The sequence below is a fragment of the Sporomusa sp. KB1 genome (assembly GCF_007830295.1).
Taxonomy (GTDB): domain Bacteria; phylum Bacillota; class Negativicutes; order Sporomusales; family Sporomusaceae; genus Sporomusa.
Genome location: NZ_VLKC01000002.1, coordinates 2676577 through 2791919 on the forward strand (window position 1 = coordinate 2676577; position 115343 = coordinate 2791919).

Annotated in this window: 102 protein-coding genes, 1 tRNA gene and 1 pseudogene (2 of these 104 only partly in view); 72 read left to right on the forward strand and 32 right to left on the reverse strand. The window is 43.8% G+C overall.

Annotation, left to right across the window (positions count from 1 at the left end):
• A protein-coding gene (gene gltS, locus SALPA_RS16090) for a sodium/glutamate symporter (protein WP_145096133.1) crosses the window boundary here: on the reverse strand, window positions 1–176 show its beginning. 1048 nt of this gene lie to the left of the window's left edge; the window shows 176 of its 1224 coding nt (coding positions 1–176); its start codon is at window positions 174–176; its stop codon lies beyond the left edge, outside the window.
• 401 nt (window positions 177–577) lie between these two features.
• Here gltS and SALPA_RS16095 point away from each other — a divergent pair, with 401 nt between their 5' ends.
• The 6 genes from SALPA_RS16095 (at window position 578) to SALPA_RS16115 (ending at window position 6990) form a co-directional block, all read left to right on the forward strand.
• Window positions 578–883: a zinc-ribbon domain containing protein gene (locus tag SALPA_RS16095; protein WP_145096136.1), complete on the forward strand. Its 306-nt coding sequence runs from the start codon at window positions 578–580 to the stop codon at window positions 881–883.
• Window positions 884–931: 48 nt separating this feature from the next.
• Entirely contained in the window at window positions 932–1078 is a 147-nt protein-coding gene (locus SALPA_RS29090) for a hypothetical protein (RefSeq protein ID WP_186451091.1), read from the forward strand.
• A gap of 177 nt (window positions 1079–1255) precedes the next feature.
• Window positions 1256–3175 (forward strand): LTA synthase family protein, encoded by a 1920-nt coding sequence (locus SALPA_RS16100; protein ID WP_145096139.1) that lies wholly within the window; start codon window positions 1256–1258, stop codon window positions 3173–3175.
• A gap of 98 nt (window positions 3176–3273) precedes the next feature.
• Window positions 3274–3948, forward strand: coding sequence for a phosphatase PAP2 family protein (locus SALPA_RS16105; protein ID WP_222428021.1), 675 nt, complete (start codon window positions 3274–3276; stop codon window positions 3946–3948).
• 175 nt (window positions 3949–4123) lie between these two features.
• Window positions 4124–5251, forward strand: coding sequence for a phosphatase PAP2 family protein (locus SALPA_RS31550; protein ID WP_255451232.1), 1128 nt, complete (start codon window positions 4124–4126; stop codon window positions 5249–5251).
• A 128-nt stretch (window positions 5252–5379) separates the two neighbouring features.
• Window positions 5380–6990, forward strand: coding sequence for an IS1182 family transposase (locus tag SALPA_RS16115; RefSeq protein ID WP_145096145.1), 1611 nt, complete (start codon window positions 5380–5382; stop codon window positions 6988–6990).
• 187 nt (window positions 6991–7177) lie between these two features.
• Here the strand turns inward: SALPA_RS16115 and SALPA_RS16120 are convergent, their stop codons facing one another.
• Window positions 7178–7558, reverse strand: a complete 381-nt coding sequence (locus SALPA_RS16120) for a GIY-YIG nuclease family protein (RefSeq protein ID WP_145096148.1) — start codon at window positions 7556–7558, stop codon at window positions 7178–7180.
• Between the two features lie 32 nt (window positions 7559–7590).
• Entirely contained in the window at window positions 7591–8355 is a 765-nt protein-coding gene (locus SALPA_RS16125; RefSeq protein WP_145096151.1) for a DUF2087 domain-containing protein, read from the reverse strand.
• A gap of 345 nt (window positions 8356–8700) precedes the next feature.
• Here SALPA_RS16125 and ilvD (SALPA_RS16130) point away from each other — a divergent pair, with 345 nt between their 5' ends.
• The 24 genes from ilvD (SALPA_RS16130) to SALPA_RS16245 all read left to right on the forward strand — a co-directional run bounded on the left by ilvD (SALPA_RS16130) (window position 8701) and on the right by SALPA_RS16245 (window position 40814).
• Window positions 8701–10365 carry a dihydroxy-acid dehydratase gene (gene ilvD / locus SALPA_RS16130; protein ID WP_145096154.1) on the forward strand — a complete coding sequence of 555 codons (1665 nt, stop codon included), beginning with the start codon at window positions 8701–8703 and terminating at the stop codon, window positions 10363–10365.
• A gap of 36 nt (window positions 10366–10401) precedes the next feature.
• Window positions 10402–11235, forward strand: a complete 834-nt coding sequence (panB, locus tag SALPA_RS16135; protein WP_145096157.1) for a 3-methyl-2-oxobutanoate hydroxymethyltransferase — start codon at window positions 10402–10404, stop codon at window positions 11233–11235.
• A gap of 26 nt (window positions 11236–11261) precedes the next feature.
• On the forward strand, window positions 11262–12113 hold the full coding sequence (gene panB, locus SALPA_RS16140) for a 3-methyl-2-oxobutanoate hydroxymethyltransferase (protein ID WP_094606041.1): 852 nt from the start codon (window positions 11262–11264) through the stop codon (window positions 12111–12113).
• 133 nt (window positions 12114–12246) lie between these two features.
• On the forward strand, window positions 12247–13335 hold the full coding sequence (locus SALPA_RS16145) for an iron-containing alcohol dehydrogenase family protein (RefSeq protein ID WP_145096160.1): 1089 nt from the start codon (window positions 12247–12249) through the stop codon (window positions 13333–13335).
• 120 nt (window positions 13336–13455) lie between these two features.
• Window positions 13456–14745: a nickel-dependent lactate racemase gene (gene larA, locus SALPA_RS16150; protein WP_145096163.1), complete on the forward strand. Its 1290-nt coding sequence runs from the start codon at window positions 13456–13458 to the stop codon at window positions 14743–14745.
• 363 nt (window positions 14746–15108) lie between these two features.
• Window positions 15109–16407, forward strand: coding sequence for an MFS transporter (locus SALPA_RS16155; protein WP_145096166.1), 1299 nt, complete (start codon window positions 15109–15111; stop codon window positions 16405–16407).
• Window positions 16408–16553: 146 nt separating this feature from the next.
• Window positions 16554–18128 carry a histidine kinase gene (locus SALPA_RS16160; RefSeq protein ID WP_145096169.1) on the forward strand — a complete coding sequence of 525 codons (1575 nt, stop codon included), beginning with the start codon at window positions 16554–16556 and terminating at the stop codon, window positions 18126–18128.
• A gap of 35 nt (window positions 18129–18163) precedes the next feature.
• Complete coding sequence (locus SALPA_RS16165; protein WP_145096172.1) at window positions 18164–19729, forward strand: response regulator; 1566 nt, start codon at window positions 18164–18166, stop codon at window positions 19727–19729.
• Between the two features lie 47 nt (window positions 19730–19776).
• Complete coding sequence (dapA, locus tag SALPA_RS16170; RefSeq protein WP_145096175.1) at window positions 19777–20676, forward strand: 4-hydroxy-tetrahydrodipicolinate synthase; 900 nt, start codon at window positions 19777–19779, stop codon at window positions 20674–20676.
• Between the two features lie 106 nt (window positions 20677–20782).
• Complete coding sequence (locus SALPA_RS16175) at window positions 20783–21571, forward strand: IclR family transcriptional regulator (RefSeq protein WP_145096178.1); 789 nt, start codon at window positions 20783–20785, stop codon at window positions 21569–21571.
• Window positions 21572–21673: 102 nt separating this feature from the next.
• Window positions 21674–22564, forward strand: coding sequence for an acetaldehyde dehydrogenase (acetylating) (locus tag SALPA_RS16180; protein WP_255451233.1), 891 nt, complete (start codon window positions 21674–21676; stop codon window positions 22562–22564).
• Window positions 22561–23571, forward strand: a complete 1011-nt coding sequence (dmpG, locus tag SALPA_RS16185) for a 4-hydroxy-2-oxovalerate aldolase (RefSeq protein WP_145096184.1) — start codon at window positions 22561–22563, stop codon at window positions 23569–23571. Before SALPA_RS16180 ends, dmpG begins: the two co-directional genes overlap by 4 nt.
• Window positions 23572–23706: 135 nt before the next feature.
• Window positions 23707–25386 carry a dihydroxy-acid dehydratase gene (gene ilvD, locus SALPA_RS16190; protein WP_145096187.1) on the forward strand — a complete coding sequence of 560 codons (1680 nt, stop codon included), beginning with the start codon at window positions 23707–23709 and terminating at the stop codon, window positions 25384–25386.
• 64 nt (window positions 25387–25450) lie between these two features.
• Complete coding sequence (locus SALPA_RS16195; RefSeq protein ID WP_145096190.1) at window positions 25451–27376, forward strand: sigma 54-interacting transcriptional regulator; 1926 nt, start codon at window positions 25451–25453, stop codon at window positions 27374–27376.
• A 219-nt stretch (window positions 27377–27595) separates the two neighbouring features.
• Complete coding sequence (locus tag SALPA_RS16200; RefSeq protein WP_145096193.1) at window positions 27596–28843, forward strand: four-carbon acid sugar kinase family protein; 1248 nt, start codon at window positions 27596–27598, stop codon at window positions 28841–28843.
• Between the two features lie 139 nt (window positions 28844–28982).
• Complete coding sequence (ilvD, locus tag SALPA_RS16205) at window positions 28983–30728, forward strand: dihydroxy-acid dehydratase (protein ID WP_222428022.1); 1746 nt, start codon at window positions 28983–28985, stop codon at window positions 30726–30728.
• 109 nt (window positions 30729–30837) lie between these two features.
• The gene (panB, locus tag SALPA_RS16210) at window positions 30838–31689 is read left to right on the forward strand and encodes a 3-methyl-2-oxobutanoate hydroxymethyltransferase (protein WP_145096199.1); all 852 of its coding nucleotides are present in this window, start codon (window positions 30838–30840) and stop codon (window positions 31687–31689) included.
• 36 nt (window positions 31690–31725) lie between these two features.
• Complete coding sequence (locus SALPA_RS16215) at window positions 31726–33024, forward strand: MFS transporter (protein ID WP_145096202.1); 1299 nt, start codon at window positions 31726–31728, stop codon at window positions 33022–33024.
• 85 nt (window positions 33025–33109) lie between these two features.
• Entirely contained in the window at window positions 33110–33886 is a 777-nt protein-coding gene (locus SALPA_RS16220) for an SDR family NAD(P)-dependent oxidoreductase (RefSeq protein WP_186451093.1), read from the forward strand.
• A gap of 154 nt (window positions 33887–34040) precedes the next feature.
• The gene (locus SALPA_RS16225; protein WP_145096208.1) at window positions 34041–34829 is read left to right on the forward strand and encodes an electron transfer flavoprotein subunit beta/FixA family protein; all 789 of its coding nucleotides are present in this window, start codon (window positions 34041–34043) and stop codon (window positions 34827–34829) included.
• 14 nt (window positions 34830–34843) lie between these two features.
• Entirely contained in the window at window positions 34844–36019 is a 1176-nt protein-coding gene (locus tag SALPA_RS16230) for an electron transfer flavoprotein subunit alpha/FixB family protein (protein WP_145096211.1), read from the forward strand.
• Between the two features lie 62 nt (window positions 36020–36081).
• Complete coding sequence (locus SALPA_RS16235) at window positions 36082–37476, forward strand: FAD-binding oxidoreductase (protein WP_145096214.1); 1395 nt, start codon at window positions 36082–36084, stop codon at window positions 37474–37476.
• A gap of 278 nt (window positions 37477–37754) precedes the next feature.
• Complete coding sequence (locus tag SALPA_RS16240) at window positions 37755–39422, forward strand: ATP-binding protein (RefSeq protein ID WP_145096217.1); 1668 nt, start codon at window positions 37755–37757, stop codon at window positions 39420–39422.
• Window positions 39423–39647: 225 nt separating this feature from the next.
• Entirely contained in the window at window positions 39648–40814 is a 1167-nt protein-coding gene (locus tag SALPA_RS16245; protein ID WP_145096220.1) for a GNAT family N-acyltransferase, read from the forward strand.
• Between the two features lie 122 nt (window positions 40815–40936).
• Here SALPA_RS16245 and SALPA_RS16250 read toward each other — a convergent pair whose 3' ends face one another.
• Genes SALPA_RS16250 through SALPA_RS16275 form a run of 6 tightly spaced genes read right to left on the reverse strand, consistent with a single transcriptional unit; the run spans window position 40937 to window position 46834 of the window.
• Window positions 40937–41635 (reverse strand): energy transducer TonB, encoded by a 699-nt coding sequence (locus SALPA_RS16250; protein ID WP_145096223.1) that lies wholly within the window; start codon window positions 41633–41635, stop codon window positions 40937–40939.
• 3 nt (window positions 41636–41638) lie between these two features.
• Window positions 41639–42046: a biopolymer transporter ExbD gene (locus tag SALPA_RS16255; protein ID WP_145096226.1), complete on the reverse strand. Its 408-nt coding sequence runs from the start codon at window positions 42044–42046 to the stop codon at window positions 41639–41641.
• The gene (locus SALPA_RS16260; protein ID WP_145096228.1) at window positions 42033–42680 is read right to left on the reverse strand and encodes a MotA/TolQ/ExbB proton channel family protein; all 648 of its coding nucleotides are present in this window, start codon (window positions 42678–42680) and stop codon (window positions 42033–42035) included. The genes SALPA_RS16255 and SALPA_RS16260 overlap by 14 nt, the downstream gene beginning before the upstream one ends.
• The gene (locus tag SALPA_RS16265) at window positions 42655–44226 is read right to left on the reverse strand and encodes a PepSY domain-containing protein (protein ID WP_145096231.1); all 1572 of its coding nucleotides are present in this window, start codon (window positions 44224–44226) and stop codon (window positions 42655–42657) included. Before SALPA_RS16265 ends, SALPA_RS16260 begins: the two co-directional genes overlap by 26 nt.
• Window positions 44227–44240: 14 nt before the next feature.
• Window positions 44241–44570 carry a hypothetical protein gene (locus tag SALPA_RS16270; protein ID WP_145096234.1) on the reverse strand — a complete coding sequence of 110 codons (330 nt, stop codon included), beginning with the start codon at window positions 44568–44570 and terminating at the stop codon, window positions 44241–44243.
• Window positions 44571–44584: 14 nt separating this feature from the next.
• Window positions 44585–46834 (reverse strand): TonB-dependent siderophore receptor, encoded by a 2250-nt coding sequence (locus SALPA_RS16275; RefSeq protein WP_145096237.1) that lies wholly within the window; start codon window positions 46832–46834, stop codon window positions 44585–44587.
• 371 nt (window positions 46835–47205) lie between these two features.
• Between SALPA_RS16275 and SALPA_RS16280 the strand changes: the two genes are divergently transcribed.
• The 8 genes from SALPA_RS16280 to SALPA_RS16315 all read left to right on the forward strand — a co-directional run bounded on the left by SALPA_RS16280 (window position 47206) and on the right by SALPA_RS16315 (window position 55237).
• Window positions 47206–48036 carry an AraC family transcriptional regulator gene (locus tag SALPA_RS16280; RefSeq protein ID WP_145096240.1) on the forward strand — a complete coding sequence of 277 codons (831 nt, stop codon included), beginning with the start codon at window positions 47206–47208 and terminating at the stop codon, window positions 48034–48036.
• A gap of 263 nt (window positions 48037–48299) precedes the next feature.
• Window positions 48300–48560: a hypothetical protein gene (locus SALPA_RS16285; protein ID WP_145096243.1), complete on the forward strand. Its 261-nt coding sequence runs from the start codon at window positions 48300–48302 to the stop codon at window positions 48558–48560.
• A 55-nt stretch (window positions 48561–48615) separates the two neighbouring features.
• On the forward strand, window positions 48616–49290 hold the full coding sequence (locus SALPA_RS16290) for a response regulator transcription factor (protein WP_145096246.1): 675 nt from the start codon (window positions 48616–48618) through the stop codon (window positions 49288–49290).
• A gap of 2 nt (window positions 49291–49292) precedes the next feature.
• Complete coding sequence (locus SALPA_RS16295) at window positions 49293–50564, forward strand: cell wall metabolism sensor histidine kinase WalK (protein ID WP_145096249.1); 1272 nt, start codon at window positions 49293–49295, stop codon at window positions 50562–50564.
• A 356-nt stretch (window positions 50565–50920) separates the two neighbouring features.
• Complete coding sequence (locus SALPA_RS16300; protein ID WP_145096252.1) at window positions 50921–52186, forward strand: TolC family protein; 1266 nt, start codon at window positions 50921–50923, stop codon at window positions 52184–52186.
• Between the two features lie 16 nt (window positions 52187–52202).
• Entirely contained in the window at window positions 52203–53309 is a 1107-nt protein-coding gene (locus tag SALPA_RS16305; RefSeq protein ID WP_145096254.1) for an efflux RND transporter periplasmic adaptor subunit, read from the forward strand.
• 28 nt (window positions 53310–53337) lie between these two features.
• Window positions 53338–54042 (forward strand): ABC transporter ATP-binding protein, encoded by a 705-nt coding sequence (locus tag SALPA_RS16310; RefSeq protein ID WP_145096257.1) that lies wholly within the window; start codon window positions 53338–53340, stop codon window positions 54040–54042.
• Window positions 54023–55237 carry an ABC transporter permease gene (locus tag SALPA_RS16315; RefSeq protein WP_145096260.1) on the forward strand — a complete coding sequence of 405 codons (1215 nt, stop codon included), beginning with the start codon at window positions 54023–54025 and terminating at the stop codon, window positions 55235–55237. The genes SALPA_RS16310 and SALPA_RS16315 overlap by 20 nt, the downstream gene beginning before the upstream one ends.
• A gap of 61 nt (window positions 55238–55298) precedes the next feature.
• Here SALPA_RS16315 and SALPA_RS16320 read toward each other — a convergent pair whose 3' ends face one another.
• From SALPA_RS16320 to SALPA_RS16345, 6 genes are all read right to left on the reverse strand, one after another.
• Window positions 55299–55730 carry a hypothetical protein gene (locus tag SALPA_RS16320; RefSeq protein ID WP_145096263.1) on the reverse strand — a complete coding sequence of 144 codons (432 nt, stop codon included), beginning with the start codon at window positions 55728–55730 and terminating at the stop codon, window positions 55299–55301.
• Window positions 55731–55815: 85 nt separating this feature from the next.
• Window positions 55816–56649: an MTAP family purine nucleoside phosphorylase gene (locus SALPA_RS16325; protein ID WP_145096266.1), complete on the reverse strand. Its 834-nt coding sequence runs from the start codon at window positions 56647–56649 to the stop codon at window positions 55816–55818.
• Window positions 56650–56668: 19 nt separating this feature from the next.
• Window positions 56669–57748, reverse strand: coding sequence for a cyclic dehypoxanthinyl futalosine synthase (mqnC, locus tag SALPA_RS16330; RefSeq protein ID WP_145096269.1), 1080 nt, complete (start codon window positions 57746–57748; stop codon window positions 56669–56671).
• Window positions 57745–58572, reverse strand: a complete 828-nt coding sequence (locus SALPA_RS16335) for a menaquinone biosynthetic enzyme MqnA/MqnD family protein (RefSeq protein WP_145096272.1) — start codon at window positions 58570–58572, stop codon at window positions 57745–57747. The genes mqnC and SALPA_RS16335 overlap by 4 nt, the downstream gene beginning before the upstream one ends.
• On the reverse strand, window positions 58572–59672 hold the full coding sequence (gene mqnE / locus SALPA_RS16340) for an aminofutalosine synthase MqnE (protein WP_145096275.1): 1101 nt from the start codon (window positions 59670–59672) through the stop codon (window positions 58572–58574). Before mqnE ends, SALPA_RS16335 begins: the two co-directional genes overlap by 1 nt.
• Window positions 59673–59786: 114 nt before the next feature.
• Entirely contained in the window at window positions 59787–60479 is a 693-nt protein-coding gene (locus SALPA_RS16345) for a DNA alkylation repair protein (RefSeq protein ID WP_145096278.1), read from the reverse strand.
• 198 nt (window positions 60480–60677) lie between these two features.
• Between SALPA_RS16345 and SALPA_RS16350 the strand changes: the two genes are divergently transcribed.
• A tRNA-Val gene (locus SALPA_RS16350) sits at window positions 60678–60752 on the forward strand.
• A gap of 88 nt (window positions 60753–60840) precedes the next feature.
• On the opposite strand, the gene SALPA_RS29095 is transcribed toward SALPA_RS16350, so the two are convergent.
• The 3 genes from SALPA_RS29095 to pta form a co-directional block, all read right to left on the reverse strand.
• On the reverse strand, window positions 60841–61011 hold the full coding sequence (locus SALPA_RS29095) for a helix-turn-helix domain-containing protein (protein ID WP_186451094.1): 171 nt from the start codon (window positions 61009–61011) through the stop codon (window positions 60841–60843).
• A 372-nt stretch (window positions 61012–61383) separates the two neighbouring features.
• On the reverse strand, window positions 61384–62331 hold the full coding sequence (locus SALPA_RS16360; RefSeq protein ID WP_145096284.1) for a D-isomer specific 2-hydroxyacid dehydrogenase family protein: 948 nt from the start codon (window positions 62329–62331) through the stop codon (window positions 61384–61386).
• A gap of 63 nt (window positions 62332–62394) precedes the next feature.
• Window positions 62395–63369 (reverse strand): phosphate acetyltransferase, encoded by a 975-nt coding sequence (gene pta, locus SALPA_RS16365; protein ID WP_145096287.1) that lies wholly within the window; start codon window positions 63367–63369, stop codon window positions 62395–62397.
• A gap of 161 nt (window positions 63370–63530) precedes the next feature.
• On the opposite strand from pta, the pseudogene SALPA_RS16370 reads away from it, so the two are divergent.
• The 3 genes and pseudogenes from SALPA_RS16370 to SALPA_RS16375 form a co-directional block, all read left to right on the forward strand.
• Window positions 63531–63641: pseudogene (locus SALPA_RS16370) on the forward strand (LysR family transcriptional regulator); the annotation flags it as partial.
• Window positions 63642–63841: 200 nt separating this feature from the next.
• Window positions 63842–63889 (forward strand): hypothetical protein, encoded by a 48-nt coding sequence (locus SALPA_RS31555; RefSeq protein WP_246589005.1) that lies wholly within the window; start codon window positions 63842–63844, stop codon window positions 63887–63889.
• Window positions 63890–64575: 686 nt separating this feature from the next.
• Window positions 64576–64779, forward strand: coding sequence for a hypothetical protein (locus SALPA_RS16375; protein WP_145096290.1), 204 nt, complete (start codon window positions 64576–64578; stop codon window positions 64777–64779).
• 85 nt (window positions 64780–64864) lie between these two features.
• Here the strand turns inward: SALPA_RS16375 and SALPA_RS16380 are convergent, their stop codons facing one another.
• Window positions 64865–66064 (reverse strand): MFS transporter, encoded by a 1200-nt coding sequence (locus SALPA_RS16380; RefSeq protein ID WP_145096293.1) that lies wholly within the window; start codon window positions 66062–66064, stop codon window positions 64865–64867.
• Window positions 66065–66090: 26 nt separating this feature from the next.
• Window positions 66091–66543 (reverse strand): MarR family transcriptional regulator, encoded by a 453-nt coding sequence (locus SALPA_RS16385; protein ID WP_145096296.1) that lies wholly within the window; start codon window positions 66541–66543, stop codon window positions 66091–66093.
• A gap of 218 nt (window positions 66544–66761) precedes the next feature.
• Here SALPA_RS16385 and SALPA_RS16390 point away from each other — a divergent pair, with 218 nt between their 5' ends.
• Window positions 66762–68279, forward strand: a complete 1518-nt coding sequence (locus SALPA_RS16390) for a methylenetetrahydrofolate reductase C-terminal domain-containing protein (protein ID WP_255451235.1) — start codon at window positions 66762–66764, stop codon at window positions 68277–68279.
• A 69-nt stretch (window positions 68280–68348) separates the two neighbouring features.
• On the opposite strand, the gene SALPA_RS16395 is transcribed toward SALPA_RS16390, so the two are convergent.
• From SALPA_RS16395 to SALPA_RS16405, 3 genes are all read right to left on the reverse strand, one after another.
• Entirely contained in the window at window positions 68349–68513 is a 165-nt protein-coding gene (locus SALPA_RS16395; RefSeq protein WP_145096299.1) for a DUF1540 domain-containing protein, read from the reverse strand.
• Window positions 68514–68607: 94 nt separating this feature from the next.
• Window positions 68608–70104 (reverse strand): cell wall metabolism sensor histidine kinase WalK, encoded by a 1497-nt coding sequence (locus tag SALPA_RS16400; protein ID WP_145096302.1) that lies wholly within the window; start codon window positions 70102–70104, stop codon window positions 68608–68610.
• The gene (locus tag SALPA_RS16405; RefSeq protein ID WP_094606086.1) at window positions 70101–70772 is read right to left on the reverse strand and encodes a response regulator transcription factor; all 672 of its coding nucleotides are present in this window, start codon (window positions 70770–70772) and stop codon (window positions 70101–70103) included. Before SALPA_RS16405 ends, SALPA_RS16400 begins: the two co-directional genes overlap by 4 nt.
• Before the next feature lie 180 nt (window positions 70773–70952).
• On the opposite strand from SALPA_RS16405, the gene SALPA_RS16410 reads away from it, so the two are divergent.
• The 13 genes from SALPA_RS16410 (at window position 70953) to SALPA_RS16470 (ending at window position 86268) form a co-directional block, all read left to right on the forward strand.
• Window positions 70953–72212 carry a TolC family protein gene (locus SALPA_RS16410; protein ID WP_145096305.1) on the forward strand — a complete coding sequence of 420 codons (1260 nt, stop codon included), beginning with the start codon at window positions 70953–70955 and terminating at the stop codon, window positions 72210–72212.
• An 11-nt stretch (window positions 72213–72223) separates the two neighbouring features.
• On the forward strand, window positions 72224–73363 hold the full coding sequence (locus SALPA_RS16415) for an efflux RND transporter periplasmic adaptor subunit (protein ID WP_145096308.1): 1140 nt from the start codon (window positions 72224–72226) through the stop codon (window positions 73361–73363).
• A gap of 22 nt (window positions 73364–73385) precedes the next feature.
• Window positions 73386–74078, forward strand: coding sequence for an ABC transporter ATP-binding protein (locus SALPA_RS16420; RefSeq protein ID WP_145102034.1), 693 nt, complete (start codon window positions 73386–73388; stop codon window positions 74076–74078).
• Complete coding sequence (locus SALPA_RS16425) at window positions 74072–75286, forward strand: ABC transporter permease (RefSeq protein ID WP_145096311.1); 1215 nt, start codon at window positions 74072–74074, stop codon at window positions 75284–75286. Before SALPA_RS16420 ends, SALPA_RS16425 begins: the two co-directional genes overlap by 7 nt.
• Before the next feature lie 230 nt (window positions 75287–75516).
• A complete protein-coding gene (locus tag SALPA_RS16430) occupies window positions 75517–75939 on the forward strand; it encodes a flagellar hook capping FlgD N-terminal domain-containing protein (RefSeq protein ID WP_145096314.1) in 423 nt (140 codons plus the stop codon).
• 109 nt (window positions 75940–76048) lie between these two features.
• The gene (locus SALPA_RS16435; protein WP_145096317.1) at window positions 76049–78232 is read left to right on the forward strand and encodes a flagellar hook-basal body complex protein; all 2184 of its coding nucleotides are present in this window, start codon (window positions 76049–76051) and stop codon (window positions 78230–78232) included.
• A gap of 91 nt (window positions 78233–78323) precedes the next feature.
• Window positions 78324–79823, forward strand: a complete 1500-nt coding sequence (flgK, locus tag SALPA_RS16440; RefSeq protein ID WP_145096320.1) for a flagellar hook-associated protein FlgK — start codon at window positions 78324–78326, stop codon at window positions 79821–79823.
• 20 nt (window positions 79824–79843) lie between these two features.
• On the forward strand, window positions 79844–81352 hold the full coding sequence (gene flgK / locus SALPA_RS16445; protein ID WP_145096323.1) for a flagellar hook-associated protein FlgK: 1509 nt from the start codon (window positions 79844–79846) through the stop codon (window positions 81350–81352).
• Window positions 81353–81371: 19 nt separating this feature from the next.
• Window positions 81372–83030 carry a hypothetical protein gene (locus SALPA_RS16450; protein WP_145096326.1) on the forward strand — a complete coding sequence of 553 codons (1659 nt, stop codon included), beginning with the start codon at window positions 81372–81374 and terminating at the stop codon, window positions 83028–83030.
• A gap of 23 nt (window positions 83031–83053) precedes the next feature.
• Window positions 83054–85069, forward strand: a complete 2016-nt coding sequence (fliD, locus tag SALPA_RS16455; protein ID WP_145096329.1) for a flagellar filament capping protein FliD — start codon at window positions 83054–83056, stop codon at window positions 85067–85069.
• 23 nt (window positions 85070–85092) lie between these two features.
• Complete coding sequence (locus SALPA_RS16460; protein WP_145096332.1) at window positions 85093–85512, forward strand: hypothetical protein; 420 nt, start codon at window positions 85093–85095, stop codon at window positions 85510–85512.
• 70 nt (window positions 85513–85582) lie between these two features.
• A complete protein-coding gene (gene fliS, locus SALPA_RS16465; protein WP_145096334.1) occupies window positions 85583–86011 on the forward strand; it encodes a flagellar export chaperone FliS in 429 nt (142 codons plus the stop codon).
• 50 nt (window positions 86012–86061) lie between these two features.
• Window positions 86062–86268, forward strand: a complete 207-nt coding sequence (locus tag SALPA_RS16470) for a carbon storage regulator (protein ID WP_145096336.1) — start codon at window positions 86062–86064, stop codon at window positions 86266–86268.
• Window positions 86269–86430: 162 nt separating this feature from the next.
• Here SALPA_RS16470 and SALPA_RS16475 read toward each other — a convergent pair whose 3' ends face one another.
• On the reverse strand, window positions 86431–87060 hold the full coding sequence (locus SALPA_RS16475) for a hypothetical protein (protein ID WP_145096340.1): 630 nt from the start codon (window positions 87058–87060) through the stop codon (window positions 86431–86433).
• Between the two features lie 59 nt (window positions 87061–87119).
• On the reverse strand, window positions 87120–87551 hold the full coding sequence (locus SALPA_RS16480; RefSeq protein ID WP_255451236.1) for a MarR family winged helix-turn-helix transcriptional regulator: 432 nt from the start codon (window positions 87549–87551) through the stop codon (window positions 87120–87122).
• A gap of 414 nt (window positions 87552–87965) precedes the next feature.
• On the opposite strand from SALPA_RS16480, the gene SALPA_RS16485 reads away from it, so the two are divergent.
• The 16 genes from SALPA_RS16485 to SALPA_RS16560 all read left to right on the forward strand — a co-directional run bounded on the left by SALPA_RS16485 (window position 87966) and on the right by SALPA_RS16560 (window position 109069).
• Window positions 87966–89672: a flagellin gene (locus tag SALPA_RS16485; protein ID WP_145096343.1), complete on the forward strand. Its 1707-nt coding sequence runs from the start codon at window positions 87966–87968 to the stop codon at window positions 89670–89672.
• Between the two features lie 162 nt (window positions 89673–89834).
• On the forward strand, window positions 89835–91763 hold the full coding sequence (locus SALPA_RS16490) for a glycosyltransferase (protein WP_145096346.1): 1929 nt from the start codon (window positions 89835–89837) through the stop codon (window positions 91761–91763).
• Between the two features lie 153 nt (window positions 91764–91916).
• Entirely contained in the window at window positions 91917–93845 is a 1929-nt protein-coding gene (locus tag SALPA_RS16495) for a glycosyltransferase (protein ID WP_145096349.1), read from the forward strand.
• 12 nt (window positions 93846–93857) lie between these two features.
• Window positions 93858–94865 carry a radical SAM/SPASM domain-containing protein gene (locus SALPA_RS16500; RefSeq protein ID WP_145096352.1) on the forward strand — a complete coding sequence of 336 codons (1008 nt, stop codon included), beginning with the start codon at window positions 93858–93860 and terminating at the stop codon, window positions 94863–94865.
• Window positions 94866–94895: 30 nt separating this feature from the next.
• Window positions 94896–95915, forward strand: coding sequence for a radical SAM/SPASM domain-containing protein (locus tag SALPA_RS16505; protein ID WP_255451237.1), 1020 nt, complete (start codon window positions 94896–94898; stop codon window positions 95913–95915).
• Window positions 95916–95995: 80 nt separating this feature from the next.
• Window positions 95996–96772 carry a glucose-1-phosphate cytidylyltransferase gene (rfbF, locus tag SALPA_RS16510; protein WP_145096355.1) on the forward strand — a complete coding sequence of 259 codons (777 nt, stop codon included), beginning with the start codon at window positions 95996–95998 and terminating at the stop codon, window positions 96770–96772.
• Window positions 96773–97855 (forward strand): CDP-glucose 4,6-dehydratase, encoded by a 1083-nt coding sequence (rfbG, locus tag SALPA_RS16515; protein WP_186451096.1) that lies wholly within the window; start codon window positions 96773–96775, stop codon window positions 97853–97855.
• Between the two features lie 6 nt (window positions 97856–97861).
• Entirely contained in the window at window positions 97862–98749 is an 888-nt protein-coding gene (locus SALPA_RS16520) for an NAD(P)-dependent oxidoreductase (protein WP_145096358.1), read from the forward strand.
• A 137-nt stretch (window positions 98750–98886) separates the two neighbouring features.
• A complete protein-coding gene (locus tag SALPA_RS16525; RefSeq protein ID WP_255451424.1) occupies window positions 98887–100404 on the forward strand; it encodes a glycosyltransferase in 1518 nt (505 codons plus the stop codon).
• A 3-nt stretch (window positions 100405–100407) separates the two neighbouring features.
• Window positions 100408–100983 carry a dTDP-4-dehydrorhamnose 3,5-epimerase gene (gene rfbC, locus SALPA_RS16530; RefSeq protein ID WP_145096364.1) on the forward strand — a complete coding sequence of 192 codons (576 nt, stop codon included), beginning with the start codon at window positions 100408–100410 and terminating at the stop codon, window positions 100981–100983.
• A gap of 188 nt (window positions 100984–101171) precedes the next feature.
• The gene (locus tag SALPA_RS16535) at window positions 101172–102935 is read left to right on the forward strand and encodes a B12-binding domain-containing radical SAM protein (protein WP_145096367.1); all 1764 of its coding nucleotides are present in this window, start codon (window positions 101172–101174) and stop codon (window positions 102933–102935) included.
• Window positions 102936–103022: 87 nt separating this feature from the next.
• Window positions 103023–104768, forward strand: coding sequence for a B12-binding domain-containing radical SAM protein (locus SALPA_RS16540; protein WP_145096370.1), 1746 nt, complete (start codon window positions 103023–103025; stop codon window positions 104766–104768).
• A 23-nt stretch (window positions 104769–104791) separates the two neighbouring features.
• Window positions 104792–105817: a glycosyltransferase family 4 protein gene (locus SALPA_RS16545; protein WP_222428023.1), complete on the forward strand. Its 1026-nt coding sequence runs from the start codon at window positions 104792–104794 to the stop codon at window positions 105815–105817.
• Between the two features lies 1 nt (window position 105818).
• Window positions 105819–106853, forward strand: coding sequence for a radical SAM protein (locus SALPA_RS16550; protein ID WP_186451098.1), 1035 nt, complete (start codon window positions 105819–105821; stop codon window positions 106851–106853).
• Window positions 106854–106878: 25 nt separating this feature from the next.
• Entirely contained in the window at window positions 106879–107904 is a 1026-nt protein-coding gene (locus tag SALPA_RS16555) for a radical SAM protein (RefSeq protein WP_145096379.1), read from the forward strand.
• Between the two features lie 88 nt (window positions 107905–107992).
• Window positions 107993–109069 (forward strand): S1C family serine protease, encoded by a 1077-nt coding sequence (locus SALPA_RS16560; protein WP_145096382.1) that lies wholly within the window; start codon window positions 107993–107995, stop codon window positions 109067–109069.
• 155 nt (window positions 109070–109224) lie between these two features.
• Here SALPA_RS16560 and SALPA_RS16565 read toward each other — a convergent pair whose 3' ends face one another.
• From SALPA_RS16565 to SALPA_RS31560, 7 genes are all read right to left on the reverse strand, one after another.
• Window positions 109225–110532 (reverse strand): ATP-binding protein, encoded by a 1308-nt coding sequence (locus SALPA_RS16565; RefSeq protein WP_370516738.1) that lies wholly within the window; start codon window positions 110530–110532, stop codon window positions 109225–109227.
• A gap of 326 nt (window positions 110533–110858) precedes the next feature.
• Window positions 110859–111623 (reverse strand): hypothetical protein, encoded by a 765-nt coding sequence (locus SALPA_RS16570; protein WP_145096388.1) that lies wholly within the window; start codon window positions 111621–111623, stop codon window positions 110859–110861.
• A complete protein-coding gene (locus tag SALPA_RS16575) occupies window positions 111608–112180 on the reverse strand; it encodes a hypothetical protein (RefSeq protein ID WP_145096391.1) in 573 nt (190 codons plus the stop codon). Before SALPA_RS16575 ends, SALPA_RS16570 begins: the two co-directional genes overlap by 16 nt.
• A gap of 53 nt (window positions 112181–112233) precedes the next feature.
• Window positions 112234–113094, reverse strand: a complete 861-nt coding sequence (locus tag SALPA_RS16580) for a sulfotransferase domain-containing protein (protein ID WP_145096394.1) — start codon at window positions 113092–113094, stop codon at window positions 112234–112236.
• The gene (locus SALPA_RS16585; RefSeq protein ID WP_145096397.1) at window positions 113091–113996 is read right to left on the reverse strand and encodes a hypothetical protein; all 906 of its coding nucleotides are present in this window, start codon (window positions 113994–113996) and stop codon (window positions 113091–113093) included. The genes SALPA_RS16580 and SALPA_RS16585 overlap by 4 nt, the downstream gene beginning before the upstream one ends.
• A gap of 68 nt (window positions 113997–114064) precedes the next feature.
• Window positions 114065–114751 (reverse strand): response regulator transcription factor, encoded by a 687-nt coding sequence (locus tag SALPA_RS16590; protein WP_145096400.1) that lies wholly within the window; start codon window positions 114749–114751, stop codon window positions 114065–114067.
• A 120-nt stretch (window positions 114752–114871) separates the two neighbouring features.
• Window positions 114872–115343 carry the end of a cell wall metabolism sensor histidine kinase WalK gene (locus SALPA_RS31560; RefSeq protein ID WP_255451238.1) on the reverse strand. It continues 821 nt past the right edge of the window, so the window shows 472 of its 1293 coding nt (coding positions 822–1293); the start codon falls outside the window, past its right edge; its stop codon occupies window positions 114872–114874.

Genomic DNA, 115343 nt, shown 5'->3' on the forward strand with positions numbered 1-115343 from the left:
GATAAACCAGCAAAAATCAAACCGCCAATAACAGGTGCCGGAATGCTGAGACGCATAAATATAGGTATCCGGTGCCTGATAAAAGAACCTAAAAAGTATACTGCCAGAGCCAGAGCAACTGTTTGAATCATGTTAAGTTTGAGGATTAAAAGACCGTTTACAATTGTTGATTCCATTAATTTCCCTCCACTCTTATTTGCTGAATAATGCAAATAGTGATAATAGTGTTTAGTGTTGCATTATTTTTTTTTAATTATAAGCAAGCACTTTATGAAAACTACAGAAAACAACTGAATGTTATATTAGAAAATACTGATTTATCAGTAATGTTTTCAGAGGATTCATTTGTATGCATACAAGTGAATCGTTTTGAGATATTGTTGCTTTTTGATGTAAATCGTGCGAAATATGTAAATGGAAAAAACAAGTAGATTTATATTAATTCCTTTAAAAATAGATGTAGTACCGCCAAATCCATTGTTTACTAATCATCAAAAATATAGTATTCGGTCATATTAATAATAAGTGGTTCGCAATAACTATCAATGATTATTAAGGTGCTTAGGAGGGTAATATTGTGGCTGAAGACAAAACGTTAACTTGCAGGGATTGCAAGGCTCCATTCGTTTTTACTGCTTCTGAACAGAATTTTTATGCTGAAAAGGGTTTCACTAATGAACCAGGGCGTTGTCCTGAGTGCCGGGCAGCGCGTAAGCAAAGTAGTGGAGGTTCTAATCGGCGGGATAACAACCGTCCTCAACGTGAAATGCATGCCGTTACTTGTTCTGAATGTGGGAAGCAGACTGAAGTTCCGTTTCGTCCAAGTGGTGACCGTCCGGTTTATTGCCGGGAATGCTTTAATCAAAATAATTCGCGCTATTAATGTAAGAAACTGACTGCAGTATTATAAAAAATCAGGTGGTGAGGCGTAATGGGCGGAAAAACCTTCGACCAGTTTACTAGCCGTCAACAGGCTAGAAACAAAAAAATGATGCACACAAAAGATCCTGAGTCCAAGAATCAAGCTGATGAGCAGGACAAAACGAAGGCAAGAGAAATACAGTCGCTGCCAAGCTAAATAGCTGATATAAAATGTAAAATAAAGCCAGTGGTCTATATCTCAGCTTGATATAGACTGCTGGCTTTACTTTTTGGTGAAATAGCAAGTCCTTTTTCATTTTGTTTTCAGAATCAGTTGTTATAATTACTAAGGCATAATGCGATAGTTGTGATCATTTACACGAGGAGGATTCTGATGAAGTTGGATAAAAATTTTTGGGGCCGATTTTCTGCAGCTATTTCGCTGGGTTTCCTATGGTTCATTTTAGGGGCAATACTGCGTGTAAAGTTGGCACTATTTTCCTATAATCAGATTTTGGCAACGCCTTGGGAGATTTTTAAGGTGCTTGCGGTTGGCGGCATTTTTGATCTCATTGTTATCGGCCAGGGTTTGTTGCCGTTGCTCTTTTATTTGGCGCTTGTACCGCGCCGCTTTTTTGCTGCTAAGGTCAACAAGCTTGTAATTATGGGTCTACTATGGGTTTCAACAGCACTTCTGCTGTTGTTGTCAGTTACTGAGTTTTATTTTTGGGATGAATTCCAGGCGCGGTTTAATTTTATTGCTGTTGATTATCTTATTTATACCCAGGAAGTAGTGGGGATGATTCGTGAGGGTTACCCGCTCAAGGCGTTATTTAGTGGCATTGGGTTGACTGCTAGTGTTTTAACAGTTGTTATTTGGAAGAAATATTTGTGCTGGGATACCACGCTTTCGTTTAAGCGGCGGTTAGGCGTGTTAGGTCTTGCTCTGGTATTTCCGGTTGTTGTATTTTTCTCGGTTACCGGCAACATGAAGAATGTCAGTGGGAATATCCTTAATAATGAACTGGCAGGTAATGGAGTCTATGAATTTTTGTCAGCCTTTCGCAATAATGAACTTGATTATGTCCGCTATTATAAGACCATTCCTAATGAAGAGCTTGAGCCTAGACTTAGACAACTGTTGCAGGAACCCAACAGCCAATATGTTAGCACAAATCCGGGAGAGTTGACTAAGTTTGTTACCGCGTCAGGCCTGGAAAGACATCCGAATATTGTAGTTATTACAGTGGAAAGTCTGAGCGCTGATTATATGGGAGCCTTTGGCAATCAAAAAGGCTTGACCCCCAATTTAGATAAACTGGCGCAAGAGTCGCTTTTTTTCACTAAGGTATATGCAACAGGGACCCGGACTGTCCGGGGCTTAGAGGCGCTCACTTTATCCATTCCACCGACTCCCGGACAATCCATTGTACGTCGTCCGGATAATGATGATCTGTTTACGTTAGGCTCAGTACTAAACAGTCGTAATTATAAAAGCTGGTTCGTCTACGGCGGCTACGGTTATTTCGATAATATGAATGATTTTTATGCCAAAAATAACTATCAGATTCTTGACCGTACCAGTATCCCGAAAGAGAAAATTATGACTGAAACCGTATGGGGTGTGGCCGATGAGGTCATCTTTGGCGAGGCTGTCGAAAATCTTGATAAAGCTTATGCCAGTGGTGAGAAAGTATTTCAGATGATTATGACTACCTCGAACCACCGCCCCTATATTTACCCAGATGGCAGAATTGATATTCCTTCACCTGGCGGCGCAAGCGGCGCTGTTAAATACACCGATTGGGCCATTGGCAATTTTTTGGCTGAGGCCAAAAAGCACCCCTGGTTTCAAGATACGGTGTTTGTTATTGTTGCTGATCATCAGGCGGCAAGTGCCGGAAAAACGGAAGTGCCGATCAAGAAATATCATATTCCGCTTATCGTCTATGCTCCCGGTCTTATTGCGCCAGGGCGTGTTGATCGCTTAATGAGTCAAATTGATGTTGCACCAACACTGTTAGGCTTGCTCAATTTTTCTTATACCTCGCGGTTTATGGGCTATGATATAATGAAGCTGCCGGTAGGCCAGGAGCGTATTTTTATTAGTACCTATCAGAATATCGCTTATGCCAAAGGCGATAACCTGGTTGTTTTAAAACCTAAAAAACAGGTTTCTTTTTACCAGATTAACTATCAGACCGGGGAATATACGAAACAGGCACCTGATGCTGATTTAGTGAACGAGGCCATAAGCTGGTATCAGGGTGCCAGTTCGCTGTATAAAGAGGGTAAATACGGCGCGGTTCATTGAAATAGCCTATGCGGCAATTGGGAAATATGATAAATTTGTCCTCAGGAAGTGACGTTGGTTTGCAGTTTTTTCAACAATACCGTACTATTTTAGTGATAATGGTGCTATTTATTTTGAATCTGCTGGTTATGCAGTATACGGATTTTGATTTGTTTGTACAGGACTATGTCTATAACTTTCAATCAGGCAAATGGCCCTTGGAAGATGTACATAGCCACTATGGCTGGCTGTTGTATACAGGAATTAAAGTGGGGCTGGCAGGGTTTGCCGTACTGCTTATGGCTCTATTTGCTTTATCCTATAAATCATCATTTGCTTTTTTAAGACAATACCGCCGTTCGTTTGCCTGTGTGATTATTAGTATGATGCTTTGCCCGTTGCTTGCTAGTATGGGTAAACAGGTAACGAATGTCTATTGTCCGTACCAAATTGAACGCTATGGCGGAACGATGCCCTATGTTAAACCTTTGTCTCCTTACCCTGCCAGCTTTAAGCAGGAAAAAAGAGGGATGGGTTTTCCTGCCGGTCATGCGGCAGGTGGGTTTGCCTTGCTGTCTTTGTTTTTTGTTTCAAAACATAGAAAAATACAGCTCTTACTGGGTGGGGCAGGGCTCGCCGTCGGTATTTTTATGGGTGTGTATCAAATTTTACGGGGCCAGCATTATATTGGCGATACGTTGGTAACAGTGCTAGGGTGTCTACTGTTTAATGTACTGCTTTTCCGCCTATTTCCAGGACAGCAGCGTGGACACATGTATTATAAGACATCATAAACGGTTACGTAGACCGCCTGCTAAATCATATTGCGATTTGACAGGTGGTTTTTATTACAAAATAGTAGCAATAAGATAAAGTAATGTATAGGTACATATACTATCTTCGTGGCAGTTTATCTCAAGTTTGCAATACGGACAGTATGCTTATATGAATTTACTAGGGAGGATGACTATGCGTAATCAGGCGCGAGTGGCTAGCCTAGTTCTGTGTTTCCTTGTTTTTTCCTTTGTGGTTGTGAGTGCTGATAGGATTAATTCTGAGGAATTTCCTGATATTTTTGCGCATGAGGATACTGTTATTGCAACCGGTCAGACAGTTGGTAAGTTGATGGTAGCTGGCGGCAATGTTGTGGTAGGCGGCCAAGTGAGCGATGGTATCATAATTGTTGACGGTAATCTGACAGTAGCACCAGGCGCTGCTGTACATGGTAAAATAGTTGTGCTTGGCGGCAGTGCAACAATTGAAGCGGGGGCAACAAGCGAGCACAAGGTATGGGTACTTGCGCCACACGGTCATCCTTTGGTACCGATAGTGGTTACTGCTCTTTTCCTAATGGGTGCTGTTAGTCTAATTGTGTTACCGGCACTGTTTTGGGTTATGGGTCATTTGTTCAAAAAGAGTCCCTGGTACTTGCCTGCCAGAGAAAAGTTTCTTGAGCTTGAGCGGCGGTGGCCGGTGCTATATATTGCGGCAAGTTTGGGATTTAGCGCGTTGATGTTGGTAAGTTTTGGCGAATTAGCTTGGGAAACGTTATTTCGTCATACTATGGGACTGTTTGATGATAGCTTTGTTTGGCTTATTCGGAATTTTGCTAATCCAGCATTAGATAGGATTATGATAATAATTACAGATATAGGTTTCGGTACTAGCTATATCATCATCGTTGCTGCTGTGTTTTTGGTGCTTATCTATATCAAACGCTGGCGGGAGATGGCCGCACTGGCGATTTGCTTAGCAGGCGGGGCGGTGCTTAGTTTGTTATTAAAAAATTTGTTTCACCGTGCCCGGCCAGACTTGCTGCGGGTTGTGCAGGAGACTAGCTACAGTTTTCCCAGTGGTCATGCTTTGGCAAGTATGTGTTTCTATGGTATGGTAGCATTTTTGCTAATGCGTACTATTGCCAACTGGCGTGGGCGACTAGTCGTCATGACGCTGGCAGTTATCACAATTATTGCTATTGGTATTAGTCGGATCTATTTGGGGGTTCATTACCCGACCGATGTGGTAGCAGGCTATGCTGCCGGTTCTATGTGGCTGGCCTTTTGTATATCGCTCTTGATGTTGTGGGAACAGGCGTGACAGCCAAGGAGCGTGGAAGTTACCTTACAGGACAGAAGAAGGGGCTGTTGCACTAAAGCAGGCCTAAAAAAACAAAAGACGGCCCCGGTATGTAGCCGGGAGCCGTCTTTTGTTGTAAAATCAAGTTTGTGAAAACAAAGAAATTACAACCAGATTATACAACAAACGGGAATGTATATCAACTGGTTATCCCCATGGACATCGGCGAAATGATCCCGGCAGATGATTCGGTGCGATTACTCAACGCGGTCATGGAAAGGATGGATTACAGAAGATTGTATGCCGCGTACTCCCGCCTGGGGAGAATCGAGAAGTCACCGAAACGTCTGTTTAAAATTCTCGTATATGGATACATGAATGGCATTTATTCCAGCCGCAAACTGGAACAATCCTGCCGGCGAGACGTCAATTTCATGTACCTGCTGGGCCGGGAAAAAGCACCGGACCACGCCACGATTGCCCGGTTTCGCAGCGAGCGGTTGGCAGAGGTTGTAGACGACCTGTTTACCCAACTTGTGCTACTGCTGGCCGATGCGGGCGAACTGTCACTGTCAAGCGCCTTCATCGACGGAACCAAGCTGGAGGCCAATGCCAACCGCTACCGCTTTGTCTGGAAGAAATCGACGCAAAAGAACGAGGAGAAGCTGCAGGAAAAAATGAAAGCTCAGCTCCCGGTGCTGGCGGCAGAGTTCGGTCTGCGCTTTCCTGTCGGTCAGACGATCAAGGCCAAAGACCTGAAAAAGCTGCGCAAACGGCTCAAAGCGCTGCAAGCCGAACGCGGCATCGTCTTTGTCCACGGCAAGGGACAGCGTAAGGCGCCACTGCAGCGGGCGATAGAAACGGTAGACGAATATCTTGCCCGGCAGAAGAAGTACAACGACTACAACCACAGCTTCGGGGAACGCAACAGCTTTTCCAAGACGGACAGAGACGCCACCTTCCTGCGGATGAAGGAAGACCATATGAAAAACGGGCAGCTTAAACCGGGATACAACGCGACACTGGCGGTAGATGCAGAATATATCGTATCTGCCATGATCAGTCAGGAACGAAGCGACAGCCAAACATTCATCCCGATGCTGAAGACGCTCAAAGGACTGGGATATACCAAGCCTGTAGCGGACGCGGGGTTCGAGAGTGAAGAAAACTACACCTGGTGCGAAGAAAACGGACAAATAGCATTTATTAAGCCGTCGAATCACGATAAAGCCAAAACCCGCAAATACCAAAGTGACATCGGCAAGCGTGAGAATATGCCCTATGATGCGAAAAGCGATAGTTACCGCTGCCACAGGGGCCACCCCATCAAGGCGGCGTATGAAAAAAAAACCAAGTCAAAGGCGGGTTATCCCATTGTGACAACGGTCTACGCCTGCACCGAGTGTGCCGGCTGTCCGTATAAGGCCCAATGCATTAAAGGCAAGAGCAAGACGCCGCTCGAAGAACGGAGCAAGAACCTGTACGTATCCAAAACCTTTCTCAGGCAGAGGCAGGAAATGCAGGCGCGCATTCAAAGTGAGGAAGGTGTCCTCTTGCGCATAAACCGCTCCATCCAGGTAGAGGGAGCGTTCGGTGTACTTAAACAGGACATGGCCTTCCGACGGTTTCTGCTGAGGGGCAAAGGCAAGGTCCAGACCGAGTTGTTGCTGCTATGTATGGGGTATAACCTAAACAAACTCCATAACAAAATCCAAAGCGGCCGCTGTGGAACCTATTTACATATTCCCAAAGCGGCCTGACAACTATATACAGATTTTTTTAGAGGAAGAGGCTTCCTCTGTTTTGTTGTGCACATAAACCGACTGCGGCTTCTTTTTTTCATTCTCCCTACTAGGAGTTTCCTTCCTAAATTACCCAAAAAGGCGTGTCGCTCTGCGTTTTTCAAAAAACGTTTTGCGACACGCCCTTTTTGTCCAGATGGAAAGGTTAGCTTACCCTGGAATCTTCTTTAGCTTTTGGAGGAGGGTTATAGCCGTGCTCATTGTAAGGCTTCAACGAATTTAACCATTTTTCTTCCAGGCTTGCTAAGACGTCAGGTAAATTTTCTGTTGCTATGTCATCTGTCTTTAGCGTTTCAAGAATATCGAACGAATAGGCTTCTGGGCCATATTGATTCCATTCTTCCTGAAGGTTTTTATTTTTATGACTGTTCATTTTAAGTTGAAAGCGGTGGCGGTTAAAGACAGAGTTTAGATTTTTACTGCTGCCAATAAAGGTTTTACCGTTAACTTGATTTTTAATCTGAAATATACCGATGGGAAAAGACATCTGTTTATATAGGGTTTTTAATTCTTTATGTCTATCCAATGAACTCATCTCCATTCTGCTTTTTTTTAGAACTAATTTCGAACCCAGTAGGAACTGCCATCTTGCGTACGGTCCATAAAACCATAGTCAATCAAATACCGGCGTAGTAGTACGTAATCAGGGTAAAATTGCTGTAAAATCGAATTTACTTCTTTTTCAGTATAGCTTTTACCCATCTCGAAGTTCGTCAGGAGATGCCGTAATATCGCCACCCGCTTTTTTTCTTTCGGGGGAAACAAAGTAAGTGGTCCGGATAGTCCCTGCTTAAAGCAGGTTGATAATATTTTTTTGTTTTCCTCTTCGGTGATGACAAAGCGATCATCAACCATTTTTGAACTGCGCGGGATGTCAATAAAGGTTTGTTTCTTGGGGGTCTGTTCCCCTAGTAGTTCCATGATGGCGAGAAAGACCTTGGCTTGTTTTTGCTTCTCGCGGAGAGTAAAGCGATGGTTGCGGATGGTCGAAGTACTGCCTGTATTGAGAGTTTTGGCAATCTCATTATCCGCATGACCTTGGTAAAAAAGTTCTAGGATTATTTTTTGGTGATCGGTTAGGCCTGTTAACTTTTTATCTAGGTTAATCAGCACCTCAAAGGTGGAGTGGTGTTGCTCGGCGATGTGAATGGCAATATACTTGCGGGCTTCGTATAATTGCTCCTGATGGGGGTAGATAACACCATTGGCAAAGCTTTTTCCGCAAATCAGGCATACAAACTCGTCGGCTTGTTTATGATAAAGATAACCTTGCTTTATTTCATCAAGAGATGCCTGCCAAAATAGTTCCGTTAAGTCATTCATCTAAACACCTCATTATATTATCTATCAATGGTACAGATGTTATTATAAATTGTTTTGTACTTAAAGTCAAGACATAAACCAAGGTTGTTTAACTATATACTAGATAATATAATTTTTATCTACTCAGTAAACCAATTTTCCATAGTGAAGAATTGGTTTATTAGGCGATTATTTCAATACGACAAGATTCTTCATGATGATGTCAAAAAATTCAGAAGGTAGAAGCAGCGTATTTAAGGAATACTATCAATCATAAAACCTGAATAGCTCATTTATTTGCTGGAGTCGTTTGTAACTTCACTGTAAATGTAAAAATGTAAATTATGAAGAGGAGGCAAAAAAATCATGAGGAGCCATATTACCACCAAGGGATTAGAACGGGCAACTCATCGCGCGTTGTATTATTCGATGGGTTTTTTACCAGAAGACTTGGAAAAACCATTAATTGCTGTTGTAAATACTCAAAATGAAACTATGCCTGGACACAGGCATTTGGACACTATAGCCAGGGCAGTCAAAGAAGGAATTATTGCTGCCGGCGGCACACCGATAGAGTTTCCAACAATCGGTCTTTGTGACGGGATTGCGCAAGGAAACTATGGCATGCACTATCCTTTGGCAAGCCGGGAATTGATTTGCGATTCGGTAGAATGTATGATGAACGGTCATCAATATGATGCTATGGTGCTTATTACCAATTGTGACAAAATTACGCCAGGACTACTGATGGCGGCTGTTCGCCTCAATCTTCCGGCTATTATGATTAGCGGTGGACCAATGGCCACCGGTTGTGTTGATGATCAGGAAATCGGCTACACCGATTTAATGGCTGCGCAAGGCGATGTTGCCAGAGGTATTATTACTCGCGAAGAATTATCAAGAAGAGAACGGGATGCACTACCTGGTTGCGGCGCCTGTAATTTGCTGGGAACAGCCAATACCATGAACTACCTCACTGAGGCTCTTGGCATGTGTTTGCCTGGTGCAACCAGCCTGGCAGGGACTGGCAGACGGTTGGCTCTGGCCAAACAAACTGGCATGAAGATTATGGAGCTGTATAATAAGTCAATCTTACCACGACAGATTGTGACTAAAGAATCTATTGAAAATACAATTACCGTAGACTTGGCCATCGGGGGCTCAACCAACACCCTGTTACATTTAACCGCTTTGGCTAAAACGGCAGATATTGAGTTTGATATTAATAGTTTTGCTGAACTAGCCCAAAAAGTCCCTCACCTTGTGAAAATTAGACCTGCCCAAAATGGCCATTATCCTGCTGACGTTCATAATGCTGGCGGTATAACGGGGTTAATGGGTCAGTTATGTAAAAATGGTTTGCTGCACAAAGATTGTTTAACCGTAACTGGCCAAACAGTTGCCGAGAATGTCAGCGATGCTAAGATAATCAACAGCAATGTCATTAGGCCGATGGATAACCCCTATTCAGCCAAAGGCGGCTTGCAGTTGCTGTATGGCAATCTGGCACCTGAAGGGGCGGTATGTAAGAGTGCAGCGGTTGTACCGGAAATGTACCATCATAAAGGTCCGGCTAGAATTTTTAACCAGGAAGAGCCGGCTGTGGCTGCTATTTACGGCGGACAAATTAAACCAGGTGATGTGGTCGTAGTAAGGTATGAAGGTCCAAAAGGCGGCCCCGGCATGCGGGAAATGCTTACAGCTACTGCTGCTATTGTTGGCATGGGCTTATCCAAAGAAGTAGCATTGGTGACTGATGGTCGTTTCTCTGGTGCTACGGCAGGCGCTGCTATTGGACATGTTTCCCCGGAAGCGGCCGAAGGTGGACCGATTGCCTTAATTGAAGAAGGCGATCTGATTGAAATTGATATCACTAACGGCACCGTTCATCTCCATGTTAGCGATGAAGAACTGGCTCGCCGTAAAGCGGCCTGGCAGGCTCCCAAGCAAGATCATGTAATTAAAGGCAGTTATCTTGATCGCTATTCTAAGATGGTATCGTCAGCGATGGCTGGTGCGGTATTTAAATAATAATAAAATAATACAGAAAAATAGGAGGCAGTAAAAATGGCTAAAACTAAAATTACAATTCCTCAGATTCTTGAGACTAAGCAAAACGGTAAAAAGTTCAAAATGATCACAGTATATGATTATCCGATGGCTGGTATTGTTGACCGCTCGGCTGCTGAACTTATCTTAGTCGGTGATTCACTGGGCATGGTTATCCAGGGTAAGGACAGCACTGTGCCGGTAGAATTTGAAGAAGAACTGTATCACTTAAAGCTTGTCCGCCGGGGAGCACCTAATACCTTTGTTGTTGGTGATATGCCCTTTTTATCCTACCAGGTAAATCGCGATGAAGCCATTCGCAATGCAGGCACGCTGCTAAAAGCCGGTGCTGATTGTGTTAAAATGGAAGGCAACATTAAAATTGCCGACACGGTAAAAGCGGTAGTGGATGCTGGCATCCCAGTTATGGGCCACATTGGCTTAACGCCGCAAACAGCCGCGATGATGGGTGGCTTTAAAGTTCAAGGCAAAAGCTCGGAAGCTGCGGAAAAACTGATGCAAGATGCTATTGCTATTGACAATGCCGGCGTTTTTGCCATGGTGTTAGAATGTATGCCTGCTGCCCTGTGCAAGCTAATCACTGAGCGGGTGAAGTGCGCGACAATCAGTGTTGGCGGCGGCGGAGATTGTAATGGACATAACCTTAACGCCTACGATTTACTCGGCATTTTTGATAAATTTGTGCCTAAATTTGTGAAGCAGTATGCGCAAATGGGACAACAAATGGTGGATGTTTTTGACACCTGGTGCCAGGAGATTGATAATGGCACTTTTCCGGAAGAAAAGCATTGCTTTACGATGAACGACGAAGATTTGAAACGTTTATACTAATATTTTATTAGGAGTTGTGATGGATAATGGCTAAAAAAACAATTAATGATTTTAATCAAATGGTAGATAAAGGTGAAAAAATAGTTTATCTTACAGCTTATGATTATCTAACAGCCAAAATGGAAGAAAAAGCTGGCGTGGATATGATCCTGGTTGGCGATTCTCTCGGGATGGTAAGCTTAGGCTATGATACAACTTTTCCGGTAACTATGGATGATATGATTCGCCATTGCTCGGCTGTTCGTCGTGGCGCACCTAATACCTTTATTGTTGGCGATATGCCATATATGTCTTACCAGACCTCCAATGAGCAAGCAATTGCTAATGCCGGCCGGTTCATAAAAGAAGCCGGTGCCGACTGCATCAAACTTGAAGGCGGCGGCCCGATGATTGCTGAGCGGATTAAAGCCATCCAGCAGGCTGGTATCCTGGTTATGGGTCACATTGGCTTAACGCCGCAGCTTATGGGTCAAATCGGTGGTTACAAAGCCCAGGGCCGCAGCTCGGCGGCTGCCATGAAGATTGTCAATGAGGCCAAAGCGGTTGAAGCAGCAGGTGCCTTCAGCATTTTGGTAGAGGGTATTCCTACTGCTGTAGGCAAAGCCATCACCGAAAGAGCCGGGATTCCCATTTTGGGTATTGGCGCCGGTTCATATACTCATGGCCAACTGCTCATTTATGCTGATATGGTTGGTATGTATGATAACTTTACGCCGAAATTTGTCAAGAAGTATGCTAATGTAGGTGAAGTTTTAACAAATGCCTTCAAAGAATATACTGAGGAAGTCCGCAAGGGGCAATTCCCGGTTGACAGTGAACATACCTATGGTATGAAAGAAGAAGAAGTACAAGAGTTTCTTGCTTTGTTGGATAAATAATCAGCAGATGCTAGAAGGCTGCGAGGAAATATCCTCCAGCCTTTTTTAGCACCATTAATAAGAATGTGTTAAAAAGCTATGGTAAATATCACGAAATTTATAAATAATGCAATAAATTAAGGGGGAGTCAATAATGAGTTTTTATTCACAAATGCTGCCAAGTTATACAGTAGGTGATGATGCCTATAAGAATGTTCCTGCAATTTGCGAGCCTTATGGAACAAAGGCAGTTGTTATCGGTGGGAAAAGAGCTATTGAGGCAGCTAAGGATTATTTGCTTGCTGCACTTACGGATTCAAAAATTGAAATAATCGATTTTATTTGGTATGGCGGTGAGGCATCATTTGAAAATGGCGATGTTCTTATTGCAAATCCTAAAGTTCAGGAGGCCGACATGGTTTTTGCTGTCGGCGGCGGCAAGGCCATTGACTGCTGTAAATATGTAACTTATGTAGCTAAAAAGCCATTATTTTCTTTTCCTACAATAGCAGGAACATGTGCACCCGTTTCTTCTGTTGCTGTTATTTACTATCCCACCGGAGTTATTCGTGACACCTGGCAGCGTGCTGACGGAATGCCTCCTATCCATGTTTTCATTAATACAACAGTTATCGCCGAGGCACCTGAGATTTACTTATGGACAGGTATGGCTGACACAATGGCTAAGCACTTTGAAACTACACTTGCAAGCCGTGGCAAGGCATTAACGCATGGAGATGCTTTTGGCGTAGCTATGGGTGTTCAGTGCTATAAACCCCTTGTTCAGTACGGAGCAAAAGCGCTTGCGGATTGCAGAAATAATACACCTTCCTTCGAGGTTGAGCAGATTTGTCTTTGTATCCTTGTTACAACAGGTATGGTTTCCAATTTCATTGACTTTTCCATTAACAGCAGCATTGCCCATTCTCTATTCTATGGTATGACCGTTCTGCCGCAGATCGAAGAAAAACACCTTCATGGAGAAGTTGTTTCCTATGGTGTTCTAGTACTTCTTATGTATGATGGTCAGATGGATAAGCTTGAAGAACTTTACGATTTCTATAAAACAGTTAAGCTGCCAACAAAGCTTGCTGATATAGAGGTTACCTACGACGAGCTTGGTCCTGCCATCGAAACAACTCTTACTGTAAGAGATATTAAGAATGCACCTTATGAAGTAACCGCAGAAAAACTTTATCAGGCAATCACCGACCTTGAAGAGTATAACAAAAAAAGAGGATAATCTTTTAGAGGCTGTGTGAAAACTAGTGCCGAAAAAACCCGCTAAAAACGAAATGTTTTAGGCGGGTTTTCAATTTGTTGATTTTGGTTTATCATAGGAATTAGAAAGAGGTGTCGAACGATGAAAAAATTTACATTAAAGTACGGCAAAGAAGAAATCAGTTTCTCTGTTCCTGCAAAGCAATTGCTGCACGAAATTATTGGTAAAGAATATCCGCCTATCAACGATATTCCTCAAGCTGTGCGCGAGGCACTGGCTAAACCAATTGATGCGCCACCGCTTGGCGAATTGGTACGGCCTGGTGAAAAAGTTGCTATTGCTGTTAGTGATATTACCCGTGCCTGGCAGCAGATGCCGCTGGTGTTGCCTGAGATTATTGCCACTCTTAACAAAGCTGGTGTGCCAGACAGCAATATTACTATTATTATCGCGGTAGGCGGTCATCGCCAAAACACGGAGCAGGAGTTTGTTCAGTTATGCGGCAAAGAAATTTATGAGCGAATTAAAATAGTAAACCATGATGCTTTTGATGCTGATAATATGGTGTATTTTGGCAAGACCAGCCTGGGGACTGAAGTTTCTATTAATAAAATAGCAGCCGAAGCTGATAGGCTAATCCTGACAGGTGGTATTGTGTATCATTATATGGCAGGCTTCGGCGGTGGTCGCAAAAGTATTGTTCCGGGTATTAGTTCTATTAAAACCATTCGCCAGAATCACTTGTGGGGACTGGGACGAGAGGTCGGTGCCGGCTCTAATCCGCATGCTGCCTCCAGAAAGACGCAAGGCAATGAGTTGCATGAAGATATGATGGAGGTTGGCGGCTTCATTAATCCTGACTTTATCGTTAATATGGTACCTACTCCTGACGGTCAATTTGGCGGTGTTTTTGCCGGTAATTGGGTTTCTGCCTGGAAGGAAGGCTGTAAACTGGTAGATCAACTTTATGGTGTTCAAATTGATAATTTAGCAGATATTGTGGTTACCACAGCTGGCGGGTTTCCTAAAGATATTAATCTTTACCAAACAGGTAAGACCATGGATAACGCCTATTATGCTGTGAAAAAAGGCGGTGCGGTAGTACTCTTAAGTGAATGTGCAGACATCTACGAACCAGAGGAATTTTCCCGCTGGTTTCAATATAATGACAAGTTGTCCATGGAAAAAGCGTTGCGCGCAGACTTTGGGATACCGGGCTGGGTGGCGCTAAAAGAAGTGGAATGCAGCAGCCATGCCACTTATGTCATGGTTACGCGTCCGGAAAATGCCGAGTTTGTTAGCAAAACCGGTATGATTGCTGCAACCACTATCGAGGACGCGCTTCGAATTGCCAGGGAAAAATGTGGCACAGATAACCCCACCTATACTGTTATGCCGCAAGGTGCAAACACGTTGCCAATTTTGCGGTAATCAGCTCTAAAACGCAAGAGAGTCAGTAAGAGTGATCAAGTCCCTGGTAGATTAAACTTTATAAGCTGTATTGAGTTCCACTAACGATGTACAAGCATGTTGTTGATATAAAATTATTAACAACATGCTTGTACATTTTTAGTGGTTTTATCTTTTCTGCGGTACGATGTGTGCAATATATTCATGATGCTCATCAATAAAGTCCGGAGGTAATTGAGTGATAATTGGCAAATATATAAACATAGAAAATTTTTAAAAGGAAAGCTTGTTAGGTTATAGAGTAAATGCAGGCTTTCCTTCCCTGGCCAGGGGCATACCGAAAAGAGTCTTAATAATCTAATTAATGCGGAAAAGGGGGATATTATGGTAAGTGAAGTTGAAGAAAGAGCAATAAGCAAGTTACGTTGGAAGTTACTTCCCTATCTGATGTTACTGTACATCATGGCAATGATTGATAGGGTAAACGTTGGTTTTGCCGCCTTGCAAATGAATGCGGACTTGGGTATAAGCCCAAGTATGTTCGGATTTATCGCTGGTATCTTTTTTATTGCCTATTTCTTTTTTGAAGTACCTAGTAATGTTATTATGCATCGAGTGGGGGCCCGTATCTGGATTACCCGGATTCTTATTAGCTGGGGTTTGGTAACCGTATTTACAGGCTTTGTTCAAAATTCTACTCAATTTGGTATTTTACGTGTTTTACTTGGTGTTGCTGAAGCTGGTTTCTATCCCTGTATTATCTTGTATTTGACCTTCTGGTTTCCAGGCAAGTACTTTGCTAGTGCTGTTTCCATCTTTATGTGCGGCATGGCGTTGGCAAACATTATAACAGGGCCGATTTCCACCTGGATTATGGAAAATGTTGCGTGGATGGGCTTGGCAGGCTGGCGCTGGTTGTTCGTGATAGAAGGACTACCTGCGGTACTGCTTGGTTTTGTAACCTATTTCACGATGATTGACCGTCCTGAACAAGCGAAATTCCTGGAAAAAGATGAGAAAGAATGGCTTCTTGCCGAACTGAAAAAGGAACATGAAGCAAAAGCTGCTTTTGTACCTGCTAACAAATGGGATGTATTCAAAATGGGGAAAGTTTGGCATCTGTCTTTCTGCTATCTGTGCTATGTTATTGCCTTATACGGTTTGGGATTATGGATGCCCCAGATTATTAAGGGCTTGTCAAAAGCCTTGAGTCTTACCAACATAGGTTTAATATCGACCATTCCTTACTTCTTCGCCGTAGTCGCGATGGTTCTTGTAGCCCGTCACTCGGACAAGACTGGGGAACGTAAATTTCATGGGTCGTTGCCGATCAGTATAGCTTTCTTCGGCCTGATTGGTTTAACAATGACAAATGATTTATGGGTTTCTATGGCGCTTATTTGTATAAGCCAGATGGGCATTTACTGCTTTGTCGGTACATTCTGGTGTTTCCCTAATATGTACCTGACAGAGGCGACGGCGGCAGTTGGTATTGCTATCATTAATTCGACAGCTAACCTTGGCGGGTTCATTGGACCCTATGTCGTAGGTTTCCTTAAGGAACTGAGCGGCGGATCTACCACCCTGAGCATGTATTTCCTGGCATCCTTCGCCGTCATGGGGACAATATCGGTATTGGCTCTTGGTAAACCACCAGCAGAGGGAAAATTAACAGGAAAATAGTCTTAAAATAGAAGTAAACAAAAAAGGGTTGCGGGGAGAGATCCTCACTACCCTTTTTTGCCATCAAAAAATGCAGGATTTTTACTAGTGAATGGGTAAATATTTAAGGGTAACAAACTTGTTGGGAAAGTGCGAGGTAATTATAAATGACCATTGATATTGCTAACAAAATAAAAGAAACTTTTCAGGTAAATATTGTTAGTGATCAGCAGTTTGGCTGGGGAGAACAACATTGGTTGCAATTAGAACCGGATAAATCGAAAACCCAGCCGACAGTATCTGTATCAACGGTATATCCTGGCGGTTCACAGTCACCGCATGTGCATTCCGGTTATATCGAGATTATCATTGGCCTTGATGGTATGACTACTCATTGGTGCGACGGCCGGGAAATCAAACTGGAAAAAGGTAGAATCAGCTATATCAGTGAAGGAAGTAAGCATCGTATAGTGAATGATTCATTAAAGCCGATTTCTTTTCTTAGTATTGTCTACTCCACGTTTCCTAAGCCATTAGAAGAGGGGATTATTGGCAAGGACATTGAGCTTAGTGAAGTGGCCAAGCTGATTAACCTGGATTCTATTGTTGAGAAGTTTGCGCAATCAGTCCAAATGACAGTGACACTGATTGATGTAGCTGGCAATTTTCTGACAGATAAGAACAATTTGCCTGAGATTTGTCAATGCTGTGTCAATGAACAATGCGGAAACTGTATTTTGAATACGACAACTGTAACGCCGCCTTATTTAGAACAGAGGATTTTTCATTGCAAATTTGGCGTTTCGGCAATCCAAAGCCCCTTTATAATTAATAACAGGGTATTAGGCTATCTAGGTTGCGGTTACGGAAGGATGTCAACAAATATAACCCAGGCAGAGGCAACTCCAGGCAATTTTGCAGCCGACAGTGCCCAGGAAGTCTATTTCAAGTTGAACTTTATTCACCGCAATCACCTTAATTCGGTTGCTGAAACTTTGTCATTAGTGAGTGCTTCGCTTGTACAACTAATGGTTAACTCCATGAAGGAAAAGGAACTGAGCGACTACCGGATCAATTTATCCCAAGAACGAGAAAAGCAAGCGTTGCTGCATCATTCCCTGAGCCAGGCGCGGCTCAAATTTTTAGAATCACAAGTCAATCCGCACTTTCTTTTTAATACACTAAATACTATTGCTCAACAGGCTGAAATGGATGGCGCCAGCACTTTGGCGTCGTTAACGTACTCACTCTCAAATCTGCTCAGATTAAGTTTGGGTAAAGCTGATTCACTAGTTACAATCGAAGAAGAATTAAGCTATATCAAGGATTACTTGTTTATTCAACAGACTAGGTTTCCCAATAAATTTACGGTTGCTATTGATATAGATTCCACTATTTTAGGAATAAAAATCCCCTTCATGGCGATCATGGTGCTAATAGAAAATTCTATATTGCACGGATTTAAAAATGTTCGCCAAGAAGGACAACTTTTGGTGCATGGGTATAAGCAAGGAAACTATGGCGTTATTGAAGTTCAGGACAATGGCTGCGGAATACCTGATGCCATTGTTGCAGCAGTTCGGGAACTGCCTAATGCTGATTATGATCCGCCAAGTCTGAAAGGTATCGGGCTCAAAAATATTTTCTTGCGGTTAAAGCATTATTATGAAGAAAAATTTGAATTTACGATCAACAAATCATCAGCAGGCGGAACTTTGGCCCGGATTATTTTGCCGTTATAGGTTGTCTTCAACGCGAAGCGAGTGGGGGAAAGCAAATGTACAAAATGATTATTGCCGATGACGAGCCTGCGGTGCGCCAATACCTGCGGTATATTGTTAAACAGTACAATTTGCCTTTTGAAATCTGCGGTGAGGCAGAGGATGGAGAACAGGCTGTGCGGTTGGCAGAATTGCATCAGCCGGAGTTTATCATACTCGATATTAATATGCCGTTGATGAATGGTCTTGAGGCAGCCAGGATTATCAGGGAAAGGCACAAAGAGACAATTATTTATATACTAACTGCCTATAGTCAATTTGAATATGCGCATCAGGCTGTGCAAACTCATGTTGCCGACTATCTGCTAAAGCCTATTAAACCAGCTCAATTGGCTGACACACTCCGCAAGGGTATCGCCAGTGCGCTAAGTCAACGAATATCGAAACAACGGCTTCAACGGTTGGAGCAACAAATTGCCAAAGATAAACCTGTAGTGACACAACAGCGGCTGTTTGAATTATTGAAATCGGACAGTGATAATTCCGGTACTTTGAAATTACTGCAGTCCATCGCTAAAAAAGAAGATTTCAGTCCGGCTGCCGTCCTTTCTGTTTCGTATTGGCATAATTCGGATAGGTCCCAGAGTATTGGGATGGAAGAACGGCTGCTGCAGGAAAGTATGGCTCTTTTGGGGGAACAGGCCATAGTAACCTCGTTTGGTGATGAATTAGTGATGATTTTTGATCGTTGGGATTATGATGTACGCTGTGTATTGCAGACTCAATTGGAAGAATGGGAACGCAAATATGCGATTACGATTTGTGCCGGCCTCAGTTTGGTGGCTAGACCGTCACAAATTGGCAGAGACTATAAAAATGCCAAGAAGAAACGGGAAGCCGGTTTATTTTGGCATCAGCAGGGTTTGCTGGTTATAGACGGTGCCGTAGATGGGCCGCAGGAAATAGAGTGTGAAGATGTTCAAAAACAACTACGGGAGTGTTTACTGGAACGTAAACCAGATAAAGCCAAAACAATTTTCCATCAGTTTTTGAGTGAAGTAAAACAACGCGTTTGTCAGCCTGAATATGTGCATGCCGCAATTATAAAAATTGCCAATAATCTTATTGAAAAGTATGCCGAGTACATTATTTCGGACAATGATGCTAGTTTGATTCGAAAAAATTTCATCAGTCAAGTGAATCAGACAGTTTCCGTATGCGATTTGGAACAATGTTTGTGCAAATTGATTGACACATTGGAGAGTAATGTTGGTTCTTTAGAACAAAACCAGGCTGAGCAGGCGGTAAAATGGGCGATTGAATATATAAATAGTAATTATCATAAAGAGCTTACGCTGGAACAATTGGCTGAAAAATTATTTATTAGTACAGGCTATTTCTGCCGTATTTTCAAGAAACATGCCGGCGAAGGCTATGCGACCTATTTGACCAATATTCGTTTGAAAAAGGCGAAAGAAATATTGCTGACAGGTAACTACACCGTTAATGAGGTTGCTCGCATGGTAGGATTTCGTGATGCCAGCTATTTTAGCAGTGTTTTTAAAAAACACTATCACCAATCGCCCAGTAATCTTGCTGCATCTATACGAGTAGGCTCTTGATTGCAGGTAGCTATATTGGAATTTTAACTAAAACGGAGGGAATAGACATGTTTAGAGGAATATTATCACCAATTATTACTGTTCTTGATGAACAAGGCAGACTTGACTTTAAGGGAAACGAGTTCCACATTAACAGGCTAATTGACAATGGGATTAACGGAATTCTTTTTCTGGGGAGTATTGGCGAGTTTTTTGCTCTTTCGATGGAAGAAAAAAAGGCATTTATCACCTTCGCCATAAAAACAGTAAATAAGCGGGTACCTGTGCTTATTGGGACAGGCGGTACTGTGCAAGAAGAAGTTATTGAACTTACCCGGTTTGCGGAGCAGGCAGGCGCCGACGCGGCGGTAGTTATTTCGCCTTATTATTTCAAACTGGGGCCCGAAACCATCTACCGTTATTATGCCAATCTTGCCCGGAGCACTTCGCTGCCGATTATGCTATATAATTTCCCTGACAGGACGGCTTCAGACCTTACGCCGGAACTTGTTCTTCGACTGGTCAAAGAGTTTGATAATATTGTGGGAATCAAAGATACCGTAGATAACATCAGCCATACGAGAAAGGTGATTCAGCTTGTTAAGGCTCAGCGTCCGGATTTCAGTGTTCTATCAGGCTTTGATGAATATCTGATACCTAACCTAATGGCAGGCGGCGATGGTGTTTTGTGTGGGTTAACCAATATTGTTCCCCAATTGTTTGCCGGTCTTATGAACGCCTATGCTGCCAAGGATTTGGACAAGGTTGCGGCAGCGCAAGCTAAGATTTCCCTGTTGATGAACCTATATGATGTGTCTCAACCGTTTATTGCTGGCATTAAAGGCGCTGTGGCCGCGATGGGAGTTCCGATAGTTCCTGCGGTAAAAGAACCGGCAACTGAATTGACAACTACGCAATTGCAGACAATTCAGGACTTGCTGAAAAAAGCAGCAGTTATCCGGAGTTAGTCTGAAAATATTTTTTGCGGCAATAACCTGGAGAGCAGGAGTAATACTGCTCAATAGCGAAGTATGCAAAATAATCACGAACAGTGGTTGATAATGTCAAACGGAGGTGAGTCTGCTGGCTCGCAAAGAGGAAGGCGATAGAATCATTCAATCGCTATTTCGCGCACTTAAGATAGTGGAGTATGTAGCAGAGCATGGGAATCTTGCTGGTCTAATGGAAATAAGCAAAGGGCTTGACATAAACAAAAGTACGGCCCATGGTCTTATTGCTACTTTGGAGAAATGCGGTTATATGCGTCAGGACCCCAAGAGCGGAAAATATTCTCTCGGGATAAAGGTTTTCGAGTTGGGACAGGCTTATATCACTAATCTTGATTTGCGTCAAATTGCGTTGCCATATCTAAAGGAACTATCACTTGCTTATCAGGAAACAACGCACCTGGCGATACTTTCCGGTGAAGATGTTGTTTATATAGAAAAAGTGGATGGTTTGCGCTCTGTTGGCATACGCTCGCAAGTCGGAGGGCGCAACCCGGCCTACTGTACAGGCGTCGGGAAGGTGCTATTGTCCGGGCTGGATAAACAACAAATCGAAAATTTGTATTATGGCACTGTATTGCAAGAGTACACGAGTAATACAGTGAAAGACTTGCCGGAACTGATTTGTCAGATCCAGCAGGTACGGAAGCAGGGATATGCTTTTGATAGTCAGGAGTTTGAACAAGACCTGCAATGTGTTGCTGCGCCGATAAAGGATAGTTCTGGCACAATTATCGCCGCGATTAGTCTTTCGGGACCGGCTAGCAGGCTGCTGGCTTCGCAAATGGATGGGATTGCCATTGAAGTCGTAAGAACTGCCAAAAAGATTTCTCTTCAATTGGGATTTAGAGACTAACCTGAGGGGGCTTGGAGGCAGGTTTTTTTAAGCGAAAATGAGAACAGTGTTTGACGATATCAAACTAATCTAGTAAGTGTTACAAGAGAGAGGATGATTGATTTGGAGCAAAAGAAATTGCGGGCAGCCATTATTGGCCCCGGTAATATTGGGATTGACCTAATGATGAAGATTCGACGCAGCGAAAATTTGGAACTGGTAATGATGGCAGGTGTTGTTGCCGCATCGGAAGGGCTGAAAATGGCAAAGGAATTTGGTATCGCCACAAGTGCCGAAAGCATTGACGGTGTGTTGGCATATCATGCTAACAACAAGATCGATTTTGTTTTTGATGCTACCGGTGCCAGACCGCATACAATGCATGCGCCGTTGTTAAAAAAAGCAGGGATTTTCGCAATTGATCTAACTCCGGCTGCAGTCGGTCCCTATATGGTGCCGGCAGTGAATATGGAGCAGCATATCAATGAATGCAACGTCAATATGGTCACCTGCGGTGGACAGGCAACTGTGCCGATTGTCTATGCGATTAACCGGGTAGCAGCGGTCGAATATGCGGAAATTGTCGCTACACTTAGCAGCCTGAGCGCCGGTCCGGGGACCAGGCAGAATATTGACGAATTTACCCAGACTACCCGCGACGCATTGGTAAAGGTCGGCGGGGCAAAAAAAGCCAAAGCAATTATTATTCTCAATCCGGCCGAGCCGCCGATCATGATGCGCAATACGATCTACACCAAGTGTGATACCAGTAAAATCGAGAGCATCATTGATTCTGTGCAGGCAATGGTAGCAGATTTGAGACAGTATGTACCAGGCTATCATTTGAAAGTGCAGCCGTATGCAGACGGCGACCGGGTGGTTACCATGGTGGAAGTTGAAGGTAGGGGAGATTACCTGCCCAAGTACTCCGGCAATCTTGATATTATTACGTCCGCCGCCGTGGCTGTCGCGGAACATTACGCAAAACTGAAGTCCGGGGAGGTAACAAAATGAAATCAATTCGAATTTTCGATACAACACTGCGCGACGGAATGCACGCCGTCAGTCACCAAATGACGCCGGAACAAATGGCGACCATCGCTGCCCGGCTGGATGCGGCCGGTGTAGATACTATTGAGGTGGGTCACGGCGACGGTATCGGTGGGTCTTCCATGCAGTACGGTTTTGCCAGAGCTACAGACGAAGAGTATTTTAAAGCGGTTGCCAAAGTTTTAAAGAAAACAAAATTTGCCGTTTTGCTAATTCCGGGGATTGGCACTGTAGAAGACCTGGAGGTTGCTATGGAATACGGTTTGCACACCGTACGGGTAGCTACCCATGTTACTGAAGCCGATACAGGTGAACAGCACATTAAATTTGCCAAACAAAATGGACTGGAAACCATCGGATTTCTGATGATGTCACATATGGCGACACCGGACAAAGTAGTGGAGCAAGCCAAAAAATTTGAAAGCTACGGCGTAGACCGGATCAATATAACCGATTCGGCTGGAGCAATGCTGCCAGCCGAAATCAAAATCAGGATTGAAAGTGTACTGGACGCAGTAGCGGTTCCGGTGGGTTTTCATGCCCATAACAATTTGGGTCTGGCAATCGGCAATACGCTGGCGGCGATTGAAGCCGGTGCAACATCGGTGGACGGAACCGTGCGCGGACTGGGTGCCGGGGCCGGCAATGCCCAATTGGAAGTGCTAACTGCCGCGATGAGCAAGGCTGGTTATGAGACCGGGGTTGATTTTTATAAACTTATGGATCTGGGAAATGATATTATTGATAGTATAATGGACCGTCCCCAGATTATCAGCAATGATGCTCTGGCAATTGGTTATGCGGGCGCTTACGGCAGCTTTATGCTCCATAGCCGGCGGGCAGCTGAGAAGTTTGGGGTAGATGCACGTGATATCTTGCTGGAACTTGGACGCCGGAAAACGGTAGGCGGACAAGAGGATCTGATTATTGACGTAGCCATCGAATTGGCTAAGAAAAAAGCCGCTTTATAATTTTAAGTGAACTTGTTTCAGCATAGCTGGAACATCGGCGGGTTCAGGTGGGGAGNCTACTCCACCTGAACAAACGCCGCCTGCAGAGGCGGGAGTCTTAACTCGCCGCAAAAGATAAAGGGAGGAATTGCTGGTATGGGAAATAGAAGTAATGATATTTTAAACAAACCTGATTGGTGTTTCAACCGGAGCGTATTTAAGTCAGTAGGGTTTTCTGATGATGATTTAAATCGGCCTGTTATTGGTATTGCCAACTCCTGGAATGAACTGGTTCCCGGTCATGCCAATCTGCGTCAGGTTGCCGAACATGTGCGCAAAGGTATCTACCGGGCTGGCGGAACAGTTGCTGAATTCGGCGTTATTGGTGCTTGTGACGGTACGGCCCAGGGGCATGCGGGCATGCACTATATTTTGCCGTCACGGGACTTAATTGCCAATGATATTGAGATAATGGTGGAGGCTCACCGTTTAGATGGTATCGTTCTACTGGGCTCCTGTGATAAGATTGTCCCCGGAATGTTAATGGCGGCTGCCAGGCTTAAAATTCCGGCGATTTTCCTGGCTGGCGGGCCGATGCTTGGCGGCGTAAAATTTGATAACCGGAAATCTGATTTAACAACAATGTCAGAGGCCCTGGGCATGTTAAAAAGTGAAAAAATCAGTGGCGAGAGCTATGAGCAGTTAGAGGAATTATGTGGTCCGACCTGCGGTTCTTGCGCTTTTTATGGCACAGCCAATACGATGTGCTGTATGGCAGAAGCACTGGGAATGTCTCTGCCGGGAGCGGCGCTTGTGCCTGCTGTTTATGCCGATAGGCTGAGACTGGCGGAAAATACGGGTAAGGCGATAGTATCGTTAGTAACTAGCCAAGTCACGGCTGACAAAGTCATTACTTATCAGTCACTGGAGAACGCGATCCGGGTATTGATGGCTACCGGCGGCTCGACAAATGCCGTTTTACACCTGTCGGCTATTGCGGCAGAACTGGGGATTGAGGCTGAGACTATGATGGCTGCCTATGACCGGCTCAGCCAGTCGACGCCGCAGATTGCCAAGGTAAATCCGGCCTCGCAGTACGATATGGAAGACTTTCATCAGGCGGGCGGAATCCCGAAGGTGATGCAAGAGATTCAGCAATTGCTTAATAAGGACAGCATTACCGTAACAGGTAAAACGGTAGAACAAAACCTGGCAGACTACAAATTTAAATATCCCTTTAATCGTAACGTTATCAGTACGCTGGATACACCTTTCGGTACGCAAAAGGGGCTGGCGATCTTACGGGGTAATCTTGCGCCTGATACAGCGGTGACCAAGCCGGCGGCAATCGACCCGGCTATGCATGTGTTCACAGGCAGTGCTAAGGTGTTTGACTGTGAGGAAACCGCTGAAGAGGCAATATTAAATGGCAGTATTACAGCCGGTGATGTTGTTGTAATTCGCTATGAGGGGCCGAAAGGCGGACCTGGTATGCGGGAAATGTATAAAGCAATGAAGTATCTTTATGGTATGGGATTAGCCAAGAAGACGGCATTGATTACCGATGGACGTTTTTCAGGCACAAATAATGGTTGTTTTGTTGGACATATCTCGCCGGAAGCAGCTGAGGGCGGTCCGTTAGCGGCTGTAGAAAATGGTGATAAGATTACCATTGACATTACTAAGGGACTGCTGCAGTTGCATCTTTCGGATGAAGAAATTAGCGCAAGACTGGAAAAATGGCAACGGCCTGAACCTAAATTTACCCGCGGCTATTTAGGAATTTATTCCAAGCTGGCAAGCTCGGCGGCAAAGGGTGCCGTAATTAAGCTTTAAGCAAGAAACGACTGCTGGCGGCAGAGATTATTCCGAGTACCGCGCACGATGGGGAGGATTAACCTTGCAGACAAATAAAATTGCACTTATTGCTCCTAATAAGGATTTCACCTTGCGGGCTCTGGATTTATTTAGTGAATGGGGAGAAAAGATCCATGTGGCAGTGGCCTCACGGGAAGATAGTATTGCTATTGCGCAGCAGCTCAGCGAACGAGGAGCAGATGCACTTATTTGTTATGCGTCCTTTAATGAGACAATAAAAACAACAGTTAACATCCCCACCGTTTCCCTTCGGCCAAGTATGCTGGACATTTTGCGGAGTTTGCAAGGGGTCAAGGAATGGTTAGCGAAAAATGGGAAATGGCCCGGGACGGTAGGGCTAATCGGCGATGCCATTATTGCTGAGGCTGCAGCTGTGGCTGACATCCTGGGAATTAGGACTACGGTTTTGTCTGATATTCAGGACGGAGAACTACCGGAGCTTGCGGCTGTTGTCAGGGAAATTGCGGATATAGCAGACAGTCAGGGCAGTGAACCAACATCTACTATGAATGACATTCCTTGTTTTCCAATAACCGTAGGGCATGAAACCGTGTTTAGGTCGGTACGTCAGGCGCGCGAGTTGGTCTTGGCTGGGCGTGTGGACAGGGTAAAGCTAGAACAGTTTAAAGCCGTCATGGAGTTTACCGGGGAAGGAATTGTTGCCGTTGACAGCCAGCGACAGATCGCCTACATCAATCATACGGCAGAAAAATTATTGAATAAGAGTAAGGCGCAGGTTATTGGCTGCCTTGCCGCCACTATTTTTCCCGATGTAAATCTTGATGATACATTGCGGTATGGACAAACGAGGGTTACAGAAGTGAATGATGGCGACCAGGGATTTACCTGCCGGATTGTACCTATGCTTATCAGTGGACAAACAGTAGGTGCGGTTTTAACAATTGCCGAAGCGCCGTTTTCTGCTAAGGACAAAGATAAGGCGAGTAAGGCTCTTGCTGAAAGTGGTTATAAGGCTACCTATAATTTTGAGGATTTTATCACAGCAAACACCTTCATGAAGGAGACCCTGGAGGCGGCTAAAAGCTATGCTTGTGTTGACTCGACAATTCTAATTAACGGCGATACTGGTACTGGCAAGGAAATTATTGCGCAAAGTATTCATAACTATAGCCAGCGTTGCCGGGGTCCCTTTGTTGCTGTTAACTGTGCCGCTTTGCCGGAAAGCCTGCTGGAAAGTGAGCTTTTTGGTTATGAGTGCGGAGCTTTCACTGGTGCTCGTAAAAACGGCAAGAAAGGCCTTTTTGAACAAGCTGATAAGGGGACGATTTTTCTTGATGAAATAGGTGAAGTCTCTTTGGGTATGCAGGCCAGATTGCTGCGAGTGCTGCAGCAGCGTGAGATCATGCGGGTGGGCGGGGATAAAGTAATCCCTGTGGATGTGGGTATTATAGCGGCAACGCATAGAAATTTGCCTGACCTAATAGAAAAAGGAGTATTCCGAAGAGATCTTTATTATCGCATAAGTATTTTACAGCTAAGGCTTTTGCCGCTTTCGGACAGACCGGAGGATATACCTCTATTAGTCGAAAATATTGCTAAAAAACTTTCAGCCAAGCTATTTAAACAATCATTGCAGTTTAGTGCCGGGGCTATAGAAGTTCTGAGGCGTTATCAATGGCCGGGAAATGTAAGAGAATTAGCGGGTGTTATTGAGCGGCTAATAATTCTAAAAAAAGATACCAATGTGACTAGTGATGATGTAAAAAAAGTTTTAGATGTCAAGGGCTGCCAGGCTGATGGTGTTAGAATGGTACCTAAAGGAACAATGGAAGAAATAGAATATGCCATAATAACGCAGGTTCTGAAGGAAACAGGCAGTCATGAGAAAGCAGCAAAAATTTTGGGGATTAGTACGACAACTATTTGGCGAAAAATAAGACTATTTCAAAATGAAAGAAATGATTTCAATTTGAAACAAATCCAATAAAGCTAATGAAAGCTTAACTAGAAAGCCAGGAATATAGTATTAACTATATTCCTGGCTTTCATTTTGTAATGGTTATACTAGTGGTGTAAATTCAAATTAGTAGTGCTATTTCGACAATAGTCTTGAGATTGCTATGTTTTTGCGAAAATAAAATCGTAATGAAAACTTGGCATGAAAAATGCGTATACTAATATACAGAAATGAGGATGGGGATATATAATGGAGCAGCTAGCGATTATTGCAGATAACCTAACTGGTGCAAATGATGCGGGAGTACAATTTCGAAAATTTGGTTTTAGTACTCAAGTTGTACTCAACCACACAGAACTAACAAACCACTGTACGGGGATCGATGTGATTTCGATTAACACTAACTCACGTAAGCTCTCGGCAGAGGTTGCCTATGACCATGTCTATCAGGTCGGGTCTGCGCTTATTAAACTTGGTTTTCGGCGCTTTTATAAAAAAATTGACTCTACCCTGCGGGGAAATATTGCTGAAGAAATAAACGCAACGATGAAATCGCTGGCTCTTACTCTCGCGATTATTGTTCCGTCCTATCCTGCTCATGGCCGAATTGTCGAAAATGGCTATTTGCAGATTGTACAGGCTTGGGGTGATAACAGCAGTTCGCTTCCTATCTGTTATGTTCCCTCAATAATAAAGCCTGCAGCTGAGATTCCTGTAGCGGTCTTACCATTGCCCGATGTACGGCAGGGTGAGAAAAAACTTATACAAAAATTTACCGAGCTTTACACCGCAGGCATCAGCTTAATTGCGGTTGACGCAGTAACAGATGAAGATTTGCATACTATTGCTATTGCTATCAGTAAACTTGCTATTCCTTGCCTCTCCGTCGGTTCTGCCGGTTTAGCAAGTAAATTACCTATTGCCTGGAAGGTGGTTCAGCAAGAGCATTTGGGGCTGCGGCAAGGAACTATGGTTGTCGCAGGAACCTTGAATCATGTTACTGCTGAGCAAATAATCAGCGTCTTAGATTATCCCAACACCGAGTTAATTGAGATTCAATCAAATGCAATTTATGACGGCAGCGTAGCGGAAGAATTGCAACAGGTGATAGCCAGGGTGGAGACAGTGCTGGATGACGGCAGGATTCCAGTAGTTGTAACTGATACGTTGCTTAAGAATCGTAATGCTGCCGGGGCGCTAAGTTTGTCGATACAAGTGCAAAAGTATGGTCAGATAGTAACCAATTTTCTGGCGGAGATCACCCAAAAAATTGTCAGGAAGCATGGGTTGCGCAATCTTGTTATCTCCGGAGATGGTACGACCACAAGTATTTGTCATACCTTAGGGATTGGATTAATTGATCTCGAACGGGAAATACTGCCTGGTATACCGGTTGGCAAAATAGTTGGCAGTAATTATGATGGCGTGCACTTGGTTACAAAGGCTGGCGGTTTCGGCAAACGAAATTCACTCCGCAAAGTATTGGAATTGTTATAGTATATAGTTCGCAGTAAAGAAGTTTGCAGGTGCAGGTAGGCGGTGTATTGACAACGCTCCACCACTAGCGTTTGACTTTTGCTTTTGCCAACACACCACCCACCTGCAGAAATATTTAACGCATTGTAACAAAAATTTTATGGAGGTTGATTATATGAGTTGTGGTTGCAGTCGGAGTCAAAATTTACGAAAAGTCAATTATCAGGGAGATGGCCTGCGGGCAGGGATGCAGTGGGAGGACGCAGATCTGGGAAAACTTCAGATTTTGATTGATACCGTGCATGGTGACAGCCATCCTGGCAGCAGTCACTTAGGTGGACTTGCTGACGAGGCTAAAATTGGTGTTTATGAATCACAAGGAAAACCGGCCGTGTATGCAGTTACCGATATCTGTGATGGTATTGCTATGGCTCACGATGGAATGAACTATTCCCTGGCTAGCCGGGAAATTATGTCATTCATGTTTGAAATCCACGCCTTAGCGTCACCTTTTGATGGCAGTATTTTCATGGCATCTTGTGATAAATCAGTGCCGGCGCAATTAATGACTATGATGCGGCTGGATATGGCTACTATCCATGTTACCGGAGGCTCCATGCTCAGCGGCCCTAATTACATGTCTTCCGAAATTCTCTATGGCGCAGGCGATAAGTATGCTAAGGGCGAGATGACAGAGCAGGAATTAATGTATTATTCCCGTAACTGCTGTCCCAGCGCCGGTGCTTGCCAGTTTATTGGTACAGCAAGTACGATGCAATGTATGTCAGAGGCACTTGGCTTAGCCTTACCAGGCAATGCGCTGGCTGCTGCGTACACTACCCATCTGACCCGCTTTGCCCGTAGAGCCGGACGGCAAATTATTCAAAATGTAAAAGATTCATTGATTCCCCGTAAATTTATCAGCAAAAAGAACTTCATGAATGCATTGATGGTTCATGCGGCACTGGGCGGTTCAACCAACGCAATGCTGCATTTGCCGGCAATTGCCCGCGAAGTGGGAATTGCTATTGAGCAGCAGGAGTTTGATGCTATTAACCGTGAGGTTCCGGTGCTTGTCAGCCTCAAAACAGGTGGGCAATGGCCGACAGACTTGTTCTGGTATGCAGGCGGCGTACCGGCACTGATGCGCGAACTGAAAGATATGCTGTATCTTGATGCCATGACGGTTACCGGCAAAACTGTTGGTCAAAATTTGGACGACCTGGAAGCTGTTGGTTGGTTTAATGAAGTAAACAGCTATTTAGCCAACTATAAAGTTCAGGCTGGCGATATTGTAAAAACCCGCAAAAACCCTGTCAAGCCGCAAGGGAATATCAAAGTTCTCAAAGGCAATCTTGCACCAGAGGGAGCAGTCATTAAGTTATCTGGTGTTGATGAGGCTATCCACAACTTTATTGGTACCGCAAGGGTGTTTGACTCTGAAGAAGAGGCTGTCGCGGAGCTGCTGGATGGAAAAATTGGTCCGAAAACAGCGATATTCATTCGATTTGAAGGCCCTAAAGGTTCTGGTATGCCTGAAATGCTGCGGACAACGGAAGCATTGTGGAATATGCCGGAACTGTCAAATAGTGTAGCCTTGTTCACTGATGGACGTTTTTCCGGCGCCACCAGAGGTCCGGCTGTAGGTCACATTGCTCCTGAAGCAGTGGAAGGCGGTCCCATTGCTTATCTGGAAGATGGCGATATGATTAAGATGGATGTTGCCGCCCGCAAACTTGATATTGTCGGTATTAAAGGCGAATCTGCTACTCCCGATGAGGTAGCGGCGGTGCTGGCAGAACGCAAAAAGACGAAGGTATTCCCGGTGAAAGAAACAACACCATTACTAAGAATGTACAAGAAACTAGCTCGCACCTGTACGGAAGGTGCAGGATTGGATATTTAAGGCATTATTTGCTTTTTCTGGTGACTAAGTCCGACTAACTTCAGCTGGGGTACAAACCTCATCTGAAGTTAAGTCTAGCTTTATAGAAAAAATGAAAAGAGGCGGTATTATGGCAAAGAAAACAATTAATGATTTTGCTCAAATGGTGGAGAATGGTGAGAAGATCGTATATCTTACGGCTTATGACTATCTCACTGCCAAAATGGAAGAAAAAGCTGGCGTTGATATGATCCTGGTTGGCGATTCCCTCGGTATGGTAAGCTTAGGCTATGATACCACTTTTCCGGTAACTATGGATGACATGATTCGCCATTGCTCAGCTGTTCGCCGTGGCGCACCGAATACCTTTATTGTTGGCGATATGCCATATATGTCTTACCAGACTTCCAATGAGCAAGCTATCGCTAATGCCGGCCGGTTCATAAAAGAGGCCGGTGCCGACTGCATCAAACTCGAAGGCGGCGGTCCGATGATTGCTGAGCGGATTAAAGCCATCCAGCAGGCTGGTATCCTGGTTATGGGCCACATCGGCCTGACACCCCAGCTTATGGGGCAAATCGGCGGTTACAGAGCCCAGGGTCGCAGCTCGGCTGCTGCCATGAAGATTGTCAATGAGGCCAAAGCGGTTGAAGCAGCAGGTGCCTTCAGCATTCTGGTAGAGGGTATTCCTACTGCTGTAGGCAAAGCCATCACCGAAAGAGCCGGGATTCCCATCCTGGGTATTGGCGCCGGTTCGTATACTCACGGTCAATTGCTGATTTATGCGGACATGGTGGGCATGTATGATAATTTTACACCAAAATTTGTTAAAAAATATGCCAATGTTGGTGAAGTCCTGGTAAATGCATTTAAAGAATATACGGCAGAAGTCAGACAGGGTCAATTCCCGATTGATGATGAACATACCTATAAGATGAGTGATGCCGAAGTCAAAGAATTTTTAGCGGCGTTGGACAAATAATATATAATAAGAGATAATAGAAAAGAGGGGGATATTATGGTAAGTGCAGTTGAAGAAAGAACAATAAGCAAGATACGCTGGAAATTGCTTCCCTATTTGATGTTGCTGTATATCATGGCGATGATTGATCGGGTAAACGTTGGGTTTGCCGCATTGCAAATGAATCCGGATTTGGGTATAACCCCCAGTATGTTTGGCTTTATTGCTGGTATCTTTTTTATCGCCTACTTCTTTTTTGAAGTACCTAGTAATGTTATTATGCACAAAATTGGAGCACGTGTCTGGATTACCCGGATTCTTATTAGCTGGGGCTTGGTAACTGTATTTACAGGCTTTGTTCAAAATTCAACCCAGTTTGGTATTCTGCGTGTTTTGCTTGGCGCTGCTGAAGCTGGTTTCTATCCCTGTATTATCTTGTATATGACCTTCTGGTTTCCTGGCAAGCACTTTGCTGGTGCTGTTTCCATCTTTATGTGCGGCATGGCATTGGCAAACATTATAACCGGGCCGATTTCCAGCTGGATTATGGAGAATGTTCAATGGATGGGTTTGGCTGGTTGGCGCTGGTTGTTCGTGTTAGAAGGATTCCCTGCTGTACTGCTCGGAGTTTATAACCTCTTTGCAATGGTTGACCGTCCTGAACAAGCAAAATTCCTGGACAAAGAGGAGAAAGAATGGCTTCTTGGCAGACTGAAAGAAGAGCATGAAGCAAAAGCTGCGTTTGTACCTGAGAACAAATGGCATGTATTCAAAATGGGCAAAGTTTGGCATCTGTCCTTCTGTTATCTGTGCTATGTTATTGCCTTATATGGTTTGGGATTGTGGATGCCCCAGATTATTAAGGGCTTGTCGAAAGAACTTAGTCTTACCAACATCGGGTTAATATCCAGCATTCCTTACTTTTTCGCCGTAGTCGCGATGGTGCTTGTAGCCCGTCATTCGGACAAGACCGGGGAACGCAAGTTTCATGGGTCGCTGCCGATCAGTATAGCTTTCTTTGGCCTGATTGGTTTAACAATGACAAATGATTTATGGGTTTCTATGGCGCTTATTTGCGTAAGCCAGATAGGCATTTACTCTTTTGTCGGTACTTTCTGGGTTTTTCCTAATATGTACCTGACAGAGGCCACGGCGGCAGTCGGCATAGCCATCATTAATTCGACAGCTAACCTTGGCGGTTTCATTGGACCTTATGTCGTAGGCTTCCTTAAGGAAATCAGCGGCGGATCTACCACCTTGAGCATGTACTTCCTGGCATCTTTCGCCATTATGGGTACAATATCGGTATTAGCTCTTGGCAAGTCGCCCGCAGCGGACAAGATAGGAACAAAATAGTCATCCTAAAATAGAAGGAAACAGAACAAAGGGTTGTGAGGAAATTTTCTCACATCCCTTTTGCCTAATTATGGGAGGGATAAGAATGGATTTACAACTGACAGGAAAAGTAGTAGTTATTACCGGTGGTACAGCCGGTATTGGCGCGGCTTGTGCCACAGCCTTTCTCGCTGAGGGTTGTCGGGTGGCAGTATGTGGCCGCAGTCAGGATAAACTGGATGCATGTAAGGCCGATATGGCGGCACGGGGATATGAACTTTTTGTTTATGTGGCTGATGTCGCAAAACCGCAGGAACTTGAGGGATTTGCCCAACACGTGTATGATAAGTATGGAAGAATTGATGTTTGGGTGAATAATGCCGGTGTTTCTCATAAAGCGAAACTCCTTGAAATGTCCGCAACTGACTGGGACAATGTCCTGGATATCAATTTGAAGTCGGTATTTTTGGGCGCACAAATAGCGGCGCGGTATATGCAGAGAGGCGAGGGGGGTGTTATTTTAAACGCATCTTCCTATGCCGCAGTTATTCCGTCAGCAGGTGGTGGGGCTTACGCTGCGTCGAAGGCAGCAGTTTCCAGTTTGACGCGGACGTTGGCTGCCGAGCTGGCACCTTATAACATTCGCGTGAATGGATATATCCCCGGTGTTATTGCTACCCAGATGAATGCCAGGCGTCTTGCCGAACAACCGGAGGCAACATTGGGGCAGATTGCGCTCAACCGGGCTGGTGATGCCAGGGAAGTGGCGGCAGGAATCGTCTTTCTCGCATCCGGGGCTGCCGGTTATATTACGGGAATTGATTTGGAAATAAGCGGCGGAAAATTTGCTGTTCAGATTCCGGGTGAACCCTGGAATTGGTAAAACAGATCAAAAAAATCGCCATAAAAATCAAAAAATTCTGAAGGGCTATTATCATCTTATGTATAATCTATAAGTATAAGCAAACAAATAGTAGTTATGTATGCTGCATAATGTCATTTTAGAAAAGGTATAGATTTAGTGAGGTGACTATATTATGAATATCATTGTTTGTATTAAGCAGGTTCCGGGAACATCTGAAGTGGAAGTAGATCAAGAGACAGGGGTGTTAAAAAGAGAAGGCATTGATTCGAAGATGAACCCCTATGATCTGTATGCTATTGAGACCGCGATTAAGATGAAAGAAGAAAAGGGTGCCAAAATTAGTGTTGTAAGCATGGGCCCGCCTCAGGCTGCCGAGATTATTCGGGAAGCCTACATGATGGGTGCAGACGAAGGCGCACTGATTTCGGACAGGGTGTTTGGCGGAGCTGATGTATTGGCTACTTCCTACACTATTTCCCAGGGAGTACAAAAATTTGGTCAGTATGACCTTATTATTTGCGGCAAACAAACAACCGATGGTGATACGGCCCAGGTAGGTCCGGAACTGGCAGAGTTTCTTGGAATACCCCATATTACCAATGTAAAGAAGATTGTAGAAGTAAAAGAACACTCCATTATCGTGGACATGGACATGCCCCATGCCGTACAAACAGTAGAAGTTAACTATCCCTGTCTTATTACTGTGGAAAAAGATATAAACCAGCCTCGCCTGCCTTCATTTAAACGGAAACTGGCGACAAAGAACCAAACAATACCGATGTATAGTTTTAAGGACTTTACCGATCAGAATGAAAATAATTATGGCATCAACGGTTCACCGACCCGGGTTATAAGGATATTTGCCCCTGAAGCCAACAATGACCGTGAAATGTGGAAAGATGCTCCCGACGTATTAGTCGACCGTTTGACCAATAAGTTAAAAGAGTTAAAGTACGTGTAAAGGAGGAAGCAACATTGGCAAAAATAGTTATAGATCAAGATAAAATTACTAATCCGGAAGCAATACTTGAGCTCTGTCCCTTTGGCGCGCTGGAGTGGGATAACCAGTATTTAAGTATCAATGCTGCTTGCAAAATGTGCAAGCTGTGTGTAAAAAAAGGACCCGCAGGAGTATTTAGTTTTATTGAGGATGAAGTTGTTACTGTTGACAAAAGTCAGTGGCAAGGTATTGTGGTATATGTTGATCATATGGAAGGCAATATTCATCCGGTAACACTGGAACTTATCGGCAAAGCTAAAGAGCTTGCCGCGAAAGTCAGCTATCCGGTGTATTGTCTGTTTATGGGGCATAACATAACAGGAAAAGCCCAGGAACTGCTGCAATATGGTATCGATGAAGTATTTGTATATGATGATGAAGCGCTAAACGATTTTCGCATTGAACCCTATGCTGCCGTTTTTGAAGAATTTATCAATAAGGTAAAACCATCAATTGTGTTGGTCGGTGGAACTACAGTAGGCAGATCCCTGGCGCCCAGAATGGCGGCAAGGTTTCGTACCGGTTTGACGGCAGACTGCACAGTGCTGGATGTAGATGAAAATACCGATTTAGCCCAAATCAGACCGGCCTTTGGCGGCAACATTATGGCTCACATCGTTACACCCAATACCCGTCCCCAGTTCGCTACTGTCCGGTACAAGGTGTTCTCGCTGGCCGAAAAAACAAACAGTCCTACAGGAAAAGTCACTATCTGCACTATTCCGCAAGAAAACTTGATGTCGCAAATCCGGGTTTTACAGGTTAAGCCCAAGGAAAAAGTGAAAAGTATTGAAGATGCTGAGGTGATTGTAGTCGCCGGCGGTGGCATCAAAAGCCAAAAAGATATGGAAATGCTGCAGGTATTGGCAGATAAGCTCGGCGGTATGGTCGCCACTACCAGACCTTTGATTGAAGCAGGCTTTGCCGATGCCAGACTGCAAATCGGCTTAAGTGGCAGAACTGTAAAACCTAAACTGATTATTACCTGTGGTGTTTCTGGCGCAGTGCAGTTTGTTGCCGGCATGGATAGTGCGGAAAATATTATTGCTATCAATACTGATGAGAATGCACCGATCTTTAATGTGGCTCATTATGGGATAATTGGCGATCTCTACAAGATTGTGCCAGACTTGATTGAGCGTTTAGCCTAAGGCAATGAGTAATCTCGCAGGGAGCTTCCTTATATAAATTAGTTGCGTTAGAGGTGATAACTATGAATTATAAAAAAATTGACAGTCAGGATATAACGTTTCTCATATCTGTTTGCGGTAAGGAGCGGGTCTTTACCGGAGAAGAAATTCATGAAAGTTACAGCCGGGATGAGTTGGTAAATGAACATTTGTACCCGGAAGTAGTTGCTGAGGTTTTAAGTACTGAAGAAATTTCAAAAATCATGAAATATGCCTATGAAAACAATATTCCAGTCACTCCCCGTGGCCAGGGAACTGGTCTTGCAGGTGGCGCAGTAGCGATTCATGGTGGAATCATGGTAAGCACGGTTCGCATGAATAAGATATTGGAGCTTGATGAGGAAAATCTGACTTTGACCGTGGAACCTGGCGTGCTGCTTTTAGATATTGTGAAGTTTGTCCAAAAAAATGACCTGTTCTATCCGCCTGATCCTGGTGAAAAAAGTGCGACAATTGGCGGCAATATCAGCACCAATGCCGGGGGGATGCGAGCTGTTAAATATGGTGTGACCCGGGATTATATCCGTGGTATTGAAGTAGTACTGCCTGATGGTCAGATTATGACACTGGGCGGAAAAACTGTCAAAAACAGTTCTGGCTACGGTTTGAAGGATATTATCATTGGTTCAGAGGGTACACTGGCGATTGTGACCAAGGCCATACTGAAATTATTGCCGTTGCCCAAAAAATCGTTAAGCTTGTTGGTGCCTTTCCCGGATTTGGCACAAGCCATTGAAACAGTGCCCAAAATCATCAAGTCCAAATCCATCCCCACAGCTATTGAGTTTATGGAGCGGGAGATCATCCTGGCTTCAGAAGAGTTTTTAGGCAAACAGTTTCCCGACAAGTCGGCTAACGCTTATTTGTTGCTTACTTTTGATGGCAACAGCAAAGAAGAATTGGAAGAAGCCTATGAAAAAGTCGCCCATATTTGTCTGGAGGCTGGCGCAATTGATGCGCTGATTTCGAATACGCAGGAGCGCCAGGACGCAATATGGTCAGCGCGGGGAGCCTTTTTAGAGGCAATTAAAGCATCTACCACAGAACTTGATGAATGTGATGTTGTTGTTCCAAGAGACAGGGTCGCCGATTTTGTTAAGTTTAATGATGAGCTCCAACAAAAGATCGGGATTAAAATAAAAGGCTTCGGCCATGCAGGTGACGGCAATTTACATGTTTATGTGCTAAGAGATCAGCTTGAGGAAAAGGAATGGCAGGAGAAATTAGCGCAGGCCATGGACGCTATGTATGCCAAAGCAAAAGAATTTGGCGGCGATGTTTCTGGCGAACATGGTATCGGCAGTGCCAAAAAACCTTATCTGGAAGCCACCAAGGGGTGCGAATACATGGAACTGCTCAAACGGATTAAATTGGCTTTTGACCCGAAGAATTTATTGAATCCAGGCAAGGTTTGTTGATTTCGCTGGTTCCAAATGGACTGTAACCTATAAATTAAATAGTAGCAAAATGAAGTAATGTAAGCAGCCTTAGTTTGAAGTTTTATCAGACTAAGGCTGCTTATTTCTTTGTCAGGCTAATAGACGACAACACTAATAGCTGACGTTGGACTATCAAGTCGAATCATGTGGGAAAAACAATCTAAAAGCGTAATTTACCCCAAAAGAAGGATATTCGCGTTTTGTAGAGAATAACCAACTTGATAAAATTGTAAATATTTTGTTTTTATAGGAGTAATATGGATTATATATATTTATCTGTAATGGGTTCATTGATTGGGACACTGGCGATAGTTCTAGTTTCCATATATCTGTATGTATTATACCACGCACGTTATATGGTGATTTGGGCCATAAGCTGGCTTGTCTTGCTCTTAAGGAATGCTATTTTTGATTTAGGTGTTCTCCCCTGGAAAGAGTCAATCCTGGGCTTGACTGTTTATTTAATACTGACATTTGTCTTTGTCTTTATGATTGTATGGAGTACTTACAGCTTTGTAAACAAGCCGCTTAATAAATGGTGGCTTTATGGTGCTGTCAGCATTTTCATTATAAGTACTGTATTAAATTTTCTACCTGTATCCTTGCTTTATAAATTACTACTCTCTGTCTATATTTGCTGCTTGGCAGGCATATGGGTTGGGTTAACTTTTATACGTAGTCCTAAAATACCGAAGTTTGGCGGCTTAGTTATCGGCTATGCCTATATCTTATGGAGTTTTCTTAATCTCTCGTTTCCTTTTATTGGAAGTGGTTCATTGTTCTTTCCCTGGGGTTATGTTCTTGGTGGTACATTGCGAATAATCATTGCTGCTGGCACTTTGATGTTATTCTTGGAAAAAGCTAGAAAAGATTTAATAAAAAAGGAAATTCAATATCGACGATTAGCGGAAAATGCTATTGACGTTATTTATTATTGTCAGTTACTGCCAAAAATAAAAATCGAGTATATAAATCCTTCTGTATTGGCAGTTACAGGCTATTCTCCTGAGGACTATTACGCTGACAATAAGTTAATTTTCAAGCTAATCCATCCTGATGATCATTTGCTGCTTGACGATTTTATTAATAATCTGCCGCACTCCATTGAAGTACCGTTGACAATACGATTGGTAAACAAAGATAAAACCACCCTCTGGCTTGAACAAAAATGTGTTCCTATTTACGATGAAAAAAACCGCCTTGTAGCTTTGGAAGGCAGTATCCGCGATATCACTCACAGAAAAAAGCTAGAACAAATGACCGCCTTATTTGACCGGATGAGTATGGTAGGCAGTATGGCGGCAACTGTCGCCCATGAAATTAGAAATCCGATGACCACTGTGCGCGGGTACTTACAGTTTCTTGGGAAAAAGGAAAAATATCAAACCGATAAAGAAAAATTTGGATTAATGATTGCTGAGTTAGACAGAGCTAATAGCATCATCCGTGAATATCTCGCTTTATCTCATGATAAAATGGTTAATTTGCAGAAATGCTCGTTAAACAATATTATTGAAGCGTTATTTCCTTTGATTCAGGCAGATGCTAACTCTGCCCAGGTTTATGCAAGCTTTGACCTTAGCGTCATTCCCGAATTGCTGCTGGATGAAAATGAAATTCGCCAATTGCTGCTGAATTTAGTGCGAAACGGCCTTGAAGCTATGCCGGCAGGGGGAAAGCTAATTATCCGCACAGCATTGTTAGAAAGCAAAGTTGTTTTATCCATTAGTGACCAGGGTTCAGGAATACCCCCGCAGGTACTAGAACACTTGGGTACACCTTTCTTTACAACGAAAGATACAGGCACAGGGCTGGGGCTTCCAATCTGTTACCAAATAGCCCACCGGCACAATGCCAATATAAAAATTGATACCAGTGAACAAGGAACGACATTTCTTGTTTATTTCAGTCAACCAACACCGTAAGAGCTCCAAATTAGCTGGGCCCTTTTTCAGTGAGTAAAGTCTCCTGAAAAAGGGCTTTTTCTATGCCGTTATATTATATTTCTACCATATGTATCATTTTTTTACATTTTTAGAGGAATTATGCTTTTTCTTCCGTAGCCCTAATTGAGGGGGTGATAGTTATGAAGACGTAACTTGGGACAAAGTTTTTGTTTTTAAATAACTGTTATGAAGGAGAGGAAAAGTATGCTAAACAATTATCAACAAGCAATGTCCTGCTCAACAGAAAGTCCCGAAGGTGCAATTAAAATATGCATAGCTACAACCCCGGAGGAAAAAGGAGAAATATACCGCTTTCGTTATCAAACCTATATAGAAGAAATGTCCAAGCATCCTGAGGAAGTAGATTATGATAATATGCTACTATATGATGAAATGGATGAATGGGCAGTGCTGTTATATGCCAAAGTAAATTCAGAGATAATTGCCACCAAACGAATTAATATTGGCACCATTGCAGACTTTCCAAAAAAAGTATTAGGTTTTCTATCTTTGGAAACATTTCAAAATTATAATATCGAACACGGAGAGCGCAAATTTGCCTATATTACAAAAGTAATGATCGCTCCCGCTCATCGAAGCTCACCGGTACTATATCTGCTTATTGCAAAATGTTATGAGATTTGTTGCCATAAACATGTACAATTTATCTTTGGTGCCTGCAACTTTCATTTGCTACATCTCTATGAACACCTAGGCTGTCGCAGATATTGTAAAAATTTTCATCATTCTGGCTATGGTCTATTAGCCCCTATTGTCTTACTTATCGAGGATATTCAATATCTTCGTAAGGTACGTTCTCCATTGTATCGCATAGCACGGAAACGAGCAATATTAAACACAAAAGCAGTCGAATGGTTTGATACAATGTTTACCAATAATTCACCCATTATTAATAGTCAGATAATTAAGGAAGAAGAGTTATGGTCTATCCTTTGCAGCCGTTTGAATTGTCTGCCTACTGAGGCTATAACGTTACTGCAGGGATTGTCTGAGGCAGCAGCTAAGAAATTTCTGCACAGCTGCGGTATCGTTGTTCAGTGTTATCCGGAAGATCTAATTACCGTCCAGGGTGATGTTAGTTATTCCTATAATATATTACTTTCCGGCAGACTAAAATCATTGACTTTCCAGCGTCCAATTAAAGAATACATCACACCTGGACAACACTTTGGGGCAAACGGATTAACTGAACACAATAAACACACAGAAGATATTGCTGCTATTAGTTCGGCAGAAATATTGGTGTTATCTGGTATTTGTTTTCAAAAGTTTCACCACTCGCACCCGGATGTCGCCCACAAAATCGTCCAAAACAGCATCAGTTTAACAAGAAAGGGCTACTTAGAATAAATTAAAACATTTTTCTTGTTAGCATAGTTACATGCAACCGCCGTTACGCTTTAGCAAGTGTAACGGCGGTTGTGTTTTAAGGGACTTTTTCAGTGCTATCCGCTAATCCCGGGGGAATATTTTTAGTGATTGGCATTATTCAGGCGAAATAAAACAGGCAGACTGGTGATGCAGGCTACGGTCCGGCCGTTGGAACGGTCTTTGGCAGGAACAAACCGCCATTTGGCCACAGCCGCTATAGCGGCTTCATCCAGCATATTATATCCGGAAGAACGGGCGATTGTAATGTCACCCGGCTGGCCAGTAGCCAGGATTTGAATTCTCAGCAGCACGGTGCCTTCCAGGCCGGCTTTTCGGGCTGCTGACGGATAGGCAGGGTCTACTTTGGACAAAATGCCCGGCGAGGCAATACCTGTGTGGGAACTGCCGGTGGCTGGTGCGTCAACGGCTGAGGCGGTACTATCAGTGCCGGCCGGCCTCTCGCCTGTTTTGTCTACAGGCAGGCTGGCCGTAGACTCAGCCTCGGTCATTGATAAATCACTGGCTGCTACTACTGCTTCCGGTTCATTGGCCGGAAGGACCGTCCGGCTGGGCACGACTGCTTCAGCCGGTTGAACCGGCTGAGTGTTTGCTTGTGGCAATAATGTACTGGTTTCAGACCGGTCAGACGGAAAACTCACCAGTTCCATCTCCACTAGCGTTTCATTGAGCGGCGGCAGGGAAGTCAGCCCGATTAGCAGGTATCCGGCGGCTGCCAGCAGGAAAACATGCAGGCACACCGATACCGTGACAGCTTTGTGCCAGCGAAAGGCATAAGTCATGAACTACCGCTCCTTTTCTACCGCCACAGACACCTTGTGTGCGCCGGCTTGCTTCAGTTCGTCCAGAACGGTAATTACCTGCCCATAAGGAACTTGTTGGTCGCCACGGAGTACAAAAATGTTGTCAGGCTGTTTGTCAATTTCAAGCCGGACCCTTTTGGCCAGCAGCGGCAATGGGATTTCTTCCTGGTTGAACATGATATTGCCGTCTGCCAGCACAGTGATATTAATACTGCTTGGTTTATCCTGACGGACCGCGCTGGCCTGGGGTAAGTTGACAGGAATGGTATGCTGCTCAACCATGTACAAAGTACTCATCATGAAGAAAACCAACAGAAAAAAGATAATGTCAATCATGGGAATAATCATTAATTGCGGCTGGTTTTCCACATAGAGGCTACGCAATTTCATGAGAATCTCTCCGTCCGGTCTTTTTTATCAGCACATAACTTACTACAAGAGCTGCAGTTTGCTCAATATCTGTAACGACCCGGTTAACATGGCGGGAGCAAGCGGCATGAATGACCAGTGCCAGCGTTGCAACGCTAAGACCGGTAGCAGTGGCAACAAGGGCTTCTCCGACACCGCCGGTGATGGCCATAGGCTGGCCGGACTGGACATTGAACACGCTAAAAGAATTAATCATGCCAATGACAGTACCGAGTAACCCCAGCAGTGGAGAAAGAGTGACAACCATGCTAAGATCGTCGAGATGTTCGCGTAACCGGGCAGAGGTCAGGGTGGCTGCGCTTTCAAGAGCGTTTTCCACCTGACTGCCCCGCTGAAGGGCGACAAGGCCGGCATGGGCCACTATGGCCAGAGCATGTTGGGTTTGTTCACAGAGTTGGGCAGCTTCGCTGAAGCGCTGTTTTTCCAGCAGGGGCTGCAGCTTCTGCCGGAAAGATTCGGCACTGGCTGTTATTGTCCGGTAATAGAGAAAACGTTCGACTGCAATGGCGACTACAAACAGTGAGCAGGCCACCAGCAGGTACATGACCGGGCCGCCTTTATGAAATAAATTAATAGTTTGACTTATGAACTCCATCGATTTGCTCCTTTATTTTTAATTTTTTCGGTGTCAGATAACTGTTATTTTTTTGCCGCAGGGACACATATCTGGCAGTAAAAGCCATTACTATTCCCAGCAGGGCAGCTGTCAGGTCAACGCCGGCCGTCATCCAGTCACCGCCGCCAACTGTGTTTAGCAGGCCAGTATTGGTGGTCAATGCGTTAACAAACGGCAATCCTATACAAAGCACTGCGGCAAAGCGCAGTTGTTCCGTCCAGGCCTGATGAGGCGGGCGCAGCAACGCATGTAAAAGCATGAACAGCCAGATACTGAAAAATAGTATTATTTCGGCCTCGGCCCGGTCCTTAAGAGAAACCGGCAAAAGCCGGTTGGCCCATAAATAAGCGGTGCAGGCGGTTATTAAGCCGCTTATAACTGTGATATTCAAGGCCTCAATGGCCCGGTAACCGCATTGCGTTGCCAGGCTTGCGTCGACATAACGGCTGCGGCGTTTGACTGTAAAGAATATCAGCCCGGCAGCGATCATGGCACAACTAGCTAAGCCGGCTATAAAGTAAAGCCAGGAAATGGTATAACCGCCAAATTTGGCTGCATGCAAACCAGCCAAAAAACGGAAGGCATATACATAGGGGTTCCAGTTGGTATGAGTGCTGAGCAGCTGACCGGTGGCGCCGTCAAAAGTCGCCCGGTCGCCTACGACCGCTATCCGGTCATCGATACGCCGGATAAAAGTTACCGTAGCTTGCCGGTCACCCGGATTTTTTACCTGAACAAGCATCACTGCATTCTTGCCTAACTGTTCTTCAGCTAAAGGCAGCAACTGCTCTAAGGGCACCAGCGCGGCAGGCGTATTGGCGCGGGCACGGTCCTGAAACTGAAAAGCGTCCGCCCACAATCCCGCCTGATTCTTATAAAGCAGCTGAGAGGCAAGCGGCATTAAAAAGAAGAAGGTAAGAATCATACCGGTATAAGTTATCATCAGCACAAAAGGCAGGGTAAGCACACCGCTTAGGGTATGGGCGCCAAACCAGGTTCGCCGCCAACGCAAGCGGAAGAAATCGGCAAAAACCCGTTTGTGAATGATTATCCCGGATAGTATCGCCGCCAGCATCACCACCGACGACAACCCAACCAGCCACAGACCTGCTTTACCGCTGCTCAGGTCTGTATGAAACCGGGCAAAAAAGTGGCCGCCTTCTGACTGGCGTTCTTTGAGCACCTTACCTGTCAGTGGGTCCAGGTAACGTTCCAGCGATATTGCGCCTTTTTTCCAGACGATCTCCAGTACCGGTGAACGCTCCTGCGGCAGATGGATTAACCAGCTATCGGCCTGGGGTGCAAACAGACGGAGCTTCTTATCAGCTGCCGCAAGCGACTGGATAGGCGCTGTTTCGTTTACCCTTAGTTCCGGTTTCATCCAGTGGGTCAATTCGGGTTCGAACACTGCCAGTGTTCCGGTAAGGAAAATAGCGAACAGCAGCCAGCCAAAAACCAATCCTCCCCAGGTATGAAGTTTCCTCATGGACTGGGTAAAAAGTTTGTTTGTATTTAATTTATTCATTGTGGTATTCTCCTTTATTTCAACCAGGCAGCCAGAGCGCAAAAGCAGCACACTGCCGTTAATGCGAATATATCTTGCCAGGCGCGCCGGACAGTCGGAGCGGCGAAGGACCACAAGAGAGCTCCAAGATAGATCAAACCGGGAAATAGCGGACTGACGAATACAACTTCAACCGGTGGCAAAGGCAGCAATAATACCAGGGCTGCAAGAGCGCTGTAGGTCAGGGCATAGCCGCCGAGTACGGCGGCTAGAGCGCGCAGAATAAATTCTGCCGGCTGCGTCTGGCTGATGACGGATAGCGCTTCTCTACAGTAACGAACTGTTTTCAATACAAAGTGTTGCATAGCTGGCCCCCAACTTACAACTGCATAGTTGCCGACAGCTTAAAGGTGCGTGGGCCGCCCAGCGTGACATAATTCTCGCTGCTGAAACATCCTGCCCAGTAATGCTTGTCAAACACGTTTTCCACACTAAGCCGGTAGATGACCGGAGTCTTATTAATGACGGTTTTGTACCGTGCACCAATATCATAGCGTACCCAGCTTGGAATTTTTATGGTGTTCGCATTATCGATATATTGGGAACCGGTATATACCGCCAGGAGAGAAAGCGTTAAATCCTTATTCCACGGCGTGTCCCACTCGACGCCGGCATTCATTGTCCATTTGGGTACGCCAAACGGGGTATTGCCGTTATTGGCGCTTACATTGGAACGGACCAGTTCGCCACGGGTATAGGCAATTCCGCCTAACAGACGGAGATTTTTCGTTATGCTGCCGAAGGTATTCCATTCAATGCCGCGGTTTTTCTGTTCACCGTCATAGGAATAGATATCGTCAGTAGTCATATAGCTTGGCATATTGATTTGAAAAAAGGCCAGTGTATTGGCGAATCTTCCCTTGTCCCATTTGATGCCGATTTCCTGTTGTTTGGTTTTATACGGCGCCAGTACTTCGTTGGCATTGTCATACGCTACCCCAACCATGGCTCCGGGTGAAAGCGCCTTAATATAATTGGCGTAGAGTGACACCGAATCTCCCCATGGTTTGACTATAAGGCCAACCATCGGCAGAGTGGCGTTGGCGTCCTTAGTGGCAGTCAACGTGGGTGCGCCGGTGGCAAAGGTACTGGAATATTTATAGCTGGTCTGGTTCACATTTTGCCGCCGAGCCCCTAAGGTTAACTGCACTTTGTCTTCATCAAAGGAAAGCGTGTCGGCCAGAAGATAACTGGAAAGTTCAGTAACGAGCGTCTTATTACCCTTGGCCGGCGATATCAGGCTGTTGTAGTAGCCGGCAAGCGAGACCGGGTTATAAATGTTCGTTACATAATTACCGGTGCCAGAAGTATATGCATTGGAATAATCGGTATCCTGGAAGCTTGCCCCTAAAACGAGCTGATGTTTTACCGCACCAGTTCGGTACGTGCCGCGCAGTCCAAAATCAGCGGAAGTGGTGTCGGTCCAGAAGTATTGATTAAAGACATTCCGGGCTTTGGCTGTTCCGTCCGACTGGAGATTCAGCACATGATTACCGTTGATGAAGCCGGTGGCTCTGGACGATAGTTTGCCGATGCCGGCATACGCGGTCAAATTGTCCTGAATGTCATACTCGCCTTTGAACAGAACCCCATTATTCCGTATTGTGCCTGATGTGCCCTTGTACGCATTGGTTGATCCGTCCGGAGCGTCCACGTAACCTTTGCCTAGGTAATACATGGAAGTGGCTCCATTGTCATAACTTTCCTGCGAGCCGAAGGCATCCAGGGAGAGACGCCATTTGTCTTTTTGATAATCCACACCCAGAGCGCCCAGCAACCGTTCTTTGGACTGCCCGTCGACTGCGGTGTCACCGTCTGCATAGACGCCGTTGAAACGAATACCCCATTCTTTGTTTTCACCATAACGGCGACCAATATCAATATGGCCGCCCAAGTGGGACGAGGAGGTATAGCTGGTGGTAAAGTTAGTGATGTCCTCTTCGCCGGCGCGTTTAGGCATCAGGTTGATGGCACCGCCCACTGAAGTATTTACACCGCCGTAAAGAAAGGAACTGGGACCCTTAAGTACTTCCACCCGTTCCAGAAATTCAACCGGAACATGGTATTGCGGCGCTAAACCCTGCATACCGTTAAAATAGAGATGTTGATAATTTACTTCTAACCCGCGGATCATATAGTTTTCATTGATATGGCCGGTAGAGGTGGTAAACCGGACGGACGGATCGTTGATGAGTACATCGTACAGCGTATCGGCTTGCTTATCTTCCATGGTCTGAACGGTATAACTGGTGATGTTAAACGGCGTGTCCATAAAATCTTTATTGCCCAGAATGCCAAGATTGGCAACGCGCGCCACCTGGCCACCGGCGTAAACCGGGGGAAGTATGTTATAACGATTGGCCGTCACTTTAACTTCGTCGAAGGTAAATTCTCGCTGCTCTGAAGCCTGTTCTGCCGCTGCCGCCTGTTCGGCTTTGGTTTCACCGGACATTGTGGCTGTGTTGGTTGTATCTTCCGCATAGCTAAACACCGGCGTATTCCAGAACAGGCTGCTGCCAAGCAAGGTGCAGAGCAAACGTTTTTTGACTGGGGATAACTTTTTTGGCATGTGTGTGTCTCCTTACTTAATAAAATTACCTGACATATCCTCTAGCTTTGAGTGTCAGATTTATAGTGGGCAACATTTGCCCATAAAAGCAAATGATTATTATTCTCAATCATTTCTGTATAGATAGAATAGCAAGCATAAAACTCTCAGTAAATGGTGATTTTTCTAAAGTGGCCTGGATTTTTTCCCAAAGCTTTTGGTAGCACATGTAACCATTGTTACAAAATCAAGCAAAAGGAATTATTGACAGGAGGTATAACAGTTACTATAATAATGATAATAATTATCATTATTAAAAAGAAATCGTCTACGTAAACCTGATTCGAAACAATGCTCTTTCAGAATGCTGCCAGAAGAGAGGCCTAATGTGTATGCAAGTAAATATTAATGACTTAGCTAATTATTTTTCCAAAGTTAATTTTACCGTGATTGATGTAATCAAATGGATGGTGCCACCTGGGAAAAAGCATTTTGGTGCTTTCACACCTCCATGTTCCGGATTAATTTTTCCCCTGCGGGGGCGGGCAAGAATGTTTTTTGACGATATTCCCTATGAGATGGAACCAGGGAAAATTTTTTATGCCGGTCCAAACTTGCCTTTGGATAAAGAGGTTCTGGGAGAAACCGAATGGGAGCTTATGATTATCCACTATGAAGTTTATAATAATGACAAGGGATTTCCCGGCGGCCTACCTCATTATCAGCTTGATGCGGTCTGCAGTCCCCGTCTTACCGATCTGCTATACCGGCTGTTTTGTGTCAGTGCCAAACGGGACAGTCTGTCAGTACGGCAAGCGAAATCACTGTTTCTTGCTATTTGGGACGAAATTGTAACCTGCGCAGTCAACCGGCGTAACGAAAAGGGACAGGATCTGATGGGGCAAGCTGTGAAGTATATCAACTGTCACTATATGGAGCCGCTCAGTGTACCGAAAATGGCTAACCAATATGGCTTAAACAGCAAGCAGTTTGCTTATCTGTTTAAGAAGTTTATTGGCAAAGGGCCAAATGAATATGTAATTGAATGCCGGGTGCGCCGCGCCAGGGAGCTTTTATGTACTACGGACTGTTCAGTGGCCGATATTTCCCTTTGTGTAGGCTATTCTGACCCTTACTATTTTAGTAAGTTATTCAAAAAGCACACCGGTGTTTGTCCGATACAGTGCAGAGCTTTTCGGGAACGGGAAGATAGAATTATATAGATTACTTTCTGTTCATTTATAGCAAGATGCTTATATATATAAGAAACTTTGTGAGTCTTTTTCACAAAGTTTCTTTTTAGCTGACTTTCTTAATCCAGAGGGAAAGGTTAGCTTTCCCTGGATTGAACGACTAAGGCTTCTACCGGCGTCCGAAAAGACTTGGCCCAAGCCAAGTCTTTTCTTATCTAAGGGAATCCTAAAAAACGTAAGCTATAATACAACTATTCACTGTGCAGATAATTAGTAAATTGGGGGTGAGAAGGGTGAAGAAGCTAGTACGACGTTTACTAAGTGGTGTATTAAGTCTTGTTACCACTTGTTTAATTATGGCCGCGCCGGTAGCGGCTATGGTGTATGCAGCAGAGCCTATAGAAGCTGTGGAAAGTTTCGGGATAAGGGATGCTATTCAGGGAAAATACATTGATAGGGAAAAAGATCAACTTGAACTTAAGGTTGAGCGACAATTAGGAAAGTGGGAGAATAAAAAAATCAATGGTGACAATGCCTTGACAAGGAAAGAATAATACCATACTCTTTGGATAGGTAATATTATGCGAGGAACAGGGTAGGAGTGATTTTATGAAAATTTTAGTTGTCGAGGATGATGATCCCTTACGGGAGGCCATAATTTCTCTCTTGACTGAGGAAAATTATATTACCAATGAAGCTGCCACCGGCGATGAAGGCTTGTATTTGGCCCAGCAAGGGATCTATGATTTGCTGATACTGGATATTATGTTGCCTGAAGTTAGTGGTTTGGAGATTGTCAAGAAGGTCAGGGCTGTTGATAAAGAGGTGCCTATCTTATTATTAACAGCCCGTGACAGTGTAGAGGATAAGGTGAATGGCCTGGAGATCGGGGCTGATGATTATCTGGTTAAACCGTTTGCGATTCAGGAACTGTTAGCGCGTATAAAAGCCTTGATTCGCCGCTACGGGTCACTGGCAAATGACGGAAAAATCAGTTATGGTGGTGTTACGGTAGACAGCAGGCTGCATGACGGCTTTGTTGAGAATCAGGCGCTAGGTCTAACTACTAAAGAATATGAGGTATTAGAATTCCTGATTTTGAATAAAGAGCAGATTTTAACCAGAGAGCAGATATTTGATCGTGTGTGGGGTTTTGAATCTGAAACCACCATTAGTGTGGTTGATTTGTATATTCATTATTTGCGCAAAAAAATGGCTCAATCCGGTCATGACAGTTTGCTGCGCACAGTACGCGGCGCTGGCTTTATGTTTAAGGAGAAATAAGGATGTTTAAACGCACTCTTCGCCGCTTGTCGGCGATGAATTCGATCGTGTTTTTATTGATTTTTTTGTTCTTTGGGACTATTATTTATGGCTTCGTAGCATACCGCTTTTTTGATAAGGTGGATGAAGCCATGCTTCTTAAGATCAAAAATTATTCCATTGTGGATGGTAAAATGGTTCCGTATAGCCGGAGCAGGTTTTTGTTCGACCCGCGCATTTTTATCCTGATACGGGACGACAGGGGACAGGTTAGCACGATATTTCCTTATGATAAAGATAATATGGAAAATGTGTTAGAGTTGATAGCCGATGTTCTGCCATACCAGTTTCAAACCAGAACTATTGAAAATCATACATATAGAATTCTCGATGTTCCGTATCGACATCCGAATAACATCCTGGATACGGAGCGGGGACCTGTTGCTGTCAAGGCTCTTATCGCTGTGGGTATAGTTGATTCGGAAGTGGCTTCCTTGCATGATTTGCTCATCGTTATCGCCAGTGGACTTGTTATTGGCATGATCATTATTGTTTTTGCCAGCTATAACTTGGCAAGACGGTCAATGATTCCGATTCAGGCTTCCTGGGAAAAACAACAGCAGTTTGTTGCCGATGCCTCGCATGAACTACGGACGCCGCTTGCTGTGGTTACAAGCAATGCTGAACTTATCTTGCGGCACCCTGCTCATTCAGTGGAAGAAGAAAGCATCCGGGTAACGAACATCATCAGGGAAGTCAGGCGTATGACCAAACTGGTCTCCAACCTGCTTACGCTGGCTAGGTCTGACGCCAATCAAATTGAAATCAACTTAGCCTATGTGAATGGGAATGAAGTCATTGAGACTATCACAGAGCTGTTTATACCACTAGCGGAGATGGAGGGTCTTACACTGCAGGTGAAGCTTGATGAACAGCTGGAGCTAATGGCAGACAAAGAGCGGTTGCATCAACTGCTGGTCATTTTGCTGGATAATGCCATAAAATACACACCACCACCCGGACAACTGCTAATTACCGGCAGTAAGCAGGGAAATTCGCTGGTAATAACTGTTGAAGATTCCGGACCGGGAATACCAACCGAGGATTTGCCACATGTTTTTGACCGGTTTTACCGGGGGGATAAGGCCCGGTCGCGGGAAAAAGGCGGTACAGGTCTGGGCCTCTCTATTGCTAAATGGATTGTGGACCAGCATGGCGGAAAAATTAATGTCGCGAACAAAAGCGGCGGCGGTGCAAAGTTTAGTGTCGTATTGCCTGCAAAAATTAATAAATAATAGAGCGTGTTTCAAAAAAAAACACTTTCATTAATATTCTTTAAACTGTTATAAAATACCCCGGTGTTAAACACCAAAAAGTCGCACAGCAAGGGCATACCCGATTTCTATGCTGAAAGGCTCAACGGCAAAGAGGGGTATTTTGTAACAGCCTCTAATAGTAGAAAGAGCACTTGTTATTTTACGAGTGCTCTTTCTACTATTTAACTCTTTTCTATTAGTCAGTGAACCCGTATAATGGGTAATATGGTCACAAAGCTTAGAACTAAATAAAATCTAAAGAAAATCAAAAAGACTGTGCTTACAATAAGAACTAAGCTACATTAGAAAAAATTGCGTAGGAGGCTGCTTATACAATGTTGAACTTAACAAATAAGGCTGCTGTGATTACTGCCGGTTTGATTTTTTTGCAGCAAACCTTTGCTTTTGCTGCACCTGTCGAGCTATCCCTGCAAGACAGTATTGAATATGCGTTGAAAAACAACCCATCCATCCAAATCGCCAGCGAAGATAAAAAGAAATCCGAATTCAGTGTTGGGGAAACTCAAGCAGGTAAAATGCCCACAGTTTCTCTGGGCAGCGGTTATACTTACCAAGGCAATTCAAGTGATGACAGTTTTAGCAACAGCTTACGCATGAATTGGCCAATCTATAGCGGCGGCCGGACGGAAGCGCAGATTGAGCAGGCCAAACTTGGCGTACGTACTGCTGACCTCAATGTGGAGAAAAGCAAACAACAACTGATTCTTGACACCACATCCAATTATTATAGTGTACTTGAGGCTAAAAACATGCGTGCTGTGAATGAGGAGAGTGTCAACAATCTTAAGGCCCATCTAAACATAGTACAAGCAAAATACCAGGAAGGTGTTGCTGCTAAATCTGAGGTCTTACGGGCTGAAGTCGAGGTTGCCAACGCTGACCAGAATCTTATTAAAGCCCAAAATCAATATGAGTTGGCAGTAGCTGATTTGCTGACTACCATGAATATGGATGCCGGGATCGAGCTACAGTTAAAGGGTGAGCTTGCTTATCAGGCTGATACCAGAACATTGGCAGAAGCTATTAGCATGGCCAAGCAAAACCGGCCGGAAATGGCCCAGGCCCAAGTCAGTATCGACAGTGCCCAAAAAGGTATCGAGATTGCTGAAAGCAACAAACGGCCGACCGTATCCCTGTCAGCTTCAACCGGCTGGAATGATCGACTGTTGCCTACTGATGATACCAACTGGTCGGTTGGGGCCTCGGCAAGCTGGAATGTTTTTGATGCCGGTGTAACCAAGTCCAAAATCAGCCAGGCTGAGTCTTCGGTAGCCAAAGCCAAGCTGCAGGCTGAGCAGACAACTGATTCCATCGAGCAGGAAGTCCGTCAAAGCTACCTAAATATGAAGGAAGCTGAGAAACGGTTGAGTACAACTCAGGTAACAGTAAACAAGGCCAATGAGGATCTGTACATTGCGCAAGAAACCTATAGAGCCGGTGTTAGTACCAATCTTGATGTCTTTGATGCTCAATTAGCGCTGACACAGGCCAAAACAAACCATGTGCAGGCTCTGTATGATTACAATGTCAACAAAGCTAAACTTGATAAAGCCATGGGCGTAAAAGCCGCTAGTCTATAGGTGGGGAGAGGTAGTTATGAAATTGCTATGGCAGAAAATTTTAAAACAAAAGAAGCTGTTCGTTATAGCCATCCTGGTGGTGGCCGCCATTGCTGGCGGTGGCTATTACTATCAAAATAAAAATAAAGCAGCCACAGTGCCCCAACAGACCATTGAGGCTGAGGTCCGGGACCTAACTTCAGTGGTAGCGGCAACAGGCACAATCAAGGCCGTAAATTCTGTAGATATCAGCTCCAAAATAACAGCTCATATCAAAGAAATAAAGGTCAAAGAAAATGAGCAGGTTACAGCCGGGCAAGAGCTTGTTATATTGGAAGATACTGCTCTGCAGGCCCAGGTAACCCAGGCGAAAGAACGGCTGGATAATGCAGCTATCAAATACCAGCGGACCTCCCGGCTGACTTCAATTGGCGGCACTTCCACAGAGGCACTCGATAATGCCAGCATGGATTATAAGATTGCTCAGGCCAATTATGATGAGGTCATGTCTAAGCTTGATGATACCATTATTGTTTCACCCATGGCTGGCAGTGTCATCGGTAAACCGTTATCAGCCGGGGAACTGGTAGCCCAAGGGGTAAATAATCCCACCGTTATTTTAACTGTGGCTGATATGTCAAAAATGCAAATTGAAGCCAATATAGATCAAACTGACATTGGTAAAATCGCGCTGGGACAAAAGGTTACCTTTACAGTCGATGCTTATCCAGGTAAAGAGTTCAGTGGTATGGTAACAACCATCTCCCGCAAGGCTACAGTTTCCGGCAATGTTACCTACTACCCGGTAACCATTGACGTTACTAATGCCGAAAACCTGTTAAACCCTGGCATGGTTGCCAGAGTATCGGTTATTGTCAGTGAAAGCCAAGGCGTGCTGCCCCTGCCACTGTCAGCGATCCGTTCAGATAAAACCGGAAAATATGTTGTTGTTGCCGGACCAAACGGTCAGACACAGAATGTGCCTGTTAAAACAGGGAATACCGGCGATGACCGGGTAGAGATTATCAGTGGACTTAGTGCGGGTGACAAGGTTGTTGTAGCACAAGTCAAAGCCCAGTCACAGGCACAAACAGGTAACCAACAGGGATCACGTCAGGGCGGTGGGGCGCGTCCGATGTTCTAAACTGAATGTCAGTTAAGGAGGCTATACTATGACAATAGCATTAGCTAATATAATAAAAACCTATCAAATGGGCGATACTGTAGTTGCCGCCCTGGCAGGAGTCAGTCTTGATATCTGTGAAGGCGAATTCACTGCCATCATGGGGCCATCAGGCTCTGGTAAATCGACGTTGATGAATATACTGGGTTGTTTAGACCGTCCAACAAGCGGCTCGTATTTGTTGGATGGACAGGAGGTTTCGACGCTAACAGATGATGAACTGGCACTGACCAGGAACAAAAAGATCGGGTTTGTTTTTCAGAACTTTAACCTACTGCCGCGTATTACGGCAGTCGAGAATGTTGCTTTGCCATTGGTCTATGCTGGGGTTGCGGCCAAAGAACGGCACCAGCGTTCTGCGGCGGCACTGGCTTCTGTCGGTCTGGAAAAAAGAATGGACCATCTGCCCAACGAATTATCAGGTGGTCAGCGTCAGCGAGTAGCCATTGCCCGCGCGCTGGTTAATGAGCCTAGTATTATTATGGCTGATGAACCTACCGGTGCGCTTGACACCAAATCAGGCGAGGAAGTTATGGACATCTTTAAAACCCTCAATTCCTATGGCCGTACCATTATTTTGGTAACCCATGAGCCTGATATCGCCGCCCATGCCAAGCGAGTCATTCATGTCCGCGATGGACTCATTGTCCGGGACACAGGAAAGGATGAAGCATGTGTTTTGGGAAAGTGTTAAGATTGCATTAGATGCATTAGTATCCAACAAGCTCAGGTCCATCCTTACCATGCTTGGCATTATCATTGGCGTGGGTGCGGTTATTGCCATGGTGTCTATTGGTATGGGGGTACGGGATAAGGTATCGAGCTCGATTGCCAGCCTGGGCAGCAATCTTATCATTGTTACACCAGGGGCCGCTTCCTCCTCCGGTGTACGGCAGGCAGCCGGCACCAATATTACTCTGACCTTGAAGGATGCTGAAGCTATGGCTCGTGAAGTGAACGGCATCGGTGCGGTCGCCCCTAGTGTTAGTAAGCAATATCAAATGGTTGCCGGTAATATGAACTGGACAACCAGCGTGCAGGGTACGACGCCAGAATATCTGGAGGTGCGTAACCTAAGCGTGCAAGCCGGCAGCTTTATTACTGATGAAGATGTCGAGAGCCGCAACCGGGTGGCTGTTATTGGTACTACTGTTGCCAGCAACCTGTTTACCAACATAAACCCGATTGGACAGAGCATCCGTATTAACAATGCTCCTTTTACGATAATCGGCGTGCTTGAGAGCAAAGGCCAGTCAGCCGGGGGGCAGGACCAAGACGATACAGTTATTATTCCACTGACTACGGCTCAGGAACGCATGATGGGTATTACCTACGTTCAGACAATCAGTGTGCAGGCAGCTGATTCTGAAGTTGTTGATCAGGTACAGGAGGGCATAACCAGCCTCCTGCGGGCGCGACATGATATCACGGCAGATAAAACCGATGACTTTACCGTGCGTAACCTGGCCAGTGTTATGGCGACAGCTCAGGAAACAACAGGAACCATCACCATGCTGCTGGGAAGTATTGCGGCCATTTCTCTCTTAGTTGGTGGTATCGGCATCATGAATATTATGATGGTATCTGTTACTGAACGGACAAGGGAAATCGGTATTCGCAAAGCGCTGGGAGCCAGATATTCCAATATCCTGATGCAATTCCTTATCGAAGCCATTGTTATCGGCGTCATTGGCGGTGCTATCGGTATTATAATCGGGATTGGCACTTCCTACGCCATTTCGTCCATTGCCGGTTGGAATACGGTGGTTACCGCAACACCGATTTTGGTAGCTTTCGGCTTTTCGGTAGGTATTGGCCTGTTTTTCGGTCTTTATCCGGCCCGCAAAGCGGCGTTGCTTAATCCAATTGACGCCTTGCGGTATGAGTAGTGAATAAAAAACAAAGAAGCTGTGCTGAAACTTTTGTTTCAGCACAGCTTTTTTGTTTTTCCTATATTCTAATGTCAATAATAGCTGATACTCCAACACCCTGTACCCGACTAAAGTTGACGGGATTAGTACTATCGATAGGCAGTAGAGCTTTTACTCTAAACGTACTGCTGTTAAAATTGCCTTCTAATTGGAGCACTGCTTCCGTTTGGTCCACTAATTCTTGCGAGCCTGTTACCTGGGCAGCACCTATGTACCCTTTATTGCCAGCAGAAACGATGGGGACTACCTTAGTAGCATAATCACTGCCTGCACCATGTTTAAAGGTCAATGTATTGATGAAATTATTCAGCGGGGTTGAAAATTTATTGATGAGAAAACCTATCCCACCGACTTTAAAAACATCACCAAAGCTAAAAGCTTGCGAAACTGGAACAGCGGTAACTGATAGCAAGGAAACTAGTAACATACCAATCAAAATCTGTTTCTTCATGTAAACTCCTCCAGTATAAATTTAGTGTTTGTACTATAATTTGATTATACTAAAATTGACTAAATAGTCAACCACGGGTTATGGTTTATATTGTTGACCCGTATACCGCTTTTAATAATGTGGGTTTTCGCAAGTCGGCGCAGTTACAGACCTGTTTATCGTCAAGCCGTCTGATTGTATCCAATAGAATATGCCCAATCTTGTCTGCATCTGCATAGAAGATTTGACTGAGCTCATTATGCTCCCAGTCTTTTACAACACCTTCCCCATAATTCACAACAGTATACAGGCCTGCATAACAAGCGCCGATTTCCCGGGCCAGATAGACTTCGGGACAGAGACTTTGGCCAACAATATCGGCATGTCCCTTCAACATTGCCACCTCAGCAGGGCTTTCAAAATGCCGCCCATCGGTTACGGCATATACCCCCCGTTGAAAGACCCGGGTCAGGGGTCTTGCTTTTGCCGCACAAATCAACTCTTGCCGAAGGTGCGGGCAAAGGGCTTGCCGCATAATCAACAGATAATGGCCCTCCAGCCCTACATCCTTACGCATGGATTGATCAATATAGTCTGATGCGACAACCATATCCCGGGTATCAAGCAGATGGTTGACTGACCCTACACCGCCTTCGGCCAGTATTTTTTTTACGCCTGCCTCACGAAATAACCAAAAAATTTGCCTTGAAGCATCGGCACGGCTGACCCCGTTGCGCCAACCGTGCATGCGGCAGGTTAGCACCTTTTTATTACCCAGGCGAAATAGGAGCAACGGTGGTGTTTGCCCATAGGGTGTGTCAAACACCATATCGCGTTCGATTATTTCCACATCATGACAGCACAGTGCTGCCGGAAAGTCCATTGACAATGTGCCTGACCCGCCAATAATGGCAATACATGCCTGCGGAATACAGCTCATTATATCCCCTCGCAATCGTTTATTTAAAAATTTTCAGGATTTCATACTGTGTATTCCGTTGGGCTGGAATTTTGCCTGTGGTGCGGATAAGGTCTGTCATTTTTTCAATTGACATCTGATAGGCAGTACCAGCAGCTCGGACTACGTTTTCTTCCAGCATAATACTGCCCAGATCATCGGCGCCAAAGGCCAGTGTCAACTGGCCGATTGATTGGCCCTGAGTCACCCAGGAGCCCTGCAAATGTGAGATATTGTCGAAATACAACCGGGCTACAGCTAAAGTCCGCAGATAATCCCAGGCACTAGCCTTTTCGCCGCCTAATTCTGTGTTGCCAGGCTGGAATGTCCACATGATAAAAGCCCGGAAACCGCCCGTACAATCTTGCAGTTCACGGATGGTCCGGAAATGATTAATACGTTGCCGGTAGGTTTCCTGCATTCCGATCACCATGGTAGCGGTTGTACCCATCCCTATACGCTGAGCTGCTTCCATGACTTCCAGCCACTGCTTTGTCGTAATTTTTAAGGGACTGACCCGGCGGCGTACCGCATCATCTAATATTTCCGCTCCTCCGCCGGGCAGGGAATCCAGACCTGCGGCCTGCAGGCGATACAGGGCCTTTTGGATGGAGATACCAGCTAGGCTGGCCATATGGACAATCTCCGCCGGAGAAAAAGAATGAATTGTAATAGGAAAGTGCTCTTTAATGCCCCGCAACATATTTTCAAAATAGGGGAGAGTTAATTCTGGGTGCAAACCGCCTTGCAGCATGATTTGAGTGCCACCGGCAGCTATCGTTTCTGCAATTTTTTGGTAGAGTTCTGCTGTACTGAGTACATAAGCGTCCGCGGCATCGTTAGCCCGGTAAAAAGCACAAAATTTGCATTGGCTTTTGCAAACGTTGGTATAGTTGATATTCCGGTCTACAATAAAGGTAGCATAAGGGCCGGGATGTTTCCTTAGCCGGATGACATCTGCCGCTTGTCCCAAAGCGGGCAGATCTCCCCGGGTTAATAGCTCTAGTGCATCATCATCTTGTAAACGGCTGCCCTGAAGTATCTGGTCGATAATCGACTGCCATCTGTCCACTATTGTCATACCTCCAGAAAAGTCAGCTCAGGTGCTTCGGCAATATGCCCCAACGCTTGCGCCCGCCGGTAATATTCCCTCAACCCCTGCTGATGCTCGACATCAAAGCCAAATTGCAGCGTAGAGAAATAGGCTTGCAGAAAACCTGAGTCAAAGCATTCCCAGCGAGCGGCATCGTTGGCTACTTGTTCTACATGCATCAGGCTGTAGGACATGGAATGCACGAAAGAGCGCTGCACTTCACGGACAAGTTCCGGGTTATCGCCCGCAAAGTTTCGCCGGGCGGCCCAGACGGCAAACACCATTTTGCACCCAGTCAATTCTTTCCACTCACAGCCCAAATCATAAGCGTATAAGCCACTAGGAACTTGATAGTGAATCTGCAGTGCTTCATCACCAATCAACAGTGCCGCATCAGCTTCCAGCAGCATTGAGCCTAAATGGGGAGGACACTCAAAATAGGCAGGGTGAATATGATATTTATCCTCAAGAATAATTTTTAATAGCACTTGCGATGTGCGAGAAGTATTTGTCAGGGCAATCTTACGGTTATGCAGTTCAGCGATAGGTACCTTGCTTACCAAGTATATGCTTGCCACCGGTCCATCGCAGCTTACCGAAAGACCTGGAAGCAAGATCAGTTCACGCCAATGCCGCGAGTATTCAATAGATGGGATCGGAGAAATGTCAAGCCTGCCTTCTAACAAATGGCGGCTCAATTCCCTGGCCGTATCTTTGCTCAATTCTACATCCCAAAGCACGTCGTTTTTTACCAAACCGTAATAAAGGGGTAAGCAATTGATAAACTGAATATGTCCCACTCTGGGTCTCATCACGCTTGGCTCCCTTCATATACTTGCACTTCACGGTAGAGAGTATCCCGTTCGACGGGAATATTCCCTGTTTCGCGGATAAAATCGATAATGGCTTGCTTACTAATACCTACCGCGGTTTTTGCCCCGGCCGCGTGGAGAATTTTTTCTTCCACGACCGTCCCGTCCAGATCGTCGATGCCAAAGGCCATTGCAACTTGGGCAATGGGTAATGTTAACATAATCCAAAATGCTTTCACATGATCAAAATTATCCAGCATGAGGCGGCTAATAGCCAGCATTTTTAAGTCTTCCCAGGCTGTTGCCCGTTTAATGTCGCTGAGTCCGGTATTTTCCGGATGGAAGGGGAAGGGAATAAAGGCCTGGAATCCACCTGTTTTATCCTGCAGTTTACGCAATGTCAGTAAATGATCAATTCGTTCTTCCTGAGTTTCAACATGCCCATACAACATAGTGGCATTGCTATGTATACCTAACTGATGCGCTGTCTGCGCCACTTCCAGCCATTCGGCGGCGCTGCACTTGTTCGGACATATAATCTGCCGCACCCTGTCATTTAATATTTCGGCACCGCCACCCGGCAGCGAGCCTAATCCTGCATCCTTGAGAATCATCAGTACTTCCCGGATTGACCGGTTAGCTATTTTCGCAAAATGGGCAATTTCCACAGCGGTAAACGCCTTTAAATGGAGGTTGGGAAATTCCTGGTGAATACGAGCAATGATATCTGCGTAATAGGTAAAGGGTTTGTCCGGATGCAAAGCGCTGACAATATGCAGTTCTGTCATTTCTGGTGCATCTGCAAGTGCCTGGCGGGCAATAGACAGAGCTTTTTCCGGTTCCATCACATAAGCCTGGGATGCATCGGCATCACAGCCAAAAGCGCATAATTTGCAGCGGGATACACAGATATTGGTTAGGTTAATGTGCCGGTTGACATTAAAATAGACTTTGCTGCCAGATTTGCGTTGTTTGGCAAAACGGGCCAGTGCGCCGATCCGCAGTAATTCATCGGATTTTAGTAAAAATAAGCCGTCATCCCGCGTCAAACGTTCCCTGTTATATATCTTTTGTTCAATCAAGCTCAATTGATCTTCCACGTAGTCATCTCCTGTTTTTGTGTCTCGGCAAGCTTCCTGCCGGACCTCCAATATTGATAAATATAATTACCATTTTCTATAGAGATTGGCCGATACCTGCCAATTAAGAATATGTTACTTCATTATGTTGCGTTTCATCCCGCGGATTAAGTTCTTGGTCTCTGTATCTACACGGAAGGATTCGGTGATTTTTTGTAAGGCTTTGTTGTAGGTGAAGTCATCTAGCGTATTTTGCTTTAAATAGGCCATGGTTTGTTCCGGATAGTTAATAAAGCAAAGGGAAATAGCCCAGGCTACGGCCATTTTTACATAATACCCATCGTGCTTAGCGCTATCTAAACGCAGAAGTACCTGCTCAATATACTCGTTTTTGATATAAAAACTCAGCAGCATCACTATGCCGAACCGTAGTTCAAATTCTTCTCGTGACTGCAGATAAGGTTGTAAAAACTCCCAAACCTGTGCCTGATATTTCTTAGTGATTTTTAAGCTGGTGCAAAAGCTGTCGCATACGCCCCAGTTATTGATCTTAGGTACAAAGGCAGCGGTATGGCACAAAATCTCCTCAATATCAGCCTTGGCGTAGCCGATTACCAGTCCTTGCAGTATAATTTCTTCATTATAGTCAGCTGGTGCCGCCTTTAGATAGCTGCGCCAATCGCCCCTCGCAAGCTCCTTGGCAAGCTTCCGCAAATGTGGTAACCGTACACCTAAAATATTATCTGTATCTGGCACCAATTTGCTGTGAAACTGCCGGTACTCCTCGTCGGCCAGGGCCAAAAGGCGCTCTCTTATCGTCTGTTCCATAGTATCCCCCTTATATGGTGATTATTTATTTTAGCATAAGTTGAGCAAGGGAGAAATATAAACGATCTTCCTGTACAAGAAAGAAAACAGCAAGCCAAAGGGAAAAGCACAAATAACTAATCCAGTGAGCCGGTACTGCCTCCGCCACCTGAAGAAACTGGAATTTTTAGGATCATTGTGTTATAATAAAGCTTGTTCGGGGCATTAGCTCAGCGGGAGAGCGCTTGATTCACATTCAAGAGGTCACTGGTTCGAAACCAGTATGCCCCACCAGGAAATTCAAGGCTTTGCGGGCTTTCACCGCAGGGTCTTTTTTGTTTTTATGCTTAAGTTTATGCTTACAGGATTTAGAGGTAGAATTTTATGTTACACTCTTTGCCTGTATCCACTTCAGCAAAAGCTGCTCCTCGACTCTCCAAGCCCTGCCGATTTTCACTTTAGGGAAACCTTCGCCGTGAATTAAGTTGTATGCGGTAGGCTTTGATACTCTCAATATTTCGGTTACTTCTTCAATTGTTAATAGTTTTATCATTATACATGCTCCTTCAATGTTATTGTTTAATACGCGTTTGAACATAAAAAAGAGACCCGTAACGGGACTGGGGGACAGGTGTACTGTCCCAGAAGTTAGTAATAACATCTTGTGATAACTATAACTGGCCTTACAGAAGTTTTTTGGGACAGATTACCTGTCCCCTTGTCCCTCGAAAATCGTGTAATCCCAGCTAAAGGAGGGTTGGGTGCCCCACATTGAGCCAATGACAATGGGAATATACACTATAGAGGCGGTTGCATTGAATAGCCAAACAAAAATTACCCCGCCACACGCCTTCTTTGAGATAAAATTCCAGGAATCATGGAAGAAGGCAGCACAAAGAAGAAGTAGTAAAGCCAGTTCGGTCATCTATAATAACTGATTGAGCTTGCTTTCAGGCTCTTCACCATTCTCTACACGTTTTATATTATTCACAAAGAAATCATATCTTTTTTTATGGAATTTGCGACCGTCAGGCATGCCTGCCGTATGGGGAGTAAGTATCACATTACCCAGACTCCGGAGCTCACTGTCAGTTGGCAGCGGTTCAGATTCAAACACATCCAGGCATGCACCGGCAATATCCCTGTTTTTTAAGGCATCGATCAAGTCGCTTTGATGGACAATCCCGCCGCGGGCTGTATTGATAAACAGTGCGGTATTCTTCATTTTCTGGAATATCTCTTTGTTGATCAGCTGTTTGGTTTGCTGATTCAGAGGGATATGTACACTTACGATGTCCGATGTACTTACAAGAGTATCGAAATCCACCATTTTCACAAAATCGTCTGACTGTACAACGGCATTTCTCGCATAAGTCAGCACATTCATATCAAAAACCCTGCAAAACTCCGCTACTTTCTTACCGATAGCGCCGAAGCCGATAATTCCAATCGTTTTTCCCTGTAATTCACTCCCTGTATAGTCCAATTGATTTTCATCCATCCTGTTTTTCATGAAAGAATCAAAAAAGGGTATATTTTTGTAATAAGACAATATCAGTGCCATGACATGCTCGGCTACTGCCTGTGCATTCACTCCTGCTGCATTGGCTACCCAAATGCCGCGTTGCGTACAGGCATCAATATTTACATTATCAAATCCTGCACCTGTCTGTACCAGCTTTAAATTTTTTGCGCTAGAAAGCAGGCTGTCGTCCACTTTAATATGTTCTGGTATGATTACCTGGCAATCTTCCATATGATGTAGCATTTCTTTTCCGGGCGGGACAATGACAATGTCCCAGCCTTCCGGAAAATGCCTGGAAATATTGGATTTTGCGATCTCGCTAAAATAGCCGACGATGAGAATCTTCATTGCTTAACCACCTTTCATGCTCTATACCATGCTTCGAAGAAAAACCGGTTGATGCTTGGAAATTCACCTTTTTAAAGCAGCAGTAATAATTGCCATATTATACACTTCATCTGCATTGCAACCTCTGGAAAGGTCATTGATCGGTGCATTTAGCCCCTGCAGGATCGGACCATATGCCTCAAAGCTTCCAAAACGCTGAGCTATCTTATAACCAATATTACCGGCATTAATATCTGGGAATATGAAAGTGTTCGCTTCCCCAGCGACAGGAGAGTGTGACGCTTTTATTTTTGCAACCTCTTTGGAAAACGCGGCATCAAACTGCATTTCTCCGTCAATGGGAAAATCAAGATTCATACTTTTTAATTTTGTGGTTGTATTTCGCATTTTATCAACCGTTTCTCCTGTGCCAGAGCCGAACGTACTATAAGATAATAATGCAACTTTTGGCTCTATGGAAAAGACTTTTGCTGTTCTTGCCGTTTCAATAGCAATCTCGACAAGTTCATCCTCACTTGGGTTTAAGTTGATAGCACAATCGGCCATGGCGTATTTTTCCTCAACATTCGCTATTTTGCGATAGAGAATGAAGCTGCTGGAAACAATTTTATTTCCAGGTGATGTTTTAACAATTTGCAGTGCCGGGCGAACGGTGTCGGCAGTAGAATAGGTTGCGCCACCTAAAAGGCCGTCAGCATAACCCGTTTTTACAAGCATTGTACCGAAATAATTCGTTTTCAGCAAAGACTCGCGGCAAGTGGACTCATCCATTTTTCCTTTTCTCAGTTCAACCATCGCTGCAACCATAGATTCTAGAGCCGGATAGGTTTTAGGATCTATGATTTCAATTTCATTTGTAAGAAAACCATATTTTTGCGATACCCTACGGATTTCTTCTGGATTGCCTAACAGTATCGGTTCGAGGATCTGCTCTTTTTTCAACCGGCTTGCCGCCTCAAGAATTCTTGGATCGGAGCCTTCCGTAAATACTAGCTTTTGCTGTGTGGTTTTCAATTTTTCAATCATATTTGCAAACATTGTATGCCCCTCCATTTTTACTTATTGGTCTTTAGCTATGGACCAATAAATATTTGACCATCGTCGCTATTAATGATAATTTTAAACATATAGAATGATGTTGTAAAACTCAAATATTTTGTGAACTATATTAATTATTTCTATATATCGAGAGGCGTTCTATGTATTTTCCTGGGATTGAGGCGTTTTTAGCTATCGTGCGGACTGAGAGTATCAGCAAGGCAGCCGAATTGTTGCACTTGTCACAAGCCACTGTAAGCTATCGGTTAAAAAGGAAGGGACTGGGGGACAGGTGTACTGTCCCAGAAGTTAGTAATAACATCTTGTGATAACTATAACTGGCCTTACAGAAGTTTTTTTGGGACAGATGACCTGTCCCTCTAATTAGCGTAACAGGTTGTCGAGGAGCGGTTAGCCACTTCCTTTTTAGCAAGGAGGTGGTATGATGACAATGTTTGAGGCAATGTATCTCATGATTGCATTTGCAACACTCGTTGTTTTGATCATAAAAAAGAAATAACCGCCCCTGGACAAGGTTCGCGGTTATTTCTTAATAACTCCTACTTTAGGCTAACCATTCGGTTAGACAACCTGTGGGTCTGGCGTGTTGGAGCACGTCAGTCCTTTTCTTCTTTTTATACCCAGTGCATGAAAAATATGTAACTAATTAGAAAAATCATCGTTTTCTTGTAGGAAACCAATCTTTTTTCCTTCATATACTTGCAATCTATGTAAAAGAGTACTAATATTAGTAATAGGTGGAAATTAAAAAGTAAAGTCGCCGTGTCCCATAGGTGCGGGAACACCTATAGGCACGAGCAGGTGAAGACGCACCTACACGTAACAGTGAACTGTCCACGACGACAATCTTATTATACCCGGTTGTTAGATGAATTACAAGTTTTGACAATTGGAGTGTAATGATTGGCGTGTTAAGGCAGGGGCTGAGCGACTGCATGCACTATTCGATGGTATCATATCTTGATACAGGTTTAGCAGGACACGTTGATGGGTTCTGTTATTTGGGTTATTTCCTGTATCTTGATACTGTTGCAATAATCGATTTGGATCGCATGTGTAGGGTAGAAATAATCCTGCATATGTGATCCTTTTTAATTTCCTCCTGTAAAATTCCCATTCATGGGAGATTACAGGAGGGCATAGAAGCCTCCAGATAAAATAAGGAGGGGTGGGTTTAACTGACTTATGAATATCAGATACCTGGATTTTAAGAAACAAGAAACTGAGCTATATGATAAAATTTGGCAACTATCTGAAGAACTTGATCGGCTGGATAAAGAGGGAAAAGATACAACGGATACTATCCAAAGATTTAGGGAGGTATTGGAAGAATTTTTGTTATTCAGGCAGCAGGGAGGCAAAGACCTGCTAGTTAAAGTCAAACTCTAAGAAACAAACTCCCAGTCCCCGCGTTTCTCCGTTGGAATAGCCAAAATAGGAACTTCCATTTTGGCTATTCCAATAAGTAGGATAATTACAACGCCTTCGCCGCTGGACTTGCCCCAAGATGTACGGGTTTTGGCAGAAAGAATGAACACAACGCTGCCAGTAGTGCAACCGCTGTAAGAAGTTCCATCGTTGCTGGCAAGCCGTGATTATCCGCAAACCCACCAATCAATGGCACAAACATACCACCCACACTGAAAGAAAGTCCCAGTGTTACTCCGGATGCAAAACCTATACTGCGTGCTAAATAGCTCTGCCCCAAAACAACGACCGAACTAAACGGTGAAAACATAGCAAATCCGATCGGTATCATTAACGCATAACTAATGAACGCATTCGTCGTCTGTGATAATAAACCTACCATCGGTACCAACAGTACATAACTCATTTGCACCACTTTCAAGTAGCCGATTTTGTCTGCCAACAGTCCGCCAATGAGTGTAGTCACTACACCAAACATAAATAGTAGTGTCAACGCTGAAGCAGCTGCCGCAGTAGAAAGCCCCGTGACATTTACCAAATACAGCGGAATAAAGCTTCTTAGCCCGCAAATGACAATCGAACTAAAAATAATCAGCAATGTCAATCGCGCAAAGGATGGCCAATCATTTTTAAGATTGATTTTTGGTTCTGTGACCTTTCCATCTGCCGCTACCTCGGAAACTGAAGTCTGCGCGATATCTGCTTTCATTTTCGGAACAATCACCAATAAAATCATTGCCATGATCAATGCCAACAAACAAAATACCGCTGTCCCTTTCATGCCAAATGCCGTAATGGCAGCCACGGCAATAATCGGTCCGACAGCAAAACCACCGTTCCCGCCTACAGAAAAAATACTCAAGGCCGTACCTCTTCTTGTTCCGGAAAGTTTATGGATCATACGCGCCGCTTCAGGATGAAAAATAGCACTGCCGATTCCACTCACCGTTACCACTGCAAAAATAGCCCAATAATTTTCAAAAAGTCCTGCCAACCCCATTGCTGCACCACCTAAAAAAATTCCCAGCGGCATAAGCCATGTTTTTGACGTACGATCTGCCAGCCAGCCAAAGGTAGGCTGTACAACGGAAGATAAAAAGCAGGATGCAAACATCAAACCCGCTACAGCTTGATAATCCATACCATACTGTAAAATAAAAAACGGCAAAATAGCGGGCAATGCCCCCATGCCAATATCGCAGAAAAAGTGACTTACTGCTACTACATATACATATTTTTGATTCAATTCCATATCCTCCTCTTATGTACTATTTATATTTCTTCAGTTAGTTTTTTATCATACTTCTGGTTTATATCGTTCAGAAACCGTAAGATAATAGATTGCTCATATTCACTATATGCTGACAAAAGAGCTAATTTTTCTTGCCCCGCTTGATTATGACACTTTTTATGTTCGATATATACTTTCTGCCCTTGCTCCGTCAGGCAGAAATAAATCTCTTTATTATTCTCTGGCTTTTGATAGCTGTCAATTAATTTTTTGTTTAGCAATTTCTTACTGATTTTACTTATGGCACCTCGTGTCATACCCATTTCAGCCGCTACTTTCGTGACATTTGCATAATCCATTGAGCCGATCTTATCAATGCAATGTGCTTCTGCTAAATTAATCCCCACAAAAATATCTTCTCGATGATGCTCAAAAATAGTGGAACGTTCTTGTATTCGGGTAAGTGATCTTATAATTTTTATTGCATTATCCACATACATTCCCCCTTTGTTTCCGCAGAAACAATATAACAATACCACATTTTTGTTTCTGGGTAAACAAAAATGTGGTTCCCCGGTGTAGTTCAATCAGGACAAAAGAGTGTTAAGGTGGTAAAAGCGGTATACTAAGCAAAGAATATAAGTTATGATAAGGAAAGTGGTAAAAACTATAAAAACATAGGGCAAAAGTTTTGTGGCAGAAGGAGGAGTATATGATGTCCCCAAAATGTTCTTTTAGTGAAGCGTTGGCTGACCCTGAACAGTTGTCGATAACCTGGGAACTAGTTCCTGGACGGGGTATGCGGGAAAAGGCACAGGAACATCTGCTGAAAATGGCTGAGTTGGCGGCTAAGGACCCCAAAATAAATGCCATTACGATTACAGATAATCCTGGTGGTAAAGCAGCTATCTTGCCGTACTCCATGGCTGTGGAAGCCAAACGGCTGGGTATTGACCCGCTTGTCCATTTTACCAGCAAAGATAAAAACAGAAACGCCCTGGAGAGCGAACTCTATGCGTTGGGCAGGGCCGATATTCACAATTTATTGGTTATGACTGGGGATTATCCCACAGAAGGATATGCGGGTCTGGCTAAGCCGGTTTTCGATTTTGATGCAGTCCATGCTCTCCGCATGATTACGAAAATGAATGAAGGTGCCTACACTAACCTGCCTGCTACTCACTTTTTTGCTGGGGCTGTTGTTTCACCGTTCAAAGCTACCGAAGCAGAAACTATGGCTCAATATTACAAGCTGCATAAAAAAATAGCGAATGGTGCCAGGTTTATTATTACCCAGCTGGGTTTTGATGCCAGAAAATTTGATGAGTTGCGCAAGTATGCCGATAGTAATCAATTCAACGTACCACTTATTGGGAATATCTATGTGCTGTCTGTACCTGTGGCTAAACTGATGAATAAGAATCTGATTCCTGGCTGTGTGGTAACAGATAAATTGGTGAAAAAATTGGAAGCAGAGCAGGCAGATGCTGCAAATAAAAAAGAACAGCAATTGCTCAGAGCAGCCAAATTGTATGCAGTACTTAAGGGCTTACGTTATGATGGTGTAAATATTGGTGGTCATGGTCTTAGCTATGCCGATGTGCAATATATTATGGAAAAAGGCGAGGAACAAAGTGGTAACTGGCAGGATATTGCAGTAGCCGATTTTGACTATCCGCAGGCTGACGGTTTTTATTTTTTTGAAAAAGATGTAACAACAGGACTCAATACTTGCCAACCCTTTGACCGTAGGCAGACCGGTTCGGGCCATTCCTCATTAAAACAGTCGGTAATGGACTTGGTCCATGGGGTGGCATTTGACCATAAGGCACCGCTTTACCCGCTAAACAAAGCAGTTGCGAAATTTATTGATAACTCCTGCCTGAAAAAGCCATTTACTATTGCTGAATACACCACCAAGACAATGACAAATGAATGCCGGTTCTGTGGTGATTGTGCCATGCACGAACTCGGTTTTATTTGTCCAATGTCGCAGTGTCCCAAGCAACAGCGCAATGGTGCTTGCGGCGGCAGCCGCGATGGATGGTGTGAGGTTTATCCTGAACAACAGAAGTGTATTTATGTAAAAATGTATGAAGGCTTCAAAGGGGGCGGCAAAGAAGAGCGTATGAAAGCCAAGTACATGCCACCCTGTAATTGGGAACTGCACCGTACTTCCTCGTGGTTAAACTATTTTAATGATAGAGACTACAATAATAATAAAGGGTAGAAAGTGAATAATAGTAAATAAGCCGTCCATTTCATTCATGGACGGCTTATTACGTAGAGCCTATATTAATTAGGAATTCTTAGACTCAAAGGTATGACAGTTGGTTTGCTCACTTTGCCGGGCACTTGTGCTGCCGCCATCAACGTTAACCTCAATTGCAGAAGCGTCACATTGTTCACCAGATTTCCAGTACCTACAGTTTGATACCTTGCATTTTACACCAGGTAAAGACATCGTTTTTCACCTCGCTTTAGTTGTAGTACAGGAGTAGTATAGCCAGATTCTCCCTCAATATACCAAAAAATTTCTCAGTTGGTGAAAGGTAACCCTAGGATGGTTTTTCAGCTTTATTCAGGTCAAACCAAAATATAACACCATTGAACATGTTTTTCACTCCATACCCATTCCCATGCTGTTCCTGAATAGCGCGTACAATCGATAAACCTAGCCCGTACCTGCCGAATTCCCGGGTGCGAGCTTCATCGATTTTATAGAAGCTTGTCCATATTTTCTCCAGGCTGTCAGTAGGAATTGGCTGCCCAGAGTTATAGATACAGACTCTGATTCTATTCTCAGTATCCTCAAGCCAAAGCCTAATACGCTTTTCCCCTTGGGCATGGGTGAGCGCATTGGTGAAGAGATTAAGCAATACCTGTTCAATACGCCGGGGGTCGCCGTTGACTTCAGGACTGGTTAGTGCATTTATTTCCAGGGAAATACTTTTTTCTTTGAGAACAGACATATATTTTTTTGCAATATCCTGCAATAATGGCAACAGGTCAAAATCAGTCCGTTTCAGTTCAAATAAGCCTGATTCCAGCTGTGAAAGGTTGAGCAAGTCTTTGACCAGTTTATCCATCTTTTCCGCTTCGTCAATAATGACTGAGCAATAGAAATTTTTGCTTTCTTCATCACGGGCGACATTCTCTTTTAATCCTTCGGCGTAGCCTAATAGCAGCGAGAGCGGTGTTTTCAGCTCATGGGAAACATTGGACACAAAGGATTTGCGCATTTTATCTAAAGCCCGCTCTTTTTCCACATCAGCCAATAATTGTTGATTTTTTTGGTTAAGGGCTGAGATGGCAGTGTCCAGTTGGTCTGATAAGTGGTTAATGCTGTTGCCAAGTTCACCAAGCTCATCAGCCTGGTTTACCCGGCATTTTTGGGAAAAGTCCAGACGCGCCATGTTTTGGGCGATTTGTTTAAGTTCAAGGATCGGTTGGGTAAAGCGCTTGGAAAACAAGAAGGCCCAGACGCAACCGGCTAATAGGGTTAGGAAGCCAGTTATGGTCATAAAATGAGCCGCGGCAATAGCACTCTCAGACATAGGGGCCAGCGGTTGTCTGATGATTAGGATATCACCGTTCATTAGCTGCCTTTCCAGAACCATAAAGTCAATTTTCAACATCTGGTCCAGCTGCATCTCAAGTACTGTTTGACTATCAATGATTTGGCTGCTTTTGATTAGCTGCATCGAATTAGGCGGGATTCGGAATTGACTGGTAGGCGAAGTTGTAGAGGGTTCAGGTGGCTGCTTGTTCAAAATATGGCTAACAGAGCTGTATTTGATGCTGCCTTCCGGAGTGAAGATAATAATGTGGGCTCCCAGGGTATTGGCTGATCGCTCCAGCTCCAGGGATACTTTTTCAGGGGAGCCCTGGTATCGCTGGTCGATGTTGTGACTGGTGGTTATGAGGAGTGCCTTTTTTTGCCAAGTATAGAATTTTTCCAGGCCAAATCCAAGGGAAGCCAGCGATAGTAATACAAACAACAGGACAAAGCCGCTGAGACTAAGAAAGAGTTTTGTGCGAATCGATGCTGTCATTTTTCTGCCTCAAAGCGGTAGCCATAGCCTCTGATGGTATGAATCAGGGTGCTCTTAGCACCAAGCTTGGTTCTAAGCCGGTTAATGTGGGTATCTACCGTGCGCAGCTCACCCAGATAGTCGTACGTCCATACGTGATCAAGGATTTGTGGGCGGCTCAGTGCATTGCCTGTGTTTTCGGCCAAATAATTAAGAAGTTCATATTCTTTGGGACTCAAGTCCAACAGCTGTTCGTCTAGAAATACCTGACGGGCAGCTGTGTCAATAACCAGACCGCCACATAAGGCGGTTTTGTCTTTTTCTTGCTCCATGCGCCGGAATAAGGCATTTACCCGCGCTGTCAGAACCTTGGGGCTAAAGGGCTTGGTAACATATTCGTCGGCCCCTATTTCAAAAGCGTAAAGCTGGTCGGCTTCTTCGCTTTTGGCGGTAAGCATGATAACCGGAATTGTGCCGTTTTTGCGAATCGCCTGGCAGACTGTCCAGCCATTGCGTTCTGGCATCATGACATCAAGGATGACCAGGTCTATCTTTTCTACAGACAAGAGGTGTAAGGCCATTTGGCCGTTGGCAGCTTCAAGAATGTGATAGCCTTCGCGTAGCAGGAAATCGGCAACAAGCTTTCTCATTCGCAGCTCATCATCAACTAGTAAGACAGTTTTAGCCATAAGGTGATCTCCTTTGATGTTTATTGTCGATTGGAGAATAGTACCCTTTTATTTTAATATGAATTAATCAGAATGAAAATCCTAATATTGTTGTAACAATTTAGTAACATTGGTATGTTATCATAACAATGCTACTAAGGTAGTATGAGAACAGCTGTAGCATGATAAGGGGGACTTTAATTGAGTTTGGTAGGACAATACGTAAAACAGGCAGGTATTTTGGGGCTATGTTTACTGGCTCAGACTACGATGGGTTTTGCCGCACCTCTCACTGTGGAACAAGCAGTAAATATGGCACTGGAAAACCACCTGGATATAAAAAAAGCCATAAATAGTGAAAAACAAGCAGAATATGCATTACAGAGTACAAAAGGCAGCAAGGGAATATCGATTGATGCTTCTAATACTTTTTATCTTAACCGGATCAATTACCCGGGAAACAGTAGTACCAGCGCCATTACGCTGTCGTTGCCTTTATACTCTGGCGGCAAGAATGAAGGCAACATCGCGATTGCTAAAACCGATGTGACAATAGCCGGTCTCAGTCTGCTAAAAACCAGGCAGGATGTAAAATTAAACACCTTGTCTGCCTACTATGATGTGATTGAAGCCCACAAAACGCAGGCTGTCGATCAGGAGACAGTTGATAATTATGTATCGCATCTTAATGATGTCCAGGCCCAGTATAGTGCCGGCAATGTTGCGAAATCAGACGTATTGCGATCAGAAGTAGAACTGGCAGATGCGCAGCAAACGTTGATAAAGGCCAAAAATTCTTCGGAAGTTGCGGTTAATGCTTTCAAAAATATGATTCGCTGGAAAAGTTCGGAAGCTATTGAGTTTGTTGAGGAGTTTCAGTATGTTCCCTTCAAGCAGACAATGGATGAATGTGTGGCTGTGGCCAAAGAGCAGCGTCCGGATATAAAAAAGTATCAGCTTGCTATTGATGAGGCCGAGAAAACTGTGGAGGTTACTAAAGCTGATAAAAAACCAGCGGTGTCGCTTACCGCGGCAACCGGCTGGAGCAGCAGCGTTTTACCTGAGGATGATAATAAGGAAATCTATGTTGGGGTAACAACCAGTTGGAATTTGTTTGACAGTCAGGTTACCAATGCCAAGGTCAAAAAAGCGCTAAGTGCAGTCGATACCGCCCGCTTGGAGTTGACAGCGCAGGAGGATTCGGTGGAGCTTGCTGTAAAAGAATATTATCTGGGAGTGAGGGAAGCTGAGAAGCGGATTGAGACAACGAAATTTGCCGTACATAAGGCCGATGAAGATTATTTTATTGCTGAGGCGAAATATCGGGTAGGGGAAGGAGTCATTCTTGATGTGATTGATGCCCAATTGGCATTAACGACAGCAAAGAACAATTATATTACCGCCCAGTACGATTATGTGACATATAAGGCAAAATTAGAAAATGCCATGGGAATGGACTAGGAGGCAGCAACATGTGGGAGAAAATCAATAAGAAAATTTTGGCGACAGGTATTGTCATTTTACTGGGGATTGCCGGCGGAGTTTGGTACTACAATCATACACAACAAGTTAAGGCGTCTGCTAATCAGGAAACGGTGCTGGCAACCAGAGGCAAGATTATCTCTAGTGTATCGGCGACTGGAATTGTGAAGCCTATCGACGCCGTGGATATTTCGTCACAGGTTACAGCGTTGATCAAAGAGATTAAAGTCAAGGAAAATGATCATGTAAAGGTTGGTCAGACTCTGGCAATCTTAGATGATAAGTCTCTGGAAACCACAATGAATAAAGCTGAATACTCAATGAATAATTATGGTGCAAAATATAAGCGGTATCAGTATTTACATTCCATTGGCGCAAAATCCGACGCTGATCTGGAAGACGCCTTGCTTAATTATCAGACGGCTGTAGCCAGTTATAATGAGGCCAAGTCGGATGTGGAAAAAACCGTACTGGTCTCGCCCATGGATGGTGTAGTTTTGGGAGAACCGGTAGCGATAGGAACGCTGGTGACCGCAGGCGTCAATGATCCGACAGTTGTTATGATGATTGGTGATGTTTCACGCAAAAAAGTAAAGGTAAAGGTAGATGAAACAGATATTGGCAAGATCAAAATCGGGCAAGCGGCGACTTTTACTGTGGATGCCTATCAGAATCATACCTTTACAGGCACTGTTGATAAAATAGGGGAAATTTCGACAAGTACCACAAGTACGTCCTCGTCCTCGTCCTCCTCATCATCGTCGTCCTCCTCATCCTCTTCTTCTACCAGTAGTGTAGTATATTATTACGTAACGCTTACTGCTGAAGATCCTGAAAATTTGCTGAAGACAGAAATGACGGCCAGAGTCACTATCAAAATTGATGAGAAAGACAATACGCTATTAATTCCTTTAGCGGCATTAAAAACCAGCACCAGTGGGCAATATGTAATGGTATTGCGCGATAACGGAAAAAGTGAAAATGTTCCGGTTGAGACCGGCCTGACAAGCAGTGATAAAGTTGAGATTATCAGTGGGTTGCAGGATAATGATAAATTAATAATTTCTTATACGAAATCACAAACCCAGAGTTCTTCTACGCAAAAAAATAATGGTCCGCCACCTATGTAGAGGGAGAAGGAGTTCAATGGTTATGGGGATTATGCTGAAAGAAATTACGAAATGCTATAAAATTGGTGAAGAAACAGTAGCGGCGCTTGCCGGGATTTCACTAGAAATAAAAACCGGAGAATTTGTTGCTATTATGGGGCCATCAGGCTCAGGTAAGTCGACCATGATGAATATCCTGGGATGTCTTGACCGTCCTAGCAGTGGATCTTATTTGCTCCAGGATCAGGAAGTTGCGACTATGAATGATGATGAGTTAGCGAAAACACGCAATAAGCGTATTGGTTTCGTGTTTCAAAACTTCAATCTACTATCACGGGTATCGGCATGGGAAAATGTCGCATTGCCCTTAGTCTATGCCCGAGTAGCGGAGAAGGAACGGCTGACGAGAGCAGCTGCAATCCTGGACTCTGTTGGCTTGTCGACGCGTAAACAGCATATGCCCAACGAACTGTCAGGCGGTCAGCGCCAACGTGTGGCAATTGCCAGAGCACTGATCAATGATCCCAGTATTATTATGGCTGATGAACCTACGGGGAATCTTGACAGCCGGTCCAGTGTTGATATTATGCGGATATTTGGCAATTTAAATGAACAAGGGAAAACCATCATTCTGGTTACTCACGAACCAGACATTGCCGAGTATGCGAAACGCGTTATCACAGTACGTGACGGATTGATTATAAGTGATGAGATAAAGGAGCAACGTGCATGTTAAAAGAAAGCATTGCGATTGCCTTGCGAGCTTTGCTGGCTAATAAGCTTCGTTCTATTTTAACGATGCTGGGTATCATTATCGGCGTAGGCGCGGTTATCTCGATGGTATCCATTGGGATGGGTGTCAGGGAAAAGGTGCAAAGTTCAATTGCCAGTCTCGGCAGCAATATGTTAATCGTCAGTCCGGGAGCGGCCTCTTCCCAGGGGGTACGCTCGGCTTCCGGCAGCAGCATAACCTTATCGCTGGAAGATGCGGAGTATATAAAAAAAATGGTGCAAGGTATTGATTATGTAGCACCTACTGTTAGCAAACAATATCAAATCATTGCCGGCAATCAAAACTGGACAACAACCGTATATGGAATTACGCCCGAATATATGGCCATTAAAAGCTTGACAGTGGGCAGCGGCAGTTTCGTTTCTCAGCAGGATATCAATTCGCGCAATCGGGTGGCTGTTCTGGGGGCCACTGTTGTCGAAAATTTATTTGGTGAGCTGAATCCCATCGGACAAAATATCCGGATCAACAATACCCCTTACCAGATTATTGGTATCCTGGACAGCAAAGGGCAATCAACTATGGGCCAGGATCAGGATGACATCATACTAGTGCCACTAACAACAGCGCAAGAACGCTTGCTAGGCATTACCTACCTTAATTCGATTAGTATCCAGGTTACGAAGCTGGAAGGAATGGATCAGGCACAGGAGCAAATCACCAGTTTGTTAAGGCAACGGCACAAGATCAGCGGTACTAAGGAAGATGATTTTACTGTACGCAATTTAACCAGTATCATGGCGATGATGACTGAAACGACAGGAACCATTACCTTATTTCTCGGTTGTATTGGGGCCATATCGCTACTGGTTGGCGGTATCGGTATTATGAACATCATGATGGTGTCAGTGACTGAACGAACAAGGGAAATCGGCATAAGAAAAGCCTTAGGCGCGACATATCGCGATATTATGCTGCAGTTTTTGATAGAATCGGTGGTTATTGGTGTGCTTGGCGGCATTTTTGGTATTGCCCTGGGCATTTCGGCGGCATTTGCTATCTCGACTTTTGGTAGTTTGCAAACAGTACTATCAGCGATATCGATTCTGGTGCCCTTTGGAGTATCGGTTGCAGTTGGTTTGTTTTTTGGTATTTATCCAGCCAGAAAAGCAGCATTGCTGGATCCCATCGAAGCATTACGTTATGAATGACCGTATTCGTGGCGCGAAAATATAAAATTCACTATGGACAATTAGTTTGTCTGAATACGGAAGGTGCTGTCTCAAAAATTTATTTTTGAGACAGCACCTTTTTATATTGAAGAAATTTTTACAAATAAGTGCTCATTATTTTCTTTATTTACTTTTCTTAACAAAAAATAAATATATGTTTGCGATACTGACCATAGAAATAGAATATTTATCGAAAAAGGAGAGGAAATATGAGTACATCAGCAATTACATCCACGACGTCAACTGCCTCAACGACCTCTAGTACTGATTCTACGACCAGTTTGGATTTTGATGAGTTTGTCCAAATATTAGCTACCGAATTGAAATACCAGGACCCGGACGATCCGGTCAGCGGCACCGAATATGTGTCTCAGCTGGCCCAAATCAGTTCCTTATCGGCGTTGTCGGAAATTAGTACTTCTGTAACTAATGCATCAGCATTTAGTCTAATTGGACAAGAGGTAACCTATTCTACTACCAATACAGCAGGCAGTACTGTTACAGGCTCAGGGACTGTGCTGTCAGTAACGGTTTCCGGTAGCAACACATATGTCAATGTTGATGGAACAACAGTAGATTATAGTTCTATTACGAAGGTGGGAACTGACTCCACTACTACGTCTTCAACGTAATGTAAGAAATACCAGTTTATTTTAGTATGTATTTAACCGGACCCAACCAGGGAGGTTACTGCTATTTCTGAACGACAGATGAAATAGTATATTTTAGGAGGTTTTTCTTATGGCTTTAATGGTCTCCATGTCTACCGCGGTTTCAGGGCTTAAAAGTGAACAGACAGCCCTTGATGTAATCGCAAATAATATTGCCAATGTTAATACTACAGGCTACAAATCACAGACGGTTACGTTTAGTGATATATTGAGTCAGACAATTAGTGCTGCTACTTCGGGTACAGCGACTACCGGCAGCACTAATGCCACGCAGGTTGGACTTGGCGTCAGTGTTGCCAGTACCGATACCGATATGACGGTAGGCAGTAGCTCGTCAACCAGCAACTGGACTGATGTGGCGCTTACCGGCAGCGGTTACTTTATTGTCCAGACAGGCGCCAACGAGTATGCGTATACCAGAAATGGCAGTATGAGCGTTGACGATGATGGCAACCTGACAATTGACGGTTATATCGTTTGCGGGTGGGAAGAGTATACGCTTGATGAAGACGGTAACATAGTTTACACGACTAGCAGTGAACCGGAAGCTATTAATCTTTATAGTGATTCTTACGCCGGCAATAAGTATACCCTGACTCCCGAAGTTACTACTTCTTCCACTATTTCAGGAAATCTTGACAGTGATAATGATGTGGCAGATACGGCCACTGGACTAACCGCGATCGGCGATACAACTGATCTGGATTTTGACGCGACAACCGAAATTACGGTGTATGATTCGCAAGGTAACGACTATGATGTTACCGTCAGTTTGAAGAAATGTGCTGTCGAGGGTGATATAACTACCTGGTATTATGAACTTAGCGCTGATGATACAACGATAAGCCCCTCCAGCGGGTATATTGCTTTTGATGCCGACGGCAATTTGGTTACTTCTGCCACCACTCTTTCGGCAGCAGTTCAGGATACTGCCGGTTATGCCAGTTCGAATATCTCTGTGGGAACTGCCGTAGCAACTGGTACTTACTCTGTCGCGGTAACAGGTACAAGTGGCGCTTATACTGTTACGCTGACGTATCCGGACGGAACGACTTCATCGGTTTCTTCAACAACTGGCGCAGCTACATTTGGTAGCGGCACATCTGCGATTACTATCAAAGCGCCAACAACGATTTCGACAGGAACAAGCTCTTTTACGGTGACAGGTGGCACCACTACTGCTGCGACAGCCAGTTCTACTAGCAACACCGCAGGTTACGCCACTTCGAATATAACTACGAGTTCTGATGTTGCGGCCGCTAGTTATATTATTACAACAACAAGTGCAGCAAGTGGTGGTAGTGGTTATGACATCACTGTATATGCTAGTGATGGCACTACTGTTCTGGGGTCAGCAACTGATTCAACTGATGGTTCAGGTACAATTACGCTGTCAACAGGCGGGACGATTACCCTGACTGCTCCTACGTCATTTTCGATAGGTTCGACGACGATTACGACCACATCGACTACTACCCGTACGGCAGCAGTTGCTGACGCGGGTTATGCGTATTCTAATGTTGCTATTGGAACCGGTTCGGCAGAAGGTGATTATACCATTACTGCAGCACAGAATTCTGACGGCTCAACCTGGGACATTACTCTCACTTATCCGGATGGAACAACTAAAACGGTAACTGGTTCGTCAGATGGGTCAGCTACATTTACTACAACGGCTGGCACAATCACCTTATCGGCACCAGATAGTATTCAAGCTGGCACAACCACCTTTACAGTTGACTCAACTTCCTATACTTTCGCCGATAGTACAACGATTACAGTGACAACGCCGGCATCTGCCGGCACGGAGGATATTACCTTCGATCTCGACTTTTCAGATGTTCAAACCTCTAATGCCACCGACTCGCTGGCTGATGATACTGACGGATATTCGGCAGGTACAGCACAAAGTTATAGCATTTCCTCTGATGGTACTATTTATTGCACCTACGATAATGGAGAAACGATCTCAATCGGCCAAATTGCCTTGGCTATGTTTACTAATGCGGAAGGCTTGACGAAAGCAGGGGACAATCTCTATACAGAAAGCCTCAGTTCAGGTGATCTCAGCTATGTTGTTGCAGGTGAAGGCGGTACAGGTACGATGACCTCCTATGCACTGGAATTGTCTAATGTCGATCTGGCAGAACAGTTTAGTGCGATGCTGGTCAGTCAGCGCTCCTATCAGGCTAATTCTAAAATTATTTCCGCTTCCGATGAGATGGTGCAGTCGCTTATCAATATGGTAGGCTAACGCAAGTAAACTAACCTGATGATCTACCGGCTGTGAGCAATATGTGCACCGCGGTCGGTATAATTCAGCTAGTGAAGGTAGGAGGTACAATATGTCAACTTTTGGCACCTATAGCATCGCTTATTCGGGAATGTATACGAACCAGGCCGCGCTGACAACAACAAGCACAAACCTTGCCAATGTGGATACGACCGGCGCTTCTAAGGTGCAACTGACTAGTGCGGATTCATCTATTACCCAGTCAGACGGGACAACTTCAGTAAATGGTGTTACCGTGGAAACCATTACGCGCTCACGTGATATATACCTTGACAGTACGTACCGGACGGAGAATGCCGATTCCACTTATTTGGCGGTGAAAAGCGGCAATCTGGAATATATGGATACAATTTTGAGTGAATATAACACAACTACTACTGACGACGATGGGAATACAACTACCACCGATGGTTTGGAGGCGGCCATTACCGATTTTTTCTCTGAATGGGAAACGCTGTGTACGTCGACAACTTCATCTAGTGAAACTGATCGTGTGGCTGTTGTAACAGCCGCGGTTGACTTGATTACCAAGCTGGTTGCTATTGATGAGGATTTACAACAACTGCAGGCCGATGCTGTGACCGGGGTACAGGATGGTGTAGACAGTCTAAATGACATTGCCTCGCAGGTGGCCGAGTTAAATGCGCAAATTACGCTGGCAGAGGCAGGCGGCGGTGAGGCCAGCTACCTGCGGGACCAGCGTGATGCCTTGCTTGATGAGATGTCGTCTTTGGCGAATATTACTGTTACTACAAAAACCGATGGAACGCTTATTGTTTCCATTGAGGGAGAAACCCTGGTCAATGGCGATAAGGTGAATACGCTGGCTGTCGAAGGCAGCGGAACAACCGATGACCCGCTGAAGGTGGTGTGGGCTGATTCTGATGACGAAGTGGATATTACCAGCGGGAGTATCGGGGCTTATTTGGAAGACGCTGATCAAACAGGCTACGAAACCATTGATACAAGCGACCTTCCTTATAGTTTTTCAACAGATGCAACCAGTTCGATCAGTACAATGCGGCAGGCTATCAATGATTTGATTACTACGCTGGCAACAGAAATTAATTCCCTGTGTACTTCGGGGGTTGACCTTAATGGTGATGCCGGTCTGGACTTTTTTACGACTATTGATTCCAGTGAGCCGCTAAGTATCACCAATATTCAGGTCAATCCGGAACTGGTGAGTGATCCGGACAAGGTAGTTACTTCTTCCAGTGGGGAAACAGGTGATTATAGTATCGCATCGGCGATTTGTAAGCTTGAAAGCGATACCTCCTGCTATGAGAGCGAAGGCTCAGCGCTTAATATCATCGGCTTTTATACAGCGTTGACTACCTGGCTGGGAACTGAAGGTAATACAGCGGCAAGCAACTACGAAACACAGGCCGCTCTGGTCTCACAGCTGGACTATCAGCGACAGGCTGTATCGGCAATTTCCATTGATGAGGAAATGTCAAATATGATCAAGTTTCAAACAGCCTATGCCGCCAGTGCGCGGGTTATGAGCACGATTGATAGCATGATAGAAGGATTGATCGCTGCAGTTTAATTATATAAGGGGGGAGTGAAATGGCTTCAACTTTTGCGGGACTCAGTATTGCCAACCGGGGATTAACTGCCGCTCAGGTCGGTCTGACGGTGACCACCAATAACATGAGCAATATTGACACAGATGGTTACTCCCGGCAGGTAGTGAGTCAGTCATCTATTGGTCCGGCTGCGGTTTATAGCAGCAGTCTAGTTGGTTCGGGGGTCGAGGTAACTTCTGTTGACAGGGTGAACAGTTTTCGCCTTAATCAAAAATATTGGCAGGAAAATAGTGCAGCAAGTGAACTGGAAGTTCAGTCAACATATATGGAACAAATTGAGGAGGTTTTCGGTACTACGAGTTCCAGTTATATCTCCTCTGCGCTGGATAGCCTGGAAGCAGAATTAGAAACGCTGGCTGACGACCCAACAGATACAACAGTCAGAGCTACCGTGTTGTCCTATGCTGAAAGTTTTTGTGAACAACTTAATTCTGCTGCGGAGGAGTTGGAATCAATACGCAGCCAGCTTAACACCGAAGTGTATACAGCCGTAGAAGAGATCAATTCCTATGCTTCGCAAATTGCCGAACTGAACAGCCAGATTTCCACAGCTTCGGCTTCCGGCGCTTCGACAAATGATTTAGAAGACCAGCGGGATTTACTTGTGGACGAGCTTTCCAGTCTGGTTGGCATTGACGTAACGGCAGCTGATGACGGCTCATATACAATCACTGTGGACGGAGTTACGCTGGTAAAAGGTGACGAGGCTAATGAGCTGGAGTGCTATACTGTCACCGATTCGGACAGTGATTCATATGGCATGTATGGCATCCGCTGGGCCGAAAGCGGCGATGACTTTGATAGCGGTGATTCCGGAGCTCTCACCGGGTACCTGCAGATGCGGGATGGCAGCACCTCGGACAGCAAGGGGATCGTTTATTATATGAATCAGTTGGATGAATTTGCCCAGACATTTGCGCAGGCTTTCAATGAAGGGGTTACAACCGATGATGATACCACCTATAGTGGTCATGCCGATGGATATGGCCTTAATGATACGACAGGTATCCGGTTCTTTACTTATGATGGGGTATCATCAGACGAGTTCGTGAATAGCGGTTCAGACCTAGAAGATGCCTACAGTAATATTACGGCTGCCAATATCTCTGTATCCAAGGATATTCAGGACGATACCAATAAGATTGCCGCTTCCTCCACTGCCGGCGACGAAAGCAATGCTGATGTTCTTGACGATATTATTGACATTTGTTCTGATGTCAATATTTCCGGCAATTCCACAGCGACCGAGATGTACAATGTAATTGTTGCCACTGTTGCCGGCGACAGCGCTTCTGCCGCAACTGCCTATGCCAGTAAAAGCGCGACCGCAACCTATATCAACACCAGCCGGACTTCTGTGTCTGGAGTTTCCAGCGACGAGGAAACAGTTAACCTGACTACCTATCAGTCGGCTTATGCGGCGTCGGCTGCCATGGTGAGTGCCTGGAATGAATTGTATGATACTACCCTTGCTATGGTAGACGATTAAGAGAAAGGAGGGGTTTTTTATGTATAGGATAACCAATGGGATGATCGCTGCTAATACGTTGCGGAATATTAGTGCTGCCGCCGTTCGTCTAGCAGCAGCGAATGAAGCGGTGGCGTCCAATATGAAGATTCAATTGGCTTCTGATGATCCAACGGTGGCTACGCGAGCGGTAACCTACCGCAGCACGGTTTCCCAGATAGAGCAATATCAGGACAATGCTGATCTTGCTGATGCCTGGCAGACGACTACAGATAATGCGTTATCATCATTAAGTGATACTATTACAACGCTGAAGGAAATAGCCACTGCGGCAGCTTCTGACACAGTTACTGCTGACGATCTGGAAAATTACGCAACAGAGGTTGCAACGTATCTGCAAAATATTGTTTCATACATGAATGCGGATGAATCCGGCAGTTATGTTTTTGGCGGGTACAGTACCAGCGAGGAACCTTATGAACTCGTGACTACCGATATTGGTGATACTGTGACTTTTAAAGGCCAATATTTGAGTTTGGGTGGAGTAATATCTTCAGATGTATCAGATGATGATATTGAGGCATATCTTACCGCCAGTGCCAGTGAGATCTATGATTCCTTAAGTGACGCGGCAGATGATGCCTATACGGCTTACACTACTGCGCAGACTGCAGCAACTGCTGATTCTTCTAATATTGTTTTAGCCGCTAAGGCAGCCTCGGCGCTAGCTACTTACAATACATTGAATACAGCTGTTTCCACTTATGGTGGTACTACCAATTTAATAGATGCAGCGGCTGCTGCTGAGAATACTGCTGACACATTAACAACGGCTATTACTACTTATGGTGGCACTACCACCTTAGCCACCGCTGCCGCCGATGCCTTGTCAACTTCTACCACCTTATCGGCTGAAGTTACTACTTATGGGTCTTATACCTTAACGGCTGCGGCGTCAGAGGCGAAGAGTGCCTATGAGACTGCCTATGCCGCTGATCCTACCAGTTCCACGACGACTGCGGCGAAAGCTACTTACGATGCCTTAGAGGCGGCCATTACTACTTATGGCAGTACGACAACCGTATCGGAAGCGGCAGAAGCGGCGGAAGCAACTTCCGATACGTTAGCGGCGGCAGTTACTACTTATGGTGGCTCGACTACGTTAACAAATGCAGCGGCGTCGGCAGAGGATACTGCCGATGTTTTAACGGCGGCTGTTGCTGATTCGGATCAGGATATTACCTACAATGTCGGTTTTAGCTCTGAAGTTACTGTAAATGTTGAAGGCCAGGACGTCACCGGTGAAGGTACTGACAATCTTTTTAATACGGTTGAAAAACTACTGCTCGCACTAAATGGTGCTACCACCTATAAGTCTGCCACAATAGACTCGTCCGGAACTGTGACAGTTACTACAAATACGCTAGATATAAGCGACTTAATTGATGAGTTGGGCGATGCTCTTGATCGGGTGACAGATGCGCAAGGTACGTTAGGTGCCAGCATGGATGGTTTGAGCGATATATCGGACAGCCTGGATGATGCTTATGAAGCCTATAATTCACTATTAACAGATAATGAGAATATTGATACGGCGACAGCAACTACCGAATTAGCCAGTGCCGAATATACGTATGAAGCCGCGCTTGCCGTGGGGGCGAAGGTAATCTCCAAGTCGCTGATTGATTATATTGCCTAATTAGGAGAAGGGAGGTAGCGTACATGTCCTCAAGCAGCAGCATAACCACAAGTACGGTTAATGGAGTAACCCGGATTACCGGTTTGGCTTCCGGTATTGATGTAGATGGCATTGTTGAAAGCCTGGTAGCAGCGGAAAAGGAAAAAAAGTTAAATAAATTGCAACAAAAGCTACAAACAGCAGAATGGAAGCAGGAAGCATATCAAAGCGTTATTACTGATCTGACAGATTTTGCAGATACTTATCTTAGTACGACTGGGTCCAGCAGTATCATGAAAGCCAGTAATTATTTACAGTATGATGCCACAAGCAGTGATGATGCCGTTACGGTGTCGGCAGCTACTACTGCATCAGCGGGCAGCCATACTGTCTCTGTCAGCCAACTGGCTACAGAGGCTACCTGCTCCAGCAGCGCCAGTATTTCCAAAGAGGTGCAGGGTTCAGCGGCAGCCGATTATTCCAGCCTGACCGACGAAAGCTTTGTCATTACCCTTGATGGGACGGATTATACGGTCGACCTGGACAGTGTAACTGACCTTGATTCCTTGCAAGATGCTATTGATGACGCAGTTGGTTCAACAACTAAAGTTACAGTTAGTACCAATTCTAGCGGATATTTGGAGATAACCGCTCAGGACGATTCAGGTGTACAAGCCATCTCTATTAGTGCTGTTGATGATGATGATGGCTTGAGTGAGCTCTTCGGGACTGATCCCATCCTTTCCAACCGCTTAAGTACTTCCTCTAAATTATCGGTAATTTCCGATCAGTTGAATACAGCATTGACATTTGATTCTGACGGGGAGTGTCAAATTACGATCAACGGCACTACCCTAACTTTAGACGAAGACGATACGCTGGCAGAAGTGATTTCGGCAGTCGCCGCTGCTGATGTAGGCGCTACGCTAGCTTATAATTCACTGACCGGTGAACTGACATTAACGGCTGACGATACCGGTGCCGGCAATACGTTGACTGTGGCTGACTGCACATCCACGGACTCCACTACAGGCACCGACTTCACAAGCAACTTTGTTAGCACATTGTTGACTGTTCAAACAGACGGTACAGATGCCATAATTACCATTGACGGTGTGAAGATGACTCGTAGCACCAACTCTGTTACCGTTGACGGCGTGACCTATACTGCAAATGCATTGACGACGACATCAACGACTGATAGTAGCACCGGCATCACAACTACCACCGATGACCCGCTCACAGTAACGGTAACGCAAGATTCGGATGGTGTTTATGATTTAATCTCAAATTTTGTGGATGCATATAACGAACTGATAGAGACTATCAATGCTTTGATAGATGAAGATGCTGATTCAGACTACCCACCACTTACCGATGATGAAAAAGAAGAAATGACTGATGATGAGATTACCGCCTGGGAAGCAAAGGCCAAAGTGGGGTTACTGGAAAGTGACTCAACCTTGAAAGATCTTTTGAGCGATTTGCGGACCGCGCTGTACGATTCTGTTTCCGGTGCATCGACTACGCTTGCCGACCTCGGAATAACCACCTCCAGCGATTATTCCGATCAAGGTACGCTCGAGATTGATGAAGACACTCTGACCGCGGCTATCACCAGTGATCCGGAAGCCATTATGAATCTGTTTACCCAGAAGGCTACCTCCAAGGCTACCACCTCATCCGTTTCCGGCAAGTCACTGGGAAATAACTCGATTTTGTATTCGATAAACTCGACTGACCTGGAAACCAGGTACGAGGAAGAAGGCATTGCCTATCGTTTTTTCGACATTCTGGAGCAGAATATTTCGACAAAAACCTTTAGTTCCGGCAACGAAGGAGCGCTTTTAGAAATCGCCGGTATTGATGGTGACACCAGCGAAACGGATAACACGCTAACCACTCTGATTGAAAAGTACGAAGATGAAATTTCGGATGAGGAAGACCGGATCGATGATTATGAGGATACGATGTACGACAAATATACAACCTTAGAAACATATATAAGTACCATGAATTCACAGCTTAGTGCCTTGTCATCACTTACCAGCAGCTCATAGAACTTTCTTAGGAGGTGGGTAGTATGGGGCAAGGAGAAGACGCACGTAGCTGCTTGCAGCGCAAGCTGGAAATTCTTGAAGAAATTGCTGCTAAAACCGAAACCCTATGCCGTTTTATTCCTGACCGCAAGATGACAGGCATCGGGCGGGTGCTGAGAGAACGAAATGTCCTAATTGATGCACTGGCGGCTGTTAATGCAGAGTTAACAGGCACCCTCGCATGGAAAAGTGTGCCAGACATAGAACCGTTGCGGCAGGAAGCTGCCGGTAAGCAGCGGCAAATACTGGAGCGCAGCCGTCAAGTGTTGCAGCAGGCTATCGAAGAAAAAGCCTGTATTGCTGCTGAATTAAAAAAAAGCAGGGTTCATCGCCAGGTAAGAAATCAGTATGTGACTCCTTATAAGAGTATGTTGCCAGGTTGCCGCTTTAATAAAAAGGGCTAACTAATTGTAACGTAATACCTCAGATTGTGGTACATGAATCGAAACTATCAGAAAGACAGGGGGGCTGGTTATGAATGCAGCAACTATGGCTAATGCTTATAAAAGGCAACAAATCTTGACAGCATCACCAGCAGAGTTGACGCTAATGCTTTATAACGGAGCTATCCGTTTTGTTACAGAAAGCATACAGGCTATTGAAAAAAAAGATATAAACAAGGCACACACATCCAATATGCGAGCGCAAAAGATTGTTCGTGAACTGATGCTGGCAACTGACATGAAGCAGGAAATATCTCAGAAATGGATATTAATCGACGAATATATATTACATTGTTTAGTTCAGGGCAATATAAAAAAGGATAAGCTTAAACTCGAAGAAGCTAAAAAATTCCTGCTGGATTTTCGCGACGCATGGGTTCAAGCGATGAAACAGGTGTGCATGGACCAGGGGAAGAATAATGCTGCAAACAAAGCCGTAGAAAGAAAGATTGAGGCATAAGGTTATTAGGGGATTGACTCATCATGGATTTTATTGTGAGGTGACGCATTATGCTGGTAGTAGGACGAAAACCTGGCGAATATGTTATGATCGGCAAAGATATTATGGTTAAAGTCATCAAAAGTGATGACGGCCACTTAAGACTGGGAATTGATGCGCCAAAATCTACAAATATTATCCGTGGGGAGATATTTGAAGATCAATTAAATAATAGACAAAGTAATCAACCTGTAGATATTTCGCAGCGAGTTTTGTAAAAATAAGCATGCGGGATATTCCTTTATGGCAAGCATTCAGTGGTAATGGAAGTTATAAACACGAAAACCCGCTAATTACCTGACTTTGTTAGGTAATTAGCGGGTTCTGCTGTTTTAGTGGTTTTTCCTGACAATGGAGGTTTTTTCTTCACCGTTATAAAGCTATTGTGCAGTATCGATTGCTGTGCTAGTAGAGCTAGCAGCTTCGGTTTCTTGTTTTTCTTGTGCTTTTTCTTGTTCACGTTTGGTGATTTCTGCGGAGTATTCACTCTGCGTGATTTCACCGTTACTCAACATTTCTTTTAACTGAGATGTGCTGTATTGTGAGAGATCATCACTAGACGTAGAATCATCATCGCTGCTATCACTGCTCGCGGTTACACTATTTGCGTCACCGCTGGGAGCAGCGGTACTGGGTGTTTCAGCAACCTCACCAAGAGAAGAAGTTACGATAGCTGCATCAGTATTAGATGAAGCTGTTGAAGAATGGAGTGAATTCAAAAGAGCACCTTCCTGGCTGATTTCAACCGAGTAGGCTGCCGAAATACCAGTTTGTTGTGCAGTAGCTACATTTTGCTGAGATTCAAGGGAAGCCTGAATAATTTTTGTTTGAGTAGATGAATTTTGCAAGGAGCTCGTTCCTGTTGCAGCTTGACTTATTTGGGCAGTATCTTTGTCGGCATTCGTAGCGAGGGTGGTTGCATCCGTTGCTGCCGGCTGTGATGTTGCAGCTGATACACTTTGCGCTCCGTACTGAGTTGATGAAAGCCAGTCGTTGTTTTGAATACGCATGTTAGATTCCTCCATATATTTTTTGTTTATTATTAATTGGATAGCATCATTGCAATTAATTAAGGTAGTTTACCTGCGATTTTTTGTAATTCACTGATAGCATTAATTAAACGCTGAACTTCCTGGTCATCCAAATGCTCAATTTTTTCCGCTAACATTGCAAATATTTTTTCTTTGAAGATCTCAATAGTGCTTAACCCGGACGTGGTTATATTTATCTTGATGATTCTCCTATCGGTATTATCATATTTTCTTTGGACAAAACCCTGTGAAACCAGCTTATCAATAATAGGTGTCATCTGTTGTTTCAATATGAGTATTTCGCTAGAAAGTTCGGTCATGGTGGCTTTTTTTTCTTTCAAAATTGATAGTACATTAGCTTGTATTGGACTAAGAACTGGTTTAAATTGATGTTCGAAAGGTTTTACAAACTTTTTATCGAGAAGAGGAATTAAATCGAATATCATTTCAGTAGCTTTTACCCTATTCAAAAAGAAACCTCCCAAAAATTTCATTGACACTATACCGCGATATGATTAATACACTTATATAGTAAACTATCATTTACTATATAAGTGTATTAATCATAAATAAGTATTAACTATAAATATAACTTATTATAGCATGCTTGCTATTAAATTCCAAGATAGTAAAAGAAAGTATCAAGCCAATCTGTCAAGCCAAATAAATAGAGTATTTAATGAAGAAATCGACAATAAATAAACACTTAATAAATTATTAAATAATTATCAAATATTCATTTCCGAAATTCATAGTAGATGAATAGGAAGGAGGAATTTTCCGAAAGACTTTCCATTAGAGAGTCGTTCATTTTAAGCAAAGAGTAACAAAATGGTGCACGGAAGCTAAATTTTAAAAACAGGAAAATCAAGGAGGAATTTATTATGGCAATGGTAATCAGTACCAACATGTCCGCATTAAACACCACAAACCAATTAAACAAAAACTCTAACCTCATGAATTCAGCTCTGGAGAAACTGTCATCCGGTTATTCTATCAACAGCGCTGCCGATAATGCCGCCGGTCTGGCGATTTCCGAAAAAATGCGCGCACAGATCCAGGGTTTGGATCAAGCGAGCAGCAACTCCCAGGACGCCATTTCACTGGCTCAGACTGCTGACGGAGCTCTTGACGAAACTAATGAAATTTTAAAACGTATGCGCGAACTGGCTGTCCAGGCTTCTTCCGATACCTTGACAGACGATGACCGGGAAGCCATCCAGGACGAAGTTGACACACTGCGTCAGGAAATTGACCGTATTTCTGATGACACCGAATATAACACCATTAAGCTTCTTAACGGTAATAGCGGTTCAGGGACGTCTATATCCGGCACAAATGCAGCTGCTATTGTGTCTTCTGAAACAACGGCCGGCAATAATACCGCTTCCGGAACTTATGATGTAGTTTACCACTCAGTTGCTACTCAGGCAACGACTGGTTCAAGCGCCGGAAGTAGCGCACTTGGCACTACCGCCGCTTCCGCTAATGCAGCCAGCCTTAGTTCTTATGCCGGCGACATTTCTATTAATGGGACAACCATTACTATTGAAGCAGGCGATACTGTTGAAGGTCTTATTGAGAAAATCAATGATGAGACAGATACCACCGGTGTTACAGCAACATTGGTTAGCGGGTCAAGCGGTTATTATGTTCAGTTAACAGATAGCACCTATGGCAGTAAATCGGCAATCACGCTGGAAGCCGATAATGATGCCTTGTCTGATATATTTGCGGCAACGACCAGCGGTACTGCAACCAGTGTTACTGAATACGGTACCAATGCGACCGGTACTATTAATGGGGCTGCTGCCGTAGGCGATGGCAATACTCTGACTGCATTTGGTTTGACTGTTACCGGTAACGATACTGAATTAGCTAATTTAGCTACTTCTACTACTTACACTACCGCTAAAGAAGCTCTTGACGACTCTTTAGATACTTTGGTCAGCGCTATGGCTGTATCTACAGATCTTGATGATGTGGCAGCAGCCACTGCCTATACTGATGCGCTTTCCAATGGCAATGCTACTACGATTAACAATGCGCTGCAATCTTTGCTTGATCAAGCCCAAGTTTCCACAACTTTAGGCACTGAGTTCTCCGATTATGAATCTGCCTTGACGGATCTGAATGCTATAACTGTGGCAGATGCGACGGTTACTGTTGATTCTTCCAGCAACCTGACCTTCCAGGTTGGCGCAAACTCTGACCAAACCATGACGCTGTCCATCAGCGATATGGACGCTAACGCTCTGGGCGTAGCAGGAAGCACTTCCGATGCGGGTATTGACCTCAGCTCTGCTGAAGTAGCTACTGACGCTATCACCACTATTGATGCCGCCATCAGCAAAGTGGCTGCTGAACGTTCCAACCTTGGCGCTGTTCAGAACAGCTTGGAAAGTAACATCAATAACCTGGATACTGAAAGCGAAAACTTAACTTCCGCTGAATCCAATATCCGCGACACTGATATGGCTTCCGTAATGGCTGAATACACTAAACTGAGTGTTATTACTCAGGCTGCTACTGCAATGCTGTCTAAAGCTAATTCTCAGCCGCAACAAGTATTGACTCTGTTACAAGGTTAATATAGATAGTAAACAGTAAAAATATAAAGCACAAAGGCTCTGGTAAACAGAGCTTTTGTGCTTTTTGAATACTGCAGACTATATCTATTAATTAATAAAATTCCAAGAATTAATCCGATATTACTATAGAACGCCGGATTTTGCATTGTAGGGGAGAATAGTGTGGCTAAAATTTCCGCATGTGTAATAACAAAAAATGAGGAAGAATGCATTGGACGTTGTCTGCAAAGCGTAAAGGATAGTGCTAATGAAATCATCGTTGTTGATACGGGTTCCACTGATGCTACGGTACCTATCGCCCAACAATTCGGTGCAAGGATTTATCCATATCAATGGCGGGATGATTTTTCGGCAGCCCGCAATTATGCGCTGGATCAGGCAAAAGGTGACTGGATTATTTTTTTGGATGCTGATGAGTATATTGCCGCCGAAACCATTAAAAATGTCCGCAAGATTATTGACAAAGTGCATGGCAACCGCAAGATCGAAGCTATACGCTGCCAGTTGAATAACCTGGAGGGAGTTGGCGGGACGCTGCGAAGCTCCAATCCGTGCATCCGGGTATTCCGTCATTCGCCGGTTATTCGTTATAAAGGCCGTGTTCATGAAACTGTTTTTAAACACGAACAACCTGTTAAACCGGGAAATGTTTCAAGCCAGATGCTTCTTATTTATCATACAGGTTATACCAAAGAAAAAATGTTGGAGAAAGTACGGCGTAATACAGCCATAGTAGAAGAAGAAGTGAAAAACGGTATTATCCGTGATATGACGTATTGCTATTTGAGTGATGGCTGCTGGCGTGAGGGAAAATACGAAAAAGCAATTGAATATGCCCAAAAAGCAATCAAGCAGCTGGAAAACCTATATAGCGAAATTGATTATAAACCTTATGTTTTCCTCATAAACAGCATGACATGTATAAAAACATATAGTGAAGAAGTCGTAACTCAAAGCTGCCAGGAGGCGATAGAGAAATTTCCTCACCATCCGGAGATTTGGATGTTTACAGGGCTTTATTACCGGAGTATCGGACGATGCGAAAAAGCATTGGCAGTTTTATTGAAGGCGGTTGAAACAAACGCCTGTTACAATGATTTTAACCGCAACAATGATTTTTATGCACTAAGCGCAGAGGTGTATCTGAATATTGCGCAAATCTATGAAATGAAAAACCAGTCATCTCAGGCGCTTGAGTATTACGTGAACGTATTGCAACGCGACAAATATAATCAGGTAGCTTTTGACGGACTTCTTGCATTAATACGGCAGCAAGAACCGGCTGCTGTCATCTACTTTTTAAATACAATATATACGGTGATTAGTGAGCAGGATATCCGGTTTTTAGTAGAGCATTTGACGCGGTTAAAGGTGAAGAAAGTACTTGACTACTATCATAAAAACTTAATGGATAAATTTGGGGATAAAAAACTTAATGGCTTGGTGTTGTTCACAAGTTGCAAGTTTGATGAAGTTTTTCCGTTCTTTGCCGATGTATTTCGCAAACACGGAGAATATGATATGGAGTTATTGGCTGTGGTCGCACTGCTTGTTAATGAAAGTCCTGATGCCGCAGATTTGTTAGGAACGCAATTGCAACCGGCCTTCAGAAGAATCATTAATGCTTATTTTAAAACAGAAACTGAGGTTCAGTTAACTGATGAAGATTTTCCGGTTTTTTGTGATGTGGTGGCTGAAGTGATTTATTTGGGGAGTCGGGAGCAAGTCGAAAAACTGCTAGACTTAGGGAAACAAGCTTTTTCTGACGAAACTGCCAGACAAATCGGGCCGTTTCTTATTCAGCAACGGTTTTTCGGATATGGGGCTGACATGACTTTGTATTATATAAAGCGGGCAAAGCCGGAGACAGAACAGCTAAGTCTGTTATATTGTGATGTTGGCTATTGTTATTATAGATTGAAAAATTTTGCAGGAGCAGCTGCGTATTTTTCAAAAGCTTTGGAATCAGGTTATCAACGAAAATATATTGTTGATTTTCTGGAATGGTCACAGCAGCAATGCAGTGATACAAGTCTTAAAGACCAGTTTAATAATTTGAAAACACGATATGCTAAGCAGCTTCAAGCATAATAAAAATGGCAGGAAAGGCTTGTCTTGAAGTATTCCTCAAGCCTTAATAAAAACTTAATAAAATTCCAAGAACATTATCGATATAATTACTAGATAGCGAAAATTGTAAAATTGGGGAAAGTACTTGGCTTTTTCTATTTGGGAGCGAAAAAAGTGGCGAAAATTTCTGTATGTGTAATAACAAAGGATGAGGAAAAAAATATCAGGCGTTGTTTGCAGAGCGTAAAGAATATTGCGAATGAAATAATTGTTGTCGATACAGGTTCCACCGATGCTACGGTAACCATTGCAGAAGAATTTGGCGCCAAAATTTTTTACTATCAATGGAATAATGATTTTGCAGCAGCTCGAAATTATGCATTAGCCCAGGCTGGCGGCGCTTGGATTATTTTTTTGGATGCGGATGAATATATTGCAGCAGAAACCATTAATAATGTTCGCCCCTTTATTGATAAAATTCATGGCAATCGAAAGATTGAAGCAATAAGCTGTCTAATGCGTAATCTGGAAGGCGTAGATGGGCCCCTGCGAAGCTCAAACCCATCGATCCGGATATTTCGAAATTCTCCGCTTATTCGTTACCAGGGGCGTATTCATGAAGCGGTGTATAAGAGTGGAAAACCCCTTAAACTGATTGGTGTTACTGATCAATCGATTGTAGTCTATCATACTGGTTATACAAGAAAAAACATTTTTGAAAAATTGCGGCGTAATACAGAACTGTTGGAAGAAGAAGTGAAAAGCGGCGTTATTCGCGATATGACATACTGTTATCTTAGCGATAGTTACTGGCGATATAAAGAATACGAAAAAGCCATAGATTATGCGCAAAAAGCAATCAAACAGATGGCCAAGCTCAAAAGCGAACTGGATTATAAACCTTATGTATACCTTGTAAGCAGCATGACTCGCATGAAAACATATAGTGAAGATGTTGTGCTCGCCACTTGTAAGGAAGCTCTGGCGAGGTTTCCACATCATCCTGAAATATGGCTGTATCAGGGAATTTATTATTGGAATATTGGATGTTGCGAGCAAGCGTTGGCATCATTGCTGAAAGCGATTGAAGCCAACGCTAACTATAAGGATTTTCACCGCAATAATGATTTTTATGGATTAAGTCAGGACGCATACTCGACTATTGCGCAAATTTATGAAATGAAGAACCAGCCAGCGAAGGCACTTGATTATTATATCAAAGTATTGCAATGGGATAAATTAAATCAGACAGCCTTTAAGGGCCTTGTTTCTTTAATCAGAAACCAAGATCCTGCGGACGTTATCTATTTTTTGAATAGAATATATAATACTGCCGCTGAAAAAGAGATTCGGTTTCTAATTGAAAACTTATCAAAATTAAAGGTGAAAAAAGTTCTTGATTACTATCATCAGATTTTACTGACTAAATTTGATGATAAAAATATTAACGGGGTAGTATTGTTAACAAACTGCAGTTTTGAAAAAGCATTTCCGGTACTTGCGAATTCTTTTCGGGTACAAGGCAGTTATGAAATGGAATTGTTAGCAGTGGCTGCATTAATTAGTAATGGGAATCCTGCTTTGGCAGATTTATTGGGGCCTAGGTTGCGACCTGCATTTAGAAAGATTATTACTGCGTATTTCCAAATAGATAAAGATGTTCAACTAATGGATGAAGATTGTGCGGTTTTTTGTGATTTGCTCAGAGAAATCATGTATTTGGGCAGCCAGAAACAAGTAGAAACATTTTTAGAGTTAGGGAAAAAGTTCTTTTTAAATAAAGTCTTTAGCCAAATTAGCACGTTGCTTTTACAGGAGCGTTTTTTTGGTTATACACTAGACATGGTTTTATACTACATTAACAATGCAAATTTGGAAACATCGCAGTTGAGCTTGCTCTACTGTGATGCCGGTTATTGTTGTTATAGATTAAAAGATTTTTCCGAAGCAGCAAAATATTTCGAACGGGCATTGGAGCTAGGGGATAGACGACATTACATCTTTGATTTTCTGGAATGGTCATTTCAGCAATGTCCTGATGAAAAAATAAAAAGAAAACTTCGAATGATGAAAGAGGGACTTACAACCTGCTCTAATAAATAAGGGAGTGATTTGATGGTTTCTGAAATAAAACCGCTATATGGACTTGAACGGGTAAAACTTTCCAATGCGGTGCCGCTTCCGGCTCCGTTTACCTTATTTGTTTTTCCCACAACGTATTGTAATTTTAAATGTCAATATTGTGGACATTCACTTGGTTACGATCAGATGAAAGAAAAATATAATTTTGAGCCGGAAAATATGTCTAGGCAGACTTATAGTCGTATTATTGAACAATCGAAAGAATTTTCCACTAAATACAAAATGCTGTCTTTAACCGGTCACGGTGAACCGCTTCTCAATAAAGAGCTGCCATTTATGATTGAGCTTGCTAAAAAAGCAAATGTGACAGAAAGAATTGAAATCATATCGAATGCTTCTTTGTTAAGTCGCGAACGGTCACAAGCATTAATTGAAGTCGGGCTTGATACATTAAGAATATCCCTCCAAGGCCTTTCAAGTCGCAAATACGAGCAAGTTTGTGGCTTTAAGCTTGATTTTGATGAATTTATAGATAATATTCGTTACTTCTATCACAACAAAAAGCAATGCAAAGTATTTGTAAAAATTATGGATATTGCTTTAGAACAGGGAGAAGAAGAACGCTTTTATCATCTTTTTTCAGATATAAGTGACCGGATGTATATTGAACAGTGCCGGCCTGTTTATGATGGGGTCGATTATTCACAAAGCACGGCACAGGTGGTTGACCGTTATGGCCGTACTCACGCTAAACGGATGGTTTGTCCGTTGCCTTTTTATATGTTAGGTATCTTTCCTAACGGCGATGTAGAGCCGTGTGATACCATTTATAAGCCTGTGGTTGTCGGTAATGTCCACCAGGAAAGCCTGTATAATATCTGGAATGGCGCTAAGCTGCGACAGTTTCAGAGGCTGCAACTGGAAAAACAACGTGAGAATAATCCTAAATGCAGGGTATGCTGTGCTCCTGATGATGTAGCACAGCCGGAGGATGCTCTGGATGATACTGCTGATACTATTGTAAAAAGGTTCAAATTCTAATACTTCGCACCTTCGACAGGAGGGATAGGATTGTCAGATAAAGTGATTACCAGGATTACCCCCAGTGGTAAACGAACAGTTTTAGGGACTGTGCTTCCGCTCGATACTCCCTTTTTGGTGCAGATGTTTCCTGTTTATGCCTGTAATTTTCAATGCGGTTACTGTTTGCATTCCTTGCCGCGTGAGCAGCATGGCTACATAGCGGACAAGCCTTTTATGGATATGGACCTATATAGGCAATGTATTGATGAGATGCAGCATTTTAAAAACAGATTAAAAATGCTGCGGTTTGCCGGTATTGGTGAACCTCTTTTACATAAACATATTGCTGACATGGTCGCTTTCGCAAAGACAAAGAATGTTGCGGAAAGTGTAGAGATTGTTACAAACGGAGCTCTGCTTACCGATAAGTTGTCCCTGGAACTTATTCAGGCAGGGTTGGATAAATTGAGAATCTCAGTACAGGGAATTTCGGCAGAAAAATACAAGGTAGTTTCCCATGTAACTATAGATATGGATGAATTCATAAATAAATTGCGGTTTTTTTATCAAAACCGCGGTAATACAAAAATCTATATTAAAATCATTGACTGTGCACTTTCGGACAAGAACGAAGAACTCCAATTTTTCAAAATGTTTGAAGCTGTGTGTGACTCTATTGCTATTGAACATTTGACACCTACGGTAAAAGGCATTGACTATACTAATCTATCAGGCGGCAAAGCGTTAGCGGTCACGCAAAGCGGTAATCCTCTGATTGAAACCTCCATATGTCCGCAACCTTTTTATATGATGCAGATTAATCCAGATGGCGCGGTTGTTCCCTGCTGTTCTATGGCGTATCCTGTTGTTTTTCGAGAGCGGAATATGATGATACCGGAAATTTGGAACAGTGAATCATTTTTGGAATTTCGCAGACAATTGCTTAATGGAACGGAAAGTGTAGGTGGTGTCTGTGCTTCGTGCTCTTTATATAAATACGGTTTATTTCCTGAAGATAGGCTTGAACCATATGTAGAGCAATTAAAAAAATCAATATCTAAAAAATAAACTGGTACTGATGTAGATATGAAATTATTTCTATTTGATGAGCTTTTGAAAAATTTAATTTGTAAGGGAGGAGAGTAATTGTGAAGGTGGTTATTCTCGCCGGAGGATATGGGACCCGTATTAGTGAGGAATCACATCTGAAGCCCAAACCGATGATTGAAATCGGTGAACGTCCTATATTATGGCATATCATGAAACTGTATTCCCACTACCACTTTAATGATTTCATTATTTGTTTAGGCTATAAAGGGCATATGATTAAAGAGTATTTTGCCAATTATTTTTTGTATGGTTCGGATGTTACTTTTGATTTAGCCAGCAATAGCACATGTACTCACTCCAGCGCGGAGGTGGAGCCCTGGAAAGTTACGCTTGCCAACACCGGATTGGATACCCAGACTGGCGGTCGGATAAAACGGATAAAAAAATATATTGGCGACGAGACTTTTCTGCTTACTTATGGTGACGGGGTTGCTAATATCAATATAGAAGAACTTGTTGCCTTTCATAAATCCCACGGAAAGCTTGCCACGGTAACCGCCGTCCAGCCCAGCGGCAGATACGGAGTTTTAGGGCTTAACGAGGATGCTAGCGTTCTGGAGTTTATTGAGAAGCCCAAGACGTTAGATGCATGGGTGAATGGTGGCTTTTTTGTCTTAGAGCCAGGGATTTTCGAGTATATTGAAGGCGATCAGACTCCCTTTGAAGGCCATCCTCTCACAGAACTGGCAGAGGCAGGGCAAATTATGGCCTATAATCATAATGGATTTTGGAGGTGCATGGATACGCAAAGAGATAAGCTTATCTTGGAAAATTTATGGGCGAGCGGCCAGGCTCCCTGGAAGGTATGGATTTAGTTGAGTTTTGAACTGTTTAAAAGAGCCTATTGCGGGCAAACGGTATTAGTTACAGGCTGCAGTGGATTCAAAGGCTCTTGGCTATCTGTATGGCTGCATACACTAGGGGCCAGGGTCGTCGGGTATGCGCTGCAACCGCCGACAGAGCCATCTATGTTTCGCGCTTGCAGCCTGGACAACCATATAATTAGTATGGAAGCCGATATTTGCGATGATGTTGCCTTGACGGAAGTATTCAAAACCTATAAGCCGGATATCGTTTTTCACCTAGCTGCTCAACCGCTGGTGCGTTACTCGTATCTGCAGCCTAAGGAGACTTTCGAGACAAACGTAATGGGCACTGTTAATGTATTAGAAGCAGCTAGGAATACTGGGACGGTTAAGTCTATCGTTGTTATTACAACTGACAAATGCTATGAAAACCGGGAATGGGTTTACGGTTATCGTGAAACAGACCCTATCGGTGGCTATGATCCCTATAGTGCCAGTAAAGGCTGCGCTGAACTCGTCGTGTCAGCATTTCGCAACAGTTTTCTTATGAGTCGCGGAATAGGCTTGGCTTCCGCCAGGGCCGGAAATGTAATTGGCGGCGGTGACTGGGCAGTTGATAGATTGTTGCCTGATTTTGTCCGGGCAGTCGTAGACAACAAGCCTATTCGGATAAGAAATCCATTGGCTACCCGCCCTTGGCAGCATGTGCTGGAACCATTGTCCGGTTATCTATTGTTGGGAGCGTTATTGCTGGCTGAGCCAAAAAAGTACAGCAGCGCCTGGAATTTTGGCCCCAGAGATACCGATGTTTTGCCTGTAGAGGAGATTCTCAGGCTGGCAATTGCGGAATGGGGAGCAGGAAGAGTAGAAAAAGAAGCTGGTAAGCAGCCGCACGAAGCTACTTTGCTGAAACTTGATATTAGCAAGGCCGAGGTCTATTTACGCTGGCATCCGGTTTTTTCATGCCGTGAGGCAATAAAGAGAACTGTTGAATGGTACAAAAAATATTATGAAGAATTTTCTAGCGATATGTTTTTATTTACTGTTGAACAGATTCGAGAATACGAGCATGTACTGCAATTGCGGAGTTGAAATGATATGAATAGGGTGCTTGTAACCGGGGCTACCGGTTATATTGGCTCAAATTTGGTAAAACGATTTATAAAAAATGATGTTGAAGTCCACATTATTACCCGTGTCACTTCCCTGGTAGAGCAATCTGATATTAGCGGTCTTCCTGTTGTAATTCATCAGCATGATGGTACAACGGCAGGAATGATAGGAATTTTTCAATTAGCACGGCCTGAGGCGGTATTTCATTTAGCGGCTAAATTTGTGGCCGAGCATGAGAGCAGGGATGTAGAGGAATTAGTGGACAGCAACCTGATGTTTGGCCTGCAGCTTTTGGAAGCCATGGCGGCAACGCGGGTTCGACATTTAATAAATGCAGGGACTGCTTGGCAGCATTATGAGCAGGAGGCATATAACCCGGTTAATCTGTATGCGGCAACCAAGCAGGCTTTCGAAACATTGGCCGCGTATTATGTCCGGGCCGGTTTGCTAAAAATGATTACGTTAAAGCTGCTGGATACCTACGGCCCCAATGATCCAAGGCCTAAATTATTTACTTTATTTAAGCGTGTAAGCTCCAGTAGGGAATGGCTGAAGATGTCTTACGGCGAACAGCGGTTGGGGTTGGTCTACATTGATGATGTGGTGAATGCTTTTTTGATGGCGGGACAATATATTGAAACTCTGCCGGATTTTGAAATGCCGTCATATAGTATTGCTCCTGAACAATTGCATTCTTTACGTGAAATCGCGGCCATATATGAGGCGGCTAGCGGTAACCGGCTGAATATCGGATGGGGGGAACGGCCATACCGGATCAGGGAAGTCATGCAGCCGTATGTTGGTGCAAGACTTCCCAGCTGGGAGGCAAAAGTTGCTTTGGCAGATGGGATAAAGAGATGCTTGGAAGTCTGAGGAATGCGCTTTCCTAACTTCTTCAGGATAAAGGAGAGCACCGTGAAAGATTGTAATGGGAGTGATTATGGCGAAATCATGGTCGGATTTGTACGACGTATCGGATGAGACGGTATTTAGGAGGAATTATCATAGTGATGAACGACTACTATATTGAACCAATTGTCATTGATTCGGATACACTTATCCCGCGTTCACCGTCGGCCAATATGTGGGAAAATCGTAAAAATGCATATTTTATGTATGACACGCCGGATGTTCCGACATGCTCCATTGTTGTGACGGGGTATAACCGTCTGGACAAGACTAAATATTGCGTCGACTGTATTTTGCAATATACGCAAGACGTAGATTACGAACTCATTCTCGTCGATAATGGCAGCAATGATGGGACTTTAGAGTTTTTCCAGTCGGTACAATATAAAAACAAGAAAATTATTCGTGTGACACAGAACCGCGGAACATTTTTGCCTTTTAGATATTATGCCAATATTTTCAAAGGCAGATATCTTGTTAATATATCCAATGATGTTTATGTAACACGGAATTGGTTAAGCAATCTGCTTAAGTGCTACCGATCCGACCCGAAAATCGGTTTTATCGAGCCGGTTTCTTCAAATATATCAAATCTGCAGGAAGTAGATCTTGGTTTTTCTAATTTTGATGATATGCAGAAAATGGCCGCTGAGTTCAATAAAAGCGCCCCAGCAAAATGGGAGGAGCGTATGCGGCTTATAAGTACAATTAACTTTTTTTCACGAGATGTTTTAGATAATGTAGGTATAAACGATGCCGCCTACCTCCATGATTTCGCGGAGGATGACCTGTGCGTCCGCATACGGCGTATGGGTTACAAACTTGTTCTTTGCCGCGATACATGGATCTGCCATGATCATGATTTCCGAAATATGGAGGATAAAGACCCCGGTGCGTTTCAGGCAAGCCTGGAAAGAGGACGCGCCGTTTACCGCGAAAAATATCACGGTATCGATCCGTGGGACGATATAAACAACTTCGAGATGGCGCTTCTCGCTCCACTTGATTCTGCTAGGCTTCCCAAATCGATAAAAGCGCTGACAGTTGATATACGTTGCGGAACCCCTGCCTTGGAGATCCGTAATCGTCTGAAACGACGCGGGATTACGGACGTTACGTCACATGCATTCACAACGGATGCGAAGTATTTTCTCGATTTACAGACGGTATGTGCAGGAGTCAAGTGTGATAGAATTGACTTCATACGGCAGCATTATGCCAACGATACATTTGACATTGTCGTAATCGGCGAACCAATCAATACCTATCCCATGCCAATTAGACTTTTGCAAAATCTGTACGGCTTTCTCAAATCCGGTGGCATGCTGTTGTTCAAAGTCCGCAACACGGATAATTATCGTGCCTTTTTGCGCTCTATCGGGATGGGTGTGCCATCTGACCCCGATTTGCCTTCGAGCACGCCGTTAAACGAAGTACTAGAGTGCCTGAAACTTTTTGGCGCGAATGACTGTGCTACTTCCGCTGAACTTGATGACTTATCGGAAGCCGATCAAAAATTCTTGTTCGATAAGCTAAAAGCAGCGAATCCGAACGCCAATCAGAAAACACTGAATCGACTATGCATCAAGAATTATTGCGTTAGGGCAATCAGGAGGTAGCGTGTGAATATTACATTGACAAAAATATCAGGTGTATATATTGTAAAACGCGAGCCGTTTTCCGATGAGCGAGGGACATTTTCACGCATGTTTTGCCGCCGCGAACTGGAGGCAGCAGGACTATGCGGCGAAATCGCGCAAATGAACCTATCAACCAATAGAAAAAAAGGTACACTCCGAGGATTGCACTCTCAATTCGGCAATGCGGCGGAAGATAAACTTGTAATGTGTGTTCAAGGTGCGATATTCGATGTGTGTGTGGATGTTCGAAAAGACTCACCGACATATTTGCAGTGGGTCGGTGAAACCCTTTCAGCGGAGAATGGGTTTGGTCTCTATGTTCCGAAAGGTTGTGCTCATGGGTATCTGACGCTGACGGATGATACGCAAGTGTTATACCTTGTAACGCAATATTACACGCCGAATACGGAAGTGGGATACAGATTCGACGACCCTGTTTTTGGAATAAAATGGCCAGTTGTGGCGCCATATATAATGAGTGAAAAAGATAAGAATTGGGAGTATTATGGGTTCAGGCCGGTCGATGTCACTCAAAAATTGGCTCGAACAGACGCATGAAACATTGCAATTAGATACACCTATAAAAATTGGTGCGAAACCCGACGACGGACTGCTGTTCGAACGTGAATGGTTGATGCTGCGCCGTTCACGAGTGAAACGAGTTATGCACTGAGCATCAATTTTGCGGATGCGGTGAGAAGGTCGCGAAGTTGGTAAATAAACAGGAGTAGTTGGAGGATTACAGCATGAATATGCCGGAACATATCACACAGGAGTTTCTTGACCTAATTAAACTCCCCAACCCAAACTCAAACGCGAAACGACTGAACTACCTATTGGTTATGCCGCGTATCGCGATGAATGACGATACTATATATATGATGCCTTATGGGCTCTGCCTTGTTTCATCCGCGCTCAAAGCCTCTGGTCGTAATGTGTTTACATTAAACTTGAACTACAAAACGAACCCTTATGAGCTTTTACGCCAGGAGATAGTTAACAATTCAATTGATGTTGTTGCCACGGGCGGTTTGAGCGGTCAGTTTTCTTTGCTTAAAGAAATACTTGATACAGCGAAATCTGTAAACCAGAACATCATCACAATTACCGGGGGCGGGATAATTACAGCCGACCCGAATGTTGCGATGGAGGCTCTTGAAACGGCTGATTATGGCATAATCGGTGAGGGTGAGATTGCTATAAACGACCTTGCCTATGCATTGGAAAACAATGAAGATATTAATAGTGTCGCGGGGCTTGTACTACCTGACGGTACCATAACTGCGCAGCGTCCTGAAATCGCTAATCTTGATATATTGCCGTTTCCGGACTATGATGGGCTCGAATTAGCGATGGTGCTGCGGGATAATTTGCACGCACAGTCTTGGTTTGAGAATAATGCCGTTAGTATCACCTTAAGCCGTTCCTGCCCATATAATTGCACATTTTGTTTTCATTCAAGCGGAAAAAAATATCGAAGGCGGTCACTTGACAATATCTTTGAGGAATTGGACTGGATTACTGAGAAATACGGGGGTTCATTCTTCATAATAAATGACGAGTTATTTATTTCTAATAAGCGGTTTTTAACTGCTTTTTGCAGTCGCATCAAGAAATATAACATAAGATATTGGGTACAAACACGAGTAGATACAGTTTCAAAAGAAATATTGCAGTTATTGAAAGACAGCGGTTGTAGTGTAATCAGTTACGGTGTTGAAAGCGCGGATAACAGGATACTAAAGTCTATGAGAAAAAATATTACCGTAGAGCAAATCGAACGAGCATTTGATTTGGCGCTTGAAGTCGGACTGCCTGCATATGGCAATTTGATTTTCGGTGATGTGGAGGAAACTCCAGAAACTATTGGCACTTGCCTAAACTGGTGGAAAAATCATCCGCAATACAACATTTTTATATTATACATACTTACATTTCCGGGAACACATCTATATAAAGTTGCTTGCGAACGCGGCATAATAAAAGACCGTGTAAAATATTTGATAGATAATGACACACAAATAAATGTTACAAAAATGTCTGATGAAGAATACTGGGATATCATCAAGAAGGTGGAACTGTTTCAGATAATGACAGCTAATGGAGTAGATGTTGATTTCGCAGATATCAGTGAGCAAATCAATGTACTCCGCAGTAACCTGGAAAAGCTTGTTACTAAACACAAAATTGCGATTTGGCCAACAATATTCTCAACAATCAATCTTCTGAACAGTATATCGGAAATGTTTGTGAATGCAGACAATGTGTTTTTTGTGAATAGTGCACCTAAAGATACGCGCCTTCAGGGAATTGAACGCTTTGGCAAGTCAGTATTTGAACCCGATATTATTATGGAACATAATATTGATATTGTGCTGTATGCGTATACCCAGACGGCCAGTGCCGAACGAATTTATGAAAGAATTTGTTCGGTGATTCGCGACCAATATCCGCAGATTAAACGAGTCATAAGGCTGTCTGAACTGCTTGATAAAGATTTTGTTTGCTGAGATAGTCAGGAGTGCGCAGACACAAGTATTAGCATAGCCTGCTGCTTGTTGAAATCATATGGGCGTACAAGTAAGGAGGGGCATACAATGCCGGAACATATTACGCAGGAGTTTCTTGACTTAATTAAGCTCCCAAATACTAACGCGCAACGGCTTAACTACCTGTTTGTTATGCCGCGTATTGTTACAAGAGATGATATGACGTATCAACTGCCTTATGGCTTTTGCATGGTTTCATCCGCACTAAAAGCTTCAGGGCGCAGTGTGTTTACACTAAATTTGAACTATAAGGCGAATCCATATGATCTGTTGCGTCAGACCATTATTGACAATTCAATTGATGTTATTGCCACCGGCGGACTGAGTGGTCAGTATTCTCCTCTGAAGGAGATAACAGATACGGCAAAATCTGCAAAACCTGACGTAATTACGATTGTCGGCGGCGGAATTATAACAGCAGAGCCCGATGTCGCAATGGAAGCTCTTGGAACAGCAGATTACGGTATTATAGGCGAAGGCGAAATCACTATTAATGCGCTTGCGTATGCGCTGGAAAACGACGAGGATGTCGAGCTGGTTGAAGGAGTAGTACTACGTGATGGTACAGTTGCTCCGATGCGTCCCGAAGTTGCCAACCTAGACCTTCTGCCGTTTCCGGACTATGACGGGTTTGAATATAGCTTGCTGCTGCGGGATAAATTGTTCAGTAGCTCAGGTGTGAATGAAAAAACCGCAGTAGTTACTACAGGGCGATCCTGTCCGTTTAATTGTACGTTTTGTTTTCATTCAAGCGGTAAAAAATATCGTAGACGTTCAATTGACAATATATTTCAGGAAATCAATTGGATCATATCTAACTACGACATCAAGTACATAATGTTTGTCGATGAATTATTCGTAAAAGACAAAAAATTTGTTAAAGAAGTAACGGATCGTATTAAGAAATTCAATGTTAAGTATTGGGTTCAGACGCGCGTGGATATGATTACAAAAGAAATATTACAGATGCTAAAAGACAGCGGCTGTTATGAAATAACTTATGGTGTTGAAAGTGCGGATAATAATATCCTGAAGAGTATGCAGAAGAATATTACGGTGGAGCAAATTGAACGAGCGTTCAATCTATCTTGCGAAGTCGGACTTCCCTCAAAGGGATATATCATCTTCGGTGACTTGGCGGAAACCGCTGAAACGATTAACAATTCCCTGAACTGGTGGAGAGCGCATCCAGAGTTTGACATAAGGTTATGGTGGATTTTAACGTTCCCAGGATCACATTTATACAAAGTAGCTTGCGAGCGCGGCCTAATATCTGATCGTGTTCAGTACTTGAAGAATAACGATACGCAATTGAACATATCCAAAATGTCCGATGAGCAATATTGGGAAATGGTCAAGAAAGTTGAACTGTTCCAAACACTGTCGACAGCTGGTGTTAATATTAATTTTGATGATATTGACGATATTGCAGGTGCAATCGGCAAAAACCTCAATCACTTGCTCAAAAAACATGAAATCGCGATTTGGCCGGCAACATTAGACATAATTATAGTGCTTAACTATATATCATCAGCATTTGTCAGTAGTAATAAAGTGGTCTTTATTAACGCAAACCCGAATGATTCGTATGTCTTGGGTATCGAACGCTTTGGCAAAAGGGTATATACGCCCGATGAAATTTTAGCTAACAGTGACGTTGACACAGTGCTCTACGCTTTTGGTCATAGAAGTTCACATAAGGTTTATGCTCAGATTAGCAAAATGATAAAAACCCAATACCCAAAAGTAAGACAAATGATAAATATTTCTGAATTGTTGAAGAAGGTTATATGAATATACTCCACTTAGCTGCGCATATGGGAGATGGTGCAGGGAAGGCAATCGGTGGGTTGGCGATTCTTGGGAACAAATCCGGCAAAGATACTCATCGTATTCTTCTCTTGGACGAACCACGTAAAACAAACCATATTAACCGCTGTTGTGCTGCAGGGATTGAAGTTTTGCCAAGGGATTCGGCGGAGTTTGCAATAAATGAAGCTGACGTTGTCGTTCTTAGTTGGTGGGGCAGCCCAACCATGGACATGTTTCTGCGCGAATTCCCGAATATTCCATGCCGAGTTATGCTTTGGACGCATAAGAACGGCTTTTACGATCCTCCGCTCTCAGACGCGCTTGTCCGCTCGTGTGACAGATTGCTTGTCACTTCACCGCTGACACTTGAAAATCCGGTATGGAGTGATGGTACGCTAGTGTATGGTTTCGGTGATTTCGCACCAGAAAAAATTCCGCCTAAAACTGACTATTCGCTCAACAGCGATTCGTTTGTAATCGGTTACGTTGGAATGCCGAGTTACAAACGCTTTTCACACAATGCTCTCGATTATATGAGCAAGACTATATCAATGATTCCTGATGCCGTTTTCATCTTGTCCGGCGAGTATTCTGACGAATTCAAGTCTGATATTACATTGACGGGGGTGGAAGATAAAGTAAAATTACTCGGTTGGACGAACGATGTCCTTGGCCTACTTCGAACATTTGACGTTTTTGGGTATCTTCTGCGGTCAGATTCGTCGGCAACGACGGAGAACTCTGTGCTGGAAGCTATGGCGGCTGGATTACCCGTTGTGATGGCTCGCAAACCGGTTGGGAAGTATCTAATTGGAGATGGAGCGGGCTTTCTCGCGGATTCTCCTGAGGAGTATGCGAATAATCTGTTGCGGCTTTATGAAAGTGAGGACTTACGGCGTAGTGTCGGACAAGTTGCGAGAAAACATATTTTAGTAAGCTGCAACGCTTCGGATAACTTGAATCGCTTTAATGAAGCGTGTCTTAAGGTTGTTGAAAAACAAAAATATATTCACAAATTTGGAGGATTTTAAGATGGCTGTTATCGCGCCGAGCTATGATACGAATAGAACCAACCTTAGGGATGTTATACCACTTGCAAGCCCATATACCGTCCAAATTGAACCTACGCGTATGTGTAATCTCAGGTGCTTTTTCTGTATGCATCATAGCCGTGGTACAAGCAATGATCTTTTGAAAGAAAGCGGTTTCAAGCTTGCACATATGGATATGGATTTATACGATAAAATTGTGCGTGATATCATGGGCTTTTCCGAACCACCAAAGATGATCAATTTTTGCGGAATCGGGGAACCGCTTATGAATCCGCGATTTGGTGAGATGATTAGACGCATGCGAGCGGCTGGATACTCAGGACGTATCATCACCTACACAAACGGTGTGCTGTTGAGACCGGCAGTTGTAGACGAGCTGACGAGCAGCGGCTTATCTGAAATTCGTATTTCTTTGAACGGCTTAACGGCGGAAAAGTACAAGCAGGTGACTGGAGTTACATTAAGTATGGAGGAATACGTAGAAAATATACGTTACTTATATAAGCATAAGAAAGACACGAAAATATATATAAAAATAATAGAAAACCTATTTGAACAGGACGACGACAGAGAAAAGTTTTACCAGATGTTTGGCGACATTTCTGATGTAATGTATGTGGAAAACATTATACAACTGCAGCGTCAAATGAAAGATTATGGCGGTATAACGGAAGAAAACTATAAAAATGTATTCAACGAACCGATGTCGCGTAACTGGAAAACCTGTGCGTGCATGTTCTATCAAACCCATATAGATGCGGACGGCTATGTATTCTTTTGTGTATCGCTGGGTAATCCAAGTAAATATGCAATCGGCAACATCAATGACGATGCTCTTGTTGAAATATGGAATGGCAGGAATCGCTTAAAAGCGCTCTGCACGAACTTGCGTAACGGTTCGGATAGTATACCGATGTGCGTTGATTGCGAAGGAAAATACGATATCATTTCAGACGAAGAATATCTTGACGACAGCAGCGAAATGTTGCTTGACCGTCTGCCGGGTTGTGACTGATTAAAATGAAAGGAGGGCTTTAGCAATGGCAATAATTCAGCCGAGCTTTGATAATAAGCGTCAGAATCTACGAGATATTATTCCGCTCAGTGCTCCGTTCCACATCGGGATTGAACCGACGCGATTTTGCAACTTTAAATGTTTTTTTTGTCAGCAGTCAACCAGAGGTGATGCGGATGATCTATTTGTCAAAAAAGGACAGGCGATTCAGCATATGAATTTTGAGTTGTACAAGAAAATTATCAACGATATTATGGATTTGCCTGAACAGCCGAAAAAAATACAGCTTGCGGGAATGGGTGAGCCGATCCTCAATCCTGAATTAGGAAAGATGATAAGGTATCTCCGGTCTGCAGGCTTTAGTGGACGCATTAGCACATACACCAATGGCATGGCTTTAACACCGCAAATAGCCGACGAATTAGCCGACAGCGGTTTAACCAGCCTGCAAGTGTCGGTGTATGGTATAACGGCAGAAGATTTTAAAAGCCTTGCGGGCACTTCGGTTGATGTGGATCAGTATGTCAAAAATATTCAATATATGTTTGAACATAAAAAATCTATCCAAATCCGCCTGAAGACAACGGATGACGTTGTAACGACAGAGGTCAAACGTAAAGCATTTTTTGATATGTTTGATGGAGTTTGTGATCAGATATTCGTGGAACATATTATCAATATTCCCAACCAGATGGGAAGGCTACGAGTTAAAGCACGCAACATTACACAGTATAGCGAAGAACTTGAAAGCTACCGCGCTATATGTCCCTGGATGTTCTATCAATCCCATATCAATATTGATGGAGATGTGTTCTTTTGTGATATTCTTGCTAAGCCTAAAGAATATGCGATTGGCAATATAAAAGACAGTTCTTTTGTAAGCATTTGGAATGGTGCACAGAGAAGTGAATTGCTTTGCACGGGGTTAAAATGTGGTCAGAATAGCATCACGCAGTGCATTGACTGCGATGACAGATTTTCTATGACTGCTCCCGAGGAGTACCTTGATGATTGCCGTGAAGAACTATTGGAGAGGTTGCAACAACAATAAATGTGTATGAAGGCTGTATACTACGATAAATTGTTATATTAAGTTATATACCGTCAAAAAGGTACAGTAAAAGAAGGTTTTTTTAATTATGCTGAAAAAATTAGTATATTTTTTTCTCATTCTATTTCTAACACTTCCCCTGCACACTGCCCAGGCGCAGAATGTGGGTTTTGCAAAAAGTGCAAGGGGAGATACGTATTATTTTGTAACTGAATCTATTAAGGCGGTCAATAATAAGATATTTGTCTCTTCCATGTGTGAATATGGTACTGAACGCAATGGCATTGCCAAAAAGGCATTTGCCATCGTGTTTGATTCCGGGGAGAGAAAATATAGATTACTTGGAGTTGCCAGTATAGGTATTGATGGGAAGGTGCTTGAAAAAAGAGAGTATCCACAGGCAGTCTGGAATGAGATTGCCGGGAACCCTACCGAAGAGGCACTTTTCCTCGCCGTTACCCGCTATCTGGCTCATAATCCGCTTGCTTCTTCCAGTCGGGGACAAAATCAGCCTTCCAGGCATAAGCAGGCTACCGCCACGGGTTTTTTCATAACCCCTTCGATTGTAGTAACCAACAATCATGTTGTGAATGCGGCCAAACAAATTGAGGTTATTTATAATAATGAGATGAAAGCAGCCGCTACGATTATTTGCACTGATCCGGCGAGCGATTTGGCCTTGTTGCAGGTAAGTGGCCTTGAAAATAGTGTTGTTCCGCTGGTGTTGGGACAATCAGGAAAAGTACGGGAAGGCACCCGCATTTATGCCGTTGGCTTTCCTCTAATAGCCTATACTGGGACAGCAGCAAAGATAACTGAGGGGATTATTAGCGGGACTGCCGGCTACAAAGGCGATTTGAAACAATTTGAAATCAGCGCGCCTATCCAGCCGGGAAACAGCGGAGGGCCACTGCTTAACGAAAAAGGAGAGGTGATCGGTGTTGTGGCGGCGGAGCTGGGCAGAAAATTTGTTGATAAAACCGGTATTATTCCCCAAAGTGTTAACTTTGCCGTAAAGTCTGACAACATACGTAGTCTTCTTGCAAATCAGTTGGGCAACTTCAATTTACCTATATCAGGGCAGCAAAGACTTATGCGGGATGCCGTCAATATTATGGATCTGGCGAAGAAAGGCATAGTACGTATTTCGGTTGTTGTGGAATAGACGGATGTAATTGTTTCGAAATTGGGCGCTAAACACATAGTATTGGTTAATTTGCCACAGGTGTAGCTTTTACCAGTTTATCAGTCTGCAACCAATGGGGGCAGGCTTGCATTATCTGAAACATTGACTTATTTCACAGTTTGATAGTCATGACTTTACTCAATTCCTGCTAGCTTCTCTACCGCATATAGTGGCAAATTTAGCAGCCATTCTTCTTTTTTGTAGTCCGCCATTGAGGTGCGGACGGAGATTTTGGGATTGAACTTATCTCGATAAGTTTTTAAACTTTTTGCCTGCAAATTGATTTCAGCTTTGACTTCCAGGGGGATTATAGTATTGCCGTTGTCGATTACAAAATCGATTTCCGCACTACCACGGTCATTTGTCCAGTAATAAGGCTCGATCCCTTTCAGCGTTTTGAGTTGCTGTAATACATATTGTTCTGTCAACGCGCCCTTGAATTCCTTGAACATTTTGTTGCCGTCAAGCAGGGTATTTTGCTTTAAACGTACCATACAGGAGAGCAGTCCTACATCAAGAAAAAACAGCTTGAAGGTTTTCAAATCCTCATATGCTTTCAGCGGCAAACTGGGAGCTGTTACACGATATACCTTATGTACAAGGCCACAGTCGATCAGCCAGAGCATTGCCAGCTCGTAATCCTTTGCCCGAGCACCTTCCTTAATCAGGCCATAGATGAATTTTTTGTTTTCCTTGGTTAGCTGTGATGGAATACTGTTCCAGAGCATACGGATACGCGGCACAACATCGTGGGGAGCATGCTTTGAAAAATCTTGTTCGTAAGCGGCAAGGATACGCTGCTGAATTTCCCGTGCTTCATTAAAGTCCATGTTCTCCGCAAAGTTCAAAACAGCCTCAGGCATACCACCTACATAGTAGTAATATTTGAGCATGTCGATGTATGTTTGCTTGAAGGTTGTTGCCATTTCAAAATCGTCATTTTGAAGCAACTCGATAAATTGTTTTTTCCCCATTGCCATTAAAAATTCGGTGAAAGACAGCGGATATAAGTCCATGAAATCCACCTTGCCCACGGGGAAGGATGTGCCGTGATGTAGCGCCACACCGAGTAAGGAGCCCGCACAAACAATATGATACTGCGGTGCATTTTCATTAAAGTATTTTAGTGCGGTCAATGCTTTGGGTACTTCCTGTATTTCATCAAAAATAAGCAGTGTGTTTTCGGGATTGATTTTCCGTCCGGCATACAGTTCCAGTCCGGTAATAATACGCTCCACATCAAGATTGACATCAAACAAATCTTTCATGCGTTGACTATTGTCAAAGCTGATATATACTTGATTTTCATAAGCGGTTTGTCCGAATTCTTTCATCAGCCATGTTTTGCCGACCTGCCTTGCACCGCGGATAATCAGCGGTTTTTTGTTCTTTTTTGATTTCCATTTATATAACACTTCTATTGCTGTACGGTACATACACATCACCTCACAAATCGTAACGATAATATTATAATGCACAACCACATAAACTGCAACGACTTTTTATATATTTATTACATTATATGCAGTGAATAGGGGGTAATGCTACTGGATTAGGGGCTTACAGACAAGGGAAAGGTCCCTCGCCGGAGTTGCCTGTTATCTTGTGATTGACACAGATAAAGGGACAGGCTCCTGTCTGGACACAGATAAAGGGACAGGCTCCTGTCTGCACAAAAAAGACTACCAAGCCCAGCCTAGAAAAGTTGGGTTTGGTAGTCTTTTCTCAGAATAAAGAATATGGCCAATTTTATTTTAAAAAATCATTTTTAATTCCCCAAAGAAATTGCTTTTGCCATTTCATTAAACGCCAGCAAAAATTGCTGCTCTGAAACTGTTTTATTTTTCATGTAATCGCAAAAATACTTCCAGGAATCCTCTTCATTTAGAATACCGTCTTTTGTCCGAATATGTGAAAAAAGCCCTGTTTTAATATGCCTTGAACCGAACGCACGCAGTGATATAATCTTCACAAATCGCGGATTTGGACTCATATTAATTTTAATAGAGCGGTAATCATGATGACTATAATGCAAGGAAGCTAATGTTTTAGCCGAGATTCTTATCATAAAATCCAATAACAGCTGATTGGCTATCGGCTTTGCAAAACGGCACCACACGTGATAGCCGCGTCCACTTTTAACATTGACGGTCTCTATGCCATGTTTTCCAAGATGCTGTTGTAAGTAGTCTACGGCAAGCTCTATTTCCGGTATAAGCTCGTTATTATTCTGTTTATAGTTATTGTCTATATTAAAACAAAGCGTGTTGTTTGCCGTTTCATCAAAATAAAGGCAGACATTATAAGCTTGGTTTACATGTCCTTGCAGCAATCTTTGTTTATGATCCTCTGAGACATGTAACAGCCTGTATTTATGGATAAAGTTGTTTTCCATCTGAACATAATCTAATGTCGCATCATCTGCTGTCAGTTTCTTGATAAACTCAAAACCGTAATTTTTATTTTCTATTTTTACTTTATCTTTACACATGGTTTGATAGAATTCATTTAGAAGTTCTACTCTTGTATCCATTGTTTAATCTCCTCAAAGCGGGTAAACCCTTTTGCTGTTTGGGAAACAACCGAACTATGCTTGGCCATAAGGGGATAATATATCTGGATGCCATAGCGTTCACCGTAGGTAATATTTAATAAATCATCATCAATTAAATATGGGACATCCCATAATTTACAAAAAACAATTTTATTTAGGGCCGTAATTAAGTAATCATAGGGAATATGATTATCCTGGAGCCATTTTTTAGTACATTCCCCAGTCAAACGCAAATTTCGCTTGGTGCAAATAACGATTTTCCAGCCATTAGCTTTTAACCAATTCATAAACTGAACGCCCTCCGGGTTAGCTTGTGCCAAAGGATAACATTGCTCATGGATACGATGACGAAAATCAGAAAACTTAGTTGTCAAAAATTCACTTTCTGCAAAAACGTCGTGTTTTACCAGATCAAGATAGTTATCAAATTCTTCAAGGGACAAGCCATAGGAAGCTTTAAATGTAAACGTAGATTTTGCTAAGGTATCCGAAAAATTATTTAACACATTGTCAATATCCACAGCGATTACTTTCATATAACCTACCTCTCTATTTACCGGTACCTGTTTTATTTTGCTTGCTCGTCTTCTTAAAAAAGAATCTCGTCATGTTCCCCGAGGTAGCCGAAGCGCCGCATCACGGTCGCGTGGTCGCTCACAAGCTGTGAGATTTGGGCTGGGGTTAGTACTTTACGATAACTCCCTACTTTGCCTTCACGAAAAAAAGCAACCATATTAGCCGGCTTCTCACGAAAGCCCGTGCATTCTTCCTGCTGTTTCAAAGTTTTAAAATCAGCTCCTGCTATTGCCTGCTGGATTTCTTCCGAAACTGCCGGGAATCCAGCAAAAGCTGCTGCCATTGTGAAGGTCTCCAAAGGCTTGGCATGCATATCCTCATACCGAATCACTTTCACCGGGAATCCCGGACCATTTGTCCAACTTGCCACATGACCGCTCCAGGTCAGCAGTTGCTGCTTTAATTTGATATGTAAATGGCGGGTGCTGTCAGAAAAACAATAGTTTGGATCGCCCATATGTTTAATCGCGGTGTCGACATCACACTCAAGATGATAGGCTAGGGATACCGCCGTATCCAGGGGGTTTCGAATAATATATATGGCACCATTACAACCGCTTGTAGGGATAAGGGGCTGTTTATCTGCCAGAAAAGTATAAGCATCATGTATTTTTATATACAAAGGCTTGGGGGCTTGAGCCGCCATATAGGCATATACTTTGGGCCGCAATGCATTGATTTCTTCCGCAGTCAAATCGGAAGCCTCTATCCCTAGTATATAGTCGAAAATACTTCGCAAACTGGCAGTTCCATCTGTTTTTAGGCTATTGATATCTATTGAATCTTTATTTGCGCATAGTAAACGGCTAAGAAAAGCGCGAAACCAGGTATTTCCTGATTTAGGGTAAGAGGCCAGCCAAAAGATACCTGTCATAAGCCTATCTCCTCCTCAAGCCGATTTACTAGATCATCTAGCCAAAAACCATCCATAGGGTAACAGATGCGGAAGATATCAACAGTGTTCGCAAGGTGGCGGCATTGCTTTAGCTGGGCCGGCCGTCCGCCTTTCCCCGATAAAAACCAGTAACGATAGGTGTTAGTAGCGATTGTCGCGAGTTTCTCTGAATCGGTTAATTTGAGAACTTGAACTTCTTTTGTATTATCGCGGGTCAGTTGACAGAACCACCTTAGCGGTACCGTTTTAACGGAAAACATCTTATCAAGCGGAAGCTGATACTTTTCCAAACCGTTACGCACACGCGGCAACAAGGCAATAGCTTCTCCCAGTTCTTCCACCGCATCCGCCCAGAGTTTGAGCCGGGGATGACCTGGGACAATTTCTGGCTGCCCTTTGCTGGACAACGAAATCACACATACCTCATCAGTCAGAAATTCATGATTTTTTTTGCAGAGCATACCTGCCAGGGTCGATTTGCCAACCCCGGAATCGCCACTGAGAATAAGCCCCTGACCGTTAATTGCTACTGCAGCACCATGCAGAACAAACTGCCTCCGTAACTGCAGCAAGGCGGCTAATACAGGCCCCAGTAGAAATACTTGTACGTCAGCATCAGCAGCAGTTGCAAATGGTTCTACGATAATTTCGCGTCCATCGATTATATAGTAGCGGGCCACTCCGTCCAGATTGAGTAAAAATTTTCCCGGAGCAACCTGAAAAAGTATAGCATTAATAATTGCATTTTCCAGAGCGTCCGGCACAGTTCCATACCGTATTACTACATCCGGCGAGCCTTTCCCCTCTACAAGGCCCGGCAAATAAAAATCCGAAGCGATAGTTAACCCATAGGCATTATAAAAAAATTGCTTCCGTCTCATTTTTTTCAACCAACTTCCATTGTAAAAAGACTACCAAGCCCAACCAGGTTTGGTAGTCTTTCATTAACTTAATTCGCAGCCAAGGCGGCATCTTTTTCTTTATGTAGATAATAGCCTACGCCCCAAACAGTTTTAAGATTAGAGAGTTTGAGTTTTTTGCGCAGGTAATGAATATATAGATTGACAGTGGTAAATTCGGCTTCTGAAAAGTAGCCCCATACCTTTTGGATGATTTGCTCTTTGGTTACTACATGACCATAGTTACGGATCAACAATTCTAACAGCTGGGACTCCTTGAGGGTTAACTGAATTACCTCATTGCCTTTTAGTACTTGGCAACGAAGAGGGTTTAAGATAATATCGTCGGCAGTAAGCACATTTTCTGCTATTGCTCCGCCGCGACGGCGGGTTAAAGCTTTGAGGCGTGCCAATAACTCAATCGAGTAAAAAGGCTTAATCAAGTAATCGTCAGCGCCTGCGTCCAGGCCCTCGGCCCGGTCTTCAGGAGAATCCTTGGCAGTTAAAAAGATAACCGGAGTATTATGTCCCAGGCTGCGAAACTCCTTGAGTAAAGAAATTCCATCTTGCTGAGGCAGCATGCGGTCCAGCACTATAATGTCATATATGTCGGTACAAGCCATTTCCAGGCCTGTTTGGCCATCTAGCGCGGTATCTACCACAAAGCCATTCTTTCTTAACAAGTGCGATAATGAGTCAACTAGTTTGCTTTCATCTTCTACGAGCAGTAGTTTCATTTACGACACCCTTTGTAACCACAGCCTTGTGAAAATTTCACCATCCTTGGTATCTCTATACGTTATTATGACAGATAGGTATTGGAATTTTATTTAGTTTAAATAAATATTTATAAAGAATTAAACACTGGGTTTATGAGGAAGTTGGACGGTAAAGATAGTTCCTTCCCCAGGAATGCTGGTCACAGTAATTGAGCCGCCATGATTTTCAATGATCCATTTGGCAATAGATAGTCCGAGTCCTGAACCGCCCTTGTTCCGTGATTTATCTACTTGGTAGAAACGATCAAAAATTTTATCCAAATGTTCAGCAGCAATGCCTTCTCCGGAGTCGGAAACGGTTAGAATAATTTTACTGCCTGCCTGCGACAAGGCAACTGATATTTTGCCACCAGGAGCCGTGTGACGACTGGCATTATCCAGCAGGATAGCAATGACCTGTTTTAGCTGGGCTTCGTCGCCATAGACTTCCATAGCAGAGCTTGCATGCACCTCCAGCACTAAAGAATGTTGCTGAGCTACGGCCTCAAACGGAGCTATTGCCTGCCTGAGAGCTGCATCTAAGAAAACTAGTTGTTTTTTGAGCGGTTGC

What these genes read in the sequence shown, in the direction of transcription:
- SALPA_RS29090 (WP_186451091.1), top strand. Translation starts at nt 932, where the DNA reads ATGGGCGGAAAAACCTTCGACCAGTTTACTAGCCGTCAACAGGCTAGA.
- SALPA_RS16100 (WP_145096139.1), top strand. Translation starts at nt 1,256, where the DNA reads ATGAAGTTGGATAAAAATTTTTGGGGCCGATTTTCTGCAGCTATTTCG.
- SALPA_RS16105 (WP_222428021.1), top strand. Translation starts at nt 3,274, where the DNA reads ATGGTGCTATTTATTTTGAATCTGCTGGTTATGCAGTATACGGATTTT.
- SALPA_RS31550 (WP_255451232.1), top strand. Translation starts at nt 4,124, where the DNA reads ATGCGTAATCAGGCGCGAGTGGCTAGCCTAGTTCTGTGTTTCCTTGTT.
- SALPA_RS16125 (WP_145096151.1), bottom strand. Translation starts at nt 8,355, where the DNA reads ATGAATGACTTAACGGAACTATTTTGGCAGGCATCTCTTGATGAAATA.
- ilvD (WP_145096154.1), top strand. Translation starts at nt 8,701, where the DNA reads ATGAGGAGCCATATTACCACCAAGGGATTAGAACGGGCAACTCATCGC.
- panB (WP_145096157.1), top strand. Translation starts at nt 10,402, where the DNA reads ATGGCTAAAACTAAAATTACAATTCCTCAGATTCTTGAGACTAAGCAA.
- panB (WP_094606041.1), top strand. Translation starts at nt 11,262, where the DNA reads ATGGCTAAAAAAACAATTAATGATTTTAATCAAATGGTAGATAAAGGT.
- SALPA_RS16145 (WP_145096160.1), top strand. Translation starts at nt 12,247, where the DNA reads ATGAGTTTTTATTCACAAATGCTGCCAAGTTATACAGTAGGTGATGAT.
- larA (WP_145096163.1), top strand. Translation starts at nt 13,456, where the DNA reads ATGAAAAAATTTACATTAAAGTACGGCAAAGAAGAAATCAGTTTCTCT.
- SALPA_RS16155 (WP_145096166.1), top strand. Translation starts at nt 15,109, where the DNA reads ATGGTAAGTGAAGTTGAAGAAAGAGCAATAAGCAAGTTACGTTGGAAG.
- SALPA_RS16160 (WP_145096169.1), top strand. Translation starts at nt 16,554, where the DNA reads ATGACCATTGATATTGCTAACAAAATAAAAGAAACTTTTCAGGTAAAT.
- SALPA_RS16165 (WP_145096172.1), top strand. Translation starts at nt 18,164, where the DNA reads ATGTACAAAATGATTATTGCCGATGACGAGCCTGCGGTGCGCCAATAC.
- dapA (WP_145096175.1), top strand. Translation starts at nt 19,777, where the DNA reads ATGTTTAGAGGAATATTATCACCAATTATTACTGTTCTTGATGAACAA.
- dmpG (WP_145096184.1), top strand. Translation starts at nt 22,561, where the DNA reads ATGAAATCAATTCGAATTTTCGATACAACACTGCGCGACGGAATGCAC.
- ilvD (WP_145096187.1), top strand. Translation starts at nt 23,707, where the DNA reads ATGGGAAATAGAAGTAATGATATTTTAAACAAACCTGATTGGTGTTTC.
- SALPA_RS16200 (WP_145096193.1), top strand. Translation starts at nt 27,596, where the DNA reads ATGGAGCAGCTAGCGATTATTGCAGATAACCTAACTGGTGCAAATGAT.
- ilvD (WP_222428022.1), top strand. Translation starts at nt 28,983, where the DNA reads ATGGAGGTTGATTATATGAGTTGTGGTTGCAGTCGGAGTCAAAATTTA.
- panB (WP_145096199.1), top strand. Translation starts at nt 30,838, where the DNA reads ATGGCAAAGAAAACAATTAATGATTTTGCTCAAATGGTGGAGAATGGT.
- SALPA_RS16215 (WP_145096202.1), top strand. Translation starts at nt 31,726, where the DNA reads ATGGTAAGTGCAGTTGAAGAAAGAACAATAAGCAAGATACGCTGGAAA.
- SALPA_RS16220 (WP_186451093.1), top strand. Translation starts at nt 33,110, where the DNA reads ATGGATTTACAACTGACAGGAAAAGTAGTAGTTATTACCGGTGGTACA.
- SALPA_RS16225 (WP_145096208.1), top strand. Translation starts at nt 34,041, where the DNA reads ATGAATATCATTGTTTGTATTAAGCAGGTTCCGGGAACATCTGAAGTG.
- SALPA_RS16235 (WP_145096214.1), top strand. Translation starts at nt 36,082, where the DNA reads ATGAATTATAAAAAAATTGACAGTCAGGATATAACGTTTCTCATATCT.
- SALPA_RS16240 (WP_145096217.1), top strand. Translation starts at nt 37,755, where the DNA reads ATGGATTATATATATTTATCTGTAATGGGTTCATTGATTGGGACACTG.
- SALPA_RS16245 (WP_145096220.1), top strand. Translation starts at nt 39,648, where the DNA reads ATGCTAAACAATTATCAACAAGCAATGTCCTGCTCAACAGAAAGTCCC.
- SALPA_RS16250 (WP_145096223.1), bottom strand. Translation starts at nt 41,635, where the DNA reads ATGACTTATGCCTTTCGCTGGCACAAAGCTGTCACGGTATCGGTGTGC.
- SALPA_RS16255 (WP_145096226.1), bottom strand. Translation starts at nt 42,046, where the DNA reads ATGAAATTGCGTAGCCTCTATGTGGAAAACCAGCCGCAATTAATGATT.
- SALPA_RS16260 (WP_145096228.1), bottom strand. Translation starts at nt 42,680, where the DNA reads ATGGAGTTCATAAGTCAAACTATTAATTTATTTCATAAAGGCGGCCCG.
- SALPA_RS16265 (WP_145096231.1), bottom strand. Translation starts at nt 44,226, where the DNA reads ATGAATAAATTAAATACAAACAAACTTTTTACCCAGTCCATGAGGAAA.
- SALPA_RS16270 (WP_145096234.1), bottom strand. Translation starts at nt 44,570, where the DNA reads ATGCAACACTTTGTATTGAAAACAGTTCGTTACTGTAGAGAAGCGCTA.
- SALPA_RS16275 (WP_145096237.1), bottom strand. Translation starts at nt 46,834, where the DNA reads ATGCCAAAAAAGTTATCCCCAGTCAAAAAACGTTTGCTCTGCACCTTG.
- SALPA_RS16280 (WP_145096240.1), top strand. Translation starts at nt 47,206, where the DNA reads ATGCAAGTAAATATTAATGACTTAGCTAATTATTTTTCCAAAGTTAAT.
- SALPA_RS16290 (WP_145096246.1), top strand. Translation starts at nt 48,616, where the DNA reads ATGAAAATTTTAGTTGTCGAGGATGATGATCCCTTACGGGAGGCCATA.
- SALPA_RS16295 (WP_145096249.1), top strand. Translation starts at nt 49,293, where the DNA reads ATGTTTAAACGCACTCTTCGCCGCTTGTCGGCGATGAATTCGATCGTG.
- SALPA_RS16300 (WP_145096252.1), top strand. Translation starts at nt 50,921, where the DNA reads ATGTTGAACTTAACAAATAAGGCTGCTGTGATTACTGCCGGTTTGATT.
- SALPA_RS16305 (WP_145096254.1), top strand. Translation starts at nt 52,203, where the DNA reads ATGAAATTGCTATGGCAGAAAATTTTAAAACAAAAGAAGCTGTTCGTT.
- SALPA_RS16310 (WP_145096257.1), top strand. Translation starts at nt 53,338, where the DNA reads ATGACAATAGCATTAGCTAATATAATAAAAACCTATCAAATGGGCGAT.
- SALPA_RS16320 (WP_145096263.1), bottom strand. Translation starts at nt 55,730, where the DNA reads ATGAAGAAACAGATTTTGATTGGTATGTTACTAGTTTCCTTGCTATCA.
- SALPA_RS16325 (WP_145096266.1), bottom strand. Translation starts at nt 56,649, where the DNA reads ATGAGCTGTATTCCGCAGGCATGTATTGCCATTATTGGCGGGTCAGGC.
- mqnC (WP_145096269.1), bottom strand. Translation starts at nt 57,748, where the DNA reads ATGACAATAGTGGACAGATGGCAGTCGATTATCGACCAGATACTTCAG.
- SALPA_RS16335 (WP_145096272.1), bottom strand. Translation starts at nt 58,572, where the DNA reads ATGAGACCCAGAGTGGGACATATTCAGTTTATCAATTGCTTACCCCTT.
- SALPA_RS16345 (WP_145096278.1), bottom strand. Translation starts at nt 60,479, where the DNA reads ATGGAACAGACGATAAGAGAGCGCCTTTTGGCCCTGGCCGACGAGGAG.
- SALPA_RS29095 (WP_186451094.1), bottom strand. Translation starts at nt 61,011, where the DNA reads ATGATAAAACTATTAACAATTGAAGAAGTAACCGAAATATTGAGAGTA.
- SALPA_RS16360 (WP_145096284.1), bottom strand. Translation starts at nt 62,331, where the DNA reads ATGAAGATTCTCATCGTCGGCTATTTTAGCGAGATCGCAAAATCCAAT.
- pta (WP_145096287.1), bottom strand. Translation starts at nt 63,369, where the DNA reads ATGTTTGCAAATATGATTGAAAAATTGAAAACCACACAGCAAAAGCTA.
- SALPA_RS16375 (WP_145096290.1), top strand. Translation starts at nt 64,576, where the DNA reads ATGAATATCAGATACCTGGATTTTAAGAAACAAGAAACTGAGCTATAT.
- SALPA_RS16390 (WP_255451235.1), top strand. Translation starts at nt 66,762, where the DNA reads ATGATGTCCCCAAAATGTTCTTTTAGTGAAGCGTTGGCTGACCCTGAA.
- SALPA_RS16395 (WP_145096299.1), bottom strand. Translation starts at nt 68,513, where the DNA reads ATGTCTTTACCTGGTGTAAAATGCAAGGTATCAAACTGTAGGTACTGG.
- SALPA_RS16400 (WP_145096302.1), bottom strand. Translation starts at nt 70,104, where the DNA reads ATGACAGCATCGATTCGCACAAAACTCTTTCTTAGTCTCAGCGGCTTT.
- SALPA_RS16405 (WP_094606086.1), bottom strand. Translation starts at nt 70,772, where the DNA reads ATGGCTAAAACTGTCTTACTAGTTGATGATGAGCTGCGAATGAGAAAG.
- SALPA_RS16415 (WP_145096308.1), top strand. Translation starts at nt 72,224, where the DNA reads ATGTGGGAGAAAATCAATAAGAAAATTTTGGCGACAGGTATTGTCATT.
- SALPA_RS16420 (WP_145102034.1), top strand. Translation starts at nt 73,386, where the DNA reads ATGGGGATTATGCTGAAAGAAATTACGAAATGCTATAAAATTGGTGAA.
- SALPA_RS16425 (WP_145096311.1), top strand. Translation starts at nt 74,072, where the DNA reads ATGTTAAAAGAAAGCATTGCGATTGCCTTGCGAGCTTTGCTGGCTAAT.
- SALPA_RS16430 (WP_145096314.1), top strand. Translation starts at nt 75,517, where the DNA reads ATGAGTACATCAGCAATTACATCCACGACGTCAACTGCCTCAACGACC.
- SALPA_RS16435 (WP_145096317.1), top strand. Translation starts at nt 76,049, where the DNA reads ATGGCTTTAATGGTCTCCATGTCTACCGCGGTTTCAGGGCTTAAAAGT.
- flgK (WP_145096320.1), top strand. Translation starts at nt 78,324, where the DNA reads ATGTCAACTTTTGGCACCTATAGCATCGCTTATTCGGGAATGTATACG.
- flgK (WP_145096323.1), top strand. Translation starts at nt 79,844, where the DNA reads ATGGCTTCAACTTTTGCGGGACTCAGTATTGCCAACCGGGGATTAACT.
- SALPA_RS16450 (WP_145096326.1), top strand. Translation starts at nt 81,372, where the DNA reads ATGTATAGGATAACCAATGGGATGATCGCTGCTAATACGTTGCGGAAT.
- fliD (WP_145096329.1), top strand. Translation starts at nt 83,054, where the DNA reads ATGTCCTCAAGCAGCAGCATAACCACAAGTACGGTTAATGGAGTAACC.
- SALPA_RS16460 (WP_145096332.1), top strand. Translation starts at nt 85,093, where the DNA reads ATGGGGCAAGGAGAAGACGCACGTAGCTGCTTGCAGCGCAAGCTGGAA.
- fliS (WP_145096334.1), top strand. Translation starts at nt 85,583, where the DNA reads ATGAATGCAGCAACTATGGCTAATGCTTATAAAAGGCAACAAATCTTG.
- SALPA_RS16470 (WP_145096336.1), top strand. Translation starts at nt 86,062, where the DNA reads ATGCTGGTAGTAGGACGAAAACCTGGCGAATATGTTATGATCGGCAAA.
- SALPA_RS16475 (WP_145096340.1), bottom strand. Translation starts at nt 87,060, where the DNA reads ATGCGTATTCAAAACAACGACTGGCTTTCATCAACTCAGTACGGAGCG.
- SALPA_RS16485 (WP_145096343.1), top strand. Translation starts at nt 87,966, where the DNA reads ATGGCAATGGTAATCAGTACCAACATGTCCGCATTAAACACCACAAAC.
- SALPA_RS16500 (WP_145096352.1), top strand. Translation starts at nt 93,858, where the DNA reads ATGGTTTCTGAAATAAAACCGCTATATGGACTTGAACGGGTAAAACTT.
- SALPA_RS16520 (WP_145096358.1), top strand. Translation starts at nt 97,862, where the DNA reads ATGAATAGGGTGCTTGTAACCGGGGCTACCGGTTATATTGGCTCAAAT.
- SALPA_RS16525 (WP_255451424.1), top strand. Translation starts at nt 98,887, where the DNA reads ATGAACGACTACTATATTGAACCAATTGTCATTGATTCGGATACACTT.
- SALPA_RS16535 (WP_145096367.1), top strand. Translation starts at nt 101,172, where the DNA reads ATGAATATGCCGGAACATATCACACAGGAGTTTCTTGACCTAATTAAA.
- SALPA_RS16540 (WP_145096370.1), top strand. Translation starts at nt 103,023, where the DNA reads ATGCCGGAACATATTACGCAGGAGTTTCTTGACTTAATTAAGCTCCCA.
- SALPA_RS16545 (WP_222428023.1), top strand. Translation starts at nt 104,792, where the DNA reads ATGGGAGATGGTGCAGGGAAGGCAATCGGTGGGTTGGCGATTCTTGGG.
- SALPA_RS16550 (WP_186451098.1), top strand. Translation starts at nt 105,819, where the DNA reads ATGGCTGTTATCGCGCCGAGCTATGATACGAATAGAACCAACCTTAGG.
- SALPA_RS16555 (WP_145096379.1), top strand. Translation starts at nt 106,879, where the DNA reads ATGGCAATAATTCAGCCGAGCTTTGATAATAAGCGTCAGAATCTACGA.
- SALPA_RS16560 (WP_145096382.1), top strand. Translation starts at nt 107,993, where the DNA reads ATGCTGAAAAAATTAGTATATTTTTTTCTCATTCTATTTCTAACACTT.
- SALPA_RS16565 (WP_370516738.1), bottom strand. Translation starts at nt 110,532, where the DNA reads ATGTGTATGTACCGTACAGCAATAGAAGTGTTATATAAATGGAAATCA.
- SALPA_RS16570 (WP_145096388.1), bottom strand. Translation starts at nt 111,623, where the DNA reads ATGGATACAAGAGTAGAACTTCTAAATGAATTCTATCAAACCATGTGT.
- SALPA_RS16575 (WP_145096391.1), bottom strand. Translation starts at nt 112,180, where the DNA reads ATGAAAGTAATCGCTGTGGATATTGACAATGTGTTAAATAATTTTTCG.
- SALPA_RS16580 (WP_145096394.1), bottom strand. Translation starts at nt 113,094, where the DNA reads ATGACAGGTATCTTTTGGCTGGCCTCTTACCCTAAATCAGGAAATACC.
- SALPA_RS16585 (WP_145096397.1), bottom strand. Translation starts at nt 113,996, where the DNA reads ATGAGACGGAAGCAATTTTTTTATAATGCCTATGGGTTAACTATCGCT.
- SALPA_RS16590 (WP_145096400.1), bottom strand. Translation starts at nt 114,751, where the DNA reads ATGAAACTACTGCTCGTAGAAGATGAAAGCAAACTAGTTGACTCATTA.